This is a genomic window from Lentilactobacillus otakiensis DSM 19908 = JCM 15040 (genome assembly GCF_001434145.1).
Lineage (GTDB): Bacteria > Bacillota > Bacilli > Lactobacillales > Lactobacillaceae > Lentilactobacillus > Lentilactobacillus otakiensis.
The window spans coordinates 57,672-173,014 of the sequence record NZ_AZED01000005.1 but is presented as its reverse complement, the minus strand read 5'-3'; the positions used below and the strand labels follow the sequence as shown (position 1 = coordinate 173,014).

General features: G+C 42.3%; 104 protein-coding genes and 1 pseudogene (2 of these 105 cut by a window edge). 42 read left to right on the top strand and 63 right to left on the bottom strand.

The window, feature by feature from the left end:
* On the bottom strand, positions 1 to 845 hold the 5' portion of the coding sequence (locus tag FD05_RS02425) for a PPK2 family polyphosphate kinase (RefSeq protein ID WP_020281272.1). It extends 73 nt beyond the left edge of the window; 845 of the gene's 918 nt are visible here — the first part of the coding sequence; it begins with the start codon at positions 843 to 845; its stop codon lies beyond the left edge, outside the window.
* 185 nt (positions 846 to 1,030) lie between these two features.
* Between FD05_RS02425 and FD05_RS02420 the strand changes: the two genes are divergently transcribed.
* Positions 1,031 to 3,004 carry a M13 family metallopeptidase gene (locus FD05_RS02420; RefSeq protein WP_020281273.1) on the top strand — a complete coding sequence of 658 codons (1,974 nt, stop codon included), beginning with the start codon at positions 1,031 to 1,033 and terminating at the stop codon, positions 3,002 to 3,004.
* Between the two features lie 224 nt (positions 3,005 to 3,228).
* On the opposite strand, the gene FD05_RS02415 is transcribed toward FD05_RS02420, so the two are convergent.
* A complete protein-coding gene (locus FD05_RS02415; protein WP_020281275.1) occupies positions 3,229 to 4,209 on the bottom strand; it encodes an ROK family protein in 981 nt (326 codons plus the stop codon).
* A gap of 46 nt (positions 4,210 to 4,255) precedes the next feature.
* The gene (locus FD05_RS11755; protein ID WP_020281276.1) at positions 4,256 to 4,417 is read right to left on the bottom strand and encodes a hypothetical protein; all 162 of its coding nucleotides are present in this window, start codon (positions 4,415 to 4,417) and stop codon (positions 4,256 to 4,258) included.
* Positions 4,418 to 4,563: 146 nt separating this feature from the next.
* Here FD05_RS11755 and FD05_RS11750 point away from each other — a divergent pair, with 146 nt between their 5' ends.
* The 3 genes from FD05_RS11750 (at position 4,564) to FD05_RS02405 (ending at position 6,227) form a co-directional block, all read left to right on the top strand.
* Positions 4,564 to 4,734: a hypothetical protein gene (locus FD05_RS11750; RefSeq protein ID WP_013728796.1), complete on the top strand. Its 171-nt coding sequence runs from the start codon at positions 4,564 to 4,566 to the stop codon at positions 4,732 to 4,734.
* Positions 4,735 to 4,812: 78 nt separating this feature from the next.
* Positions 4,813 to 5,607, top strand: coding sequence for a type I methionyl aminopeptidase (gene map / locus FD05_RS02410; RefSeq protein ID WP_020281277.1), 795 nt, complete (start codon positions 4,813 to 4,815; stop codon positions 5,605 to 5,607).
* A 119-nt stretch (positions 5,608 to 5,726) separates the two neighbouring features.
* On the top strand, positions 5,727 to 6,227 hold the full coding sequence (locus FD05_RS02405; protein WP_020281278.1) for a phosphatidylglycerophosphatase A family protein: 501 nt from the start codon (positions 5,727 to 5,729) through the stop codon (positions 6,225 to 6,227).
* Here the strand turns inward: FD05_RS02405 and FD05_RS02400 are convergent.
* The gene (locus FD05_RS02400) at positions 6,224 to 6,847 is read right to left on the bottom strand and encodes a DNA-3-methyladenine glycosylase (RefSeq protein WP_020281279.1); all 624 of its coding nucleotides are present in this window, start codon (positions 6,845 to 6,847) and stop codon (positions 6,224 to 6,226) included. The genes FD05_RS02405 and FD05_RS02400 overlap by 4 nt on opposite strands.
* Positions 6,848 to 6,887: 40 nt before the next feature.
* On the opposite strand from FD05_RS02400, the gene FD05_RS02395 reads away from it, so the two are divergent.
* Positions 6,888 to 7,256: a DUF488 domain-containing protein gene (locus tag FD05_RS02395; RefSeq protein WP_020281280.1), complete on the top strand. Its 369-nt coding sequence runs from the start codon at positions 6,888 to 6,890 to the stop codon at positions 7,254 to 7,256.
* Here FD05_RS02395 and pgmB read toward each other — a convergent pair.
* Both pgmB and FD05_RS02385 read right to left on the bottom strand, forming a co-directional pair.
* Positions 7,238 to 7,912: a beta-phosphoglucomutase gene (pgmB, locus tag FD05_RS02390; protein ID WP_020281281.1), complete on the bottom strand. Its 675-nt coding sequence runs from the start codon at positions 7,910 to 7,912 to the stop codon at positions 7,238 to 7,240. The genes FD05_RS02395 and pgmB overlap by 19 nt on opposite strands.
* A 72-nt stretch (positions 7,913 to 7,984) precedes the next feature.
* Complete coding sequence (locus FD05_RS02385) at positions 7,985 to 8,425, bottom strand: VOC family protein (protein WP_020281282.1); 441 nt, start codon at positions 8,423 to 8,425, stop codon at positions 7,985 to 7,987.
* A gap of 178 nt (positions 8,426 to 8,603) precedes the next feature.
* Between FD05_RS02385 and FD05_RS02380 the strand changes: the two genes are divergently transcribed.
* Positions 8,604 to 9,170 carry a DUF2179 domain-containing protein gene (locus FD05_RS02380; protein WP_020281283.1) on the top strand — a complete coding sequence of 189 codons (567 nt, stop codon included), beginning with the start codon at positions 8,604 to 8,606 and terminating at the stop codon, positions 9,168 to 9,170.
* On the opposite strand, the gene FD05_RS02375 is transcribed toward FD05_RS02380, so the two are convergent.
* Positions 9,167 to 10,045 (bottom strand): ribonuclease H family protein, encoded by an 879-nt coding sequence (locus FD05_RS02375; protein ID WP_020281284.1) that lies wholly within the window; start codon positions 10,043 to 10,045, stop codon positions 9,167 to 9,169. The two genes, FD05_RS02380 and FD05_RS02375, sit on opposite strands and share 4 nt — an antisense overlap.
* A gap of 125 nt (positions 10,046 to 10,170) precedes the next feature.
* On the opposite strand from FD05_RS02375, the gene FD05_RS02370 reads away from it, so the two are divergent.
* On the top strand, positions 10,171 to 10,668 hold the full coding sequence (locus tag FD05_RS02370) for a hypothetical protein (protein WP_020281285.1): 498 nt from the start codon (positions 10,171 to 10,173) through the stop codon (positions 10,666 to 10,668).
* Between the two features lie 81 nt (positions 10,669 to 10,749).
* Here the strand turns inward: FD05_RS02370 and codA are convergent, their stop codons facing one another.
* Entirely contained in the window at positions 10,750 to 11,991 is a 1,242-nt protein-coding gene (codA, locus tag FD05_RS02365; RefSeq protein ID WP_020281286.1) for a cytosine deaminase, read from the bottom strand.
* 146 nt (positions 11,992 to 12,137) lie between these two features.
* Here codA and FD05_RS02360 point away from each other — a divergent pair, with 146 nt between their 5' ends.
* Both FD05_RS02360 and FD05_RS02355 read left to right on the top strand, forming a co-directional pair.
* A complete protein-coding gene (locus tag FD05_RS02360) occupies positions 12,138 to 13,475 on the top strand; it encodes a TrkH family potassium uptake protein (protein ID WP_039932917.1) in 1,338 nt (445 codons plus the stop codon).
* A 190-nt stretch (positions 13,476 to 13,665) separates the two neighbouring features.
* Positions 13,666 to 14,331: a potassium channel family protein gene (locus FD05_RS02355; RefSeq protein WP_020281288.1), complete on the top strand. Its 666-nt coding sequence runs from the start codon at positions 13,666 to 13,668 to the stop codon at positions 14,329 to 14,331.
* Positions 14,332 to 14,376: 45 nt separating this feature from the next.
* On the opposite strand, the gene FD05_RS11885 is transcribed toward FD05_RS02355, so the two are convergent.
* Complete coding sequence (locus FD05_RS11885; protein ID WP_013728814.1) at positions 14,377 to 14,499, bottom strand: hypothetical protein; 123 nt, start codon at positions 14,497 to 14,499, stop codon at positions 14,377 to 14,379.
* Positions 14,500 to 14,643: 144 nt separating this feature from the next.
* Here FD05_RS11885 and thiD point away from each other — a divergent pair, with 144 nt between their 5' ends.
* Positions 14,644 to 15,498, top strand: coding sequence for a bifunctional hydroxymethylpyrimidine kinase/phosphomethylpyrimidine kinase (gene thiD, locus FD05_RS02350; RefSeq protein ID WP_039932919.1), 855 nt, complete (start codon positions 14,644 to 14,646; stop codon positions 15,496 to 15,498).
* A 52-nt stretch (positions 15,499 to 15,550) separates the two neighbouring features.
* Here the strand turns inward: thiD and FD05_RS02345 are convergent, their stop codons facing one another.
* The 6 genes from FD05_RS02345 to FD05_RS02320 form a co-directional block, all read right to left on the bottom strand.
* Positions 15,551 to 16,519: an aldo/keto reductase family protein gene (locus tag FD05_RS02345; protein WP_020281290.1), complete on the bottom strand. Its 969-nt coding sequence runs from the start codon at positions 16,517 to 16,519 to the stop codon at positions 15,551 to 15,553.
* A 301-nt stretch (positions 16,520 to 16,820) separates the two neighbouring features.
* Entirely contained in the window at positions 16,821 to 18,812 is a 1,992-nt protein-coding gene (locus tag FD05_RS02340; protein ID WP_039932923.1) for a cation:proton antiporter, read from the bottom strand.
* Between the two features lie 180 nt (positions 18,813 to 18,992).
* Positions 18,993 to 20,114 (bottom strand): hypothetical protein, encoded by a 1,122-nt coding sequence (locus tag FD05_RS02335; RefSeq protein ID WP_020281293.1) that lies wholly within the window; start codon positions 20,112 to 20,114, stop codon positions 18,993 to 18,995.
* Positions 20,115 to 20,137: 23 nt separating this feature from the next.
* Positions 20,138 to 21,241, bottom strand: coding sequence for a hypothetical protein (locus FD05_RS02330; RefSeq protein WP_020281294.1), 1,104 nt, complete (start codon positions 21,239 to 21,241; stop codon positions 20,138 to 20,140).
* Between the two features lie 272 nt (positions 21,242 to 21,513).
* Positions 21,514 to 21,693, bottom strand: coding sequence for a hypothetical protein (locus FD05_RS02325; protein WP_020281295.1), 180 nt, complete (start codon positions 21,691 to 21,693; stop codon positions 21,514 to 21,516).
* A gap of 3 nt (positions 21,694 to 21,696) precedes the next feature.
* On the bottom strand, positions 21,697 to 22,395 hold the full coding sequence (locus tag FD05_RS02320) for an NAD(P)H-dependent oxidoreductase (RefSeq protein ID WP_020281296.1): 699 nt from the start codon (positions 22,393 to 22,395) through the stop codon (positions 21,697 to 21,699).
* Positions 22,396 to 22,485: 90 nt separating this feature from the next.
* Between FD05_RS02320 and FD05_RS02315 the strand changes: the two genes are divergently transcribed.
* From FD05_RS02315 to FD05_RS02290, 6 genes are all read left to right on the top strand, one after another.
* Positions 22,486 to 22,908, top strand: coding sequence for an OsmC family protein (locus FD05_RS02315; RefSeq protein ID WP_020281297.1), 423 nt, complete (start codon positions 22,486 to 22,488; stop codon positions 22,906 to 22,908).
* Positions 22,909 to 23,173: 265 nt separating this feature from the next.
* Positions 23,174 to 25,216 carry an ATP-dependent Clp protease ATP-binding subunit gene (locus tag FD05_RS02310; RefSeq protein WP_020281298.1) on the top strand — a complete coding sequence of 681 codons (2,043 nt, stop codon included), beginning with the start codon at positions 23,174 to 23,176 and terminating at the stop codon, positions 25,214 to 25,216.
* A gap of 188 nt (positions 25,217 to 25,404) precedes the next feature.
* The gene (locus tag FD05_RS02305) at positions 25,405 to 25,608 is read left to right on the top strand and encodes a cold-shock protein (RefSeq protein WP_020281299.1); all 204 of its coding nucleotides are present in this window, start codon (positions 25,405 to 25,407) and stop codon (positions 25,606 to 25,608) included.
* Positions 25,609 to 25,772: 164 nt separating this feature from the next.
* A complete protein-coding gene (locus tag FD05_RS02300; RefSeq protein ID WP_020281300.1) occupies positions 25,773 to 27,479 on the top strand; it encodes a hydrolase in 1,707 nt (568 codons plus the stop codon).
* 206 nt (positions 27,480 to 27,685) lie between these two features.
* Complete coding sequence (locus tag FD05_RS02295; protein ID WP_020281301.1) at positions 27,686 to 28,288, top strand: nitroreductase family protein; 603 nt, start codon at positions 27,686 to 27,688, stop codon at positions 28,286 to 28,288.
* Between the two features lie 134 nt (positions 28,289 to 28,422).
* Entirely contained in the window at positions 28,423 to 29,247 is an 825-nt protein-coding gene (locus FD05_RS02290; protein WP_051990615.1) for a TraX family protein, read from the top strand.
* Between the two features lie 44 nt (positions 29,248 to 29,291).
* On the opposite strand, the gene FD05_RS02285 is transcribed toward FD05_RS02290, so the two are convergent.
* From FD05_RS02285 to FD05_RS02255, 7 genes are all read right to left on the bottom strand, one after another.
* Complete coding sequence (locus FD05_RS02285) at positions 29,292 to 30,215, bottom strand: hypothetical protein (RefSeq protein WP_039932928.1); 924 nt, start codon at positions 30,213 to 30,215, stop codon at positions 29,292 to 29,294.
* A gap of 166 nt (positions 30,216 to 30,381) precedes the next feature.
* Entirely contained in the window at positions 30,382 to 32,265 is a 1,884-nt protein-coding gene (locus FD05_RS02280; protein ID WP_020281305.1) for an ABC transporter ATP-binding protein, read from the bottom strand.
* On the bottom strand, positions 32,265 to 34,001 hold the full coding sequence (locus FD05_RS02275; protein WP_020281306.1) for an ABC transporter ATP-binding protein: 1,737 nt from the start codon (positions 33,999 to 34,001) through the stop codon (positions 32,265 to 32,267). Before FD05_RS02275 ends, FD05_RS02280 begins: the two co-directional genes overlap by 1 nt.
* A 236-nt stretch (positions 34,002 to 34,237) precedes the next feature.
* Positions 34,238 to 34,615, bottom strand: coding sequence for a type II toxin-antitoxin system YafQ family toxin (locus tag FD05_RS02270; protein WP_039932930.1), 378 nt, complete (start codon positions 34,613 to 34,615; stop codon positions 34,238 to 34,240).
* Entirely contained in the window at positions 34,599 to 34,904 is a 306-nt protein-coding gene (locus tag FD05_RS02265; protein ID WP_039932999.1) for a type II toxin-antitoxin system RelB/DinJ family antitoxin, read from the bottom strand. The genes FD05_RS02270 and FD05_RS02265 overlap by 17 nt, the downstream gene beginning before the upstream one ends.
* Before the next feature lie 217 nt (positions 34,905 to 35,121).
* Positions 35,122 to 36,150, bottom strand: a complete 1,029-nt coding sequence (locus tag FD05_RS02260; protein WP_020281309.1) for a ketopantoate reductase family protein — start codon at positions 36,148 to 36,150, stop codon at positions 35,122 to 35,124.
* A gap of 509 nt (positions 36,151 to 36,659) precedes the next feature.
* Positions 36,660 to 37,682: a lipoate--protein ligase gene (locus FD05_RS02255; protein ID WP_020281310.1), complete on the bottom strand. Its 1,023-nt coding sequence runs from the start codon at positions 37,680 to 37,682 to the stop codon at positions 36,660 to 36,662.
* Positions 37,683 to 37,766: 84 nt separating this feature from the next.
* Between FD05_RS02255 and FD05_RS02250 the strand changes: the two genes are divergently transcribed.
* Together FD05_RS02250 and FD05_RS02245 are read left to right on the top strand one after the other, a co-directional pair.
* On the top strand, positions 37,767 to 38,144 hold the full coding sequence (locus tag FD05_RS02250) for a glycine cleavage system H family protein (RefSeq protein ID WP_020281311.1): 378 nt from the start codon (positions 37,767 to 37,769) through the stop codon (positions 38,142 to 38,144).
* Positions 38,145 to 38,231: 87 nt separating this feature from the next.
* Positions 38,232 to 38,453 carry a P8 family protein gene (locus FD05_RS02245; protein WP_020281312.1) on the top strand — a complete coding sequence of 74 codons (222 nt, stop codon included), beginning with the start codon at positions 38,232 to 38,234 and terminating at the stop codon, positions 38,451 to 38,453.
* Positions 38,454 to 38,679: 226 nt separating this feature from the next.
* Here FD05_RS02245 and FD05_RS02240 read toward each other — a convergent pair whose 3' ends face one another.
* A complete protein-coding gene (locus FD05_RS02240; protein WP_152436171.1) occupies positions 38,680 to 39,423 on the bottom strand; it encodes a hypothetical protein in 744 nt (247 codons plus the stop codon).
* Between the two features lie 136 nt (positions 39,424 to 39,559).
* Positions 39,560 to 39,874, bottom strand: a complete 315-nt coding sequence (locus tag FD05_RS02235; protein WP_039932931.1) for a DUF7671 family protein — start codon at positions 39,872 to 39,874, stop codon at positions 39,560 to 39,562.
* Between the two features lie 135 nt (positions 39,875 to 40,009).
* On the opposite strand from FD05_RS02235, the gene FD05_RS02230 reads away from it, so the two are divergent.
* On the top strand, positions 40,010 to 40,849 hold the full coding sequence (locus FD05_RS02230; RefSeq protein WP_020281315.1) for a DegV family protein: 840 nt from the start codon (positions 40,010 to 40,012) through the stop codon (positions 40,847 to 40,849).
* A gap of 46 nt (positions 40,850 to 40,895) precedes the next feature.
* On the opposite strand, the gene FD05_RS02225 is transcribed toward FD05_RS02230, so the two are convergent.
* Positions 40,896 to 41,897: a LacI family DNA-binding transcriptional regulator gene (locus FD05_RS02225; protein ID WP_020281316.1), complete on the bottom strand. Its 1,002-nt coding sequence runs from the start codon at positions 41,895 to 41,897 to the stop codon at positions 40,896 to 40,898.
* A 201-nt stretch (positions 41,898 to 42,098) separates the two neighbouring features.
* Between FD05_RS02225 and FD05_RS02220 the strand changes: the two genes are divergently transcribed.
* The 5 genes from FD05_RS02220 (at position 42,099) to FD05_RS02195 (ending at position 47,434) form a co-directional block, all read left to right on the top strand.
* Entirely contained in the window at positions 42,099 to 43,844 is a 1,746-nt protein-coding gene (locus tag FD05_RS02220) for a phospho-sugar mutase (RefSeq protein WP_020281317.1), read from the top strand.
* A 93-nt stretch (positions 43,845 to 43,937) separates the two neighbouring features.
* Positions 43,938 to 44,744: a hypothetical protein gene (locus FD05_RS02215; RefSeq protein WP_039932935.1), complete on the top strand. Its 807-nt coding sequence runs from the start codon at positions 43,938 to 43,940 to the stop codon at positions 44,742 to 44,744.
* Positions 44,745 to 44,756: 12 nt separating this feature from the next.
* Positions 44,757 to 45,584, top strand: coding sequence for a hypothetical protein (locus FD05_RS02210; RefSeq protein WP_020281319.1), 828 nt, complete (start codon positions 44,757 to 44,759; stop codon positions 45,582 to 45,584).
* A 91-nt stretch (positions 45,585 to 45,675) separates the two neighbouring features.
* Entirely contained in the window at positions 45,676 to 46,449 is a 774-nt protein-coding gene (locus tag FD05_RS02205) for a CPBP family intramembrane glutamic endopeptidase (RefSeq protein ID WP_020281320.1), read from the top strand.
* 556 nt (positions 46,450 to 47,005) lie between these two features.
* Entirely contained in the window at positions 47,006 to 47,434 is a 429-nt protein-coding gene (locus FD05_RS02195; protein WP_039932940.1) for a hypothetical protein, read from the top strand.
* 442 nt (positions 47,435 to 47,876) lie between these two features.
* On the opposite strand, the gene FD05_RS02190 is transcribed toward FD05_RS02195, so the two are convergent.
* Positions 47,877 to 48,635, bottom strand: a complete 759-nt coding sequence (locus FD05_RS02190; RefSeq protein ID WP_020281323.1) for an exodeoxyribonuclease III — start codon at positions 48,633 to 48,635, stop codon at positions 47,877 to 47,879.
* Between the two features lie 227 nt (positions 48,636 to 48,862).
* On the opposite strand from FD05_RS02190, the gene FD05_RS11795 reads away from it, so the two are divergent.
* From FD05_RS11795 to FD05_RS02175, 3 genes are all read left to right on the top strand, one after another.
* Complete coding sequence (locus FD05_RS11795; protein ID WP_039932941.1) at positions 48,863 to 50,668, top strand: DUF5776 domain-containing protein; 1,806 nt, start codon at positions 48,863 to 48,865, stop codon at positions 50,666 to 50,668.
* A 121-nt stretch (positions 50,669 to 50,789) separates the two neighbouring features.
* Positions 50,790 to 51,647: a DegV family protein gene (locus FD05_RS02180; protein ID WP_020281325.1), complete on the top strand. Its 858-nt coding sequence runs from the start codon at positions 50,790 to 50,792 to the stop codon at positions 51,645 to 51,647.
* A gap of 118 nt (positions 51,648 to 51,765) precedes the next feature.
* Positions 51,766 to 53,184, top strand: a complete 1,419-nt coding sequence (locus FD05_RS02175) for an MFS transporter (RefSeq protein WP_020281326.1) — start codon at positions 51,766 to 51,768, stop codon at positions 53,182 to 53,184.
* A gap of 51 nt (positions 53,185 to 53,235) precedes the next feature.
* On the opposite strand, the gene FD05_RS02170 is transcribed toward FD05_RS02175, so the two are convergent.
* Positions 53,236 to 53,457, bottom strand: coding sequence for a hypothetical protein (locus FD05_RS02170; RefSeq protein ID WP_039932945.1), 222 nt, complete (start codon positions 53,455 to 53,457; stop codon positions 53,236 to 53,238).
* Positions 53,458 to 53,728: 271 nt separating this feature from the next.
* Between FD05_RS02170 and gap the strand changes: the two genes are divergently transcribed.
* Complete coding sequence (gene gap, locus FD05_RS02165) at positions 53,729 to 54,748, top strand: type I glyceraldehyde-3-phosphate dehydrogenase (protein ID WP_020281327.1); 1,020 nt, start codon at positions 53,729 to 53,731, stop codon at positions 54,746 to 54,748.
* Between the two features lie 64 nt (positions 54,749 to 54,812).
* On the opposite strand, the gene FD05_RS02160 is transcribed toward gap, so the two are convergent.
* The 11 genes from FD05_RS02160 to FD05_RS11745 form a co-directional block, all read right to left on the bottom strand.
* Positions 54,813 to 55,211, bottom strand: coding sequence for a hypothetical protein (locus tag FD05_RS02160; RefSeq protein ID WP_039932949.1), 399 nt, complete (start codon positions 55,209 to 55,211; stop codon positions 54,813 to 54,815).
* 130 nt (positions 55,212 to 55,341) lie between these two features.
* Entirely contained in the window at positions 55,342 to 58,002 is a 2,661-nt protein-coding gene (locus tag FD05_RS02155; protein WP_020281329.1) for a MucBP domain-containing protein, read from the bottom strand.
* Between the two features lie 176 nt (positions 58,003 to 58,178).
* On the bottom strand, positions 58,179 to 59,804 hold the full coding sequence (locus FD05_RS02150; protein WP_020281330.1) for an ABC-F family ATP-binding cassette domain-containing protein: 1,626 nt from the start codon (positions 59,802 to 59,804) through the stop codon (positions 58,179 to 58,181).
* Positions 59,805 to 59,968: 164 nt separating this feature from the next.
* Positions 59,969 to 60,628: a histidine phosphatase family protein gene (locus FD05_RS02145; protein WP_020281331.1), complete on the bottom strand. Its 660-nt coding sequence runs from the start codon at positions 60,626 to 60,628 to the stop codon at positions 59,969 to 59,971.
* A 170-nt stretch (positions 60,629 to 60,798) separates the two neighbouring features.
* Positions 60,799 to 61,203, bottom strand: a complete 405-nt coding sequence (locus FD05_RS02140) for a hypothetical protein (protein ID WP_020281332.1) — start codon at positions 61,201 to 61,203, stop codon at positions 60,799 to 60,801.
* Positions 61,204 to 62,355: 1,152 nt separating this feature from the next.
* A complete protein-coding gene (locus FD05_RS02125) occupies positions 62,356 to 63,213 on the bottom strand; it encodes an aldo/keto reductase (RefSeq protein ID WP_020281335.1) in 858 nt (285 codons plus the stop codon).
* A gap of 14 nt (positions 63,214 to 63,227) precedes the next feature.
* Positions 63,228 to 63,785: a sugar O-acetyltransferase gene (locus FD05_RS02120; protein WP_020281336.1), complete on the bottom strand. Its 558-nt coding sequence runs from the start codon at positions 63,783 to 63,785 to the stop codon at positions 63,228 to 63,230.
* Positions 63,786 to 64,127: 342 nt separating this feature from the next.
* Positions 64,128 to 65,552 (bottom strand): L-arabinose isomerase, encoded by a 1,425-nt coding sequence (araA, locus tag FD05_RS02115; RefSeq protein WP_020281337.1) that lies wholly within the window; start codon positions 65,550 to 65,552, stop codon positions 64,128 to 64,130.
* Between the two features lie 59 nt (positions 65,553 to 65,611).
* The gene (locus FD05_RS02110) at positions 65,612 to 66,985 is read right to left on the bottom strand and encodes a sugar porter family MFS transporter (RefSeq protein ID WP_020281338.1); all 1,374 of its coding nucleotides are present in this window, start codon (positions 66,983 to 66,985) and stop codon (positions 65,612 to 65,614) included.
* A gap of 242 nt (positions 66,986 to 67,227) precedes the next feature.
* Complete coding sequence (locus tag FD05_RS02105; RefSeq protein WP_020281339.1) at positions 67,228 to 68,310, bottom strand: GntR family transcriptional regulator; 1,083 nt, start codon at positions 68,308 to 68,310, stop codon at positions 67,228 to 67,230.
* 36 nt (positions 68,311 to 68,346) lie between these two features.
* Complete coding sequence (locus FD05_RS11745; RefSeq protein WP_020281340.1) at positions 68,347 to 68,520, bottom strand: hypothetical protein; 174 nt, start codon at positions 68,518 to 68,520, stop codon at positions 68,347 to 68,349.
* A 184-nt stretch (positions 68,521 to 68,704) separates the two neighbouring features.
* Here FD05_RS11745 and FD05_RS02100 point away from each other — a divergent pair, with 184 nt between their 5' ends.
* Positions 68,705 to 69,721 (top strand): aldose epimerase family protein, encoded by a 1,017-nt coding sequence (locus FD05_RS02100; protein WP_020281341.1) that lies wholly within the window; start codon positions 68,705 to 68,707, stop codon positions 69,719 to 69,721.
* A gap of 73 nt (positions 69,722 to 69,794) precedes the next feature.
* Here FD05_RS02100 and FD05_RS02095 read toward each other — a convergent pair whose 3' ends face one another.
* The 5 genes and pseudogenes from FD05_RS02095 to FD05_RS02075 form a co-directional block, all read right to left on the bottom strand.
* Positions 69,795 to 70,973 carry an acetate/propionate family kinase gene (locus FD05_RS02095; RefSeq protein WP_020281342.1) on the bottom strand — a complete coding sequence of 393 codons (1,179 nt, stop codon included), beginning with the start codon at positions 70,971 to 70,973 and terminating at the stop codon, positions 69,795 to 69,797.
* Between the two features lie 211 nt (positions 70,974 to 71,184).
* Complete coding sequence (gene gntK, locus FD05_RS02090; RefSeq protein ID WP_020281343.1) at positions 71,185 to 72,729, bottom strand: gluconokinase; 1,545 nt, start codon at positions 72,727 to 72,729, stop codon at positions 71,185 to 71,187.
* Positions 72,730 to 72,746: 17 nt separating this feature from the next.
* On the bottom strand, positions 72,747 to 73,739 hold the full coding sequence (locus tag FD05_RS02085; RefSeq protein WP_020281344.1) for a D-isomer specific 2-hydroxyacid dehydrogenase family protein: 993 nt from the start codon (positions 73,737 to 73,739) through the stop codon (positions 72,747 to 72,749).
* A 98-nt stretch (positions 73,740 to 73,837) separates the two neighbouring features.
* Positions 73,838 to 75,262 (bottom strand): glucuronate isomerase, encoded by a 1,425-nt coding sequence (gene uxaC / locus FD05_RS02080; RefSeq protein WP_020281345.1) that lies wholly within the window; start codon positions 75,260 to 75,262, stop codon positions 73,838 to 73,840.
* Positions 75,263 to 75,278: 16 nt separating this feature from the next.
* A pseudogene (locus tag FD05_RS02075) lies at positions 75,279 to 76,901 on the bottom strand (mannitol dehydrogenase family protein).
* A gap of 210 nt (positions 76,902 to 77,111) precedes the next feature.
* Here FD05_RS02075 and FD05_RS02070 point away from each other — a divergent pair.
* Positions 77,112 to 77,774 (top strand): GntR family transcriptional regulator, encoded by a 663-nt coding sequence (locus tag FD05_RS02070; RefSeq protein ID WP_020281348.1) that lies wholly within the window; start codon positions 77,112 to 77,114, stop codon positions 77,772 to 77,774.
* A gap of 195 nt (positions 77,775 to 77,969) precedes the next feature.
* On the opposite strand, the gene FD05_RS02065 is transcribed toward FD05_RS02070, so the two are convergent.
* The 6 genes from FD05_RS02065 to FD05_RS02040 all read right to left on the bottom strand — a co-directional run bounded on the left by FD05_RS02065 (position 77,970) and on the right by FD05_RS02040 (position 84,399).
* On the bottom strand, positions 77,970 to 78,788 hold the full coding sequence (locus tag FD05_RS02065) for a sialate O-acetylesterase (protein ID WP_020281349.1): 819 nt from the start codon (positions 78,786 to 78,788) through the stop codon (positions 77,970 to 77,972).
* A gap of 45 nt (positions 78,789 to 78,833) precedes the next feature.
* Positions 78,834 to 80,885 carry a glycosyl hydrolase 115 family protein gene (locus FD05_RS02060; RefSeq protein ID WP_020281350.1) on the bottom strand — a complete coding sequence of 684 codons (2,052 nt, stop codon included), beginning with the start codon at positions 80,883 to 80,885 and terminating at the stop codon, positions 78,834 to 78,836.
* Positions 80,886 to 80,911: 26 nt separating this feature from the next.
* Positions 80,912 to 81,280 carry a hypothetical protein gene (locus FD05_RS02055; protein ID WP_039933002.1) on the bottom strand — a complete coding sequence of 123 codons (369 nt, stop codon included), beginning with the start codon at positions 81,278 to 81,280 and terminating at the stop codon, positions 80,912 to 80,914.
* 119 nt (positions 81,281 to 81,399) lie between these two features.
* Positions 81,400 to 81,762: a hypothetical protein gene (locus FD05_RS02050; protein WP_020281352.1), complete on the bottom strand. Its 363-nt coding sequence runs from the start codon at positions 81,760 to 81,762 to the stop codon at positions 81,400 to 81,402.
* Positions 81,763 to 81,803: 41 nt separating this feature from the next.
* The gene (locus FD05_RS02045; RefSeq protein WP_020281353.1) at positions 81,804 to 83,399 is read right to left on the bottom strand and encodes an MFS transporter; all 1,596 of its coding nucleotides are present in this window, start codon (positions 83,397 to 83,399) and stop codon (positions 81,804 to 81,806) included.
* Positions 83,400 to 83,724: 325 nt separating this feature from the next.
* Positions 83,725 to 84,399, bottom strand: a complete 675-nt coding sequence (locus tag FD05_RS02040) for an SGNH/GDSL hydrolase family protein (RefSeq protein WP_020281354.1) — start codon at positions 84,397 to 84,399, stop codon at positions 83,725 to 83,727.
* 222 nt (positions 84,400 to 84,621) lie between these two features.
* On the opposite strand from FD05_RS02040, the gene FD05_RS02035 reads away from it, so the two are divergent.
* Entirely contained in the window at positions 84,622 to 85,464 is an 843-nt protein-coding gene (locus FD05_RS02035; RefSeq protein WP_020281355.1) for an AraC family transcriptional regulator, read from the top strand.
* 143 nt (positions 85,465 to 85,607) lie between these two features.
* Here FD05_RS02035 and FD05_RS02030 read toward each other — a convergent pair whose 3' ends face one another.
* Positions 85,608 to 86,351 (bottom strand): CPBP family intramembrane glutamic endopeptidase, encoded by a 744-nt coding sequence (locus FD05_RS02030; RefSeq protein WP_020281356.1) that lies wholly within the window; start codon positions 86,349 to 86,351, stop codon positions 85,608 to 85,610.
* 168 nt (positions 86,352 to 86,519) lie between these two features.
* Between FD05_RS02030 and FD05_RS11450 the strand changes: the two genes are divergently transcribed.
* Positions 86,520 to 86,687: a helix-turn-helix domain-containing protein gene (locus FD05_RS11450; RefSeq protein WP_223602584.1), complete on the top strand. Its 168-nt coding sequence runs from the start codon at positions 86,520 to 86,522 to the stop codon at positions 86,685 to 86,687.
* Between the two features lie 152 nt (positions 86,688 to 86,839).
* Here the strand turns inward: FD05_RS11450 and FD05_RS02025 are convergent, their stop codons facing one another.
* The gene (locus FD05_RS02025) at positions 86,840 to 87,295 is read right to left on the bottom strand and encodes a MarR family winged helix-turn-helix transcriptional regulator (RefSeq protein WP_039932959.1); all 456 of its coding nucleotides are present in this window, start codon (positions 87,293 to 87,295) and stop codon (positions 86,840 to 86,842) included.
* Positions 87,296 to 87,633: 338 nt separating this feature from the next.
* Here FD05_RS02025 and FD05_RS02020 point away from each other — a divergent pair, with 338 nt between their 5' ends.
* Complete coding sequence (locus FD05_RS02020) at positions 87,634 to 89,628, top strand: ABC transporter ATP-binding protein/permease (RefSeq protein WP_020281358.1); 1,995 nt, start codon at positions 87,634 to 87,636, stop codon at positions 89,626 to 89,628.
* Positions 89,629 to 90,061: 433 nt separating this feature from the next.
* On the opposite strand, the gene gnd is transcribed toward FD05_RS02020, so the two are convergent.
* Positions 90,062 to 90,964: a phosphogluconate dehydrogenase (NAD(+)-dependent, decarboxylating) gene (gnd, locus tag FD05_RS02015; RefSeq protein WP_020281360.1), complete on the bottom strand. Its 903-nt coding sequence runs from the start codon at positions 90,962 to 90,964 to the stop codon at positions 90,062 to 90,064.
* 228 nt (positions 90,965 to 91,192) lie between these two features.
* The gene (locus FD05_RS02010; RefSeq protein ID WP_039932960.1) at positions 91,193 to 93,787 is read right to left on the bottom strand and encodes a YfhO family protein; all 2,595 of its coding nucleotides are present in this window, start codon (positions 93,785 to 93,787) and stop codon (positions 91,193 to 91,195) included.
* Positions 93,788 to 94,191: 404 nt separating this feature from the next.
* On the opposite strand from FD05_RS02010, the gene FD05_RS02005 reads away from it, so the two are divergent.
* Together FD05_RS02005 and FD05_RS02000 are read left to right on the top strand one after the other, a co-directional pair.
* Complete coding sequence (locus FD05_RS02005) at positions 94,192 to 95,097, top strand: DUF5776 domain-containing protein (RefSeq protein ID WP_020281362.1); 906 nt, start codon at positions 94,192 to 94,194, stop codon at positions 95,095 to 95,097.
* Positions 95,098 to 95,132: 35 nt separating this feature from the next.
* Entirely contained in the window at positions 95,133 to 95,624 is a 492-nt protein-coding gene (locus FD05_RS02000) for a C40 family peptidase (protein WP_020281363.1), read from the top strand.
* A 231-nt stretch (positions 95,625 to 95,855) separates the two neighbouring features.
* Here the strand turns inward: FD05_RS02000 and FD05_RS01995 are convergent, their stop codons facing one another.
* The gene (locus FD05_RS01995) at positions 95,856 to 96,281 is read right to left on the bottom strand and encodes an OsmC family protein (RefSeq protein ID WP_020281364.1); all 426 of its coding nucleotides are present in this window, start codon (positions 96,279 to 96,281) and stop codon (positions 95,856 to 95,858) included.
* Positions 96,282 to 96,473: 192 nt separating this feature from the next.
* Here FD05_RS01995 and FD05_RS01990 point away from each other — a divergent pair, with 192 nt between their 5' ends.
* On the top strand, positions 96,474 to 97,667 hold the full coding sequence (locus tag FD05_RS01990; RefSeq protein ID WP_020281365.1) for an MDR family MFS transporter: 1,194 nt from the start codon (positions 96,474 to 96,476) through the stop codon (positions 97,665 to 97,667).
* A 68-nt stretch (positions 97,668 to 97,735) separates the two neighbouring features.
* Here the strand turns inward: FD05_RS01990 and FD05_RS01985 are convergent, their stop codons facing one another.
* Positions 97,736 to 99,142, bottom strand: a complete 1,407-nt coding sequence (locus FD05_RS01985; RefSeq protein ID WP_039932961.1) for an APC family permease — start codon at positions 99,140 to 99,142, stop codon at positions 97,736 to 97,738.
* 208 nt (positions 99,143 to 99,350) lie between these two features.
* Here FD05_RS01985 and FD05_RS01980 point away from each other — a divergent pair, with 208 nt between their 5' ends.
* Positions 99,351 to 99,929 carry a TMEM175 family protein gene (locus FD05_RS01980; RefSeq protein ID WP_020281367.1) on the top strand — a complete coding sequence of 193 codons (579 nt, stop codon included), beginning with the start codon at positions 99,351 to 99,353 and terminating at the stop codon, positions 99,927 to 99,929.
* A gap of 50 nt (positions 99,930 to 99,979) precedes the next feature.
* On the opposite strand, the gene FD05_RS01975 is transcribed toward FD05_RS01980, so the two are convergent.
* The gene (locus tag FD05_RS01975; RefSeq protein ID WP_020281368.1) at positions 99,980 to 100,333 is read right to left on the bottom strand and encodes an iron-sulfur cluster biosynthesis family protein; all 354 of its coding nucleotides are present in this window, start codon (positions 100,331 to 100,333) and stop codon (positions 99,980 to 99,982) included.
* Positions 100,334 to 100,451: 118 nt separating this feature from the next.
* Between FD05_RS01975 and FD05_RS01970 the strand changes: the two genes are divergently transcribed.
* Positions 100,452 to 101,402: an NADP-dependent oxidoreductase gene (locus tag FD05_RS01970; RefSeq protein ID WP_039932963.1), complete on the top strand. Its 951-nt coding sequence runs from the start codon at positions 100,452 to 100,454 to the stop codon at positions 101,400 to 101,402.
* Positions 101,403 to 101,918: 516 nt separating this feature from the next.
* Here FD05_RS01970 and FD05_RS01965 read toward each other — a convergent pair.
* The 3 genes from FD05_RS01965 to FD05_RS01955 all read right to left on the bottom strand — a co-directional run bounded on the left by FD05_RS01965 (position 101,919) and on the right by FD05_RS01955 (position 103,949).
* Positions 101,919 to 102,401 carry a hypothetical protein gene (locus FD05_RS01965; RefSeq protein WP_020281370.1) on the bottom strand — a complete coding sequence of 161 codons (483 nt, stop codon included), beginning with the start codon at positions 102,399 to 102,401 and terminating at the stop codon, positions 101,919 to 101,921.
* Entirely contained in the window at positions 102,402 to 102,839 is a 438-nt protein-coding gene (locus FD05_RS01960; RefSeq protein ID WP_020281371.1) for a hypothetical protein, read from the bottom strand.
* 99 nt (positions 102,840 to 102,938) lie between these two features.
* Positions 102,939 to 103,949 (bottom strand): lipoate--protein ligase, encoded by a 1,011-nt coding sequence (locus FD05_RS01955; RefSeq protein ID WP_020281372.1) that lies wholly within the window; start codon positions 103,947 to 103,949, stop codon positions 102,939 to 102,941.
* A gap of 161 nt (positions 103,950 to 104,110) precedes the next feature.
* On the opposite strand from FD05_RS01955, the gene FD05_RS01950 reads away from it, so the two are divergent.
* From FD05_RS01950 to FD05_RS01935, 4 genes are all read left to right on the top strand, one after another.
* Positions 104,111 to 104,581: a universal stress protein gene (locus FD05_RS01950; RefSeq protein WP_039932964.1), complete on the top strand. Its 471-nt coding sequence runs from the start codon at positions 104,111 to 104,113 to the stop codon at positions 104,579 to 104,581.
* A 61-nt stretch (positions 104,582 to 104,642) separates the two neighbouring features.
* Entirely contained in the window at positions 104,643 to 105,560 is a 918-nt protein-coding gene (locus FD05_RS01945; protein ID WP_020281374.1) for an RluA family pseudouridine synthase, read from the top strand.
* 20 nt (positions 105,561 to 105,580) lie between these two features.
* Positions 105,581 to 107,050, top strand: a complete 1,470-nt coding sequence (locus tag FD05_RS01940; protein ID WP_020281375.1) for an amidase — start codon at positions 105,581 to 105,583, stop codon at positions 107,048 to 107,050.
* A 24-nt stretch (positions 107,051 to 107,074) separates the two neighbouring features.
* Complete coding sequence (locus tag FD05_RS01935) at positions 107,075 to 110,320, top strand: S8 family serine peptidase (RefSeq protein ID WP_039932965.1); 3,246 nt, start codon at positions 107,075 to 107,077, stop codon at positions 110,318 to 110,320.
* A gap of 84 nt (positions 110,321 to 110,404) precedes the next feature.
* Here the strand turns inward: FD05_RS01935 and FD05_RS01930 are convergent, their stop codons facing one another.
* From FD05_RS01930 to FD05_RS01920, 4 genes are all read right to left on the bottom strand, one after another.
* Positions 110,405 to 112,792 carry a phosphoketolase family protein gene (locus FD05_RS01930; RefSeq protein WP_020281377.1) on the bottom strand — a complete coding sequence of 796 codons (2,388 nt, stop codon included), beginning with the start codon at positions 112,790 to 112,792 and terminating at the stop codon, positions 110,405 to 110,407.
* Between the two features lie 250 nt (positions 112,793 to 113,042).
* The gene (locus FD05_RS01925; protein WP_081637865.1) at positions 113,043 to 114,458 is read right to left on the bottom strand and encodes an MFS transporter; all 1,416 of its coding nucleotides are present in this window, start codon (positions 114,456 to 114,458) and stop codon (positions 113,043 to 113,045) included.
* Positions 114,459 to 114,586: 128 nt separating this feature from the next.
* Complete coding sequence (locus FD05_RS11620; protein ID WP_020281379.1) at positions 114,587 to 114,760, bottom strand: hypothetical protein; 174 nt, start codon at positions 114,758 to 114,760, stop codon at positions 114,587 to 114,589.
* Positions 114,761 to 114,846: 86 nt separating this feature from the next.
* Positions 114,847 to 115,343, bottom strand: the 3' portion of a protein-coding gene (locus tag FD05_RS01920) for a GntR family transcriptional regulator (RefSeq protein ID WP_020281380.1). Its footprint extends 235 nt past the window's final position; the window shows 497 of its 732 coding nt (coding positions 236–732); the start codon falls outside the window, past its right edge — the gene reads right to left on this strand; its stop codon occupies positions 114,847 to 114,849.

Below are 115,343 nucleotides of genomic sequence, written 5' to 3'. Positions count from 1 at the left end.
TCAGGTAAGTCCGGATATCTGAGTGGCAATTCCTTCATCCGGCGATCAATGATGTCCGAAACACAAAGCCGTGAATACCATTTGTCATCAGATGGAATAATGTACCATGGATTAGTTTTATTAGCCGTGTGCTCAATGGCGTCCTCATAAGCCTTTTGATAATCGTTGAAGTAACGGCGTTCCTTAATATCTGCAGAAGCAAATTTCCAATTGTGATCCGGCAGCTCAATTCGACGTTTGAACCGATCGCGCTGCTCATCGGCAGACATGTGGAGAAAGAATTTTAATACCATGAAGCCATTTCTGGTCAGGTAATCCTCAAAGAAGTTGATATCCTTAAAACGGCCGTCAAAAAACTTATTGTCAACCTGTTCGAGCTTGGTGATTGCGCCAATTTTGGCATTCACAATCATCTCCGGGTGAACGCGGCTGATCAAAACATCTTCGTAATAAGATCGGTTAAAAATCCCAATAATACCGTGTTCCGGAACATGACGATGAATCCGCCAGAGATAGTCGTGACTTAATTCAATGGAAGTGGGTGATTTAAAACTGGTTACTTCGATGCCTTGAGGATTCACCCCGCTCAAGATATGACGAATCATACTGTCCTTACCTGAACCATCCATCCCCTGGAAAATCACCAGGACACCAAAATGGTTTTGCGCATACAATTTTCCCTGTAAATCTTGCAACGTGCCAATGTTCTTTTCAATTCGTGCTTTAATATCATCCTTGCTTAAATCTTCAACGGTGGCGGAAGTTGGAATCTTGCTAATTTTTAGATCCCGATCTCCGTTATATCGAAAAGATTTCTCACGGTTAAAAATTTCCTTTTCGTCCAAAGTGAAGCCCCCTAAGGAATCATTTAGTAACAACTTTATAATAGATTAAACACCGGAAAAATAGCTGGGAGAATGTTAACAATCTCCACATTTATTTCTCATATTGAGTATACTAGATTACATAGAAAGTGTTTCAGATAACGCTGTTTTAGTACCTGTCCAACAAAATTAAAGGAGGACTTCACTTGAAAAAACTAATCTTAAAAACCAACGAAGCACAAGGTGGTCAATCCGACCAACCCGCTGAAGATTCAGTCGATAAGTCATTGCTAAAGGACGACCTCTACAAAGCCGTCAACGGCCGTTGGGAAAAGACTGCCAAGATTCCAGCAGACCATTCGTCAACCGGTGGCTTCATGGATCTTAACGATAACATCGACAAACAATTGATGAGCGACCTCGATGACATTATCAAAGAGAACCAACCACAAAAAGCGCCCTTCTCTGAATTCTTAAAGTTGTATGAATTAGCCCGTAATTATAAGAAGCGGGACGCGGATGGTGCCGAACCATTAAAACCGTATTTGGAAAAGATCGAAAACATTACCAGCTTTGATGATTTGAATAAGCAATTACCTGAATTGGTCAAGCAAGGCTTCCCATTACCATTTGGTTTCTGGGTTGAACCTGATATGAAGAATACCCAGGTCAATGCCTTGTTTGCATCAGTTCCAGGCTTGTTCCTACCAGATCGGACTTACTACGAAAATAACAATCCAGCTTACAAACAATTAATGCCCGTCTTCACCAAGATGGCCAGCCAATTGCTTGTTCTCGCTGATTATAGCAGTAATGAAGCCGATGAAATCGTCGAATCTGCCAAACGTTTCGATGCCAAAATTGCGCCAAATGTTAAATCAGCCGAGGAGTCAGCCGATTACAGCAAAATGTACAACCCACAGAAGTTCGCGTACTTCTCAGAATCAAGTTCACACATTGATTTCATGAACTTGGCAGATGCTTTGTTTGGCAAGGCACCAGAACAAGTCATTGTGACCGAACCAAAATTCTACGAACGATTTGACGGCTTAGTTAATGGCGACACCTTCAAGGACATGAAGAACTGGATGCTGGTCAACATGATTCGTTCTGCTTCCAGTTATTTATCAGAAGAATTCCGTCAGACTGGATCTGTATTCAGCCGTGCATTGTCAGGTAAAAAGGAAGCCACTCCTCAAAAGAAGTCCGCTTTCTACCTCGCTGAAGGAACTTTTGGCCAGACGATCGGTGACTACTATGCCAAGAAATATTTTGGCCCGAAAGCCAAGGCTGACGTTGAACACATGGTTCGCAACATGATTAACGTTTACAAGAATCGCTTAAGCAATAACACGTGGTTGGGAAAAGATACCCGCGAAAAGGCCATTTTGAAGCTTGATAAATTGGAGCTGCAAGTTGGCTATCCTGACCATATTGACGAATTGGAGTATAAATTCAAGGTAACGCCTGAAAATGAAGGCGGCACACTCTTTGAGAACATGTCCAATTTTGGCTCAATCACTGTCCAGGATACCTTTGAAAAACTCGGTAAACCAGTTGACCGGACAAAGTGGGAAATGAGTGCGGCAACGGTTAACGCGTATTATGAACCATTCAAGAACATCATCGTCTTCCCTGCGGCCATCCTTCAAGCACCGTTTTATAGCTTGAAGCAAACTTCCAGTCAAAATTATGGTGGGATTGGTGCGGTTATCGCCCACGAAATCTCCCACGCCTTTGATAACAACGGTTCCCTGTTCGATGAATTAGGAAACTTAAATAACTGGTGGACCAAAGAAGATCACGACCACTTCTCAAAATTGGCTGATAAAATGATCAACGAATTTGACGGCATCCCATATGCAGGTGGTAAGGTAAATGGTAAATTAACCGTTTCGGAAAATATCGCTGACGGTGGTGGCTTGAGCTGTGCCAACGAAGCCGCCAAGAATGAGGATGACTACAATCTGTACGACTTCTTCATCAACTGGGCCAAGGTATGGCGAATGAAGGCCACCGAGCAGTATAAGCAATTACTACTAAATATCGATGTCCATGCCCCGGCGGAATTACGTGCCAATGTCCAGGTGAAGAATTTGGATGATTTCTATTCGACATTCGATGTGAAGGATGGAGATGGGATGTATTTGAAGCCTGAGGATAGGGTGAAGATTTGGTAGGAAGCAGAGTGTGAGCCAAGCCGCTTAGCTTCCGAGCATTTATGTAATAACGAGTTTTGATGCGGGTCTTGCATCAAGACTCGTTATTGGATAAAGCGGAGGAAGCTGGCTTGGGGAACACGTTTAATCCAAATAAAAGCAAAAACACAAACAGAAAAAATGGCATTTAACCAAAAAGGTTAAATGCCATTTTTATATCTAATATTATCCACTAACAACGTGGATCAATCAGTGGACCCCGAGGCACTAATTTTCTGTCCCGCATACACCGTAGCACCAACCATCCCAGCTTCATCACCCAACTGAGCCATTGACACTTGGCATGCTTCGCGGGCAACCGGCAGGGAATGATGGGCCAGCGTATCACGAGTATATTTAAACAGCGGTTCGCCGGCAGCGGCCACCCCACCACCTAGAATTAATTCTTCGGGATTGTATAAATTAATCACGTTACCCAAACCGAAACCCAACAGTTCGCCAGTTTCCTTGAAAACGTCAATCGCAGTTACATCACCTTGAGCAACGGCTTCCGAGATCAACTTGGTGGTTAACTCCTGGCCTCGTGCCATCCAGTCACCAACCATGCTTGTTTGGCCGTCTGCTAATTTTTCCTGCATCGTCTTGACGATTCCTCGAGCAGAAACATAACGGCCGAGGCAGCCTGAACTGCCGCATGCACATGGTCTGCCATGACGATACATGTTCATGTGGCCAATCTCGCCGACACTATTTGAGGCACCATACAGCACTTGACCGTTAATCAAAATGGCAGCGCCAAGGCCAGTTCCAATCGTGACTAAAACCACGTTTCGATGGCCCCTGCCTGCACCAAACGCCATTTCACCATACAAATTAACCCGGACATCGTTATCGATGAAGACTGGCTTACCCAGCTTTGCATGCAGCCATTTAGCCACCGGGATGTCTTGCCAATCGGTAAAATTGGGCGAAAATATTGAGATGCCTTTTTCAACGTCCATTTGACCGGGAATGCCAAAGCCTGCTGCCAAAATATCATCCGCTTGAATCTTAGCGGCAGCCATTAATTCCTGACAGCACGCCCAAATTCGATTTAAAACCGCAGTCGGCCCTTCTTCTTCGTGAGTTGGCTTATGTAATTTCTCAACCGTTTGAAAGTCCTCATCAAACAGCCCGGCTTTAATATTCGTGCCGCCAAGATCCACACCTAGATAATATTTTGTCATTTTATCCACCTCAGAACGGTTACTGGATACTGATACTCAAATTCACTTATTTACTATGATAATAACCGATTAGGCTGCACAATGCTTCTAAAAACATTCCGACGACCATGAGATACATGACAACCATGTTCATCCCCATGAACAGTAAAATACCCATCACAAAATATAGCAGTACAAAGAACCAGCGTAACCAAATATTATTAACCATTTCTATCCCCTCCAAATTTCATTCTACTCTTTTAGATTAGAACAATTCCAATCTGTGAACAAATAATTTGTAAAAATTCCGTTTTAATGTAAACTAATGATTATTAGGATATAATATATATAAAGAGTAATTGGAGAGGTGATACCATGAACTTAACAGAATATCTTCATTCGCAGCTCAAGTTTTTAAATGACCAGATGAGTTCCGCCAAGAAAGACAAAGACGAAACCATGCAATACCTGGTAGATTCAAAGATTACAGAAGTTAAATTAATCTTGGAAGCCCTCCAAAAGGGAATCATTGATGGAATAAGTTAAAATGTGGCCGGTTGGCCATTTTTTATGTTTTAATAGATGAGTACCTTATAAAGATTTATCAAAAAAGGAAGTAGAATATTGATTACATTAAAATCACCACGAGAAATTGAAAAGATGGCTGAATCAGGCGCAGTTTTGGCTGGGGTTCATAAGGAACTTCGCAAAATGATCAAGCCAGGTTTGGACACTTGGGACATTGAATTATTTGCCCGTCGTTACATCAAAGATCACGATGCCTACCCTTCAGAAATGGGCTTTGACGGTTACAAGTTTGCCACATGTATCTCCATCAACGATGAAGTTGCACACGGCATTCCCCGTAAAGGCTTAAAATTGAAGAACGGTGACATTCTCAAAGTTGACATGTGTGTCAACAAAGACGGCTTCGAAAGTGATTCTTGCTGGACATATGCCGTTGGTGAAGTCAGCGACGAGATCAAGAAATTGATGGAAGTTACCCGCAAAGGTTTGTATCTTGGTATCGACCAAGCAGTTATTGGTAACCGGCTCGGTGATATTGGTAACGCTGTTCAGACTTATGTTGAAGACGAGAACCACATGGGTGACGTCCGTGAGCTGATTGGCCACGGTATCCAACCTTCAATTCATGAAGAGCCAAACGTTCCTGCATATGGTGTCCCTGGTCAAGGCCTTCGTTTGAAGGAAGGTATGACCATCACCATCGAACCAATGGTTAACACTGGTACATGGGAAATTGCCGATCGTTACGACAAGAAAGATGACTGGACATACTACGTTTCAGCTGATGGCACACCTTCAGCTCAATATGAGCATACCTTGGCAATCACTAAGGATGGTCCGAAGATCTTAACTTCTCAAGACCCAGATATTGACGCAAAATATCTGCTTTAATTAAAATATATCAAACGGCCGGGGCAATTTGTTCCGGCCATTTGTTTAGACTCAAATAGAATTGTAGAACAATTCTGTAACCAAAAGTCCATACAACTTGTACAGGAAGGAATGATTACATGAACAACAAAAGCTTTAAATTTCCTGACACAGCGGCCTATGAATTTGTGATTCAAGCCTTAAAGGATCGCGGTGTCACCTATGAGGACATCGCCCAAATGGCTTATAACCTGCAAAAGAAATTCGTCCCAGATATTCAAATGGACGAAGTCAAAAAAGACACCATCGACGTGCTGCACAAACGAGAAGTTCTCAACAATGCCATGGTTGGACTCGAACTTGACCGTTTGGCAACTGAGGGCAAAATCAAAGAACCGCTGGAAAGTATCATCATGAACGATTCCGGTGTTTTTGGTGTCGATGAAGGCATTGCCTTAAACATCGCCAATATTTACGGCACCATTGGCATTACTAATTATGGCTATGTGGATCGCGAAAAAACTGGCGTCACAAAAAAATTGGATGAAGCCAAAGATGGCACATCCAATACATTTATTGATGATATTGTCGGCGCGATTGCCAGTGCAGTTTCAGCAAAAATTGCTCACCGAAACAACTAACGCCAACCATGATTTTCTTTATCAAAATCACGCTTCCTAATTCCTGACACATAGGGATTGCCCTTAACAAAATATCTCAGGGGCTTAGTCGCCCAGCTCCCCTGATTTGCAACCCCGATTCGATTGGATTCTTCAATTTGAGCCGGGATTTTTTTGTCATCTTGATGAATATCAAGCTTGCTGTCACCGAATATTTCCATATTCATCTTTTTGTCCGCAATTCCAAAGGCTTCCATGAGCTTGCCTGGGCCGTTCGTTAAGTCCACGCCGTGTTTGGTTCGGTTCGCTTCCATAATTGACAGGCCGATTGTCGGCTCAATTGCCCGAATCAAAATTCCTTGGGGCACATCCTTTTCTTGCGCTGCCACATCCAAGAGGTAGCGGCCGTGAATCGAATAGATGTACACTGTACCTGGCGGGCCATAGAGCGGATCGTTGGAAGGCGTCCGTCTGCCTTTAAAGGCATGGGCAGCAGAATCTTGTTGACCCATATAAGCTTCGGTTTCAACAATCCGGCCGCCCACCATGCCTTTCGGTGAATCATATGTAAGCAGCATCCCCAAGATTTTCTTTGAAATCTCGTCGGTGGTGCCGCTGGAATAAAATGGGTCTTGGTTCAAATCAACCAGTCCTTTCGTCAAAATAAGTGGAGGTTATCATATGCAATTAAAATTAGAACGAATTTATGACAAGCCACAGGATCTCTCAGGCTATCGAGTCTTAGTCGATCGTTTGTGGCCGCGGGGAATTTCCAAGGTGAACGCCAAGCTCGATCAATGGGAAAAAGAAATTGCCCCATCCAAAGAACTCCGAACTTGGTTTTCACACGATCCGGAAAAGTTTCCAGATTTTAAAACCAAATATATTGACGAACTGAACGCCAACCCTCAAACCAAGAATTTCATCAAATTAGTTGGTGACCACCTCAAAGCCGGCGATGTCATTCTCTTGTATGGTGCCAAGGACCGGGAAAATAATCAAGCCGTCGTGTTAAAGCAATACCTAACTGATCACTTAGGCCAGTTCTGACGAATGTTGGCTAAAGTTAATTCTTTAGTCGATTTGAAATTAATATCTGCCATGTTCAAGACGGTTGGATCACCAACGCCAATGGAGACGACCTTGGCAGCGTTGATTGACTCAACGCCGACAACGCCATCATCTATCCCAATGCATTGATCAACGTTCAGGTGCAACATCTCTGCCGCCTTCAAATATACATCCGGAGCTGGCTTGTTATGCTTGATTCCTTTCAGATCGACAATCAGGGGAAAATAATCTTCCAATTCGAGCTTCTTGATTTCTTTGGGAGCATTAGCGGATGCCGAAGCAATAATCATTTGATAATTGTTGGTTCGCAATTCTGCCAGAAAATCATGAATCCCCGGCAAAATATCATTTGGATTCATAATCTCAAGCATTTGCTGATAAATGTCATTCTTTTTATCGGCAAGGGCTTCTTTTTCTTGCTCAGAGTACTTGTTTTCTAGTCCACCAACTCGTAAAATCTCATTCAAAGAATCAATCCGGTCACGGCCTTTGATTGCCTCTTCTAAATCTGAGCTCCACTGGATGCCAATACTTTCGGCAACTTGACGCCAAGATTTGCTGTGGTAAAGCCAAGAATCGGTGATGATGCCATTGAGATCAAACAATACCCCTTTGATTTTTGAAAAATCTGTCATTTGAGACACCCCTTTTTATGAAAAAAGGGCCGAAAACAACAAACGTGTTTTCAGCCCCAACGGTCATTTGAATTACTTAACTGCGTTAAAGATCCAAGTGATACCATATTTATCAACTATCTGGCCATACTTATTACCAGAAGATTTCTTTTCAAAAGTTACGATTACTTTGACTTGTTCGGATTCAACGACCCGTTCATACAAATCCTGCAATGCAGAAAGTGCATCAGAATCATGCAGATCAACTTCAAACATCAACGAGATCATTGATGAAATGACTGGCTTGCCCAGAAAGCTGTCCGCACAAAAGACTTGCTTGCCTAAAACGTTAAAGCTGGCCTGCATTGTAAGGTCGTCAAGATTAACATCGTCGTTAAGCGACATGTCTTCCGCCTGTTTTTCAGTTGGGGATTCACGTTCAATATTTGTCGCACCAAAGACAGTCTGATAATAATCCAAAGCTTCTTTGGTGTTTTCGAACGTCAAATATGGGATTAAATTAATATTATTCATTAGGTCAGCAACCCTTACTTTTAAATATTATTCAACGTTTAGAATACCGTTAAATACAATAGTTGTCAACGTTAACAATTCGTCAACGCCTATTCTAATAGGAAATGGCGTGCTTTTTGGTAACAATTTTGGTAAAAGTGATAGACTTAAATTAAACGGATCGGGAGGAAACTAATTAATGAAACTTGCAATCACAATTTTTGTATTAAACGCGTTATACATTTCGATTAATACCTTCAGAACGATGCTGGTTGTTAAGGGCCACCTCTTCTTGGCGCCAATTGTGGCCGTCGGCGAAGAGTTCGTCTACGTGATGGCATTGGCAATCGCCCTGCAGCATATTGATAGTCCGTTAAACATCGCCGCATATGCGGTTGGATTTGGTGTTGGTATCTATATCGGAATCATCATTGAAGACAAGATTGCCTTGGGCTACGTCAACTTTGAGGTAACCGTTCAGATAGATCCAACTAATCCGATCCATGCGCATAACGAGGAATTGGCGGAAAAGTTGCGGGAGCTCGGTTACGGGGTTACTGTCAGCCGTGCTGAAGGTCGTGCCGGTGCCCGATTGGTTCTGAGTATCTTGGCACCCCGAAAAGCTGATCGCCGCTTGATGGAACAAATCAAAGAGATCTCGCCCGACGCCTTCATCATGGTTCAAGAGCCCGTTCAATTGTCCGGTGGCTTTTGGAGCAAAGAAGTTGATCGTCGGTACCATTCAACTAATCATATGCATCGTTAATCATCATTATCATCGTCAAACAGGCCAAGTCTTCTCAAACTATTTTCAATGTCGCGAACAGACGTCTCGGTTTGTGGGCCCGGCTTGGGTTTATCAATTTGATGATGGGCCTCAGCGTGTCGAGGCTTGTTAGCTGGTTTGTTAACCGGCTGGTGAGTTTTGTGCTGCTGAGGACTTTTTTTAGGCATTTTATCCATGGTTTTGTTCAGCAAATGATCCACAAAAATATTGCCCTCATCGTAAGCATGCCCTTTGGTCCAATAATATTTGATGTTTGGAAAATCTGTAAGAATGGCATCGATTCGCTGCCAAAGTTGTTTATTCTGCAGTTCTGATCCATTGCTCTTGGTCCAGCCATGACGACGCCAACTAGCCAGCCACCCCATCTGGATGGCGTCTAAAACGTACTTAGAATCCATTACAACGTCGATTTGGTTGTTCTGCATGTCTTTACTCTTGAGATACTTAAGAGCCTCCAGAAGGGCCATAATTTCCATTCTGTTGTTGGTGGCCCCAAACTCACCGCCAGACTTGGAATATTTTTGTTTGCCAACCTTAATCAAGAAAGCCCAGGCAGCTTTATCGCTCGCTTTGACATGACCGCCGAGAACGTTGCCGTGGTTGCGAGACCCACCATCAGTGTAAACAACGGTTTCCCCAAGATGCTCGTTTGGTGCCGACCGCTTTGATTTCTTACGATGGCCTTTGGTCGGTTTGGCAGAACTGGTACTCCCTTTGAGATAGTCACGAGCCTCAAGCTCTGTTTTAAAACTTTTATATTTGGCTCCGGAATATCCCTTGACTTGTTTTTCGGCATCATCCCAAGTGGTAAAGATCCCTGTCTTACGGCCTTTTTGGACTGCGTAATATTTCATGAAAATAACGACTCCTAAATGTAAAAAATTCAGAAAAAATGTTAATTATTATTTATAATGTATCTATCTACTTTGCAATTAGATAAATCTATGCGAAAATGTTAAATAAAGGGGGCAAACTTAATATGACCCAAACTAAAGCCACATTGATCTCGGTCGAAGAAGCCAAGGCGCTTCTGAAAGACCAGTCTGATCAAATAAACGAACGTTTTCCCCGATTAAAAAAACAAGGTAAGTACATTTTACCCGATTATCGGTTAACAAGGAAACGTGAAGCTTTCAAAATTCGAAAGCATACATTTTTACAACGTCATGCCCGTTCTTACGTTGCGTTCGACTCTGAAAACGGCCAAACGCTTTGGATGCACAACTTTCCAAGCTTGACTGAAGCCTTGTTCTGGTTGGATACCGGCCTTAAACCCACCGATACTGATACCAACACATCGTATAAGTCGTGGAAGGATCTGCACGAAGAAGATATCACTGCCCTCAAAGACATTTTGAAGGAACGCTCTCGTAAGCGCAAGGAAACTGCAGCAGCCAAAAAAGCTGCCATGGCGCCCAAGAAGAAGCCGGCTGCCGTTAAGAAGTCGACTGTTGTGAAGAAAAAGAAAGCGAATTAAGCTTGATTTGATAAAATGCACTAAGCTCATTTCTGAAATTAATTTTTCAGAGGTAAACTTAGTGCATTTTTATTTGGAATGTTAATCGTTAAAATTGTTTGTCACGTGTTTGGGTTCAGTCTGAACTAAAATTTTGCCATCGTGAATGGAGTATAGAATTTCAGAACGTTCATTTAATGCATTATAGAAATTATTATTGTTCATGATAATACAGTTGGCAGGCTTGCCGACCTTGATACCATAGTGACCGGTAACGTGCATTGCTTTGGCAGCGTTGGTGGTGACGAATTGGTATGAATTCATAATGTCATCGTATCCCATCAAATGGCCAACGTGAATTCCCATCTCAACGGGATCAAGCATATTGCCATTGCCCATTGGATACCAAGGATCCTTAATGTCATCTTCTCCAAAGGCGACGTTGATACCGTCTGCAGATAGTTCCTTAACCCGGGTCATTCCTCGACGCTTGGGATAGGTATCAAAACGGCCACCCAAGTTAGTGTTGACCAATGGATTGGCAATGAAATTAATGTGGGACATTTTCAGCAGTCGGAACAGTTTGTAAGTATAGGCATCATTGTATGAACCCATGGCCGTCGTATGACTAGCAGTGACTTTGTCGCCCATGCCACTTTCAAGCGCCGGGGTTGCCAGAACTTCGAGGTTGCGTGATTCAGGATCATCGATCTCATCACAATGAACGTCCACCAGCTTGCCTTTGCTTTCAGCAACTTTCATCAAGAATTTCAGGGATTCGACACCGTAGTCGCGTGTGAATTCAAAATGGGGAATCCCACCGATGACATCGGCACCCATATCAGCGGCAGCAATCATCAATTCTTTACCATTTGGATACGATAGGATTCCTTCTTGAGGAAAAGCGACCAATTGGAGTTCAACTTGGTCGGCAACTTCATCACGAACCTCAATCAACGCCTTGAGGGCAGTCAAATCCGGATCGGTCACGTCAACATGGCTGCGGACAAATTGAATTCCGTTGGCAACTTGAATTTTGAGTGCTTTTTTAGCGCGTGTTTTGACATCATCAATCGTCAGTTTCTTCTTCCGCTCACTCCAGATGCGAATGCCGTCAAACAAAGTACCAGACTGATTCCATTCAGGATCCCCAGCAGTTTGAGTTGCATCCAAATGAACATGGGGATCAACGAATGGCGGCAACATCAATTTATCGGTTGCGTCGATCACCTGTTCACCATCGCTTGGCTCGATTGAAGGCGAAATTTTAACGAACTTGCCGTCTTCAATTTTAACGTCGCTGGTTTTTTCAGCGTTTTCAATATGGACATTTTTTATCAGCATAAAATTTATCCCTCACAATCACTTATTTAACAATATTATAGTCTATTTTGCCTGCAGAGTTGGGCGCAATCTGTGGAATGTGCGATAATACATATGTAATTATCATTAGAAATTGGCACAAATGCCAAGTGAAAGGTACTGATTCTTTGAAGTTGAAAACTAGATTGGCACTGCCGCAGATCTTAACGTTGGGGTTTCTCATCATCATTTTGGTGGGGACCTTCCTGCTGTCGCTGCCGATCGCTAGTAAATCCGGCCACATGACCGGTTATATCAATGCATTCTTTACGGCGACCTCGGCCACGTGTGTCACTGGCATGACCGTCGTCAACACCGCCCTTCATTGGAGCATTTTCGGTAAAATTGTCATCTTGATGCTGGTCGAAATTGGTGGCTTGGGCTTCATGACTTTTGCTGTGCTGCTGTTTGTTTTCATGCGACGAAAAGTGGATTTGACGACCCGTTTGCTTACCCAGCAGTCTTTGAACTTACAGTCATTTGCCAACACCAGTTCCGTTGTTTTTCTAGTAGTCCGAATTTCTCTGGCAATTCAGTTGCTTGGAACTGGACTGATTTTTATCGACTTCTATCCCAGATATGGCTTTGTTAAAGGACTGGGGTATAGTATTTTCCATTCAATCAGTGCCTTCTGTAATGCCGGCTTTGATTTATATGACAACAGTCTCGTCCGGTTTCAAACCGATCCGTATTTATTGTTTGTTTTGACAATTTTAATTATTTCAGGCTCTCTGGGCTTTCTGGTGTGGAAGGATATCCTTTTCTATCATGAAGATCACCATTTGAGCCTGCATACCAAATTAGCTTTGACCACTTATCTGGGATTGATTGGGATAAGCTTTGTAGTGTACATGTTGACGGAAGGTGATTTTAGCCAAGGCAGTCATTTAACCACCTTTCAGCGAATTATGAATACATGGTTCATGGCCGTTACACCACGGACGGCAGGTTTTTACACCCTGCCGGTCACCCATATCACAATGGGTGGTATGTTCTTCACAATGATTCTGATGTTAATTGGTGGAACGCCGGGCTCCACTGCTGGTGGTATCAAAACCACGACGGTCGGCATCCTGCTGATCAGAGTGTGGTCAACCCTTCGTGGCAAACGAGACGCAACCTTCTGGGGCCGTCGTTTTAGTAATGATAACGTCACCCGCTCACTGTCACTGGTATTCCTGGTTGCGGTGGTCCTGTCGATTGCAACGATGATCCTAACATTCACGGAAACGGTTCCTAAAAACCAGGGATTGGATTATATTATGTTTGATGTGATGTCGGCATTCGGAACCACCGGCTTTAGCCTGGGACTGGTGGCACATTTAAGCGTGATTGGTAAATTAATCTTCGCAGCCTTAATGTTCATGGGCAGAGTCGGCATCTTTACCGTGATGTATTCCCTGTTAACCTCAAAGAGACCGGAAGACGCCTTCCGGTATCCGGAGGAGAATGTGATGATCGGATAGAGTGCGACGAGACCTGGGTGACCCCGGAGCATAAGGCGATTCATTCAATAAGGAACGCACTTTGTTTCTTGTTGAATGAATTGCCTTATGCAGTAGGGGTCAGGGTCGTCGGAGCACATTTCAACTATATAAAAGCAAACCCACCACCAAATAAAAGCCAAAAATTCCAACCAAAAGGAGCACCCCCAAAATGAAACAAAACTACGCAGTCATCGGCCTTGGCCTCTTCGGCTCCAGCATCGTCAATACTTTACTGGAACACGATCAAGAGGTTTTGGTCATCGATAAAAGTGAAGCTCGTGTCAATGAATTCCGTGATACAGCCACTGAAGCCATCGTTGCCGATACCCAAAATGAATTAGCGTTAAGACAGCTTGGAATTGGTAACTTTGACAACGTTTTTGTCGCCATCGGAACCGATTTGGAAGCCAGCATCATGACCACCATGATTTGTGAAGAGTTAGGCGTCAAACACTTAATCTGTAAAGCTGAGAATGCGCGTCATGCCAAAGTTTTAGAAAAATTAGGGGCTGATGAAGTCATCCAGCCTGAACGCGACATGGGCCAGCGAATTGCTTTGCACGTGATGGAACCGAAGATTTTGAACGATTTGAAATTAAAGGGTGAACTGTCAGTCATCGAGTTTGAATTAACGAATCCAAAATTATTTAATAAGACATTAAAAGAGCTCAACTTGACCAACCGTTACCGAATTTCAATGATTGCCCTTTCTCACGCTGATGAGGACGGTGCGATTATTCCTAATCAATCGACAATCACCAAGCCTGGTGACATCGTGACGATTATCGGGACTGAAAAGGATGTTGAAACCTTTGAGGCCGTGGCAACACTGTAAAAGAAAAAGCCAGCCGGAAATTCCGGTTGGCTTTTCTAAAAAGAATTACTTGGCTGGTTTTTGCTTCAAGAAATGTTGCAAGTCTGATAATTCTTTGTTTCGCTTGATATCTTTTTTACGGTTAACTGGACGACGTCCTTGTACGCCGTGTGGATGACAAATTCGCATAATTAGACTCTCCTTATTTTGTATTATGATTTCATAATTCCAATAGACTAAATTATTATAATACAAGTTTAGGTTGGAACGCAAATCAATCTGCTGTTTCTCTATGATTTCTAATTATATGTGGTATTCTTAATAATTAAATGAATGGTTGAGGTGATTAATTTGACAGAACAATATCCACAAGCATTGACAATTGCAGGCTCTGACAGCGATGGCAGTGCCGGCATGCAGGCAGATTTACATACATTTTTCAGGCGTCACATCTACGGGACCGCCGTGATGACCGCAGCGGTGGCCGGTAACAGTTATGGGATTCACGATTCAGTGACCCTGCCAACCTCGTTTATCGATCAGGAATTCAAAGATTTAGCTGACGATTACCAGGTCAGGGCAAGCAAGACCGGAATGCTGGCCGACACTGAATTAATTCGAACCGTGATTAAAAATTATCAAAAGTACGACTTTGGCCCATTAGTGGTTGACCCGGTTATCACCACCAAGCATGGTAACATGCTGCTGGAAGAGAGTGCCTACAAGACACTGCGAGATGAATTAATTCCGTTAGCGACTGTCATCACGCCTAATTTCTTTGAAGCTCAAAAGTTGGCCGAAATGGAAATCAATACTAAAGATGATATGATTGCCGCCGCTCAAAAGCTCAAGGACCTTGGCGCTGACAATATCATGATCAAAGGCAGCCACCACCATCCCGGCCAAAAAGAAGTTTCCGATTACGTGTTGCTGGAATCAGGTAAAAGTTTCTGGCTAACCGGTGACTTCTTTGATACCGACCGCAAGAATGGGACTGGCGACAGTTTATCGGCATGTATCGCCGCTGAACTTGCTCGCGGAAATGACATTGAAACTTCTGTCAGGATTGCCAAGAAGTTTGTCGATATTGCCATTGAAAACGAAATCCAGGTTGGCCATAAATTTGGCCCGATTAACCATTGGGCCCCTGGTTACCCGGATCCTACCAATACTTCAAATGATAAATAGAAAACAAAACGAGCTGAGTGCAAAAGTAAATTTTTGTGCTCAGCTTGTTTTATTATCCAATGTGTCTTTCAAATTTCTTAAATCCAAACAGCTTATCAATCCGACCAAAGTATTCTTCAGGAATCTCCAAATCGATTGCCTTCAAATTGTTCTCCAGTTGACTAGGCTTACTGGCACCAGTGATCAAACTGCTGATACGAGGATTGCGCATGGCCCATGCCAAAGCGAAGGTTGCCAAATCTGTGTTCAATTCTGATGCCATTTTGATCAATTCTTCGACCTTGTCCAAATTCTCCTCAGTTAACAATGCCTGGATTTGATCCTGGTAAGTTGCCCGTGATCCGGCAGGAATCTTTTGACCCTTCCGATATTTTCCAGTTAATAAGCCTTGGGAAAGTGGTGAAAATGGCACGATACCCAAGCCGAATTTACCACATACATCGATTAGCTCATGCTCAATGTATCGGTCAAACATGTTGTACTGCGGCTGAACAACTGACATTGGATGAAGTCCCAGCTTCTGAATAACCAGTTGGGCTTCCAAGATTTGGACCGGACGCCATTCACTCACACCATAGTAAAGAATCTTGCCTTGGTCGACCAAATCACTCAGTGCCGTTAAAGTTTCTTCCAATGGTGTATTGGCATCAAAACGGTGGCAGAAATAGAGATCCAAATAGTCAGTCTGCAGATTGGTCAATGACTGATCGATCGACTCCATAATGTGTTTCCGAGAAAGACCGCGGTCATTGATACCGTCGCCTGTCGGAAAGTAGACCTTACTTGAAAGAACGATTTCTTTGCGGGAAAATTCTTTGAGTGCCTTACCCAGGAATCGCTCAGCTGCACCACCACTGTAAGCATCAGCACAATCAAAGAAATTAATGCCTTTGCTGAATGCTAATTTCAAACTTTGATCTGCCAAATCCTGCTTTGAAGCATCACTCACATCGGTCATCCAACTGCCTAAAGCGAGTTCACTGACTTTGATACCCTGTTTGCCCAAGTTTCGATATTTCATGACTTATCCTCTTTTTATATGATATTTAATCACTCATACCTTAATTCTAGTTCTTTGAGTGTACTTGAAGTAAAGAACTTTCTTATGAAAAATGCCACTGATCTCTCGTTGTGGGAAATCAGTGGTATTTTTTGTTGATTTGTGAGGTAGTGATATTAGTTTGTGGAACTAATTTGTGGACCTACTCAGTGCAAGATAATCCATTACGGTCTTTGTCTACCCAGCCGAATCGTGCTCCGACGGCCGGCTGAAAGCCTGCCTAGCCTACTTGGCGACGACCCTGATCGCTACACACTGCACACTAGTCTCTGAACAACTCCATATTCTGCAAATAAGTCATCTCATCTGTTGAAATTCGTGACTGGAGTTTTTCCGCTAGCGCCGAATCGATCTTACCGGTCTCAAGCGATTCCTGAATCAGTTCGTACTCACTATGAAAAGCCCTCATGAACATTTGGTAAACCACGTTCATGTCGACATCCTTACCATTAATTCTTCGGTGTCGGGTTCGATAGAATCGCTTAACCATGTTGGTTTCAACACCATTATCATTTTGCTTGGTCTTCAAAAAATCCATAACGGCGTCAAATCCGGCCTGCTCAATCGGCAAAATATTTTCGCCATGCTTTTCAAATTGCTCACGCCAGTATACCTCTTCCAAAACGACCGGCGCGGTTAAAAAGGCTTCCTGGGCACGGTTCAAATCCTTATATAATCTGCCAACATGCAGGCTGAATCTGATCCGCAGCAACACATTTTTCCAAGTTTTTTCATCAGCAGAAAAATTGCTTAAGTTTAAAAATCTCGTATAGTACGTTAATTCATCTTGGCTAATCTTACCTTCATCAAACATCTGCCGAACGGCTTTGAGTTCAACTTGGTGGCTTTCACTCATCAATTCCCGGCGCAAATGCAGATTGGGTGTGCTATCAAGGACCAACTGCTGCTGCAGTGAGTCAATCACAATCTGAGCTTCAGCTGGATGCTCCTTTTCCTTTAGCAGATCACTGATCGCCGCTTGGATCATCCGTTTGACCCAACGATACCGCGGCTGCTTTTGATCCTGACTAGGCAAAACCTGCGGAACAAAGACCGTTGGCATAATCAAGCTGGTTAAAATGACCACAGCCGCCACGAAGATCATAATTCCACGGAACTCAAACGGCTGCCCATTAACGGTGTTAGGCATCGAGAATGCTAGTGAGAGTGTAATGGTACCATTGGCGCCGCTAAGAGCCATGACGAGGCTGTCACGCCACTCATGGCTCGATTTAACCCGCCGTTTGAGCATGTATCGGCTCCAAACCAAGCGAAGAATTCCCTTGGTGAAGTAGACGCCAATCCCAATCAGAACCAATTTCAAGATATTCAGATCAGGGTTTGGTGATTGATGTAAAGCAGTAATGACTTCCGGAAGTGACAGGCCTAAGAGAACAAACACCGTTCCAGAAAGGACACCAGAAACAATTTCCCAAACGTTGCTGGTTACAAGCTGCATCCGCGAAGACGTTAATCGTAATTTGTCCCGCTCAGATCCTTGAACCAGCCCTGCCGCGACGACGGCTAAGATACCAGAAAACGCTAATTTTTCAGCCAATAAATAGACTAAGAATGGCGACATCAGCTGGATCAAAACCATGATAATCGGCGTATCGTCGTTATATCGAATCAAGAATAACCGGGCACTCACAATGGCGACCCCGATCAAGCTTCCGAATAACAGCCCACCAAGAAATTCCCACAAGAACATCCCGACAGCTAATTCCAATGAAAAAGTTCCAGAAATAAAGGCGGTCAACGACAAATCAAACAGCACAATCCCCGCTGCATCATTGAATAATGATTCATGCTGCAAAATACCAGCCTGTTCTTCAGCGATCGGGTTGGCCTCAAAAATCGAATTAACAGCAGAGGCATCGGTTGGCGTGACAATCGCCAGCAATGCAAAGCATAGTGTCAGCGGCAAGATTGTCATCGCCATGTGGAGCCCAGAGCCGACAACCAAGACGGTAACCAGCACCAGCCCAACCGCTAATGACAAGATATTGGTAATCGATCGGCCAATCCAGAATCGTGAACTATTCTGGGCTTCGTTAAACAGCATCGGGGCAATAATTGCCAAAGCAAAGGTGGATGGATCCAATTCAAAGCCACTATATACAGGCAGTGCAGCCAGAATGCCACCCATTAGAATGAGGAAAAATGGCAAGGGAATAAACGTAATATGCCGTGCCAATATGTTGGCTACCACCACGGCTGCTAAAATGATGGTCAATAGTAACACCATGTTCATTTAATTCACCCCTTACTTAAATATCGGTTCTAGTTTATCACTGATTGCATGAAAAAAGCCGTGTCGACACTTGGACACGGCATGCAAACAAAGAAGAGATGAGCCTCACAGAATTAATAATAAGAAGAATACCATAATGGTTATTTGTCTGTTCTTGTTAATGATTAATTAGCAAAAAGTCTAGTTCCGATAATAAAATACATTTCGCTTTAGCTTTAAGGCATCAGGCGTCAAATACCCATCCCATTTATTCAAACGTAAGGTAGCTCGGTTATGGTTAAAATAATATCCACTTATGACAATATTTTGTGATCCTCTGTAACGATATGCTCTTTTTAAGAAACTAATTCCCTGCTTATAAGTGGTTTTCCCCCCGGTGGATTTCACAAAGTTATTGTCATAATTCCATGCAGAAGAAACGCCATCAATCCTATCATTTTGGAGCCTACCGCTTGCCAAATTATACGTGGCAAACAATGTTTCAAAAACATAAGCAGATCGATTATTCTTAATAACCTCGTATCTGCCTTTTTTGAACAACTTATATGCCCTGCTAATAACATCTTTAATCTTATTTTTTGGAATATACAAGGCCACATATTCGTGGGACTTCTTTTTCGAATTAGGAATTGTGTAAACAGATGTTGAAGGTGCCAAACTCTTGACAGTCACACCATTAGACCATGTTGTAAGCCCGTCTCCAAGGGTGCTATAAAATGCTGTTAAATCCTCTTCGATGTCATTTGGATCAGTATCTTTTTGAACATGATCCCAATTTATTTGAACAGCGGATTTGTTTGCACTCGTTAAGCGGTCAAATAATCGGTCATAAATGAATTGCGCCCCATTACGGTCTTGTTCAGCTTCTTTGGTTGCTGCAGCAAGCTTATCTGCGGCAATCTTATCATAATTAGTATCATCACTTGGATCACGCAAACCTGTGTATGGGGTATTATCATATATTTGCCCCCTGCCCATGCTCTGAAGCAAGTTTGCCATTTCCTCATACTCGACATGAGCGTCCAAACTTTTGTCATTGTTATTCAAGCTGTGTGTCAAGAACGTATAGCTGGTTGCAATGTCTTGGCTGCTTTTAATTGCGTCAGATGAATTTTGAATTCCTGATAATATTGCTTGGTAGTCCTGATTTATATAATCCTTCGTAATAACTTGGTTGTCCGCCCAAGCTGTTATTTGGGTTAAAGGCACAGGCCTGTTTGTTTTACCGACCGAATAAATTATCCCGATTGCCATAGACAACAATCCAACACTAATTGACTGTACAATTTTCCTTTTTTGCATCTAACTTCTCCCCTCAATATTATTTAATACGCTGCAATTGGATGATATTTGAGTTGAATATTATTGGAGGTCACATAACCATCCCAACTTTTCAATCGCATGGTAGGTCGTCTATGGTTATAAAAATATCCTTTGATAACCACACCATAATTACCGTGAGACTTGTAGGCTTTCTTAAAGAACTTTACTCCTTGGTTGTACGTAGTTTTACCACCAAAACGACCCACATAATTTTCATCAAAGCTTTGTGCCTGATACAACCCATCTGAACTATCACTGGATTCAGTATCAGGGTTTCCTGAGTTGTAAGTATTAAAGAGATTCATCAAAACATAGCTGGAATAATTGCCATTAATAATCAATCGTTTGTTGCGTTTAAATTCTCGATAAGACTTTTTGATGACCTTTTTTACCATGTTATTAGGAATATACAATGCAATAAATTGATTTCGAGATTTCTTATTATTTTTGATAGTGTATAAAGCATTAGGCTTTGCATCACTCTTAATTGCAATGGTTTCGCCCCATTGAACTATCCCATCATTAATAGCCTGATAGAATGAAACTAGATCGTCTTCAATACTATCAGAAGTGTTATCCTTTTGAACTTGATTCCAAACCGTCTGGGCGCTTAGTTTATCAGCAGGTGACAACCGATCCACAAACCGATCATAAATGTATTGAGCACCATTTCGATCTTCCTTTGCAACATCCAAACTGTCTTTAACGCCACCGTGATTGATGTAATATGGAAGCCCATCATACTTACCAAGATCATGTAAAACATCGGCAATTGATACCGTGTCAAGTTGATCGGTATCCGCTTCATACCCATACCCATGCGTATGAAGCTCATCATAAGCGGTATACGGGTGGCTGACAGCAGATGTATAAGCATTGATCAATCTTTCGTCGGTCCTGACACCGTCAGATGAATTCTGAATGGCATTCTGGATCGCTTGAAAATCCTGCTGGATATAATCAGTCGTAACGGTTTGCTTAGCATCAGCATATACAATAGAGTCTCCAAAATATGTATTTGATGCGTTAATTTCACTAAGTCCAATCACCCCCACTGCTGTAGTTGACAATCCAAGAAGTGTAACAAATAACATTCTTTTTTTCATAAAATCCCCTCCAGGAAAATTTATTGCCCATACAAAAGACAGTATTTACACATCTCTAATAATAGTATTCTTTGCATATTATGGCAATGTACGTTGACCTCCGTATGCAAATAAATTGGTGAATAGTTTTTACTCTATAAAGTTTAAAAGAGGAACCAGGTCGTGAGCATTGGCTGCACATGACCTGGTTCCCCATCGAGAACAACATAGTTCTAGGCTTCACAATTTTAAAGCATTCATAAAAATGAACTAAATGTGACAACTATGACATCCTACCACTTGTCCGGGCTCCAAATCCTCCCATCCAGTTCATCTTGTGACTGCTGAGCGCGCTTATCCTGCTCCTTTGCCAACTCGATGGCCGCCTGATAGATGGACTTGTTAATAAATGATTGATCTTCGTTCTTCAATTCCGTCAGCTGTTTGGCCAGCCACTCCGTCGTATCACTCATCTGCTACTCCTCCTGGTCACGAATCATTTTGACGTCTTCTTTTAAACTTTCGACATTATTCTGTTGATCCTCGATTGAATTAATCACCAAGTCAATGGCTTGTTGCTGTTCGTCCGACTTGCCTTCCTTCGTGGCCTGCAAACGTCCAACCAGCCATTGCTCGCGGTTCGCCAAGTTCAACGGCATTTCCGCACTCAAATATTGCAAATAGTCGATTAACATCCGTTGCTTCTGTGTCGGATCCATGTAGCCAAATTGATCCACCACAAACGGTTTTAAATATTGCATCCCCGCCTTATGCGCAAATGCTTGGAATGGCCGCAGCAGTTCTGAAATGGTAAAGGCCTCGGGACCACCTGCCTGAAAATCAGCTTCGGCATCCCCTAACGTCACAACAATCCCCAATTCTTTAGTCTTCAACGAACGGTTCGCTACTATATAGTTCCGCGTGAATACATCGTCCATGAACTGCTTGAGACTCGCTGGTGATGAATACCAATACATCGGAAATTGAAAAACAATCCGATCAAAGGCTTTTAATGCCGCTTGTTCCTTATCGATATCAATCTTTCCAGTATCAGCATACAGTTCATCAATCACCTGGTATTTAACATCGTCCAGTGAATAGAAGCTGGTTTTCAAAAATTGTTGGGTACCTGAATCTTCAAATTTGGGATGGGAAATTAGTATCAATGTTTTCATACAATTAGCAAACCTTTCTGTTTCGTTTAGTCTCAAAATAATCTATATTTAGATTGTAAACCAAATCATAATCAAAGGGAGTTATTAACTATGGCAATCTATAATGTTCACACAACTTTACGGGATGTCGGATCGCAAACCATCAACACCGCGGGCGTCCATCAATTTGTCGCTGACGAACCCACTAAATTTCGGGGCACCGATGCTGGCCCCAATCCTGTTCAGTACCTGCTTGGATCAGTTGGTGCCTGTCTGGGAGCCAGCGCAGCGTCACTGGTTCACCGCCCGAGTTCACACGTGAAAATTGAAAAGTTTGAGGTTGAAGTCACCGGTGAAACCGAACGTTTCCCCGATAAATCATCTCGAGTTCAAAGCATTCACGTCAAATTAACCTGCCGGACTAATCTCGATAAAGAAGGCAATCAGAAATTCATCGAAGACACCATCCACCTCTGTACTGTCCATGACACTTTGAAAGATACTGTTGAATTCACTTTTGAGATTACAGATTAGCTGGGATTGATATAATTCAATACGCATTACTAACCGCGTTAGCATTTCTGATATAGGAGTGCTAATTTTATTTCAAATTATTTTTAAGTACTCGTTTAAACGCCTACAAATAAGCATTCTTAATTCTAAAAATTTGGGCTAAATTCTTGAACCCATTACTAATATATGATATTATATAATTGTTCGAGAGGGGAATGGATGTTCGCCCCACTGGAACGTTTTTTAAAATCAAAAGGAAATCATTTAGAATATGGGGGTATTGCCTATGAATAACGATATTTTTGGAAGTAACGGTTTTGATGACATTTTCAACGATCCATTCTTCAGGAATGCGATGTCGGATTCCAACGGTCGTCAGCAATCAAATCAACAACCCATTCAAGTCCAAGAACGCAGACCTCAACAAAAGAAAACTTTGTTAGATGAATATGGAACTGATTTAACTCAAATGGCCAAAGACGGTAAGCTGGATCCAGTCATTGGCCGAGATAAAGAAATTGAACAAATGGAAGAAGTTCTTAGTCGTCGAACCAAGAACAACCCTGTCTTAATCGGTCAAGCCGGTGTTGGTAAGACTGCCGTTGTTGAAGGGTTGGCACAAAAGATTGTTGCCGGCGACGTTTCTGAAAAGCTCCTCAACAAGAAGATCATCTCAATTGATGTCGTTTCCCTGGTTCAAGGAACGGGCATCCGTGGTCAATTTGAAGAACGAATGAAGAAGTTAATCGATGATGTTTCTAAAGACAAAAACGTCATTCTGTTTATTGATGAAATTCATCAAATCATTGGTGCCGGCTCTACCGGTGAAGGTGACAAGATGGATGCCGGAAACATTCTTAAGCCAAAGTTGGCGCGTGGCGACTTTCAATTAATCGGTGCGACTACTAGCAATGAATACCGTGACATTGAAAAAGACCAGGCACTTGCCCGTCGATTCCAACCAATCATGGTCAATGAACCAAGTGAAAAAGATACTTTAACAATTATCAAAGGCTTGGCTCCTAAGTATGAGAAGTTCCACCACGTTCAATACACTGCTGATGCTTTGAAGGCTGCAGTTACATTAAGCAATCGTTACATTCAAGATCGAATGAATCCTGATAAGGCGATCGACTTAATTGACCAAGCCGGTGCCAAAGTTGCAATGGGCTCATCTCTTACAAAAGACAAGTCCACGCTGCAGCAGGAAGCTGAACAGCTCGAAAAAGACAAGAAGGAAGCTTCAAAGAAGGAAGACTTCGAACAAGCTGCCAAATTACGTGACAAGCTGGATAAAGTTCAAGAACAGATTAAGAACATTGACAGCGGCACCAAGGTTGAAACACCAAAAGTTACCCCTGCCATCATCCAATCGGTTGTTGAACGAATTACCGGAGTACCTGTCACTGATGTTAATAAGAACGAAGTCAACCAGCTGAATAATTTGGACAAAGACTTAAAGAAAGAAGTCATTGGCCAGAACAAAGCATTGGATGCCATCTCAGCAGCCATTCGTCGTAGCCGGGTTGGCTTCACTGAAGGCAATCGGCCAATTGGCAGTTTCCTGTTTGTCGGCCCTACCGGAGTTGGTAAGACACAAACTGCCAAAGCATTAGCTAAGGAATTGTTTGGTACGACTAAAGCTATGTTCAGATACGATATGTCAGAATATATGGATAAGATTAGTGCCAGCAAGTTGATTGGTTCTGCTCCTGGTTACGTTGGTTATGAAGAAGGCGGCCGTTTGACCGAACAAGTTCGTCGTCATCCTTACAGCTTGATTCTTTTGGATGAAATTGAAAAAGCCCATCCAGATGTTTTGAACCTATTGCTGCAAATCCTTGATGATGGTCGTTTGTCAGATGCTCAAGGACGGACCGTCGACTTTAGCAACACTGTCATCATCATGACCAGTAATGCCGGCCAAAATGATGCCGACGACAAGCAAAGTGTCATTGACAGACTGAAGCCATACTTCAAGCTCGAGTTCTTGAACCGAATTGACGATATCATTCAATTCAATTCATTAACTAAGCCTGATCTGTTGAAGATTCTTGATTTGATGCTGACCGATTTGAACAAATTAGTCGACAAGTCACGTGGTATTCACTTCGATGTTACCGATGACGCCAAGAATAAGTTAGTCGATATGGGTTACAGCAAAGAACTCGGTGCTCGTCCAATGCACAGAGTAATCACAAAAGAAATTACAGATAAATTAACGAATAGTTATCTGCAAAACCCAGATGTTAAAGACTTCAAAGTCGTTGTAGATAAGGATTCCATCAAGGTTGAACCAGTTGCTGCCAAGCAAGCAGTCGCTTCATAATCGCAAAATGATGGTAATCTGATTTGACAATGGCTGGGGATGTTGGTATATTATAGTCAATGTGTTTAAGGGTTCGATTTTCAAAGGTATTTGTTTTATAGTTTTATGAAATAACTCCTTGGAATCACTGCAACTTGATACATTAAAATATAATTATGCGCTTAAAGCGCAAGGAGGTTTCATATATTATGAAACAAGGTACTGTTAAATGGTTCAACGCTGATAAAGGTTATGGCTTCATTACTACTGACGACGGTGACGTTTTTGTTCACTTCTCAGCTATCAACAAAGACGGCTTCAAGTCATTAGACGAAGGCCAAAAAGTTACTCTTGACGTTGAAGACAGCGACCGTGGACCACAAGCTGCTAACGTTACACCAGTTGAAGACTAATTTATTAGTTTAAGACTTGAAAGAACCAGCGATTTCGATCGCTGGTTCTTTTTTTGTCTCCATTTGTCAACTGTTTGTAATTGAATTGATACTGTATCTGTAATAAATAATCAACTATAATAGTATTTGCTTTGTTTTATATTTGAAGAAAGGAGGAAATAACATTGAGCAAAACAAAATATGCTTCAAGACTGACTGGCCTGCTTGCTGTTTCACTTGGAATGCTTGCTTTTCAAATGACTACATATGCCGATACAACTGAACCAAGTGACAGCCAAGTAACTTCAGCTCAAGTAAGTCAGCAATCAGATTCTGCTGTAGAAGCTCAATCTGAGTCTTCTGACGCAGCAGCATCTACTGTCAATGAACCTGCCAATAATTCGACAACTGCTCGCTCAACTAGTGTAAACGCTGAAAGCAGCTCAGTTGAAACCGCTGACTCTTCAGCAAAAGCGTCAAACAACACTGATCAGTCATCACAGCCGGTTGATACGACTCAACCTCAAAGTAATACAGAAGACACAGTTACTGCTTCAGATGAGTCACAGCAAACTACAACATCTGAAGACGTTGCCACTAACGATAGCAATCAACAACAGTCGATCGATCAAACTACTTCTGAAGATTCTTCGACTACTGCTGATCAGCAACAACCCAAGACCACAACTGCGGATTCAGCCGACACAACAGACGCTGCGCAACCATCAGCGAATGACCAGATCACCATTCCCGATGCCAACAACGCTGACAATCCGGCTTGGAAGCAATCGAGCGATAATCCGTTCATTAACTTTCTGACCAGCATCACCAGCACAATCGCTGCCGGGGTGGTTTATCCATTTGCAGCTTCACGTCAAGGCGCCGCATTATTATCTAAAATTCGGACATTAATGTCACCTGATCGTTATGACGTCGATCAAATGTGGTCAGATTTGGATGAGAAGTACGATCCTGAGTACACTAAGACTTATTATACTGAGGCGCAGAACTGGTATGATAATGAGGTAGTTAAAGAAACAATGTCAGTCCCATTTGCTGATGGAACCGGGAATGCCTCAGCCACTTACATCGCACATCCAGGTTCAACCAAAACCATTATTTATGGCCAAGGCTGGACAACCGAACCCGAGTGGATGGGTTACATTTCAAAAGTATTCTACGATATGGGCTACAACGTTCTGATGCCATATACTCGAGGACAAAATTCCAGTGATGGCGAATTTTTGACCTTTGGTGACAAAGATAAGGCTGACTGGATCAACTGGATTAACAAAATTGATGACATGAATGGTACTAACAGTGAGGTGGTCTTATATGGCCAATCACTGGGTGCCGATAGTGCCTTGGAGACGGCTGCACAAACCAATTTGCCAAAATCTGTGAAAGCAGTGATTGCCGATTGCGGTTTCTCAACCATCCCCTCACTACTCTTCAGTTTGTATTCAGGCGTTGCCAACAGTCTCAATAACATCACTTCCAAGATTGGTTGGAACTTGAATGGCACCATTCCACTGGTCCCATTTGACCAATTTTTGAACGGCTTCAACAATATCAACAAGTTATTCCAAGGATTTAGTTTGGATGACGTTTCTGGCATCACCGCTGTGCAGAACTCAAAGCTGCCAACGATGTTTATCGCAACTGCCGATGATGCGTTCATTCCAGATACTGAGACCGAAACTATGTACAACTTGAGTGCCTCAACCCTCAAGCAACTTTGGATTCTGGATGGCAACGTTGGTGGCCATGCTTCCGCTAACAACGCCGTAAAAGATTACATGACTCGGATTCAAGCTTTCTTGAACCAGGTTGACGGCCAAAGTTCTGATAACAAATTAAATATTACCGATGATCAGCAGGTTGCTGCATAATGATCGTCCATTACACCTCAGGTAGAATTTACTTGTGGTGTTTTTTTAAAATTGACAAATATCAAGTTTGTTGCCATGATTATGTGCTAATCTTAGGTTAGAATCATTTTGACGTTAATATGTATTGACATCACTTTTGCCGATCTGTATGATATAACATATTAACTAATAAAAAGTAAGTATACTTATTGGAGGAATTTTCAAACATGAAAGAACAATTACTGGATCTTGCCAAGAAGCGCCGCTCAATCTACGCATTAGGACGGAACATCAACCAAACTCCTGACGAGATTGCTGACTTAATCAAGAAGGACATTAAGTGGGCACCTACCCCATTTAACAACCAGACAACGCGTGCCGTAATCTTGTTTGGTGCCAACCACGAAAAGCTTTGGGACATCGTTGGCAAACGCTTGAAGTCAGAAGTTCCTACTGAAGAAGCTTACCAAAAGACTTTGGAAAAGATCAACGCCTTCAAATCAGCTTTCGGTACTGTAATGTATTACACTGACATGGACGTTGTTCACCGTTTTGAAAACGACTTTGCTCTGTACGCTGATAACTTTGCCGACTGGGCAGAACAAGCTCAAGGAAACGCTCAATTTGCTGTTTGGACATCATTGGCTGAAAACGGCATTGGTGCCAACCTGCAACATTACAACCCGCTGATCGATGACGAAGTCAAAGAAGCATTTGGCATCCCTGACAGTTGGAAGCTCCGCGCTCAAATGGACTTCGGTTCAATCGAAGCGCCTGCCGGCGAGAAGGAATTCATGAATGATGAAGACCGCTTTAAGGTTTTGAAGTAATTAAATAGATTGATAACTTGGGGGCTGACTAGCATTTACGCTAAACAGCTCCTGTTTTTTTACTTTTACTTAAGAGATGAGCAAAGTTTACAATTTCGCGGTTAAGGAATGTTAAAATTTAGCAATAACAAAACTTGAGGAGTGATCTTATCCAAGCAACTGCAAAGCGTGGCTGGGGCATCAGTAATTTCGATATCAAAGTGATCGGAATTACGTTAATGTTACTCGACCACATTCATGAAATGTTCAATACCGTTGGCGTTCCTAACTGGGTCGACTGGTTTGGGCGCCCCGTTGCCACCATCTTCTTCTTTTTGAGTGTGGAAGGCTTCACGCACACCCACAATCAGAAACGCTATCTAACTCGCTTATTAATTGGCTTTTGGGTGATGCAAATTGGTAATATGGTTATCCAGCACTTCTACCCCATGGATAGTTTCGCCCTTATCAACAATATTTTCGGTGATTTGTTTGTTGGCGTCTTGACCATGTATGGGATCCAGCAGATTTCTGAGGGTCGCAAACACCATCAACAAGGCAAAATCTGGGGTGGAATTCTGGCAATCATTCTGCCACTGATCTTCGGTGTCTTAACCATAGCTGCTGTTTCCGTGGCTGGTACGAACGCCATTTGGGCCAAGATGATCATGCTCCTGCCAAGCCCAATGCTGGCAGAAAACTCGTTTATGCTGTATTTGGGACCACTGATGTACCTGGTCCGCAAGAAACGCAGCTGGCAGATGCTGGCGGTGGTTGCAATGGCAATCGTTTCAACCGGCTTCAACTTCAGCACCATGTTTACGACCAATTTCCAATGGCTCATGGTATTTGCCATCGTGCCGATGTTCTTCTATAACGGCAAATTAGGTCGCAGCATGAAGGGCTTCTTCTACGCCTTCTACCCACTGCACATTTGGATATTGTATCTCATTGCCTGGTTTATGGGTGTGGGACACTAAGAATACGAAAAAGGATTCCTCATTGAGGAATCCTTTTTTGATGGCTATTTTGTCACAAATACATACAATGTTGAAGTCGAATATCCCAAACTAAACGTAATTCCATTTGAATGGAACTTTGGCGCAGTCGTTGAGGTCGACTTTTTAGCCTTCGCTGACTTCTGGAACTCTTTTAGAACGTGTTTAGCATTACCACCAACACTATCAGTCAGGATGGAGAACGACATGATAAATGGCTTAAGATCCTTCTTATGCTTCAAGCTGGACACTGGCACCATCATCGCCATCCCCAAAACTTTGTCACCTGCTAAATTGGCCCTTAAGGTCATCTTATCAGTAGAAATCAGATTATGAATACCACTCTTTGGATTAGCTGGCAACAACTGATCCTTCACACTGGCTTGTGCCTTCTTCATCGCTGGAGCGAGCTGCGCTTGAGTCTGTTTCAACTTAGCCGCCTGCTTTTGCAGAGCAGCTGCTTTTTGTGCCTTTTCCTGCATTGCTGCCATGTCGGTAGCTTTGCTGGATTTTAACTCAGCAGCTTGCTTCTTCAACTGAGCAGCCTGTTTGGCCATTCCCTGAGCCAATTCTTGGTCCTTTTTGGGAAGCGCCGCACCTGTCAGTGCTTGATTATAACTTGTCCGCATCTTTTGATAGCTGCCAACAACATCGGCTTTGGCAACGGAAACGGTTTGGCGCTTACCGTCTGCCTTCAGCTTGACTGTTTGTTGATAATCTTTGGTGGGGACGCTAATGACAAACGCCCCACTATTGGTCTTAACGGTCTTTTTAGCACCGCCGTTCACGGTGTAATCCACCTGTTTTTGATTGCTTTTACCTTTTAGGGTTACCGCCAAGGCATTGGCGCTCAAATGATGATCGGATACCGTCAATGTCGGTTTGCCACAGCCACTCAGAATCAGCATCAGAGAAGCCGCGGTACATAATAACATTATGATTTTTTTCATCTTACGCTCCTTATAAACTTTTTTGTGAGCGGTTCACTGTTATTTAGTGGAAACGTGTTCCGACGCAATTGACGCTAACGTGTAAGCCCAAAATGCTTTAAATCCAAAACTAGGATTTTAATCATTCTGGACTTACACACCGCGTCACCCATTGCTCGTCACACTCTTAATCAAATGACACATCATCTGAGAATTGACTGTTGTAGAGATCGGCATAGAAACCATTCTTAGCCAACAACTCGTTATGAGTCCCAGTTTCAACCACGGTACCGTGATTCATCACGATAATATTATCTGCGTTTTGAATCGTTGATAGTCTGTGGGCAACCACAAAGCTGGTCCGATTTTCCAACAACTGACTCATCGCATGTTGAATTTGAACTTCGGTCCGGGTATCAACAGAACTGGTAGCTTCATCCAAAATCAAAATTTCAGGATCAGCCACAAACGCACGGGCAATCGTAATTAATTGACGTTGACCTTGGGAAATGTTGGAAGCTGACTCATTCAAAATGGTATCGTAACCCTTTGGCAGTTTGCGGACAAATTCATCCACATGGGCTGCTTTAGCGGCATCGATGATTTCGTCTTTTGTGGCATCTTCACGGCCGTATTTGATATTGTCATAGATTGAACCGGTGAACAGCCAAGTGTCTTGAAGTACCATCGCAAAGTGTGAACGTAAATCCTCACGGTCCAAATCACGAGTGTCGACACCTTTGAGGCGAATACTACCGCCCTTGACGTCGTAGAAGCGCTCCAACAAGTTAATGATGGTCGTCTTACCAGCACCGGTTGGCCCGACGATAGCGACCTGCTGACCGCGTTTAACGGCAAGGTTATAATCCTTCATCAGTAGTTCATCGTCATTGTAGCCAAACTGAACATGTTCCAGTTCAACCAGGTTATCAGAACCTTTTTCGACTGGCCGATTGGCTTTGGTATTCTTCATTTCTTCTTCGTCAATCACTTCGAAAACCCGTTCAGCTGACGCAATGGTCGACTGAATCGTGTTCATCAGGTTGGCCAATTGGGAAATTGGTTGTGAGAACTGGTTGGTATATTGCAGGAACGCCTGAACGTTACCAAGCGTAACAGTACCGTTGGCAACCTGAATACCACCCACTACGGCAACGAAGACATAGCCAATGTTGTTCAAGAAGATCATTAAAGGCATGATAATTCCGGAAATAAACTGCGCTTTCCAGGCAGCTTGGTAATACAATTTATTTTGAACTTCAAACTGATCGATCGTGTCTTTTTCCCTGTTAAAACTCTTCAGGACAATCTGACCGGCATAATTCTCTTCAACTTGGTTATTTAACAAGCCCAAGCTCTTCTGTTGGGCAGCAAAATATTTCTGTGATCGAGGGGCAACAATCCCCACGATAATCAAACTGAGTGGAATCGTAATTAAGGCAATAATTGTTAATTTCCAACTGATCGTAAACATCAGCCACAAAGTTCCAATGAAGGTCACAAAACTGGTTACGGCCTGGGTCAAACTTTGTTGGAGAGTGCTGGCAATGTTGTCCATATCGTTGACGGCCCGGCTCATGATATCCCCATTGCTGTGGGTATCATAGTACTTGATTGGAACCAGCCGCATCTTGCCCTTCATTTGTCGCCGCAATTTGTACACAGTATTCTGAGAAATCCGGGTCATAATGTACTGCTGCAAGAAGCTGAAGACCGCTGAAGCTAAGTACATCACGATAACGATCATAATAATTTCAACAATCTTTTGATAATTGATTGGGAGAGAGGCCACACTAAAGCCTGCTTTTTGCTGGGCATTTCCCTTCATCAAGCCTTTAAAGATTTCAGTGGTTGCCTCCCCCAAAATCTTTGGGGTTCGAATCTGAAAAATCACACTGATGATCGCAAAAGCGAATACTAGGATTAGGCCAACCATCCGGTCTTGCATGTAATCCAATAACCGTTTAGTCGTCCTCCAGAAATGATGAGGTTTTTCGACGACGCCTTGAAAGCCGCCGCGTCCACCATGATTCTGCTGAGCTGGTTGAGGTGCATTATCTTTATCAGCCATTATTTCTGGTCCTCCTCTCTCAGTTGTGAATGAATAATTTCTTGGTAAATCTTGTTAGTGGCGCGAAGCTCATCATGAGTTCCCTTACCGACTAATTTACCGTTATCCAATACTAAAATCAGATCGGCATCCGCAACCGTGGCAATTCGTTGCGCCACGATGACGGTAATGCTTTGTTGAATATGTTCATCGGCACGTAAAGCTGCCCGCAAATCGGCATCGGTCTTGAAATCCAACGCAGAAAACGAGTCATCAAAGACATAGACAGCAGATTTCTTAACTAATGCTCGGGCAATCGCCAAACGTTGCTTTTGACCACCTGAGAAGTTATCCCCACCCTGCTCAACCTGCAAGTCAAGGCCAGCTGGATCTTCTTCAACGAAGTCCTTGGCACGGGCAATGTCTAATGCATGCCAAATCTGATTGTCAGTCGCATTAGGGTTCCCGTATTTCATATTGTCGCGAATGGTTCCGGTGAATAGCGTTGCCTTCTGGGGCACAAAGGACACTTGATCACGCAGATTCTTCATTGAATAATCATTGATGTTATGACCATCCAACTCAATTTCACCTTTATCAACATCGTAGAACCGAGGAATCAGACTGACTAAAGTCGTCTTCCCTGAACCGGTTCCACCAATGATCGCAACCGTTTGGCCGCTGTGGGCTTCAAAGTCAATATCACTCAAGGCAGGCATTTCCGCCTGACGATAGCGGTATTCAACGTGGTCAAACTTCAGATCATGCTGCTTAGTATCTGGGTCAACAACGACTGGTTGTGAAGACTCCTTCATCGTTGACTGCAATGCCAATACTGTCTGGATTCGTTTGGCTGATGCTTGGGCCCGGGGAATAAACACGAACACCATTGACAGCATCATAAAACTCATCAGAATTTGCATGGCATAACTCATGAACGCAATCAGGTTACCAACTTGCATCGATTGGGCACCAATTAATTTGGCGCCAAACCAGACGATGGCAACGTTGGTTCCACTCATAACCAGCGTCATGACGGGGAAGGCCAACGCCACAATGGTGTTCACTTTGATGGCGTTATCAGTGTAATCTCGATTAGCGTCCTCAAAGCGGTCTTGTTCAAATTTATCTTGACGGAATGCTCGGATAACCCGGACACCAGTCAATCCTTCACGGAAAATCCGGTTGATTTTATCAGTTTTAGTCTGCATTGCTCTAAACAAAGGGACCGAGAAGTACAGCAAAAGGCCAATGAAAACGATCATGACCGGCAGAACAACCAGGAAGATCATCGTTAACTGATGGTCCTTGGTGTAGGCCAGGAAGCTGGCACCAATCAGCATGATTGGTGCCATCAACATCATCCGCAACATAATAATCGCCACGTTTTGAATCTGAACAACATCATTAGTTGTCCGGGTTATCAATGATGATGTCTCAATTTGGTCATATTCATCCTTGGAAAAATTAATGACTTTGCGGTAAACATCGCTTCGTAAATTTTGCCCCAACTTTTGTGAAGTTCGAGCGGCTAAAAATACGTTGCAGATTGCCGCTAGGATACTAATCAACGAAAAACCGGCCATCTCAAAGCCCACTTTCCAAATGTATCCAATATCTCCCTTGGCAACCCCGTTGTTAACAATGTCGGAAGTCAGACTGGGCAGATTTAAGTTTGCGATCACTTGAATACACATAAACAGAACGGCTCCGAGGACTGCCATATACGAGATCCGGTTTTTGGCAATTTTCAGCATTTTGCTACTCCTTCCAGGTACGTTTTAAAGTTTGGTTTGCGCTTAATTAGGTACCGAACTATATTACTGCTAGTAAATTTAAAATACAAGCATAAGTTGAATAATAATTAGGCAAACAGATACTTTACATTATGAACTCTTCTGCGATGAGTTTCATTAATGTTAGCCAAAAATTTAACGGTAAATTAAAAAGCCCTACCATGAGCGAAAACATGGTCGGGCTTTCTTTCGATTCATCAGCCAAACAATTCACTATGGGTGCCAATATTCACCAAGAACACGGTCTCTGTGGTCGACACATAAACCAACAGATGATCGCCGTTGTGCCCATCAAAATGAAGTTCAACAACGACTACAGTAACTGATGAATCGCTGAGTTGTCGTTTAATTTGCTGTTTAATATCTGAGACACCATTCAATAAATGTGGATAAAAATATTTTGGGATTGGATCGTCGTTAATTAGACAATCTTCGATAAATCGTATAGGGGCCCGATTAAGATCATCTATTTCGGTTGGGAGCTTACCAAAAAAGACATTATTCCATTTGGGATCTTTAAACTTTTTACGATATTGTTTGCGAAAATGATGTGTAAACTTAATTGTTCTTGTCATTGGGGGAGTTATTCTCCGTTTCATCATCATTCTCGTTCAACATGTGTTCCAATTCCACCGAGCTGTGGGCTTCAGGTAACTTTTTCTTACCAGAGATATCATCTACAACCTCCTGCAAAGAATCCAGTAGTTCCTTGTTCGGCAAGTAATAATATTTTGGTAACCCTTCATTTGCAATCGTTGTCAAGGTCATTCTGATAAAATCAGAAATTGTTAATCCATGATTTGCCAGCACTATTCTCGCTTTGTCTTTGATTTCTGAGTCTATTCGTGCTTCTATTCTAGCCATTTGTTTCACCTCGGCATAATTGTACGCCGTTTGTCGTACATTCGCAATTATTTTCACTTTTTCAAATTCATCACCTTTCCAATTTGATATATACGAAAGTATGGCTAAAATTATTTTTCAAAATATATCTATTTTCTACTTTAAATCCATAAAAACGGCACCGAAACATCATCCCATCAGACGATATTTCAGTGCCGTTCTTTCTATATTATATGAACTATGCTTGCGCCACATGTTCCTCAGGCGTCTTAACAGCAGCTTTCTTATCTCGTTCAAGAACTGACTGCATGTAACTATCAACATCAAAGGTCCCGGCAAATTCAGCCAGATGAACCAAGTTTCTCAAGAAGTCATGAGTCTTGGCTTCATAATGATACTTCAAACCGAGATCGTAGATGTAGCCATTGATGTAATCAACTTCTGTTTGGCGGTTCTTAGAGATATCTTGGTACATTGATGGGAAATGAAGTGGGTTGGAAACTGTGCTGACATACTTAACGGTTTCCCATTCTTCTTGGCGGGTATTTAGTAATGTAATCCCTGCTCGTTCGCACACATCAAATGCTTCATCAATTAATTGCACACCAAGTTTCTGGGCAACTGGTGATTGAATGTACTCACCCATCCGGATCTTAAACATTGTACAAAGAGTATTGATGACTGAGTTAAAGATAACTTTGGCCATCAAAGTGCCTAGGAAGTTCGTGGTTAAGTTTGGATTGAGACCCGCTTGCTGGAACTCGTCGACAATCTTATGGGTCATTTCGTCAGGCTTTTCAGTTTCATTGGCAATGTTCATTGAACCGGCACCCTTAGGACCGATGAAGTCAACATCCCCAGCTTTATTTAAAACAGTTCCAATCAGTGCCGTCCCACCAAGTAAGCGTTCCTTAGGGAAGTATTCATTCAGCTTTTCCACATGGCCCATTCCGTTCATACAAGTTACCACGTATTGTTTATCGTTAAAGAACCGCGCACAACGCTTCAAGAAATCAGCCAGTTGATACTGCTTAGTAAAGACGATTAAAACGTCTGGATCGCCCTTATATTCTTCTGGATAATAGACGTTGACCGGCACGAGATGCTTGTTTTGGCCATCCCGTGATACGTAAACGCCGCCCTGTTGGCGAACCGTTTCAACTTGAGGTTCCCAAGTATCGACAAAGTCCACGTCAAAGCCAGCTTCCTGCAAAAGAACACCATATCTCAAACCCATTGCGCCTGCACCTAATACTGTATATTTCATAAATGAAACTTCCTCTCTGTATTAAAAATATGTAATCACCAATAATATCAATCCCACTAAAGCAACCCGCTGTACAAAAAAATCGCCCTTTTGTCACTAAGACAAAAGGACGACAATTGGCCGCGGTACCACCTTCATAGACACTTTTCGTATCCACTCGTTGCTTGCTTTAACGGACAAGTCCGAAACCGGCTAACTGACGCTCACCGATTTATGGGTAAAGCATGAAAGTCACAATCTACAATTTCGCTACCATCTCTCAGCCGCCGAATGGATTTTCTTTTAGGGAAGCTTGTAGAAAACTTCTTTCAAATTGATAATTCGTATTATGGTGGATAGATTAGAATATGTCAATGATTTTTGTGAAATCGATGTGAGAAAATGACATTGCCGCGTCACAAAAAGGCAGCCAGATCAACGTCAGACTGCCTTTAAAATTTAAAAACTTATTTTATAATTTTATCCGTGTTTCCCTCATTTTTCTGTTGATGCTCAGCTAACTTATCATGCTATTCACTTTCATTAAAACGAGTCACCAAGAAATCGATCAACTCATCGTCATCAATATTTTCAATGCCAGCTTTTTTAACCGCTCGCTTAACGTTCCGACCACTCGGCTTCTTGCCAGTCAATCCAGTTTCAATTTCATGTAAATTGCCACTCACCTTGAAAAATGGATTGAACTTGAGGTGTTCCAGCTTGCCATCATCAATGGTCCAATTGATCCCGAGTTTTCCCTCGTTAAGTTCCGTGTCGGCGTAATCATAGTAACCGGGATTATGACCAAAGTTCCATTCATCAGTCCCATAGGTTTCAGCCAGTCGCTTGTCGGCGTTGGCCCAGTCCTGATCGGTCATGTGGTAGGTTTCGATGTCATCCAGAGACTTCACGCCAAAGATTTCTTTCAATAAGTATTCACGAAAATCATCCATGGTCATGCCGTCTGGGAGAAAATCTTTCAGGTTAATGATCGGACTCCGTTTTGATCGAACGCCGAGCCCCTTTTGCTTCTCCATTTGGTCCTCTGTCAGCACCTTCTTGGCGTTTTCGATGTTTAAATCATACATAATCGTTCCGCCGGCTGCCAACCCTTGACCACTCTTGAACATGGTCATCCCTGACCATTTCTTGCCATCCAAGATCAGGTCACTGGAATTTTCCTTCATTTTGACATCGATGTCCAATTTACGAAGCGCTTTCAAAACTGGTTCTGCGAAATGCCCATAATCACCGAAATCATCGGCGTTATCCGTTAAAATATTTTCAAAAATAAAGTTACCCATATCATGATAAACTGCGCCACCACCTGATGTTCGGCGCACTAGTTCAATATTGTGTTCGTGCAGATAGTCAACATCGACCTCTGCCCACACGTTTTGATTCCTGCCAATGATCACGGACGGTTGATTGATATAGAACATAAATCCGTGTCCCGGCAGCTTCAAATCATTGACAAAATAATTATCCAACGATTGGTTCACCCGTGCATCATAACTGGGTTTGCCATTCCTGGAAATATCGATTAAATACATCTGACATCCCCCCCTTGTTGAAATTCTAGTACATCTTCAATTATACGGTATAATTGAAGTAAATAATATCGAGGAGATGTCGTTATGGCAAAAATTTCTTTATGGCAGAAAATCATCAATTTCTTCACCGGTAAAAAGCAGCCGGCTTACACCGATGTTCAGGTTAAGGACGGCATTTGGTACGCGAAAGACAGCGATGGTAACTACCTGTTAGGTATCGACAAATCCGTCTATGATTTAATGGGCAAAATTACCTTTGCTGATTTTCCCAACCAACTCAGTACGATTGAGGCCGATGATGACCTGCTGGATATCGAAGGTGACAAATCCGTGGAAACTTTAAAATCGCCAATTTCTGGTAAAATTATTGATCGTAATAAGGACATCGGCCAAGATATCGAACGCCTCAATACCCCGGATCCACAGGTTAACTGGATCATGAAAATCGCCCCGGCAAAGTAATCCCACAAATAAATCAAACAAATATTTAACCGTTTTCCAAAAAAGAACTATAATGAAATTAGATCAAATAGAAGGAGGTAATATCTTATGGCAGAAGAACCAGGTGCAGAATCTCCATTATTGAACAAGAAGATGTCTGAAGCATTTGACTGGAGCGATGATAAATTACCAGTCCGTGATGCTATTTGGGACTACTACATGGAAAAGAACGACCACGATACTCTCAAGACCGAAAAGGATGTAGAACCTTACATGAACATGTCAACTGACGATCTCAAGAGCAAAGCTGAAGAATTATTGAAAAAGTAATTCGTTGGTGGCCTAATAAAATACCCGCACTAGTTTCGTGCTAGGCGTTCAAATGATCTTCGAGCTTATGGCTTGGAGGTCATTTTTTTCGTGCAAAAAGGGAGGCAAAATGATCGACCTCCTCATAAACTTATTTTAATAATGTTTACAAATCAAAAGTGGGCAAGCCTTCGTCTAGAGCAATCTGTATACTTGTATCTCCAAGTTAAATAAATGAAAGCAGCGTTTAGTTATCGGCTTCCATCTCACGAATGAAATAGAACGGATGATTTCCAACACTGTAGGTTGTCCACCAGACAGTGAACGCTTCATCCCCACTACGCCACGTTTGAGATTTGTTAGTTCCTCTTTTGATAGCCAAACGATAATATTTCGCTGAAACTTTCGTCTCCTTAAGACCTTTGATAGACCTCTTATAATACACATAGGAAGTTTTCCCAATTATCTTATAATGATTAACTTTTATGTTGGCCGTCGGCTTTATTCGCCAGAGCGGATTTTCATACTGAGCACTAGATTTCGATTCAAAAATATTTTTAACATCATAATGCTTTAAGCGGGCATGAGAATAATACTGCAAATATCCATCCATCGTAATGTAAAAAATTGGTTTGTAATTGTCTGTCTTCGAGTTGGTGTATTCTCTCCCACTCTGTAATGGTAGGTTTCTGACCGGTAATTTGAGCTTATATGGTGTGAAATACTTGGTATTGTAATGCGGGGTATTATAATCTGCAGGATGAGTTGGCTTATAAATGTGTTGTTGTTTTTGATAGCTAATCAGACCATAACTCAATCCAACTGTGTTATCAGAATAACTCAGCACCTGCATGATGGTTCCTTTGGGCGTTATAATCCGATGGCCCTTGTGCCCGTTAATTTTTGTATAATAGCCAGTAAACATTGGCCGTTTGAGTTTGACATAATCGATATTGATGTTATCTCCGAGATTGCTATAGGCTTTAGCCATTCTCGGGGCCACCGTGAATCCAATTATGGTGATAGATGCCATTATCAAAATGTTTCTTAGAATTAAGGTGATTTTAGACATGGAATGATCCTCCTAGAATTTGAAATCTATCACAATTAGCCTACAACAAAGTTTCTTAATTAATTAACTTTTGTTGTCCAGCCTTCAGCACCTCATCAGAGACATATTCGCTGGTAAACCGTTGCAAGGGTGTATATTGATGCCGATCTTTAAATGCAACCGGAATTGCCTTCACGATTCCAACCATCAGATTATTTTCGGTAATGAAGATTTGGCCAACCTTCTTGAACTTGCCCTTGGTGTGTTTGCCGGTGCGCCAACTATGTAATTTAAAATCACCGGACTCGTCCAACTTGATTTGGTAATGACCGGAGTCGTCTGTTTCGAGCGGAACGCCGATATATTGGTTCACTTCGTATTTGCCTTTCATGCGTTGCCAACCTTTCATGACTAATTTGTGAATAAAGTTAGAATAAAAATCTAATCTTTGCCTAAACACAACAATTATACTAACTTATACTATACAATAATAACGTAAACAAATTTCGAGTAATGGGGTGAATGTATGACTAAGATTAAAATTGTGACTGATTCGGCGGCCCATCTATCAAGCGCCGACATTCGAGCTTATGACATCCACGTGTTGAATCCACCGATTCTCATGGATGGTAAATTATTTGGCTATGTGAATAAGATCAGCAGCGAGAAATATCTCCAGCTGTTCGAAAAGTGTTCCAACAAGCCAGTGATCGGTGACATTTCCGTGGCGGAATTGACCGACACTTATAACCAATTGGGTGAAGATGGCAGCCAAATCTTGTCAATTCACTTAAGTGACAAGCTATCTTCTACTTATCATAACGCCAAAACTGCTGCCAGCAAATCTTCCAGTGAAGTGACCGTTGTCAACAGTCAGGTCACCGCGGCGGGCTTGGCCTATCAAGTCCTGGAGGCTGCCAAAATGGTAACAGCCGGAAAGTCAATCGCTGACATTCTCCAACAGTTAACTAAGATTCGCAATAACACGCGCATCTTCTTCTCAGTCCGTAACAACCAACAAATTGTCAATAATCGAATCATCGGTAAGCTTCGCGGGTTCCTTGGCAAACACGCCAATACCGCCTACATGATCGGTTTCAAGCAAAATGATTTCACTTTGATTGCCCACGGATCCAAGGATGAATCGTTGAACAATTTCTGGAAGTCGCAGATGGAATTGATGCATGACGAATGCATCGTCAAATTAAGTATTTTGCACTCCGGCACCTCAGAACGGGCGGAGTTCTTACGTAACATGCTCAACGAAGAATTCCCGTTTGTGCCGATTTCCATCGCCCCAACGAATCCCGAAATGACGACCTTTATTGGCCGAGAGTCGACTGGGGTTACTTATTTGCTGGGATAATCTCATTGTAATCAAAAAGATTGGCATAATGCCAATCTTTTTTAGTCTACTTTTTAACACTTTCACGCTCGATTAGACGAGTGGCAACAACAACCTTTTCCGGGGTATGCTCCTCACCATCCGGATTAGCATCCACCATCTCCAAAAGTCGCACAGCAACTTCCCCCATCTTGCCGGTGTTAACTTTAACCGCTGACAAAGATGGAATCACGTATTTAGCTACTGCGGTGTCATTGAAGCTGACCAAACTAACGTCGTCGGGCACCTTGACGCCATTCTCATGCAGAGCTTTCAATGCCCCAACTGCCATGGCATCATTAGACACAAATAAGGCGTTGGGGAAGCTTTCCTTGGAACTCTTCAATGCCTGGTTGACCAAATCATAGCTGGACTGCAAAGTATAATCTCCGACGAACACATTTGCCGGATCATACAGTGAACGCTTCTCCAAGTAATTCTTAAAGACATCAAATCGGTGGTCGGTAATCTTCAACTGGTGATCATTGCTATATTCGACACCGGAAATCATGCCGATGCGTTTCAAACCGTGATCAATGAAATATTTCAAAACAGATTTTGTGGAATTATCAAAATCAGTCACAACACAGTCCTGACCCTTAGCTAAAGTATCAAAATCCACAAACACGACGTTGTCGGTCACTGCTTGCATTTCTTCAATCTGAGCATCGCTGAACTTGCCAATTGCGACAATTCCTTTCACATCATCCATCCCAGTGAGTGGATCGCCGGCAAAGTAACGTTTAACCTTGTAGTGATAGCGCTCCGCCTGTTTCTCAACGCCCATTCGGATCGACAAATAGTACAAATCGTCGAGTTCCTGCTGCTCTGAGTACCACTGAACGATCGCAATGCTGTCACGAGTCGAACTGGCCCGCTTCTTTTTCGTGTAATCAAGTGCTTCAGCAGCCTGAAAAATCTTTTTGCGAGTCAGGTCACTGACGGACAATGATTTGTCGTAATTCAAAACCCGCGAGACGGTTGTGATTGAAACGCCCGCCTTATGCGCGATGTCCTTGATTGTAGCCATGAGCTCACCCCTTTTACTAAATAATGCCATTAATTATGTATCAAATCGTTTTAGTTAATTTACTAAAATAAATATATGTTCTTTACCGCGTTATGTCAAGGATATTCCGTCAGATTAACGTTTTTAGCTAGTAAAATTATTGACGAAAGCGCTGTTAATTTCTATAATTAAGATGATTTTAAATACAAGGAGGGTCATGTCGTGGACGACAAAATTGAAGAAGCATATCAAGAATGGACCAACCAACCTCATTTACCAGAAAATCTCGTACTTGATTTAAATAAAATGAAAAATGACTCGGATCAAAAGAAAGATGCATTTGGCACAGTTCTTTCATTTGGAACTGCTGGAATGCGTGGTGTACTGGGTGCCGGAACTAACCGGATGAACATTTACACCGTGCGTCAAGCTGCTGAAGGCCTTGCTTCATTCATGGATACTTTGGATGAAGCCACTCGCAAACGCGGTGTCGCAATCAGCTTTGATTCCCGTTACCACTCAAAGGAATTTGCACATGAATCTGCCAAGGTTTTGGGCTATCACAATATTCCCACCTTTGTCTTCGATGACATCCGCCCGACACCTGAATTGTCGTTCGCTGTTCGCCATTTGAACACCTACGCCGGTATCATGATCACTGCCAGCCATAATCCAAAGCAGTACAACGGCTTCAAGATTTATGGTCAGGACGGCGGTCAAATGCCACCAAAGGAATCAGACCTAATTACATCATATATCCGTAAGAGCAGTGACCTGTTTGCCATTAAAGTTACCCCTGAGCAAGAATTGCGTGAAGCCAAAACAATGAACCTGATTGGCGAAGCAGTCGATCAAGCCTACCTTGCCAAAGTTCAGACCGTCAACATTGATCATGATTTGATCAAAAACGTCGGTGCCAACATGAAATTCGTCTACTCACCACTTCACGGTACCGGTAAAGTCATCGCTCGCCGCGCCCTTGAAGCAGCTGGTTTCAAGAACTACGTCGTTGTGCCGGAGCAAACCATTGCCGACCCAGAATTTCCAACCACACCATTTCCAAATCCAGAGTTCCCGCAAGCCTTTGACTTGGCCCGCGAACTCGGTAAGAAAGTTTCTGCCGATGTCTTGATCGCTTCAGATCCTGACGCCGACCGACTGGGCTGTGCGGTTCGTCAACCCGATGGCAGTTATACATTGTTAAGCGGTAACCAAATTGCCAGTGTCCTTTTGAACTACATTTTAGCAGCCAAGAAGAAAGCTGGAGACTTGCCTGCTGACGGGACCATTGTCAAATCGATCGTTTCCACTGACTTGGCACCAAAGATTGCTGCCTCGTACGGTGTCGCCACCAATAACGTGTTGACTGGATTCAAATTTATAGCTGAAGCAATTCACCACTACGAAACTGAACACGATCACACTTTCCTGTTTGGTTTCGAAGAGAGTTTCGGTTACCTAATCAAGCCGTTTGTCCGTGATAAAGATGCCATTCAGACTGTCTTATTGCTTGCCGAAGTTGCTGCTTATTACAAGAGCCAGGGCAAGACTTTGTACGACGGTGTCCAAGAAATGTTCCAGAAGTACGGTTACTATGCTGAAAAGACCATCGCCAAAGAATTTGATGGCCTCGACGGTAAAGACAAAATGGCCCACATCATGTCAGAGTTGCGCGACAACCCACTGACCGAATTCAATGGCCACAAGGTTTTGAGCCACGCCGATTATCAATCTTCAGAACTGACTGATAAGGATGGCAAGCAAACACCGATTGATTTGCCAAAATCCAACGTTTTGAAATACTGGTTGGATGATGAAACTTGGTTGGCTGTCCGTCCTTCAGGTACTGAACCAAAAGTGAAGTTCTATCTGGAAGTTGACGACAAGAGCCAAGACGCTGCTGACAAGAAGCTTGCCAGTTACGTTGATGCCGTTGATGGAATGATCGATAAATTAATTAATAACTAAATTTAACGTTTGAAGCCGTCGGATCGGAATGGATCTGACGGCTTTTTATTGTGGAAAAATGCTAAAATGTTCTTATGTAAGGGGGAAATCAAAATGCGACGATCAGGTAAGATATTAACGGGCGCAATGCTATTGTTTGGTATGACCATCATCACTGCCCAACCAGCGCACGCCACTGTCATTAAGAACAGCTTTCTAAAAACGCAACGCACCATCACTACATATAACAGTAAAAAGCAGGTTAAGCTCACCATTCCCAAAGGCACCACGGTTCAAGTTGCCGGGATCAAGCACGCCAAGGGCAACAAGTACGTCGATCTGAACGTGGAACGATTGAGTTACAACATCCGTAAACCATTGCTCGGCAAGAAGAACCCGGGCATCTACACCCGTTGGATCCGCGCTAAAGGATACAATTTCAAGCAGGTCCACAAGCCGGTTTATTTAAGTTACTTTGCAGCTCAATCCGACGGCAAGAAAACGCTGAACAAGGTCAAAACCGAGAACGGCAATCTCTGGAAAGGCGATCGTCTACCAGTTGACTACGCCAGCGCAACCAGCACGCGGTTGAGGATCACCAGCAACGGCTATTTGGAATATTTTGCTAAATCGCCATTTGTCTACAAGGTTTCGGCCAAGCCGACCCACAGTATCAAAGTGCTGAGTGCCAGTCACCCAACCGCCAGTGGAAAGACGATTCTGACTGTTAAATCGAAATTCAGTGGCTTGCCTTTTGTCAAAAAAGCGCATCATTATCAGTTGACGATTTTTAATTATGATCATGGTACGATCACCGTCGTTCCAAATGACAACAACGTTAAGAAAATCTTGACCAACTGGATTTTCAAAGTTGGCAAAGAAATCTGGTATGAAAATAACAGCGTCACAACGTTCAAATAAGGAGGAATTCTGATGATTTCAAATAAAATAATCAAAACCATGATATTTTCAGGAATGACCTTCTTATTCCTGATTGGTTTCGCAACAACTGCGAATGCCAGCAGCCAATACTTGTCCAAGCTTTCAAATGATCAATATTTGGAGACTCGCCAAACCATTCACACCACCAACAGTTACTTCAAGGATCTTAAGATTACCATCCCCAAGGGCACCATTTTCCAATCTGGCAGCCTAGGTAAGGGTGTTAAGACAGGCAAGCCCTATGTCACAATTGACATGAATAATTTAAGCTGGCCACTACGCAAAGGAATCATTCAGTCAAAGCACGGCGTCACGACGACCAAATACATCTGGGCCAAAAAAAGTTATTTTAAAAAAGTGAGTGCACCCAAATATCAAAGTTACCACAAAGACACATTTACCGGAAGAATCGGTGGGTTAGTCTGGCAAGGTAACAAGTCGTTCCCGCTAAAACAGCAGTATAAAATTGAAAACTGTTTTCGGGTAACTGACAATGGTTACCTCGAATACTTTACCGGCTACGACTACTGGGTCAGCAAGATGCCCCAGCCCCATTCCTACGCCAAGGTCCAGAAATTCATCAAGAAAGGCAATTCTTCTTACTTTTACACCAAAACCAAAGTCAGCGGACTGCCAATGATCCACGTCCACAAGAAGGGCAACGATCGTTATCGCCTGAAGGTCACCAAGACCGACCAGCACCTGGCAACGATTAATCCCGACGCCAATAAAAAGTATGATGATAGCGTCACTATTTCAATCCGGTACTATGTCGGCGGCAAGAAATTTTACATTCCCAGCCAAACAATTTATCCATAATTGTCATCAAAACGGCATTTTATTTGCCAAGAGTGGAAAGATTGTGGATAATTGAAGCATGACACAACTATAATAGATTTATAAGGGAGACGTGATTGGATTGGAAGACTCACCAAAACGTGATCTTTGGCAGGTCATTAGTTTATTTGTATTAGTCGTTATTTTACTCATCGGCATCTATTTCGGTGAAACAGCTCTCGGGATGGGAGAAATTTCACAGATTGCCGTTCAAGAGATTTTGCTATTTATTATCTTTTTCGGTTTGAATTATTTTTGGACTAAGCAGCCCGTTAAATTAGGGTTAACAGTATCCTTCCGCAAATTGATTCCCATCAGTGTGCCCATTATTGTGATAGTCCTCTTCATTTTGTTCATCATGCTTGGTAAACACACTACCCACACGATGGTACTGGCAACCGTTTCGGGGCTGGGTGCCGGAATCTTTGAGGAATACTTATTCCGTGGCATTATTCTCGGCAAGTTATTGAAAGTATTCAGCGGTCCTTCGAAAGGAAAAACAATAGCGTACGCTGTCATTGTGACAAGCTTGTTATTTGGGTGTATCCACGCGGTCAACTCCGCATCGCAGTCCATTCCAGAAACTGGGATTCAGATCTTGAACGCAGCTTTCTTGGGTGCGATTCTGGCTGCCCTCTACTTGCGGTCTGGCTCGATTATTGCCCCAATGTTGTTCCATGGATGCTGGGATTTCACGACCTTCGTTGTCACAGGAAGTACGACATTGGCGTCGGGCAGCACTTCCATCGCACCCGTGATTGGTTTATGGGTAGTCTTTCTGCTGATCGCACTTTATTACTTAAGAAAGAGCAAAATTAAGGAAATTGATTTGAAACATTTTGAATAGAAATACAAAAGAAGCCACCGGATCAAATGCGATCTGGTGGCTTTATTTTCTAATCATTGGTTAATGCAACCCAAATCCGTTTTCGAAAGGACTGTTCTTTGTCTTGATACTGCACACAGCGATTCTTTTCGGAATTGCTGCATGCATAAAGGCTGTTGCTTGGATAATTTTCGCAATCGCGGATCTTATTCGGGCAAAAAAATAGAACCGCCCCTAACCTAGCCAGCCTCGGCGGTTCAATACTGTTGTCGCTGAGTCGGTACTCTACGAATTTACCACGGCTCTGTTTTATCATGAGTCGTGCTATTTTTTCCCTGGAAATGTTTGGAATTTTAGAATCCATCATATTAAGAACTCGTCAGTCCACGCATTTGGATACTTTTGTACCAACATGTAATACAATGTGTGCAAGAGATGATAAACATGTTGACCAAAAGGTAAAAGCTGTCCACGTTGAAATGGATTTGGATTTAAAAAGTCGAAACGAAAAGTTCTTCGACAAAAACTGCTTGGAAAGATTATCTATGTTCTCTGAAATAGAAACGAGGTAAATACCATGAGCTCAGCAAGTTCAACATATCCATCAACCTCAAAAATTTGGTTGCTACTTCTTGGTGTATGCATCATCGTTTTGCTAACCGCCTGTATGCCTAAAATGAGTTCGAAGAAAGATTCGCTCACCGTTTACAATAATGAAAATACCAGGATTCTATACACGACGAATAAGACAAAAGTCACACAGGTCAGTCATTTGATCAGTAAAAGTGATACAAATGCAGCCAAAATTGTGATGCCAAAAAATTCCAGACTTAAATACCGTTATGTATTACACCAAAAGGCGCACAATGTGAACATCAACGTGTACGTTTACAAGAACACGTACAACATCAAAATGACCAATATCCCAGTTCTGAAAACCATTTATTATCGCCTATCTCCCAGTGATTATCGGAAGATGAATCAACCGAAAGCTTATTTGAAATAAGAGATCCAGTCATGAAAAGTCCACACGAAGCCACCAGATCAATACGATCAGGTGGCTTCGTTTTCTAATCATTGATTAATGCAACAAGGTACAATTTCAGGTATAATTTTTATTTGTAGGGTTGCTAGAGCGGTAGCGGTCATTCTTTGAAGGAGGTGTTGCGTATGCAACATAAATCTAATAAAGAAAGGATTGCTCCACGTCTTAATGCTGTATGCGGTGATAATCTTTGCGATCGCCACATACTTAAAGGCAGTTGCCTGGGTAATCTTCGCAATCGCGGATATTATCCGAGCAATCGAAAAGAACCGCTTCTAACTTTGACAGGTTAGCGGTTCTTATCGTATTGCTAAGCTATCGCTCTACAACTTTACCACGACTCCATTTTATCACGAGTCGTGGTATTTTTGTACTCTGAAATATCCCCTGGTATTTAATAAGTTTAAATTTCTCCAGTATCCAACTCCACAGGGCAATGATCCGACCCAAACACATCGGTCAAAATCTTCGAGTCCTCAATTTTGTCTGCCAAGCGGTCACTGGCCACAAAGTAGTCAATCCGCCAGCCAGCATTTCGATCACGGGAATGAAATCGGTAGCTCCACCATGAATAGATGTCTTTTCGATCCGGATAGAAGTGACGGAACGTGTCCATGTAGCCTTCACTTAACAACTTCGTAAAGTCTTCCCGCTCCTCGTCGGTGAATCCGGCATTGTGGTGATTGGATGTTGGATTTTTCAAATCAATTTCCTTGTGAGCCACATTCAAATCGCCACATAGGATGACTGGTTTTTGCTTGTCGAGTTTGTTCAAATATTGGAGAAAGGCTTTGTTCCAACCGAGACGGAAATCCAAACGCTTCAGACCTGCGCCAGAGTTGGGCACGTAGCTAGTGACCAAATAGAAGTTGGGATACTCCAAGGTGATCGCCCGGCCCTCATGATCAAACTCGTCGCTTTCAATGCCATACATCACGTTCACCGGCTCATGCTTGGTAAAAATCGCGGTGCCGGAATACCCCTTCCGCTCAGCATAGCTGAAATACTGATGATAGCCAGGCAGCTCAAGCTCCAACTGCCCTTCCTGCATCTTAGTTTCCTGAATGCAGAAAAAGTCCGCGTCTAATTGATCAAAAGTCTCCGCAAAATCGTGCTTAACAGCAGCGCGAAGCCCATTCACGTTCCAGGAGATGAATTTCATGTGATCCCGTCCTTTTTTGGTTTATTGAGTTAATTATAACGTAAATGGGTGATGGTCGATTAACTAATCCCACTCCTCGTCCAGATAATAAGCAGAGATAGTATTCCACTATACTTATTATATCTAGTGTTAACCAATGTATTATTATGAATGACATAGTGGTAAACTATTCATGAATGGGCTTTCAATCCATTACATAATGTTATTGAGGAAAAGGGGAATGTTTCATGATTAATAAAGGACACAGCATGATGAAAATGATAGTGATCGCATTCACAATTATTTTTACCGTCATCTTATTTGGTAGCAACCATTCAGCATCGGCGGCGACGCCAAACGAGCTCACAACAAAGATTTGGATTACGGCAACCGATTCAAAGGGAAATGAAAAAACAATTGCACAAGAGGAAGTAGACCCCAATGGGCAATTCGATCGGACTAGCAATTTGATTAACAATATTCAACCAATTAATACGCATGAATATTCAAATTTTGTTGAACATTATTCAATCGTTAATAAAACCGGAAACAACTTACACATAGAGCCTATTCTCGAATTACCATGGGCTTTCGATACAATCCAGGGAATTCCAACTTTGGTCAATGATAGTTCCCGTCATATCACGATTACAAGTCCTACAGAAAGCCCATTTACCTTAGCATATTCATATTCTGACAACGCTAATCAATATACCAGTGTCTATAAGCAAAGCGAAAAACTCAGTGATATTGCTTGTGTTGGGCCTGTGGACGACGTCAATAGTCCTTTATCATACCAATCTTTCGCCAATAACGCCAGCCTCCAACTTGATGTTCCTCTAAAGGTCGCTAAGAACACTGATTGGCCAGATGAAGAAACTCACCAAGCCTTAACAATTGACCAGCTATATGTACGTGAGGAAGGAAAGACAAATCCGGGTATTAGTCTAGTATTACTTCCTATTCGCACCATGGAAGCACACGATTTTAATTCCGCTAATCTCAACACGTTGAAGGATGAGGATCAATATAAAGGTCTAACCCACCTATATAAATCTGACGGCAGTGAAACTAACATTCATGACGCAGCTGTTAAAATTGAACCAACAAACGTTTGGAACCAATACCAAGTTACTTATACGTACGATGGTGTAAGCAAGTCTGTTATCGCTACAATTGGTGACAAATCCTACATTGATGCTAAAGACTTTACAGTTGGTTACGGTAGTGATTGGAATTCACAAAAGTTCAATGGAATTACTTCTTTAAAGGATACAAATGGTAATTCTATAAAGCCTTCTGATAGTAACGTTTCCATAAGCATTACTGATTCCAAGAACAACTCTGTACAAAGCATTGATACAAATAATGCCGGCGCTGTATACACCGTCACGTACAAAGCCAATGGTGCAACAAAAGTTGTTCATGTAACCGTTGGCCAACGTGGATATACTCCAAGCAACAATGGTGGCAATTCATCCAACAATTCAAATAACAACGGTGGCAACTCCGGCAACAACGCCTGGAACCCATCCACACCAAGCAACCCTAACGGAACTGGCTTACCAAACTATGCTGCCGTTAAAGGTTCAGCCGTATTTGCCAACAAACGTGTCTACATGTATCGCCATGCTGATTTCAAGAAATCAGAACGAATCGCAACGTATCCAAAGTCCAAACGTGCTAATAACGCAATGTTTGTCGTGCTTGACTATGCACGTTCCGCAAATGGCGCTTTACGTTACAAAGTTCGTGACGTCAACCACCACTCAAAGACTGACGGCAAGATCGGTTACATTACCGCCAATCCAAAGTATGTCGTAAACGTCTACTACAAGACGATGCCTAAGAACGGTAAGATTACCGTCATCAACAAGAAAGGTATCCACGCTTACAAGCACGCCAACTTGACCGGTCGCGTTAAGACCTTCAAGAAAGGCACTCACATTACTGTTAAGAGTTTTGTAAAGCACAACTTAACCACTCGTTACAAGTTAAGCAATGGCACTTACATCACTGCTAACAAGAAACTGGTTATCCAAGGTACCTACTAATACTGATTTTAAAATGAACCTCGACATCATGATGCCGGGGTTCATTTTTACATAACATTCTTTGTCTTCAATCAAAATAAGGGTTAAAATACACTTACAACCCCGAAAAGAGGACATCACAATGAAAACAGCCGTAATTACTGATAGTGCCAGCTACCTGGATCCTGTGGTCGCTGCCAAATATAACATTACCGTTCTGCCAATCACCGTTATCTTCGGCACCCAGGAATACCACGATGGCGTTGACATCACTTCGCAGGAATTCCTGAAGAAATTAGCAGAAACTGAAAAATTACCGACAACTGCGCAGGTCACGATGGGCCAGATGCAGGAAGCCTTCGATACCTTGGCAACAAAAGGCTATGATGAAGCCATTTGTGTTAATTTATCATCTGGCATCACTACCTTCTATGAAAACTTGGTCGCATACAGCCGCCAAGTGACCAACATCAAGGTGTACCCCTTTGACTCAAAAATCGCCAGTGCTGGCGAAGCAGACCTCTGCCTATTGGCAGGTAAGATGGCTGAAAACGGCGAGAACGCCGACGTCATCATCCCCAAGCTTGAGGAATTACGCGACTCGATCCACGTGTCGTTAGTTGTTGACAGCTTGGATCACTTACAGCGAACCGGTCGGATTTCCAACACGTCGGCATTTTTCGGTAATCTACTGAAAATTAAGCCGATCCTGACATTTGACGATGCCGGCAAAATCGTGCCTGAGGCCAAGGAGAGGACCATGAAACAAGCTCTCCAGCACATTATCGACCAAATCGAAAAATCGAATTTTAACTTACCAATGAGAATTTCAGTGGTCGATGCCAACAACCCGGACTTAAGTAAAGCTTGGGTGAGTACCTTCCACGAACACTTCCCAAAGGCCAGCATCAGCACCTACCAGATCAGCCCTGCAATCACCGTGCATACCGGCGAAAAGGCCATGGGCGTGGTTTGGGACCTGGATTGGGATAAAATATAGCAAGTAGCTTGAACAGGAGTGAGTGAATTGCCACTCGCTTTTTTCTTGCTTTCGAATTGATAAACGCGTTTTAGAATCTGCCATTATTTAAATAATCTACTTAGAAAGAGATGAAATCATGTCCAACAACAATGAAAAAATCAGCCGACAAACGTACCTCGCTCTGCTGGCTGCCGCCCTCCTCTCATTTACCGGAATTCTGACCGAAACCTCGATGAATGTTACTTTTCCAGAATTAACAAAAGTCTTCAACGTCACTTTGGACACGGTCCAGTGGATTACGACCGGTTATCTGCTGATGGTGACCATTGTCATGGCGACAACTGCTTATCTGCTTAAGAAATTCAAATCACAATCAATCTATCTGTTTGCCGCAATTGCTTTTGTGGTCGGCGATGTCATGTGTGCCACATCACCGAATTTTCCAATTCTCATGAGCGGCAGACTAATTCAAGCCATCGCAACTGGTTTGTCCACACCTCTGATGTTCCACATTATCTTTAACAAAATTCCCGCCGGCCGAATCGGTTCAATGACAGGCTTAGCCGGAATGGTGATTTCACTTGCGCCTGCCTTAGGACCTACGTACGGTGGAACTGTTTCCTCAATCGCTTCTTGGCGGATGATCTTCTGGCTGATTCTGCCAATCATCGTCATCAGTTGGTGGCTGGGTTCACGATACATTCGCATTGATCCAGTCGGCACCGGTTCATTCGATGCCCTCAGCCTAGGCTTGTTGGCAGCCACTTTGTTCTCAATGGTCTTCGCCGTCAGCAAGGCCGGCAAATATGCCATTACGAGTTCTCAAGTTTTGATTCCATTTGTGATCGGTCTGATTGCGTTAGGCTTATTCATCTATTCCGATACTCACGGCAAATCACAGCTCTTAGATATTCGCATCTTAAAATGGCTGTCGACTTCCCTGTCGGCATTCACCTACTTCGTCTTGCAATTCGTCAATATTGGCGTGTCGTTTCTGATCCCAGTCTATTGCCAGTACGTTTTGCATAGTTCACCGTTCATTGCTGGACTGGTGTTACTACCGGGCTCACTGGTCGGAGCGGCTGTCTCACCATATGCAGGCCATCTCGCCGATATGAAAGGTTATGCACTACCAATTATCCTCGGACTCAGTTCAATGACCCTGGGTGGCCTGATCTTCTTCGGCATCCAAGCCGTCCTGACTGCCTGGATCATTCTGTTGATCTACACCTTTTTACGGTTCGGCTTCAACATGGGATTCTCGAACACCATTTCAAATGCCATGTTAAATGTTCCCCGGAAATATACCGCGGATGTCAACTCGCTGTTTAGCATGCTCCAGCAATTTGCCGGATCAATTGGGGTTGGTATCATGGCCGCTGTGATGGCGATCAGTCAAAATAACGGTACTGGCAGCCTCGCAGCCCGTTCGTTTGTTGGTGGGAAATATGACTTTTTGCTTGCCACCTTACTGAGCGCGGCCGCCTTAATTGCAGCGATCATCAACTTTAGACTACAGAAAAATACCAAATTGAATATTGAAGAATCTGATTAGATTCGATTGAAATAGGCGCCTTCGCAATTGATTTGCGGAGACGCCTTTACCTTATCTCTTATTTTGTTTTTTCTGATAATCTCTATTCTCCCTACGCCATTGGAACAAACCGATCACTAGCCAGACTATGGCTACCCCAACAATAATTATTTCAAGAGCAATGGCATTCTGGCCCACTTCTTTTTGTGGCGTAATCATTATTGTGAAAAAGCTGACTCCCAGAAGCAACCCCGGCAAGATCACATTAGTACTGTAATGTTTATTGTCTTTCATACAAATTACATTCTTTCTGAGCTAAGTTTTATTATTCATCTGTATTGTAACGACGTATGCGTCTAGTGTATCCAGTTACGCCCGTTTTTCTTAGTAATGTGAGTTCTAAAAATTGATCCCTCATGTTGATACTCATCATGAGGGATTTTAAGTCTCTTTGTTTGAATTTCCAGATGAATGCGCTTAAACTTTGTTTGATGATGAAGAAAGGTTGTACACAAAGTAATCACCATCATTGACTGTTGCCCATAATTTAAAGGGGGATCCACTTATGGTAAAGATAGGAATTAATGGTTTTGGTAGAATTGGTCGATTAATTTTACGTCGTATTTTGGAAATTAACGATCCTGATTTGGAAGTTGTTGCAATTAATGATTTGACCAGCCCGTCAATGTTGGCATATCTCTTCAAATACGATTCAACACACGGCACCTTACCTTATGATATTTCATCAACCGATGATTCACTGGTTGTTGACGGTAAGAACTACCGAGTTTATGCCGAAAAAGACGCCAGCAAAATCCCTTGGGTTAAAGATAACGGCGTTGATTTAGTCCTTGAATGTACCGGCTTCTACACCTCCAAGGAAAAATCCCAAGCCCATTTGGATGCCGGCGTGAAGAAAGTCTTGATTTCCGCTCCAGCCGGCCCAATGAAGACCATCGTGTTCAACGTTAACGATGACACTTTGGACGCTGACGACCAAATCATTTCAGCTGGATCATGCACGACCAACGCTTTGGCACCAATGGCTTACTTCCTGAACAAGGAATTTGGCCTGGAAGTTGGAACTATGACCGCGATCCATGCATTTACCAGCTCACAAATGATTCTCGATGGCCCTAAAGGCAAGAAGCTCCGTCCAAACCGGACCGCATCAGCCAACACAATTCCTCATTCAACGGGTGCTGCTAAAGCAATCGGCCTGGTTATCCCTGAACTTGAAGGCCACCTCCAAGGCCACGCAGAACGGGTTGCGGTAGTTGACGGCTCTGTCTGCGAATTGGTTTCCGTGCTCGACACTAAAGTCACTGCTGACCAAGTTAATGACGCCATCAAGCCACATACCGCTGATAATCCTGCATTTGGGTGGAATGAAGATCAGATTGTTTCATCCGACATCATCGGCGACACCCACGGGGCAGTCTACGACCCAACATTGACCGAAGTCACCACCAACGGTAACTTCCAAGTGGTCAAGACTGCAACCTGGTTCGATAATGAATACGGCTTCGTTTCAAACATGGTACGAACTGCTAAGAAATTCGCAGAAGTATCCGGCTTGAACTAATAATTGATCAAACAAATAATCGTCACACTCGCGACCTGAAAATGGTCATGAATGTGACGATTTTTTATTTGGCTCTAGTTAGACTAACGGTCAAAACGTCATTCTTGGTGGTATCGTAACTGGCCAAAATGCCATTCACCACATCAGATGCCTTGCCGTGACTGGAAATTGAGCGGTTGTATGTGTTGATCCAAGTGCCCAAGGCTTCCATCCCGAACTCAAAGCCTTCAAACACCCGCATATAGGCAAGTGAATGGGGTTTCGGAGTCACAATGGTAATCTTCTGCACTCGCTGATGATCAATTTCCATCTTGAGATTAATTTCATCGGTATCGAAAAACGTCTGTGTACCATCTGCTGTGCTGGTCGGTAATTTGTACTCAGGTAACTGAATATTTTCATTATAAACTCTGGACACGTAAGCGAACGTCCCCAGGTCGTTTGCGCCAAGTTCTTGTGTCAAAATAGTCCCCTCCTGAATGTGCATCGTAACTTGATAGTTCTTACTATGATTATATATTGGTTTTGGGAAATGTTGGCGAAATTAGCTTACCAAAAAAGGCCTGCCGGAAAATTCAAGCAGGTCTTTTTGATTATTTGATCACTTTGACATATTTCTGGTTGGCAGTGACATAGCCACCCTTAACTGCATAACGCATCGTTCCGGATCTGGTCAACGAAGCTTCATGACTGAAGGTATAGCGCTTAATGACTAACTTGGTTCCCTTCTTGAAATGACCATTCCGCTTTGCCAAATTTGGATCTGCATATCGGTTGATAAAGTGGATCACCTTAAGTTGCTTTGGTTGACTGATCCTTCCCATCTTTACCAGCTTTCGATTTCCTGTAATGAAGTGCCCATTACTCAGTAAATAACGAGTCGTCAAATTATGTTTCACAAAACCAGTCACATGAAGAACTGTTCCTTGTTTGAAGTTCTTAACTTTACCAGTTAAGTTCTTGTTGACATACTCATTGACCCCGCGTGGGTTAATAACCGTCAGTGTTTGATGAGAACTGTGATAGTAAACCGGACGAACATACTCGAAGTTGGTGGTAATGTAACCTGTCCAACCGTCTGTCTTGCTCAAGTGATTGACATCGCGAACCTTATAGCGAACACGACCAGCCTTGGAATATCCATAATCAGTCACAACAAACATTGGTCTGAATACCCGCGGCTTCTTGACGTAACCAAATTTTCGTTCCGCTTTGTCGAAAGTTGAATTCTTATACAAATAAATTTTCTTCAGTGAGTAGACAACCTCGCCCTTCTTAGCAATGTGACTTGGCTCGGGCACAGGCTGTGGGTTAGGCGTTGGTGTGACAGGTGGATTCACTGGATTGACCGGGTTAACCGGGTTAACCGGGTTAACCGGATTTACAGGATTAACTGGCGTTGCTTTCTTGACGTAATAATAATTAACCACCGGTGTTTGGTCGCTAAATGTTCCACGAATATTTTTAGGTAATTTATTCGTATCCAATGTGTAGGTGTCACCATTATAATTCAAAGTCTGTAGTTGATATTTGCCATCAGCTTCATATGGATCACCGACCTTGCCATAGAATTTCTTCGTCTGAATAAGTGAATTATCCGCTTCATTGATGTAGTTGACGATAACAGCGGCGGACTCATCAGTTGGTGGAACTGGTTTGGCCTCTTTCTTGTAGTAGTAATTGACATCAGAATTTGTGTTCGCAAATGTACCCTTAATATTTGTGGGTAGCTTGGTTGTATCAAGTGTGTAAGTATCACCGTTTAAGGTAAAGCTTGCTGGTTTGTAACTCCCATCGGCTTGATATGGATCGCCAATCTTTCCGTAGATATTCTTTGACTGGATCAGAGAATTGTCAGCTTCATCAATGTAGTTAACTGCAACTTTCCCTGAATCATTTGTCGGTGTCGGTGGCGTATCTTTCTTGGTGTAATAGACATTAATTGTTTCATCACTGCCCAACGTCCCTTTGACCACGGACTTGTCGGCGGTGTAACCTGAAATAACTGGTGAATCAATCTCATAGGTTCCGGCACCACTGGCTTTGTACTGGGGAGCAAGAACATTATTAGTGCCCTGTTCAAGATAATTAATTGTTAAATTGTAGGATTTGATGGGCTCGTAGACAAATGTCAGTGGATTGCCAACTGGTTCGGGCATGGAGGCGGTCCCATATGCTTGGGCAACTCCATACGTGAAATCCGCTGCAATGGAACCGCCAGCAGTTGCTTTTACGGTGACGGTTTTACTCTGCTTTGTGCCTGACATTCCACCACCAGGAATTTTACTATAATCAAAAATCATGTACATTTCTTGGGTGTTTTGATCATCAATAACTTTCCGGGCGACTGTTACATACCTATTTTCCTGTGTAAACGTCCAATCTCCTGGGGCAGTTTTAGTAATATTATTAATTAGGAATTGATGATCTGCATTCATATATGGAACTCGAATCAGGCGATAGCCCTCAATCTCTGGATATTTGACATCGACAAAAGTACCTGAATATCCAGAAATAATTTGCTGGGGGGCAAGTTCATTTCCGTTAGCATCAACGAATCGTGCTGGAATTCCACTTAAATAATTGAGTGGAGCCGCGGAACTAGAACCATTAAGATAGTATGAACCCCAATCCATCTGTAAGAGGCCATTTTCCCAATATAAAGTCATGCCTTGGATTGTTTCACTCCAATTAGGATTGAAATTAGGCGATTTTGGCCCTGGAACTTCCTCGGTATTAGTCAGCTTCCCTGCTCCATCAACTTGATGAATATACATTTTTGTATTGTCATGTGACCAGCCAACCATTAGAACCGATCCATCCAGGTAATACCCCCAGTTAATTGTTTCATCCTTCACTGGTGGTGTAATATAATCATTCGGATTTATCGAACCTTCTTGATTAGAAATAGTTGAAAAACCAACTCGTGCATCCTGTCCCATTGGATTGGCCAGAGTGCCGTTGACATATATCGGTAACTGATGAAACACCGTACTACCCTCATAGAAATTTGTCACCGGAATATCCGAGTGTTCCTTAGGATCAATAGTTGGATTATCAGTCCGATCAGCAGGATCCGGAGCCTTCACAACATGCGTTGGTGTGATGATGGTTCCGTCTGGTGTATCATCGTTTACTTGAGTAGTTGCAGCTTGAACATTACTTACTTCATTTACATTTGAATTGCTGAATGCTAATATTCCCCCAGTACTAATGAGCAGTGCTGACATTAGCAATAATTTATTGACTTTCATAATTGTATTCCCCTTCAATTATGCTTATGAAAACTATCACATTCACCTATATTATAACGTTTACAAATAACAATAACACGCCATTACGTTTTTACTTCTCGGGATCCAAAGACAAAACAAAAACAGGAACCACAAGATCGATATCTTGTAGTTCCTGCTATATGTCGTACACCATTTTAACTATAAAGATCACTCAACTTCTTCTGCACGTCGGGGTGATTAATGAATTCATCATAATTGGTATCTGCTTTATCAATAATGCCGTTATTGGAAACTTCGATAATGTGGTTAGCAATTGTCTGGATAAATTCATGATCATGAGAGGTGAAAATGATCGAGCCCGGGAATCCAACCAATGCTTCGTTTAGAGCAGTGATTGATTCCAAATCCAAATGATTGGTTGGGTCGTCCATCAAAAGTGTGTTGCCCTTTTGCAGCATCATCTTCGAGAGAACACAACGTACCTTTTCGCCACCGGATAACACTTTAACTTCCTTATTCACGTCATCCCCAGAGAACAGCATTCTCCCAAGGAAACCGCGCAAGAAAGCATCGTCATCACTGCCCTTTTCGGCAAATTGGCGCAGCCAGTCGATAATCCGTTGATCATTGTCGTTAAATTCGGACGCAAAATCCTTCATCAATGAGGACATTTCAACAGTCTGACCCCATTTAATTTCACCAGAATCTGGCTGAGTCACGCCGGCCAAAATTTGCATTAAAGTCGTGGTAGCTAAATCGTTGCGGCTGACCAAAGCGGTCTTATCGCCAGGACGCAGTGTGAAGGTCACATTATCAAGAATCTTGACGCCGTCAATTGATTTGGAAACCTTATCCACGCGCAACAAGTCATTTCCAAGTGGCCGGTTCTCCTCGAACTTGATAAATGGGTATTTCCGTGAAGATGGCTTAATGTCATCCAACGAAATCTTATCCAGCTGTTTCTTCCGCGAAGTCGCCTGTTTGGACTTGGACGCATTGGCACTGAAACGATCCACGAACGCTTGGAGTTCCTTGATCTTATCTTCTTTTTTGGCATTTGAATCAGCCTTCATCTTGGCAGCGAGCTGGCTTGACTGCAACCAGAAATCATAGTTCCCCACGTACATCCGGATTTCACCGAAGTCGACGTCGCACATCATGGTACACGTCTGGTTCAGGAAATGACGGTCATGGGAAACGATGATTGTGATCTTCAGATAGTCAGCCAGGAAATTCTCCAGCCATTCAATTGAGTACACGTCCAGTCCATTGGTCGGCTCATCCAACAGTAAAATGTCGGGCTCACCAAACAATGCCCGTGCCAACAGCACTTTCACTTTTTGACCTTCAGTCAATTCACTCATCAACTGTTGGTGAAGTTCTTCTGGAATGTCTAATGACTGCAACAATTGTGACGCATCAGATTCAGCGTTCCAGCCGTCCATTTCGGCGAATTCAGCTTCCAAATTGGCAGCTTGAATCCCGTCCTCATCAGAAAAATCAGGTTTGGCATACAAGGCATCCTTTTCTTCCATGACATCAGCTAAATGCTGGTAGCCTTGGATAACCGTTTGCATCACCGTCTGCTCTTCAAAGCCATAATGGTCCTGGCTCAAGCTGGAAATTCGTTCGTTTTTATCGATGTGAATTTCACCAGTTGTGGGTGTCAAATCACCTCGAAGTAATTTCAAAAATGTTGATTTACCGGCACCATTAGCGCCAATCACGCCATAACAGTTGCCTTGCGTGAACTTCAAATTCACATCGTCATAAAGTTTTTTACCTGAGAGTTGTAATCCCATGTTTTGAATCGTAATCATTAATTTACCTCATAAATAGAGTGTAACGAGGGTGTGAGCAACAGATGGTAATCAGGCCCATCGAAACACGTGTCAGTTATACAATTAAAAACAATGGTCAGGGCAACAAACGTCCTGACCAGCACATGTCCTACAAATATATCATATTAAGCAATTATAAACAACTAGACCTCGCCGAGATTGTTGAAGTACTCAACTTGGATATCGTCATCAGTGATGATCAACTTGGTGACACTGCCGTTTTTAGTTGCGACCCCCAAATCCAATTTGGGCGCATAGCGGTCCACAATCGAACGGATAGTCATGCCGTGTGACACGATTAAGATGTCCTCGCCGTCATGAGTGTTCTCACGAATTTTGTCAAAGCCGTGATCAAGTCGTTCCCAAAACATCTGATTGTTCTCAGCATTATTATACAAATCAGCCTTGTGGATCAAATCTCGTGCCCGCTCCAAACCAAAGTTTGTCAAAACTTCTTTTTCAGTCGTCTCTTGAACTTGAGCACCAACAAATTGCCACATTTGATTCAAGTCGTTTCCTTCAAAATAACCGTGAAATTGTTCTCGTAATTCGGGATATTGGTAACTTACAATGTTCATATTGTGCGGATTGGCCTTCATAATAATTTTGCCGGTGTCAATTGCCCGACCGGAGTCGCTGGTAAATGAAGCGGCAAAGTTAATCTTGGAGAGTCGTTTTCCAGCACTTTCGGCATCTTGGATTCCCTTTTTAGTGAGCGGAGAATCAATCCATCCCTGAACCTTGTTGTACAAGTTTAAGTATGTTTGTCCGTGCCGGACCATGTAAGCAGTAACCTTTGTCAAAAAATCATCCCATTTCTCAAAAATTTGCTTTCACATACCTTCAGTATAGCGGATCGGATATGGTTTAGCATTAAAAGCACCTTGAATTCGCGAAAATTCACTACATGCCCTGGTACAAAAGCGATCATAAGAAAGGCCTCGATGGTAGCAGGATTTGCTTCCATCGAGGCTTATTTTGATTCATTCCATAAAGAGATCGCACCAGCCGCAACTGCTAAGATAATCAGCATGACAATCATGGGAAGCAAAAAGTGATTCCCTGACATCGCCTGCTGAACAGCTGGAATTAAATTCACAATGATTAGCACACCAGCAAGCGTTAACACAATTGACCTGTTATGTATGAACAAGTAGCCAATTCCGCCAATGACATTCATTCCACCGGCAAATATTAACCAATAAATGTCTTCCATGCCCTTTGAAACTGGCGTTGGACCCAGTGCAAAGATACTGAAGAATATGACAATCCCACCAAGCAGCATCAGTAATAATCCAATCAATATTTTAGATAACTTCCGGTTACTTGCATCCAAACGATTATCCCCCAAGTAAATGGCTTTATTGTACAAATTCATCACCACCGCCTTCTTCCAACTCGTCAGGATCTCTATATAATTAGAAATATCGATAAGTGGCCGTTGCGGTATGGAAAACCAATACACTGTCAATCTTAAATAGAACCACATGCCTCATTCCAAGATGAGTATATCCGTATTTATCTTGGATTGTGTATATGTTTGCATTCATAGCTTTACTTAACCCTGGATCGTGCACAGGATTACAATTGATCGCCGATTCTGGGTGGCCAGACAAGATCATTGTCATCCTCACAGTAGTCGACGGCGAGATGGATAATAGAATCATGCCCGTCAAAACAGTAATGCAGATGCCCAGAATAATTGTTTTGACTATCTTCGTTACGTTCTTCGCTTTCGTGCTCATCTTTCGTTCCCCATTCGTATGACATAACATCAAATGAATATTAAGCATCAATAATTAACAATCCGAATTAGTGAATCTGATGCCGCTTCGAACATAAGAATGCTATGCCAAATGATCATAAGTCGGTATTGCAATGTGGAAAATTAGAATGGAATGAACTTCAAACAATGAAATATGGCTTATTCCGACCCCACTGAATGAATCCTTCATAGGAATTGTATAAATGTTTGTCTTCAAAGCAGAACTTGCCTCATTGCTATGAACCGGCTTTGTCTGCAGTGCCATTCTTGGATGACCAAGTAGTGCAATTGTCATTCTAACCGTATTTTTAGACGAAATGGAAAGTAGAAGTATGCATGTCAACATGATTGCAAGAACGCTAATGAATCCTTTCCTGAGCTTTCGTATGGTATTTGTTGATTTTGAACTATTCATAATTAAATCCCCGTTTATGATAAATGATTCATTTCCCCAAATGAATTAGTTTAGCTTGTTGTTATATACCAACAAATTCTGTTATAGCACTCTGGAAAAATATTTCAACAGGCTTGTTCAATGCATAACGACATGTTGGAATCAATTAAAATGTTTCTTTTCATATATGCAGTCTGTCAGTGATTTCCAAAATAATAATCAAAATATTTATTTCACAATTGATTTGCTAGATCATTTAGAAGACATGGGAAAAATCATTTTGAACAATTTTATATTGAATCGTTAAATAAAAAGACTTGGCCGATGAAATAATAGCGAAATTCATCAGCCAAGCCTTATTTTATTAGACATTAATGATGCGGATACTGATGCCCAATCTCATACACCATCTCAGGTTCCTGGCTGATCCGGGTATTCCGATTCAAACCATCAACCTGTTTCATTTCGTCTGCATTCAATTCAAAATCATAAATGTCAGCGTTCTGCCTAATCCGTTCTGGATGGACTGACTTGGGAATAAACGCATCCCCCCGTTGGAAATGCCATCTCAAAATGACTTGGGCGGCTGACTTACCGTGTTTGGCTGCGATACCGGTAATCACGGGATCATCAAAGATCCGACCACGTCCGAGTGGTGCCCAGGCCTGGGTAACAATGTGATTCTCACGATCAAAATCAATCATTGCTTTTTGTGACAGGTATGGATGAACTTCCAACTGGTTCAAGACTGGCATTTCGTTCGCTTTGGTGGCCAAATACTGCAGGTGCAGCATGCCGTAATTACTGGTTCCGATTGACTTTGCCAAACCCTGTTCCTTAAGACTCTCGAATGCCCGCCAAGTTTCAAAGAAGTGGGTGTGGATTGGCCAGTGAACCAATAACAGGTCCACGTAGTCCAACTGCAGCTTCTTCAATGATTCTTCAAATGAAGACATCACTTTATCGTATCCTTGGTTGTCTTCTGAAATCTTCGTTGTGACAAAGATATCGTCCCGATTGACGTCCAAGTCCTGAATGGCTTTACCAACCGCAGCTTCATTACCATACATCTGAGCGGTATCAAACAACCGATAGCCGTCATCATATGCCGATTTAACGGACTTAATCAACTCATCCTCATCAGTCATCCGATATACGCCAAGACCCTCTTGGGGCATCGGGTGGCCATCTGCTAATTCAATTCGACTACTAATATTCTCTTTACTCATGCAAATCCTCCGTGCTATTTTAAATTTTTAATGACTCTGGCAGGATTTCCGCCGATCAATACGTTGTCGCCAAATGATTTGGTGACAACAGCGCCTGCAGCAATTATAACATTGTTGCCGAGGGTCACGCCGGGCACAATAATTGAGCCGCCCCCTGCCCAGAGGTTGTCACCGATCGTGACGTCAGCTGGATACTCATATCCGGCTTGACGATCCTTAACATCAAGCGGATGGTTCACCGAAAAGATTTGGACATTCGGGCCAAGCAAGGCATTATCACCAATGGTAATCTTACCAACATCAATGAAGGTACAACCATAATTGGCAAAAAAGTTCTCACCAACGGAAACTGAGTATCCATAATCACACTGAAATGGCGATTGGATATCAACTTTTTCACCGGTGTGCTTAAACATCTTTTTAATAATCTGGCTACCTTGCTTCGGATCCTCTCGGGCAACCCGATTAAATTCATCCACCAACAATCGATTGGTTCTGCGATCTTCGGCTAATTCATCGCTGATGTTTAGGTACTTCTCACCAGCCAACATCTTCTCTTTTTCAGTCCGCATTTTCAATTTTCCTCCTATATAAACAGCTATGTACAAAATGAGGTCGAGGCAAAAGGGAATTTGTCTCAACCTCATTTCAATTATGATTAAGTTCCAATATCAGTCTCTCGGAACTTGATTAGTGGAACTTTATATTGGGTAATCTCTCGGGGTTACTCGTTAGCAGGGTCGGTTGATGGTAGCAAATGCTTTTTTGCACTCTGCTTTTTACCTAGCCGAAACGTGTTCCGACACCCCTGACCCCTACTGCATAAGGCAAAGCTACCAACAATGAACACAAACCGTTCATTATTGATACCTTTACCTTATGCTCCGGGGCCACCCGGGGCTCGTCACACTCTGCTACTTAATATCGTTAAAGGTAAGACCAAACATAGTAGCTAAGTCTTGGAATTGTGTCTCAGTTGCGTTGAATGTCAAGACAGTGTGATGTCCACCACCATCATGAATCCATTGAGTAGCACCATTCTTCAAGCCCATCTTTGGAGTCCACATTTGTTTTGCAACTGGCAGATGTGGTGTTTCCTTAGGTGCTTTGTTACCTTCAACCGCATAACCGATCATACGGTATTCGTTACCAAAGTCTGAGATGGTAACATCCATTGCGTCACCGGCACGGCCAGAGAATACCAAACGTGCAGGATCTGCTTTGCCACCAATGTCCAATGGGTGAACTTCGACACGAGGCTTGTCACTGGCAATACCTGGGTCAACTTCAAGCATATGTGATCCAAGGATAGCTTCCTTACCCTTTTGTAATTCAAGAGTGTAGTCTTCCATGAATGCAGTAGCCTGATTATGAGTCATGATCTTAACTAAGCGGTCAAGAGCAGCTGTCTTCCAGTCACCTTCAGCACCGAAACCATAGCCGTCAGCCATGAGCAATTGTGCTGCAAGACCAGGTAATTGTTCCAAACCATAAAGGTCTTCGAAGTTGGTAGTGAATGCTGAGTAGTTACCTTTGTCCAAGAAGTTCTTGATTCCGAAGTATTCACGGATTTGGTAACGAACAGAATGCTCGTACTTATCCTTGTCATTGTCGCCTTGAACAAATTCATATTTGTCTTGTAATTCTTTGTACTTAGCGTCGATATCGCTTTCAGAAACAGCGTTAACTGATTCTACCAAGTCACCTAAGGCATAGTAATCAACAGTCCAACCAAATTGGATTTGGGCTTCAACTTTGTCACCTTCAGTAACAGCAACGTTACGCATGTTGTCACCGAAACGAGCAACCTTGATCTTGAAGCTTTCGTCATAAGCAACTGCAACATTTTCCCAGTCAGCAATTTCGTCTTGGACTTCTGGATCTCCCCACCAGCCGTAAACGATCTTGTTGTTCTTACGAAGACGTGCATTGATAAAGCCGTATTCACGGTCACCATGAGCACTTTGGTTAAGGTTCATGTAGTCAAAGTCAATGGTGTCATATGGAATGTGATCCAAGTATTGAGTTGCCAAGTGAAGTAATGGCTTTTGAAGTAACTTAGTACCACGGATCCAGTTTTTAGCTGGTGAGAATGTGTGCATCCAAGTAATAATACCAGCTACTTTATCATTGTAGTTAACGTCTTTCATTAACTGAGTGATACCGTCAGCAGTAGTGGCAACCATCTTGAACACGATTGGGTAAGGTAATTTACCAGAGGCATTTAACTTATCAACCATATCCTTAGCATCTTTTTCAACGGACTTTAATTGTTCTTCTCCGTAAAGATGTTGACTACCGGTAACAAACCAAAATTCATAATCAGGTACTTGTAACATAGTTTTCTCTCCTCTTGATGATTTATTAATTTTTAGACGAATGGTCTAAAATTGGTTAACTATTTTGTGGCATCTGTCGATACACTCTCTCCAGCTGCCTTGTGAAGATCAAGCTCGATCTCTTCAAGTGACTTACCACGAGTCTCAAGGAACTTGCTGTGGCATACCCAAATGGCAATCCCACAGATGACTGCGTAGAACAGGAAGGCATTATCCAATCCCCATGAGCTAAGCATCATTGGGAATGTCAATGAAACAACCATGTCGGCTAACCAGTTGGTTGCTGAACAAAGTGATGTTCCCAACCCACGAATGTTCAATGGGAAGACTTCACCGATCAGAACCCAGGTAACTGGTGCCCAAGTCGTAGCGTAGAAAGCAATGTAGACAGTCAATGCAAGAGCACTTACGATAGCGGCTGTATGTGATCCGTTATCGAACTTAAGAACCGTGTACATAACAATGAGTGAAAGACCCATTCCGGCGGCACCAAACTCAAGCATCTTCTTACGGTCAACTTTATCCATCAGTAACATAGCAACAACGGTAACAATAACGTTAACAACACCAATTCCGATATGAGCAAGCAATGCAGCAATAACTCCCCAACCAACATCGGTAAAGATTGTTGGTGCATAGAAGATAACACTGTTACTACCAATAACTTGCTGGAAGATGGCAACGCCAAGTCCGGTAATCAATGCTGGACGAACGCCTTTACCAAATAATTCTTTCCAGCCGCCAACTGGTGCTTTTGCAGTTTCCTCAATTTCGGAAAGAGCTGTATCAACAGCTTTGGCATCATGCTTGTTGGTATCCATCAGAACTTCACGTGCTTCGTCTGTGTGTCCAATCTTAACTAAGAATCGAGGACTTTCTGGAAGGAAAAGTGCTCCGACGAAAAGAATGAAAGCAGGTAAAGCAGCGAAGCCTAACATCCAACGCCAGCCAGTGTACATATGAGCAAATGAGTAGTTCAAAATGTAGGCTAACAGAATACCAATCATGATCATCAACTGGAACATTGTGGCAACCGCACCATGCATACTCTTTGGAGCAAGTTCATGCAAATAGGCAGGAATCAATGCTGATGTAATACCAACACCAATACCTAAGACGACACGGGTTCCAACCAGGATTTCAAAGTTAGGCGCAAATCCTGATGTAATGGCTCCAATGAAGAAGATAACTGAAGCCCAAATTAATAACTTACGACGTCCGTAAGTATCCAAAAACTTACTAGTTGCCAGCGCACCAATAATCGCACCGATTAAAACTGAACTAACAACCCAACCTTGTTCCCATGGTCCTAAGTGAAGTTGTTTTTCAATAAACAGAATCGCACCAGAAACTGACGCAATATCGTAACCGAAAAGCAAGCCACCTAAGGCTCCAAACGTATAGATAAAGCCATTATTTGTGACCTTTTTCAAAACGAGCACCCCATTCGTAAATTTATATTTCAAAAATGTATTGCAAAAACTTTGTGCGCACCTGTAAACGGTTTCTGACATCGCTTACAAAAAGAGTATAAAATATTTATACGCATAAATCAAGATATATTTTATTTGTTAGCATAAAATTTTTGCGGAAAATAAAACACGGATGGGATGATCCGCGGTGTATCACCTCCTTTCATGGAAATGAACATGCAAAATTGTTTGTGTCACTGTGGTTAAATATTTTTAGTTGAGTCTCGAACAATTAACTTTGAATCCAAAATCTTTGAACCGCCATCCTTACCATCTAACATATTTAATAATAGTTGGGCAGCAGTATGGCCCATCGTTCTCTTTGGGTGAATCATCGTTGTCAGCGTCGGATCAATGTATTGCGAGATCTGATAATCATCAAATCCGGCAACGGAAATCTGGTCTGGAACTTGGATGCCTTCTTTACTTAACATCCCGATGACCTCAATCGCCAGCTGGTCGTTATAACAGACGATTGCGGTCGGCAAAGCGTTCATTTCTACTTTGACCCGGTTCTTAATCTTCTCTAAAACATCATTAATATTATCACTCGAACGATACATCATGATATCGCCTGATGTGGAAACGTTGGGATGCGTCTGATAGGACTTGATAAATCCGTTCATCCGGTGAACTCCCTGAAGATCATCAACTTGGAAGACTCCCAAAATCCGTTCGTGACCAGAGTTTAATAAATAGTCGACCAATTCTTTTTCAGCATCCGTATCGTTAGTTTCAACGTACGGAAAATTCAATTGAGGATAGTGGGCGTTGATGAAGACGGCCGGCTTCCCAGAATCAACGATCATTTGGTAAACGTCCAAGTTGGGATTGTCCAGCGTACTTCTGGTTGGTTCAATAATGAAGCCAACCACATCGTTGTCCAACATATTCAGCAAGTTGTGACGTTCCTTCTCATACTCGTCATGCGTATTCCCAATCAAAATTGACAAGCCTTCATCGGAAATGACCTGATCAATCCCACTAATGATGCTTGGAAAAATGTAATTAGCAATATGAGTTGTCACAACACCCACGTTTTGATTAGAACGGTCTGAAGATACCTTATTGTTAATCCAATCATTGACGTACATGCCGCCACCCTGAACCCGATAAATATAGCCTTCGTGCTCAAGGTCGCCAACAGCTCGCCGAATCGTGTACCGACTCACTTTATACATCGCCATCAACTCGGACTCGGTAGGGATCTTGTCGTTAATCTTGTATTTCCCATTAATGATGTTTGATTTAATGCTCTTCTTGACCATGACATACTTTGTTTCCATGATACTATCCCCCCGCGTTCAAATTGTGGTTCAATCCTACGTCAACATTAATAATCCAAATGTGATAAATACACAGACAAGTGCCCAAACAATAAAGTGATGGTTCGGTTTCGTTTGATCTTTACGGGCAAATTCATACATTCCCATGAAGATAAAAACAATAATTAATAAATCGGTGACACCTGATAATCCATACAAAAAAGTTTTCATCGTATACCCTTTCATCCTTCATTCATATACTCCAATAATAAAATATCATACTTTAGCAATAATTAATATAGAATTATACGGATAAATTCAAAAATTGGTATTGCATCACCGTACAAAAACATATTATAATACATATAAAAGCGGTTTCAAACCACAATTTATTTTTCTAAGGAGATTTAACTATATGAGTACCAAGAAAGAATTGTTCGATAAGTTAGATGGCAAGGACATTGAAAAGTTCACCATCACTAATGATCACGATGTTTCTGTTTCCGCAATTACATTCGGTGCCACATTGGAGGAATTCAATGTCCCCGGCCCTGACGGCAAGCCAACAAATATTCTGGTAAGTGTCCCAAGTAGTGAAGAATTGATGAAGAACCAGTACTTCTGCCAAGCAATTGGTCGAACTGCCGGTCGAATTACCAACGGTACTTTCAAGATCAAAGGCAAAGAATACCACGTCGATTCTAACGAAGGCACAACCACGTTGCATGGTGGCCCTCACGGATTTAACACCCAAATCTGGGACGGCTCATTTGACGGCGACAGGATTGTCTTCACCAAGCATATCGACTCTTCTGAAGATTCATTCCCTGGTAATATCGATGTCAAAATTACATTCTCACTGAATAATGACAACGAATTGACCGCAACGTACAGTGCCAAGAGTGACGCTGACACTTTGTTCAACCCAACTCAACACACTTACTTCAATTTGAGTGAAGAAAACAGCATCAATGGCCAATCACTCCAAATCAACGCGGATCAATATCTTGAATTGAACAAAGACAAGACCCCTACTGGTAAGAAGGTAGCTGTCGACGACACACCTTATGATTTCCGTGACAATCAAAACCTCAAAGTCGGTGTTGATGACATGAAGGCAGAAGTTGGTCACAGTTATGACGAAGTCTTTGTAATCAATGATCATAAAGATGACGAACCAGTTGCTAAATTATCTGATCCAGAATCCGGCCGCAGCGTTGCAATCAGTTCAAACCGTAACGCTTTGGTTGTCTTCACGCCAGATGACTTGACTGGAACTAATTACCTGCGTGGCCAAGGTGGCCCTTACATGGCAATCGCTTTAGAAGCCCAAAACTTGCCAGATACTCCTAACCACGAAGGCTTTGGCGATGTCACATTGCCAGCCGGTGAAGAGAAGACTTATAGCATCAAATACAAAGTAGAATTCTAATGATTTAAATAAATAATTCCATAAAAATGAACCTGCCAAGTTGTTGGCAGGTTCATTTTTTCTATCTTAGATGTTATTTATTCGAAATCGTGTTGGCAACATCCCTTACCATCGCCAATTCTTCATTAGCCGGGATCAACAGGATCCGTGCGGAAGAATCTTTAGTACCTAAATCGCCAGGCTTCTGGGCTTCATTCAACTGGCCATCCAGCTTAATTCCAAAGATTCCAAGCTTCTCGCAGACCTGTTCACGAACCCATTTATCATGTTCACCGATCCCACCAGAGAAGACAATCGCATCGACACCACCAAGTTCAGTGATGTAGCTGGCCGCAAATTTAACCGTTCGATTGACGAACATATCCAAAGCTAATTTAGCCCGATCGTCATCTGAGTCTTCCAAGTCACGCATATCTGATGAGACGCCGGAAACGCCAAGTAAGCCGGAGCGCTTGTTGAACATGTCGATCACTTCATCGGCACTGGCACCCATCTTTTTCATGAAGAATGGGACCAAGGCGGGGTCCACATCCCCCGAACGTGTCCCCATGACGAGGCCGTTCATCGGTGTGAAGCCCATCGAGGTGTCGTAACACTTGCCGTCCTTCTCAGCGGCGACAGAGGCTCCTGAGCCCAAATGAAGGGTGACCAGCTTGGCTTTATCGTTGCCTAATATCTCTTCGGCCTGTTGCGTGATAAAACCATGGTTAATGCCATGTTCACCGTAACGACGGATGGTAAATTTCTTGGTCAATTCATATGGAATCCCGTAAATGGAGTTAACTTCCGGGACATCCTTGAAAAAGGCACTGTCAAAGATCGCATACTGATCAGTGTCTGGCAAAATTCTGCGAATAATTTCAATATATTCAGCCTCAACTGGATTATGGATCGGCGCAATGTCGCCCAATTCCACAATTTGGGATAAGCTATCATCGTCAATTTTGACGACCTTATTAAAAATATCACTTCCAGCCACAACACGGTTACCAATCGCGTCAATGTCCCTCAACCGGTCAATGACACCCAGATCCTTCAGATTGTTCAGCATGATCCCCGCAGAACGTTCGTAATCAATCTTATCTTCTTCGGCCTTGTATACTTGGCCGTCGCCATACTTGATCTTAACTTTGGAGCCAGGCATGTTGAGCCGCTCAACTTCACCGTCAGCGAGCACTTCTTCTTGGGGCATTTCAAATAATTTGAATTTTAATGATGAACTTCCTGCATTGACAATTAGAACTTTGGACATTATAAGTACCTCCGTTGAATTCGAATTGGAAAATTTGATATTAAAATGAAAACGTAACCACAACTAAAATTATACTATTTGTTGAGAGTTTGTGACAACATTAGCTATTTTAATTTATCCAATCGATGAAACAGCTCGGTGAATTTTTCCCTAATAAAAAAGTTTCCAACCGACTACCACAACTGGTAGAACGGTTGGAAACTATAGCTTGTTATTTATCATTATCAGTGAACTCACGTTGATAATCCGCAATTCCTTCGTATTCTTTCGAAAGATCACGACTCAAACGCAAGTATATCGGCATTAAGGTTCTGTATCGTTTAAACACATCCTGGTTGGGCTTGTAAACCGTTTCTTTCCCCATATACTTCTTGATGTCTTCAAGATTGTCTTCCATCCCCAAAGCCATTTTGGCAAGAAACATAGCGGCCAAACTGCCGCTTTCATACGATTCCGGAATCACGATATCATGTTCAAAGATATCCGCCATCATCTGGGTCCAAAGAGTTGAACGGGCAAAACCGCCGGCAGCCAAGACCGCTTTTGGTTCACCAGTCACTTCTTTGAGCGCCAAGGTGACTGAATACAGATTGTACATAATTCCTTCCATGACGGCACGAATCATGTGAGCTCGGGTATGCTTACGGTTAAGGCCAAAGAACGATCCGCGTGCGTTAGCATCCCATAATGGGGCGCGTTCACCACCAAGATATGGATGGAAAATCAAGCCGTCTGAGCCTGCAGGAACCGTGGCCGCAATCTTTGACAGCATGTCGTAAGAATCGATATGCAGCAACTTTGCCGCTTCGACTTCACCGCCAAACAGTGAGTCATGCGCCCAATTGAGGACAATCCCACCATTGTTGATTGGTCCACCGACTAGGTACTTTCCCTTCATAACTGGGTAACAGTACAGGCGGGCTTTTGGATCCACTCGTGGTTTATCAACGAAGGTTCTCACTGCAGCCGAGGTTCCAATGTTAATTGCGAGGACACCGGTTTGAATGGCACCAACCCCGATAGTGGATAATGCCCCATCCGTAGCGCCCATGACAAAGTAAACATCTTTGTCAATGCCGATAATCTTGGCATATTCTGATTTAATTCCCTTGAACTTATCGGTTGTATCAACGAGCTCAGGAAGCTGCTTCTCAGTAACGCCTGTCTCTTTGAGTGCTTCTTCATCCCACTGGGCTGAATTCATGTTCAGCAGACCGGTTGCGGCAGCCATCGAGATTTCTTCCTTTAATACGCCGGTATACTTCCAAATAATGTATTCCTTGATGCCAACCCAGTAAGCGGCTTGATCAAAGATTTCCGGCTGTTCATTTCTAAAGTAAAGTAATTTATAGAATGGTCCCATTGGGTGAATTGGTAAGCCAGTCCGTTTGTACATTTCCATCCCACGGCCATTTTTCTTATATTCCGCAGCATATTTTTGAGAACGGTTATCCGCCCAGGTTAATGATCTGGTTAACGGTTTAAAGTCCTTATCCAAGGCAATCAAACTGTGCTGTTGGGCCGACCAAGAAATCGCGATCACTTTACCATCGGTAATATTGGCTTTAGCGACCACTTCCTGCATCGCAGAAACCGTGGCATTAAAAATTTCATCAGGATCTTCTTCGGCCATGTCGGGGGTGTCTTGATAGAGCGGATAACCCTTATTGGCCTTGCCGTATATATTTCCATCGGTATCATAAATCAACGCCTTGGTGCTGGTGGTACCAACGTCAATTCCAATAATATAATCCATAGTAATACCTCTAAATTCTAATCCTCAAGTCCATGGGTCAATTCACGGCCTGGACGCTTGCCAGCAACAATTGCTTTGACATCACTGACACATTTCTCACCCATACCATGAAGACATTCGTATGTGTAGGCTGAAGTATGTGGTGTAACCAGGATACGGTCATTCTTCAAGAATGGATGGTCAGCCTTAACAGGTTCAACTTCCATTGCATCAGCAGCATAGCCTGAGAGTTGACCAGACTTGATTGCAGCACTGATAGCGTCTTCTTCAACCAAAGCACCACGAGCGTTATTACAGATGTAAGCACCCTTTTTAAGGCTCTTGATGGTCTTTGAATTAATCATATGAAGACTGGTGTCATCAAGTGAAGCATTCAATGAGATGTAGTCACAACGGCTGAGTAAAGTTTCAAGATCTACTCGTTCAACGTTATTGTTGGTAAACCATTCTGGCTCAGTTGCCGGATGTGGATCGTTAACCAAAACTGGACCGCCAAAAATACTGAACAATTCAGCAACTCGGCTACCAATGTTTCCACAGCCGATAACACCAAATGTCTTACCACTAAGCTGATTACCCATGAATTGGGCACGGTCTTCATAACGGCCGGCACGTTCACGTTCTGATGAAGGAACAACCTGACGAACTAATGCCATTAAATTGGCAAGTTCATTTTCAGCAACTGAGTTTCTTTCAACCTTTTGTGGAACGATTGCAACTTGAGTGCCATGTTTCTTGGCAGCTTCCAAGTCAACGTTGTTAAAACCAATTCCATGACGTGAGATTAATAAAAGATCATCTTTGTTATCAAAGAATTCTTTGTTAAAGAATGGGGTAACACTGGCAATGATGACGTTAAAACCATGCAGTTTTTCAGCTAATGACTTGCCATCAATGTCCGTTGGGAGCATGAAGCGCTTAACAGTCCCAATCTTTTCCAATTCTTTCCAATGTTCAGTGAAGACCTGTCCAAAACTGTTTGAGTTAACAACTGCGATATTGTATTCCATTATGTTTTCTCCTTAATTTAAATTCATAATTATTAGCGCACTAACATATTAGTTAAACCACTTAACGTAAATTACGGTTGCCTAGGTGACTCTATTGATTAGTCTTTGTCAAAGAAGTGGAACTGATCATGAGCATTGTTGTACGAGATATCTTCAACAATCTTACCCAGGTAATCCTCGTCATCAGGTGCCTGACCTCGTTCAGCCCACTCACCGATCACGTTGCACAATACTCTTCTGAAGTACTCATGACGTGGATATGAAAGGAAGCTTCGTGAATCAGTCAGCATGCCGACAAAGTTAGGCAACAGGCTTTGTTCAGCCATGATTGTCAACTGACGCTTCATGCCGTCAAATGTATCGTTGAACCACCAAGCAGCACCTAATTGAAGCTTTTGGACACCATCTTGTTGGAAGTCACCCATTCCGGTAGCGAGTTGCATCCAGTCATTTGGATTCAATGAATAGATGATCATCTTTGGAATTTGGTCCTGCTCTTGGGCATCCATCAATAACTTCATAAATTCTTGTGCCAAATCAGGTTGAGTTCCCATTGAATCAAATCCACCATCGGGACCAAAGCTCTTAAACATTGGCTTGTTGGCGTTTCTGATAACATTCATGTGGAACTGCATGGTCCAGTTAAATTCTTTGTTCAAATGCATCAAGGCTTCAACCAACATTGTTTGATATTGGTTAATTTCAGTCTTGGTAAGCTTCTTATTGTTGCGAGCTTTATCGATAATATCGTTCATTTCATCGTCTGAAGCTTTAACAAAGTGGAAGAAGTTCAAGCCATGGTCGGAAAGACGGCCACCCAAGCTTGCAAAATACTCGAACCGTTGACGAAGGGCGCCAACCAGGCTCTTAAATGATGTAATCTTCTTGCCGGAAACTTTGGCAAGTTGATCAAGGTAATCACCGTAACTGTCTGCAGTTAAGTTGAATGCCTTATCTGGGCGCATAGCAGGCAATACTTTGAAGCCGTTTTGGTCTTCTTCTTTTTTGAGTAACTTATGATATTTCAAGTCAGATGCCGGATCATCAGTCGTGCAGACAACCTGAACATTTGAACGCTTGATTAAGTTGCGTGGCTTGAAATCATCAGTTGCTAATAATTTGTTCGCCTTTTCCCAAATAGCCGGAGCTGTCTTGGTGTTGAATACATCATTAATGCCAAAGAAGCGACGTAATTCAAGGTGAGTCCACTCAAACAGCGGATTTCCCAAAGCCTTTTCAATGGTACCAGCCCATGCGAGGAACTTTTTATAATCATCACCGTCACCGGTAATCAGATCTTCCGGAACACCGTTGGCCCGCATTAAGCGCCACTTGTAGTGGTCACCAAAGTCGCCTTCGTTAATCCAGATTCGGGTGAGATTTTTATAATTCTTATTTTCGTAAATTTCCTTTGGATCCAAGTGACAATGGAAATCGATGATCGGCATTTTTTCAGCATGATCATGAAACAATTTCTTGGCCATTGGTGTGGTCAAAAGGAAATCATCATTAAGTAATGACATGTGTCTGTCTCCTTAGTTAAATTTGTTTAGCATACTTTGATAAGGTATCTTCAAGCGTCTTACGAACAGCACCAACGCCGCTGATTTGTGATGCAAAGTATCCTTCAACAACGTCACCAAGGCCAATTTCATACAAGTCATGGCCAAAGATCTTCTTGTTGGACAAGATATCTTTCAGATGTGCGTGAACGTCAGTCTTTTCACCGAGTTTAATGTCGGCAACTTTTGGCTGAAGTTCTGAAAGCATCGGATCTCTGCTTGGTTCAAATGGCTTGCCTTGATCATCAATTGCCATAAGGTAACGGCACCAAGTTGCAAGAACCAGTGGAATGAAGTGAAGATCTTTAGGGTCACGTTTAGGATCATCAATGTAATGTTGAATTGTGACACCGTAACGAACTGACAGCTTCTGAGAAGTATCGGCGGCAATTCGTTGTGGCATATCAGGACTGTATGGGTTTGGAAGACGTTTGTTAACCAATTGGTCGATAAACTTCTTTGGATTGATAACCTTAGGATCGGTTACAACCGGCAAACCTTCAACGTAGCCGATTTGTTTGATGAGGTTAAGCATATCAGGATCACTAACCTCTTTAGCAATTGAATTAAATCCAAGCAGGCTTCCGTTAACAGCTAAAGCCGTGTGAAGTGGATTCAAGCAGGTTGTAACTTTCATTTCGTCGGCATCATTAACCGTATCGCGGTTGGTTAAGATAACCCCTGCTTTATCCAATGCTGGTCGGCCATTTGGAAAGTCGTCTTCAACAACCAGATAGTGCACTTCTTCAGTATTAGTGAATGCAGCGATGTTGGTGTGACCTGGTGTGTGGAAGATTTGATAATTTTCAAAGCCATCTGCCTTAAGCTTGTCAGATACAGTCTCTGAAGGATTTGGCGTAATTCGGTCAATCATTGAGAGTGGGAAGCTGACCTTCTTGTCATCTTGTAAGTAATCAACAAATTCTGAAGGAACCAGGCCATTCTTCTCCCAGCCTTGGGCAATGGTCAAAACGCTCTTTTCCAACTTCTCACCATTTTGTGAAAAGTTATCGGTACTGAGCAAAGCCATTGGATACTTGCCGGCTTTGAAACGGGCAAACATCAATGAAGTAAGAGAAGCCATGTTATTTTTAGGTGCTTCAGGCCCATTTTTAATATCATCTTCAATAGCTGGCAGCAAGTTTCCTTGACTGTCCCAAAGGTTATAACCTTTTTCGGTAATTGAGAAAGTAGCTAATTAAAGGGCTGGATTCTCAAAAATCTTGAATAATTTTTTCCAACCGTCGGGATTGCTTTGATCAAAGTACAAAGCATCTGAAACGGAAGCAAACAATTCTTTTTCAAAGTTACCATCTTCATGAGTGATAACTCGTAATATTCTATCGTTAAATTTTTTGTAGGCATCGGTTACGACGTCTTTATCATGAGTTTCGGCAACAACAATACCGGCGTCCAAGTCGCCTGACTCAAGCAGACGATCAGCAATTGCGGCATGAAAAGCTCGGAACAAGTTTCCACCACCAAAGTGAACCCATTTTGTGGCACCGTTTTTCTTCTTGATATCATAGGTTGGAACTTTGATTCCGGCATCCGTGAATTCTTTCTTGTTGTTCAGGTAATCATCAGTAATTTTTACCATTAATTAAACCTCCCGTATTGCACTAATTAAGCCAAACATGAAGGTGTACCCATCAAATTGGTTCAAACTGATACACCAGTCTTCTGGATACGCTTTCGCTTTCATTATATTCTGATATATCAGATTGTCAATACCCCAGTTTTTTCAGGGGTCTACGTTAACTTTTTCACCAAATTATGCTAATATGATGTTATCTAAAGGAGAACGATTATGCTAGATAATATGCGCAGTGATGCTTACAACGAAATTAAATATCGAATCATCCACTTTGACTATATTCCGGGCCAAAAGATTTCCGAAAAGCTGATCTCACAGGAGTTGAGCCTCGGTCGAACACCGGTTAGAGAAGCCATTATCCGAATTGAACGTGAAGGCTTAATCGAAGTTATCCCCCAAAGTGGGACCTACATTACCAAAATTGATATGGCAGATGCAAAGAATGCCCGCTTTGTCCGCAATTGCATTGAACCAAAAATTATGGTCGATGCGGCGGTGAACATTTCTAGCGATGATATTGCAAAGATCCAAAAGAATCTGGACCAGCAACAGCAAACCGCTTCAAGAAGCGAGCCTGATAACTTCTTCGACTTGGATCAGGATTTCCACCACGCCTTTTATTCAGTCGTTGGCAAAGATACGGTTTGGAACTGGCTGCAGATAAACAATACCCAATTGAATCGTTTCCGTCGCTTACGATTGAAAGAATCTGAACTTAATTGGGACACGCTCACCAACCAGCATGAAGCCATTTTTAGGGCAGTCAAAAGCAAAGATATTGATGATCTGAGCTTCCTGGTTACCCAACATTTGCACCTGATGCTGTTGGAAAAACAAAAAGTTGTGGATGCATATCCGGATTATTTTGAAGATTAGTTCCGAGATGACACAAATGGAGTCATTTAATTTATAAGGGCACTTAGATCAAACCTCCTACTTTGGAAGGTTTGATCTAAGTGCCCTTTAAGTTAGTTACGCCAAAGTACCAAGTTGTTGGCGCCCAGGAGAAGCAAACAAAAAAGGATGCTCAACAAGCATCCTTTTTCTTATATGGTTAAAGATTTTTGATTATTAATATACCCGATACTCGCCAATATCAACACGTGGTCCTTCAATCACATGCTTATCGATCATAGCATCATAAATGGCTTTTCCAAAATACATGCTGGACTTAGGATCAAAATGGAATTGATCAAGCAGTGTGCCTTTTTGCATATCGATAACATGGACATTTGGATCTTCCTTGGCGATCTTCAGTAATCCGGCTTCAACTTTTGGATCATATTGCTCGGAATTGTGGCTTACCGTTCCACAGAAGATTGGCAAATCAGGCTTATTGACGTAGCCTCTGCATGCTTCAAATACTGCCTTAAGGTTCTGGTAGTAGTTATCAGCTGCTTCTTGTGAGAAGGAAGCTCGATCACCTTCACCTTGATGCCAAACCATTGCTTGAACATCGAGATTCTGCTTAGCATTTTTCTCGCAGGCTTCAATAATTTGCTTGAATTGAAGCAGCAGCGAGTTGCTTGGACTATCCAATTTGTCGATTTCAGTGGTCCAGTGGTTATGGCCTTGATGGCCGCCTTCACCGGTAGGAGCAACTGAAGTTCCACCCTCAGAACACTTCATCACATACAAATCATATTTTGCTAAATGAGTCAGGTAATAGTAGGTTACTAAGTCAAATCCCCAGCGATTGTCAGACAAGTCACTGACTTTAATAGAATCTTGAAAGACCCCATCCTCATGATTTGGTGTGTAATTACTGCAGTAATGGCAGTTAGCTAATGGTAATGAAATTGGCTTTGGCAGTTCCGCAATTGGAACTCGACCATCAATATTCGATTGACCAGCTGAAATGATTGTTAGTGGTTTCCGTTCAGTTTCCATTTTCTTCTCCTCTCTCATTTTGGCAGTTTACCGTGATTCAACACGTTAAAGCTTGTCAATTAAACGTTCACGTAATTTCTTTGCAAGATCATCATCCGATAATTCTCGCGCGGTTGTCCAAAGTGTCATGACACGGGCCTCACCGGGTGCTTTAATAAAGCGACGTTCCCAGTCATCCTCATCGGCAGTGTCGCCAAGGGTTCTTAAGTAGTGACGTAAGAATCGAAGCTTGATTGCCGTAAGTGGCATGTCATCATAACCATCATTCTTATAGAAGTCGTACCACTTCGTTGACTTGTGATGACTTTGAGCAAAGTTAATTTCATCCATCGTATGATAGGCTTCATCAGCAAGCAGGAATGGCTTCAAATAGTCGTCATCCTTCTTGGCAGCCATCGACAATTCATAAGCTTGAATAACCAGGTGTAAGGCTTTAAGACCATCAGCCTGATAAAGGGTGCTCAGATACAAATCACCGTACAGTGTCTTGGCATCTTGTTGATTGAGGTTCAGCATCAATTTCTTAAGATTGAGCACTAATTCTTCCCAACCAGGAAGTTTTGGCGTGATCATCCCATCAATCTTTTTAACACCGTCAGCCAATGAATCATCGCCGACAATCCAGCCTGCATCAGAGAGCTTATCCTTGCCGCCCAACCAGGTCTTGATAATTCTTCTGATCAAGAATGGCGAAAGCTCATCACCGGCAGTTTCATCTGAATGGGTACCGTATTGAACAACGGATTTCCAATAATCTTCATACAATGAAACAATCTCTTTTTGATGTTCGGAATAGTAGTTATTAACGTAGTCATCAAGGATCTCATCATTACTACGAGCAGTGTATCCCTTAACCCAAGTCTTGGCAACTTCACGCAAATAAAGAACGTGCGGCTTGATGTTTCCGGTATTAACTAATTCAAGTGTATCAAGCCCCTTGCTTCGAGCCTTCATTAATTCTGATGAGACAAATTCTGGGCTGTTTGAAAGCAAGCCTAAGAAGTTTGAAGCTTGTAAATCATGGAAGGCAACGTGATAGTAAAGACCACGCTTACGATGATGTGGATTTGGAATATCCAGTAGTGGTGAACGTGGATTATCTAAGCCTTGTCTTCTTGAAACCATCTTGCCATATCCACTATCGGCCCAGATTTCAATCAAATCGTCCGGAACATCAACCAAACCTTTCTTGTAAAGGCCAGCCAATTCGCCGTAGACGTTGAGGGCCATAGGAGCACCCGGATCCAATTCTTTAATCATGTCATATTGTTCTTTGATGACACCGTTAACAACATCGGCAATTGCCTTGTCATCCCATGTTCTGCTGGTATCATCTTCCCAGAATGGCTTGTCACCTTGGCCACGGAATCCCAAACTGTAAATAGTTGGGGTTCCTTTTTGCTCGTTGATTGCGTCACGCCAAAGTTTTCTGAATAAATCAGGATACTTTAAGAATGATGCTTCAAGTTCTGGATATTCACGGGCAAACATCTTGGCACCAAGTGGTTCCGCATGATGTTGCGCAATCATTAAGCCAAACTCTTTGGCTGGATTACGGTTAATCTGTGATTGAACATCGGTACCGGGAACAATCACGTTGCATCCGACACGCAAAGCAGTTTCAAAGACCCGCTGCCAAATATAACGTTGAGAATCATGATCTTTCCAACCACGGATAAGCAACTCATCATTGACAAACCAGCCCCGATATTCGGTTTGATAATCCGGAATATGCATGTCGAAGTTGGTCATCTGAATCGTCTTTTGAATGGTTGGAACAGTGTCCATCCAGTACCAAAAGTCATCAATTTTAAGGACATCTCGAGAAATCGCCAACGCACCATACATGACACCCAGCGAAGTCTTTGCAGAAACCGTTACTTTATCAGGAGATGCAAGTGTGATTTGGAAATCATCACCATCGACAGGTGCTTGTGGATCAACAGTTAAATAAATTGTATTGTCAGCATCTTTTTCAGTGGTAACTCGGTTAATATCTCGTTGAAGGATCTCGCAGGCATACTTCAAAACTGTGTTACGAAAATCTTGGGCATCAACTTTTGTCCCCTGTGAAATTGTAAATTCTTTATTAGACAATGTTTTCTTCCTTTCCTGGCAGCTGGTTATTTAGAATTATCATCATTGGTGCTTTGAACTCCGGCAACTGTTTGAAAGACATCTGCCAATGACATATTCTGATCGGCAAACTTCTTGTTCAAAATCAGTGTTCGAAAATCTTCAATCGACATCTTTTCCTTTTCCTTCATTGGTAGTGGGATCGATACGTTGTCACCCGATTGATTCATTCCGGTCGTTAAGGTAATGATCAGTTGCTCATGTTTATCCAACTTAACAACGTAGTGTTCATAATATGATGGGATATCATAGGACCCAGTCAATTCTTGATGTTCCTTAAAATAATTAATAATGAAATCATGGAATGTCACTTTTGATTTCAAAGCTTTTTTCCAATCACTATTTGTATCTGCCATCATTTCAACTTCTTTCATATTTAACAAATGTTTTAAAAACAACAAGACGGCTATGCAAGGTATTTGCCTCGTTATAGCCGCCTCGCCGAGCTATGAATCAGTTTTCATAACACGATAATTTATTTGCTGTCTGAATCTGGAACTCCTGCCACTGTCTGGAATACATCAGCAAGTGACATATTCTGATCGGCAAACTTTTTGTGAAGAATCAAGTTACGGAAGTCCTCAATGCTCATCGTTTCCTTTTGCTTAAATGGAAGCGCAGAAGCAGCACTTTCGCCTACTTGATTAACCCCGGTAACAAGTGTGATGACAATACCATCATGACTGTCCAGATGAACAGTATAATGCTCGTAATATGATGGAATATCATATGAACCCGTTAACTCTTTGTTCTTTTTAAAGTAATCAGTGATAAAGTCGGCAAAAGCATCTTTGGATTTGAGTGCTTCTTTCCAGCTTGAGTCATTACTATCAGCCATACTAATATCTCCCCTCTATATAGAAGCTTAATCATTCAAAATTAGTCTTTAGCACTTGGTTTTGCTTGATCATTCTTCTTCCAGAAATCAATTGAATCATATTTCACACCAGTTAAGTCTTCACAAACGGCCTTGGTGTGAGGGTCAACATCTTTCATGCTGCCACCCTTTTGGAGACGACCCAATTCTTGGGCAAGAACTTTAAATGTCTTCTTGCTTAAGTGGAAACGTGCGGCAAAGAACATAGCCAATAAGATCATGAATCCAACACCACCGGAAACAATGAAGATAATCATGTTGGTAGCACTGGCAGGCTGTGATACGGCACCACTAGCTGATTGACGGAAGTGTGCAAAGTCAAGTAAGTATCCGGCAACAACTGATGCCAAACCTTGACTGATTTGGTTGATAAAGGTCATAACTGAAGCGAATAATCCGGCACGGTTTTTACCAGTAACCAAAGTATCCAAATCAGGAATGAATGGGAAGACGTTCCATGGAGCGAAGTACAAGATGTACAGACCAACTTCATAGAATGACATACCAACAATTAACCAAACCATCATGTGGGCTGGACGAGTTAAGGCAACGAATGCCCAGTTGGCGGCACTAATCAGGATCAATGAGTAACCGAACAGGTAAAGTGAACGGTAAGTAAACTTGGTAACCGCGAATCCAGCGATAATGGTAACTGGGATAGATACAATACTCAATGATTGTAAGAATCCTGAAGTACTAGTTGACATCTTTAATACATAAACAATGTAGTAAACAAACACAGTTGAGAAAAGAATTGTTGCGAAGTATGAACTTAAGTAAATACCCATGTGAAGACGGAATGTCTTGATCTTGAAGGTTGAGAAGTAATTCTTTAACTCTGACTTCAAGTTTGGTTTTTGACCATTGTTATCTGCAAGGGCTTCTGCTTCAAGCTTCTTAGCTTCTGCTTTGGTAACAAAATGTTCCCAAGTTGTATGGTAAGTAACCAATACTAAGAAGAATGTAGCAATAGAGAAGATAACCTGCATTAAAATATATGGTTCTGGTGAAGTCTTAGGGAAGTACTTGAACAATTGTGCTGGAACGAATTGGGTTAACATTCCACCTAATCCGGCAAGAACCATTCGAGTAGTTGACATCTTGGTACGTTCGTTAAAGTCTTTAGTCATTTCGTTTGGAAGAGTTTCCCAAGGAATTTGAAGAGTTGACATCAAAACAGTAACGATCAGGTAAGTAATCAGGTAGTACCAGAAGCTCATTCCGGCAACCCACATTGTAATCGCAACTAATACTGATGGAGCCGCAATCAAAATGAAGATGTGTCGACGACCAAACATCCGGCCAAGCTTGTACTTGTAAATGTTATCAGAAATATTACCCATGACCAGTGAAACAATGGCATCAGCCACACGACCGATCAGGAAGATAGTAGCACCTTGTCCAGCAGTTAAGCCAGCAAATGTGGTGTAGAAGAACATCAACCAAGCACCAACTAAACCTTGCATTGAAATACTAAAGAATGAGAAGACACCGAAACCTAATGATCTCCAAATTCCAATTGGCTCACGACTTTTATAAATCCGTTTGTTGGCATATTCATCCCAACCATCGTGAACAACTTGCTTTTGATTGTCCATTTTGTAACCTCCTAAAATTACATAAGATTTTGTATCCGTTTACAATTTGTCACAAAAAGTTTAAACAAACCCAGATGCAGCCGAGTTCATTAAATGTGTGTCATCGAAGTGCCCCTGATCCTTGGGATGCAAGCTCCCAACTGTCAATACAATAATTGCTAAATCTGGTCACATCAATTGCACCGCACAAAACTTTTGTACAATTAAAATTGTAAACGCTTTATAAAGCATATTCTTTGCATATTTTGACCTGAATATTGCAAAAACGTAGGTAATATATCAGAATGCCTGCTATGCAGTGATGCGAATCCATTTCCAACAAAGCTTATATGAGGTATCTAATTAATTCTCCAACAATTCGGTGAGCTAGTTTTTCATATCCAAGCGGGCTATAGTGAGTCCCATCTGGCATGTACCGTTCGCTGTTCCTTAAGAAAGGAGAGATCCCGCTGGTATTAAACAAATCTATGACAGGAATGCTGTAATGGTGACATATTTCGATCATTGCATTTGTATAATCCCCCTGCGTATTGCCGGTTGCATTCCTCTGAAATGAATTGGGATAATTCCCTGTCGCATGTGCAAATGAAGTCTTAGTCGGTGTCATAAAGATTAATGAGGCGTTTGGATAATGATCATTCAACCCATTAATGACAATGTTCAGTGCCCCAAGAAAAGTATGGGCATCCCTTTCATCGATCGTTCCAAGTGGCGTATTATTTGCAAAGTCGTTAATCCCGCCGAACACTACAATGTAATCAGCGTCTTCATCCATTTCGAGGTACCGTTCAACGAAGCTATCGTCACGATCGTCACACAATGCAATGCGCGAACCTTTTACGCCAAAATTATTGACTCGTTTAAGTGGAATGAAATCCTGCAAATGTGATGTCCAGGAAATCGCATTTCCACCACCGCCTGTGCTATCATCACCCCAAGTTGTGGAATCTCCAAAACAGTTCATCACTTTATCCTTAAAGTATTGGTCATCTAACAACATACTCGTCTCCTTTGGTCTCATTCATGCCTATACATTGAATAAGGTCGATTTTAGACTTTTTCCTACATATCCGGGATCAATTTCAAATGGAAAAAATTAGTCAAGTGATATATTAGGTTTACTTAGGCCCGATATTTTTGTACAATTAAAATTGTAAACGCTTAATAAAGCATATTCTTCGCTTATTTTGACCTAAATGTTGCAGAAAGGTAGGTGACTTCAATGATCATTGATTTGCCTTTAGATGGCACGCTTCCCACGGATATCGTCTGTTCACACAATCGAAGCCGCCATCACGATAGTCCATTTCATCAGCATTCCGATCATATTGAACTCATTTTATTTATTTCTGGAGACGTTACTTTTTACACACCACACAAGGCCTTTCCTGTTAAACCAGGCTATTTGATTGCCATCCCAAATGGTGTTTGGCATCGTGTGGTCACAAAAAGTGCCGATCCATATGAAAGGATCTTCCTGAATATCAAAGTTAGCCTGATTAATGAGCTTTCAACTTCGAGAACCAATCTGTTTAACTGTTTCAAAACGGATGGCACAGACGAAGTCAACATCTTCAAACCAAATCAGGACTTCATTGATGATTACATTTCATTCTGTGATCAGCTGATTCCCTCTTTAGATAAATGTGATTTTGGAAATGACGTGAGGCAGCGGATCCTTCTCGCCCAAATTTTGCTCATTGCCAATGAAGTTCATCCGGTTAAAGACCAGCCCAAAAACATCATGCCGCCGTTTTTAGAAAAGGTCACATCATTTATTGATAACAATCTTGCAAAAAATCTCAGTCTGTCGTCATTTGCCAACGAGTTCTTTATGAATCCAAACTATCTTGATCGCTCGTTTAAGAAGTATACGGGTCTTTCAATTCATCGCTACGTAATTGAAAAACGAATTGAACTTGCCAAACAGTTGCTAAGAGATGGTCATAACGTCACAACTGTCTGTGAACAATCCGGTTTTGGAAATTATAGTAACTTTATCCGGACGTTTAACACTTGTGTAGGAACCTCTCCCGGTAAATATAAGAAAAAGTATCAGAAGTGATTTTAAAAAGTATGTAAAAATGAGATTGAGACAAAAGAGTTCACTTTTGCCTCAGTCTCATTTTTCGTGCTTCTCTATTATTTTGCGAAAACGTGCAACAATTGACTGATCCACTCTGACTTTAAGTAATAAAGATTGCCTTACTAATACAGTGAAACTGCAAAGGCAAAAGCATCAAACAACATATGGCACACATACGACGGCCAGATGGTCTTGCTTCGCAGAAAAATTGCTGTTAGGAAGAATCGTTCACCGGCAATCACAATCAGCATCTGGGCCAAGTTCCAATTGTATGCTTGAAAATGAATCATTCCAAACAGGAACATGGACGCTAACAAGGCGATACTGAGGCCTAGTCGCCGGCCAAGACCGTAATATTGAATCAATAAAGCCGCAATTGCCAGAAAAACAACCAGACTTAGTAGTTCCTCGCCCATCAATTCAAAAATATCTGAAAACAGATCTTGAAAGTATTGGGTTGATTTGCTGGCTGCGTTCTCAATTTGAGTAGACGAAGCATTTTTACCAAACGAAATGCCTAATTTTCCGAGTTGGGTGACAGAAAATTGTGCATACCAAAATTGGATCAGAACCATCACAATCCCAAAGATAAAGTCACTAAAGCGTGGCTTACCAAATAGCCCACCCAATTTTCCTTTACTGAGGTACATCACGACGGTAATCATCAGTGTGATCGGAATCAGATCGTCACAAATGATCTCGAGCCAATACGCTTTAAAGTCAAGGGCAGCCGTCATTTCCATCCACAAAACAGTTGCAACACTTATGAAAATCAATAGTGCCCAAAGTCGCCATTGTTCCAGCTTGGTATCCAGCAACGGGTAATCGCGTTTGTCATTTTTCCGTTCAAACAAAAATCTTTGCATAAGCATCTATCCCCTTAATTTATTAGTAACATGTAATATTTTAGCGCACTATAGGCCATTTGGGTATCATTAATACTATAAAAAAGTTAGCAGATTGTTTAACAAAGGCTGAGGTTCACTTCATTCGTTCATCATTGGTATCTTTTACTTATTGGATTATATCAATACGTGATTGAGGAACAGATGGAGCTGGCTAAACAACTGTTACGTAGCGGCCACAGTGTCACTACAGTTTGCGAGAAATCCGGCTTTGGAAACTACAGCAACTTTATTCGAACCTTCAACTCATGTATTGGCATCTCCCCCGGTAAATATAAGAAGAAGTCTCATGGATAAGCGGCACAAAAAAAGAAGCTGAAACAAATATTTTGAAGATTAATCGTCCCCAAAATATTTGTTTCGGCCTCTTTTTTGATGATTAACAATGACCTATGAATTCAGTAAGCGAAATCAATATTTTTGACGCCATAAAATAACTATTATGGCCCCTAAGACTGCATATTTTGAATCATCTTAAATAACGTTTTTTGAAATAGTGCCAGTTCTTGGGCGTTAATTCCACTAGTTAATTGGCTTTCAACAGCGTCAAGCTGTGCCTGTATGCGGTCCATATTTTTCTCAAATAGGTCTTTACCTAACTTTGTCAGGGATAAAACAACTTGCCTTCTGTCCCCAGATGAAAATGTTGTCTTAATGAATCGACTAGAAGCCAAGCGCTTTATGATTCCTCTGGTTGTCGGATGACTTAGACGTAAAAGGCTCTCAATTTGTTTCTGAGTCACCTCTTCGTTTTGTTTCTCATATAACGTCATTATGACGGCTACCTGATTACTTGTCAGACCGATTCCTGATGCATTCAAATGATTATTAAGGTTCTTATCCGTTAAAATACTCAACATTTTAATGTAACGACCCAATTGATCCATAGACGATTTATCCGCCATGCCAAACCACCTTCTCCATTGATGTACTATGCTACGTAGTTTTTAAAATGTCAATATTTCATCAATCATGACAAAGCACATCCGCATAAGTGTATAAATCTGATTGAGAAGTATTTAATATAGAACACCAGTTGATATATCTGTATAACCCACAAACTTAGCAAACTATTAAGAGTCCTTAAAAGTTATTGACGGCGGCTTATTAATGTACCATACTACATATTTATTAGCTTGATTAGCTTGCTAATTACCAGCTAACGGTACCAACCTTTGAAAAATGGGTACCATCTATGACATTCAATGAACCAAATACAAAATACGAACACAAGGAGAAATGAATGAGCTATCTAGAATTGCATGATATTCACAAAGCATATTATTTAAACAAAGAAAAATTTCCTGTCCTAAAAGGAATTGACTTGAACTTTGATTTAGGCGAATTCGTATCTATTTTAGGTGAATCCGGTGGTGGAAAATCGACCCTTATGAATATTATTGGCGGACTAGACAGAAAGTTTAGCGGTTCAGTAGTTATTGACCATAAGCCATTGAACTACAAAGATGAAAAATCTTTGGACGCTTACCGTCGAGAAACAATTGGCTATATCTACCAAGCTTATAATTTAATCGGTCATCTAACCGTTCTAGACAACGTGTTAATTTCGCTTGATATGACCACCCTAAGTAGACAACAGCGTAATGACCGTGCGCACGATTTATTGAAACGTGTTGGCCTGGATGATCAATCAACGAAATACCCTAACCAACTTTCTGGTGGACAAAAACAACGGGTTGCAATTGCGCGCGCTTTAGCAAGTGATCCCAAAGTGATTATTGCCGATGAGCCAACCGGAGCTCTTGATGCCGAAAATACGCAAGCGGTTCTGAAAATATTGGATGAAATTGCTGCCGAGGGAAGACTCGTGATTACAGTTACGCACTCCCAGACGGTTGCTAACGCCGGAACCAGAATTGTTCACCTTGAGGATGGTCACATTGGAAAAGACGAAACTATCAGGCAGCCTTACCCTAAACAAGATGTGAAATATTTACAGCCACAAAAGCTACCTGCAATTGTTTCGTATAAAACTGCCTTTAAGCATTTCAAGTTTAATTTTTGGAGAAATTCTTTAATCATCATTGGGACGGCAATTGGGTTATTTGCCGTATTACTCTTCACCGGATTAGGTAATGGAATTAGTGGTTACATCACCAATCAAGTGAACGCCCTTGCCAATCCCCAAGTAATAACTGTGTCTGCTCATCAGAAAACACGTTCACCATCCGGTGGAAGCCCCACGAGTGGCGCACCAAGTGGAGGCCCATCGTCCACTTCTACAAAACAAAAGTCAATTACAGATCCTCAGATAACAAAATTGAAAAGTGTCAACCACGTTACTAAGGTAGAAAAGAATTACAGCTTGAGTGGCGTGACGGTTAAACTTGATAATAAAACAACAACATTAACGAGTATGAGCAATTGGACATCAAGTGTGACTGATAACACAGTTAAATATGGAAGTAAGCCCAAAGCAAACGAAGTCATTATTGACAAATCTACTGCAAAGAAATTAGTACCTTCAGGCTGGAAGAAAGCAATTGGTAAGACTGTTAACTTCACCTATCAAACAACTAACAAATCTCATAAAACAGTTTCTGTCCCCTTCTCAGCTAAAGTATCAGGAATCAGTGATTCAAGTAGTAGCGTTTCTATGGGTAGCAAAGACTATGTTTCAACAAGTACCCTCGTATCAGCTATGAACAAAAAGAATGTCCCCACATCTGTAACAAGCTTATCAGTTTCAATCGACAAACTGAACAATGTCAAGTCAACCACGAGCGCTGTTAATAAGCTCACAATAAATGGAACTCGCGTTTTCACTGCTGTATCTATCAATAGCATGATTGACACCGTTCAAACATTCATTCATCTTGCGTCAAACATTCTTGCGGGGATTGCAGGAATTGCATTGATCGTTTCTGCGCTCATGATTATTGTAACAATGTTTATGTCTGTTAGCGCACGGACAAAAGAAATCGGGATTTTGCGCGCAATCGGAGAAAGTAAAACAGACATCCGCAGATTGTTCATTAGCGAGTCGTTAATTATTGGTGGATTATCAGCAGTGCTTGCTGTCGTCATATCCTATGGGGTAAGTGCTCTGGCCAATGTTTTGTTAAGAAATCTCGCCAACTATAATTTCGTTCAGATTGGGTTGGAAAACGTCGTGATCGTATTCATACTGGCAATTATCATTTCATTGCTCGCATCATTCTTGCCAGCAAGAAGAGCGGCCAGTCTCAATCCAATTGATGCATTAAGTTCAGATTAGTAACTATAAATAGTTCCACAGTATTAATAATGTTTATGTATAATAGGCGCAATTAACGAATTTGGATTGATTCGTTAATTGCGCCTATTGTGCATCAAATTTACATTAGCGTTCTAAATCTTAGTTGGTGGTTGAAGCAGCATTAATCATGTTGTACTTCTTTTCATAGTGAATCATTGCAAATCCGGCAATTCCAAAGATTGCACCGATTCCAACGAAGCCCCAGATGGTCATCATAATCGTGCTTGGAAGAACCAACCGGGATGTGAAAATTGCATTGTGGAAGTATAAGTGATACCTAGCCGAAACGCGTTCCGACGACCCTGGGTCTTACACGTAAATAGAAAGGGGGTGCATCAATGGACAAAATACGTCCGTCGATGCACCCCTTTTTATTTACGCACCAGGCCCAAAGCGGGTCTCGTCACGCTCTTTATTTCTTCATATCCATCGCATGGCCACCGAATCCGTGACGCAATGCTGATACAACTTTACCTGTAAATGTATCTTGTTCCATTGAACGGTTACGTGCGAACAATGAATCAGTGATAACTGGAACTGGAATGCCTTGTTTGAGGGCTTCTTGAACTGTCCACTTACCTTCACCTGATGAGAACATCTTGCCGCTGATTTGATCCAAGTTGGCATCGTTAGCAAATGCTTCTTGAGCCAATTCCATGAGCCAGCCACGAATAACTGATCCGTTTACCCAAACTTTAGCAACTGCTTCGTTGTCGTAGTCGTATGGGCTGTGGTCCAATACGTCGTAACCTTCACCGATGGCTTCCATCATACCGTATTCAATACCGTTATGAACCATCTTCAGGTAATGACCTGAACCTGGCTTACCTGTGTAAAGGTAGCCGTCTTTTTGTGAAATTCCTTCGAATAATGGCTTGATGTGTTCGAATGCTTCAGCACTGGTACCACCGATCATGAAGTTACCACCGTTAAGGGCACCGTTCTTACCACCTGAAGTTCCACAATCGAAGAAGTTAATGTCTTTGTCTTCGGCGATCTTACCATGACGAATTGAGTCTTGGTAGAATGAGTTACCGCCATCGATCAAGTAGTCACCTTTTGAAAGAAGGCCAACGAGTTCAGTTACAGTTGAGTCAGTTGGCTTGCCTGCTGGAACCATGATCCAGACAGTGCATGGTGCATCCAACTTACTTACAAGGTCAGCGTTACTTGAAGCGGGAGTTGCACCTGCTTCTTGAGCCAACTTGATGTTTGCTTCATCCAAATCAAATGCAACAACTTCGTTACCGTTACGGATCATGTTCTTAACAAGGTTAAGACCCATTTTACCGAGACCAATCATACCAATTTGCATAAGTACTGTACCTCTTTCGTCTTATATATTAGTTAGTTACTTGTCTACGAACTTATTATATATTTTGAAAAGAATTTTCGCAAGCATTATTGATAATTATTTTCAAAAAAGTTTATTTCCTTTGAAAAATATTATATGAAAGCACTATAGCGCCTATTTAAAAGGCTTCTAAGTGAAAATAATTTTTAGTACGGACAAACGTCCTGTTTGCCGGTCAGTGTAAATGTTTTACAATTTTGCCCTAAAACGACGCCAAACCATCGTCCCACCAAGTCCTATTAAGCCCATTAGCGTGATTAGCAGACCTGCAAGCAGCCCTTTGATGTGGTAGTTAAAATCAATTTGATGCTTTCCCGGCGTCAGTTGAATTCCAACCAGCCCACCGGCAACCCGCTTGACCACCTGCTGATGGCCGTCGACTTTCACTTGCCACCCCTTATCAAATGGTATCGTCATGACCAACGTTTTAGCCCGGCTGCCAACATCGACCTTCCCTTTAAAATGGGCGCCATGTTGATTGAGCCGACTTGGATCGTGTAATTTAAATTTATGCTGATCCTGATAATCCTCGACCTGCTTAAGCTTAGCCATATTAATACCGCCAAAGTCAGCCGATAGATGGTGGAGTTCCTTGACAGAATGAATCGTCACAGTTGAGATCTGCCCTTTTTGCATGTAGCCTAACGGGATCATTTCCGTTCCCAATCCACTATATAGTTTGGACAACTTTTGCCCGTTGACATAAAAAGACACGCCGACTAGTCGAATCCGAGGAATATACAAATAGTGTGGCCCTTTCGTGTTTGACCAGAACTGAATTTTATATTCGAAATAATCTCGGTGAACAAACTTTGCACTGCTCACAATTGTCGGTTTGACGACGTATTGGTCGTGATTGCCAGCCGTCGCTTGGACAAAGTGATTCAAATTATCAAAGACCCGTTCGCGTCGTAACTTGAGGTGTTGAATACGGTCGTTTGCCATAAATCCAAGTCCTGAAGCATGATTCCTGACGAATAAGCGATTGCCATGGTTGCCAACAACATCATAATATTTCAATCCAAAGAAATAGTTAGTGATGACGGTCCCACCCAGCATATCAATCCGGCGAATATTCCGACTTGAAAAGCCGAGGTCCCCCAGAACATGGTGAGTGTGCGCGTTCAAGGTTGAACTGTAGGAACTAATCCCGTGATTGCGAAATAAAAACGAATCATTGTACCCGCTGTATGGCACTTTGAACAAATTTCGGAATGGTTCATCAATAATCAAGAAACGATAGAAACCGTCATTGGATTGGTATCGACTCTCAACGGTGCTGATTTGTTTGTTTGATTCCGCATAAGTCCGTTCAAAATCCTTTTGATTGCCAAATGGTGCGCCATCGGTTGCGATCATAAAGTTCAGACAAAGTTCACACGCAAGAATTAATCCTAAAAAGATCTTGCTTGCACGTCGCTGCTTACCAACTCCAATCATGGCAATCGTGGTCACAATAATCAGTCCGACAACGAAGGCAAAAACAATGTTTCTAACTGACAGTTGTGGAATATCAAATCGAAATTCCATCAACTTCTGTCGTTCAATGTTGGCAAAAATATAACCGATAAAGATGGCAATGGCTAAACCAATCGCAGACCGGATCAAAAATTTCTCTTCAGCGAACATCCCCTGCAGATAACCTTCATAGGTCACCATGATAATCGCAAAGCTAAACAAGAAGACCATCCGGAACGGAAAACCGGCCGGCTGCTGCATCATGTGCCAGATCGTATTCAGTGGCAAAAGCCACATGCCGACAAAGATACCGCCAATCAGGATACCCGCAGCTTGTTTATCTCGCTTGCTAACTAATTTGGAAAGGAAATAGACAATTATGCCAATCATGAACAGCGATCCTGTGAAAAAGCTGGGATTGTGCACTAAACGACCGGCAAAATCATTGCCACCAACCCCAAAGTTAACCGGAAAGCTCAGTCCAAACGTTCCTTTGAACAGAAAATTCGCTGCCAAAACATCTTTCTTACCAGTTGCCAGCATTGCAATTGCCGTTGGAACCAGGATAACAGCAGCGGACATTGCCGATAATAATGAATACCAGATGAACCAACTGATTTTCGCCCAGTTGGCTTTCAAATTCTGAAAGAATGGCAGTGCATATGGCTGATTCTTCTTCAATAGATAAGCAATATATAATACATTGAATATACAAATTATGTATCCCATGTAGAAATTAGTAATAATGATGGCAATCAAACTGATCACATATAGTGTCGGCTTGCCCTTATAGAATAGCTTTTCCAAGCCGTAGATCATTATTGGAAGCCAGATTAACGCATCTAACCACATCAGGTCATAGAAGTACATTGAAACAAAGCCACAAAGACCATATGCCAATCCGCCATAAATCGCCATCAGGTCATAGTTCTCATATTTTTTTGCCAAAAAGACACTCATCGAGATTGAACACAAAATCAGTTTGACCCAAATAATCAAGTCAATTGCAATCGGCAATTGTGCGTTTCCAAAGAATAGGATGATCAAATTCAGTGGACTCAACAAATAGTATGCATAGATCGGCACCAAGCTGTCCCCAATTGACATTAGGAAGGAATAACTCGAGAAGCTGAAATTGGCAAGTTGGTGCTTTAATTCCGAGAAAAACTGCAGGTATTGTGTCGACAAGTCACTGACCAATAAGTTATGAGCGCCAAATGGGGCAATTCCAATAACCACAAATAAGGCACTGACCAGTAGGAATGGTGTCAGTACCGCTAAAATATAAAAATGACGTTTCGTATGACGCCCCCGTTGTGACAGCATATTCATCCACCTCAGTTTGATTCCCTATGCGCTGGAAAATCGTTATAGATCAAGAATCCATATCCAATTATAGCTTTTCAAACGAACTGACCGTTAATAGGAAGACTTATTTTACCAACTATTAAACAACTTCAATGTTTTGTTACACTTAACCCCCTTAACTTGTAACAAAGACCGGGATTTTGACAGATTCGTCCGGATATGCAGGTCAATTCAAAAATATATGCGATAAATTACCGCTTATTTTCAAATTAGATTACCCCAACCAGCGCCGTCCTCACGCCACTCACACAAATACGAAGAAAGTGTGAAATTTTTCTTAACATTTATGAAACAATCCTGATACTGGTTAGTAGCATTCATTTCATATAATTGTCCTTGTAAGTTTTAGAGGAGGACTATTCATGACATTGAAATTTAAAAAAATAGCCGGCCTATTAATGGGTGCCATGGCAGCATTTACTTTCGCGGTTAACGCGTCGGCTGCCAAGACAAAAATTGCTGACGTTTCCCAGTATCAAGGAAACATCAATTGGAGCAAAGCTTCTAAGCAATTAAAATTTGCAATCATCCGGGTCCAACATGGTGACACTGGTGATGCGGATTTCAGAATTGATACTCACAAAAACATCAACGCTAACGGCGCATATAAATATAAAGTCCCATTTGGCCAATATGGTTACGCAGAGTTCAGCAGCGTGGCCGATGCCAAAAGGGAAGCCAAAGACTTTTACAAACGATCAAGTTCCAAAGCTCGATTCTACGTTTTGGATAACGAACATCGAAAAGGTAAAGGTTCAGAACAATCCTACGTTAATGCTTGGCTGGCTCAAATGAGAAAGTTAACCAATAAGCCTTTGGTTTACTACTCATATCAAAACTACGTCAACGTTCACAAAATCAACTATTCCAAGTTTGATGGATCATGGATTGCAAATTATTCCGCTAAACCAAACGTTTCAACCGACCTTTGGCAATATACTTCAAAAGGTAGATTGAGCGGAATCTCCGGCAATGTTGATTTGAGCAAAGTGGTCGACAGTTCAACTGTTAACTCATGGCTCAAGACATCATCTGCCGACGCTGCCAAGCCAACTTACTTCACATCACTTCCAAGTGATAAGGAAGTAATGACTTCCAAAAACATCTATCAATATAACGATGCTAATTTCAAGACTCGGGTTTCAAAGATTACTGCAGGCAAGAAGCTTTCAGTTAAATCAATCACTCGTTCAAACGGTGGAGCTTATCGGTTCCAACTTTCAAACGGAAATTACATCACAGCTAATAAAGCATACGTAACTGACTAATTTAACTCAACGACGAAAATAAAGGGGAATTCATCTTGTCACACAGTATTATTAAATCAGCTTTAAAACCATTGTTGTTACTCGCAGCCTTGTTCGCATTCGCTGTATCCGCATATACATCAGCTAACAGTGCCGATGCCAGCTCTTCAGACCAACAATATTCAAAGGTCTTGAAAGTTGCCAAGAAGCATCTCGGTGCCAGCTATGTATACGGTGCCGTTGGTCCTACACATTTTGATTGCTCAGGCTTCACCAAGTACGTTTACAAGAAGTCAATCAAGAAGTCAATTCCTAGAACTGCCCAAGCACAGTACAACGGAACAAAGAAAGTTTCAAAAAGCAACATCAAAAAAGGTGATTTGGTATACTTCGGTGGTAGCAAGCACAGCATCTCACACGTTGGTATGTACATCGGTAATGGTAGAATGATCGATTCACAAAACCGCGGTGTGATTACTGAAAAAGTTTACTCACCATGGTGGCATGTGGTTGGCTTCTCACGTCCAGCTACTTTAAGCTACGATTAATATAAAATATTAGATAGTAAAACGGATGTCCGGTTGGGACATCCGTTTTTTTGTTGTTTAGTTTGTGGATCGATGTTGGGGATAATTGAGTTGAGCTCATTGCTTATCTCCAGCCGAAACGTGTTCGGGCGACCCAGATGCTAACTTCTAAGCCAACTTTGGTCGAAACCCCAAACCGGGGTTTCAACCAAAGTTGGCTTAGAAACCGCATCTCTCGGGTCTGCTCACACTCTAAAATGAGAACTTATCCACCACTTCAAAGGTCACATTCTCATTCGCCTTAAGTAACTTAGCAACTGGGCAAGTGTCCAGTGCTTCGTTGACCATTTGTTGAGCCTGCTCGTCATCTAATTCGTGGAATAAGATTTGACAACGAACCACAAATTTATATCCAGTAGTATCTTTCAGGTTATCCACTGCAGTATGAATAACCGTATCTGGTTTCAAATTATGGCCTCGCTCAACTAAGCCAATTGTGGCATTAAAGCAAGTGCTCAGCGCAAAGCCGATAAATTGTTCCGGGTTGGTACCTGGGCTATTAATCAATGAGCTACTTACACCCAAGGATAAGCCTTCGTTACCACGAACGAAACTTTCGCCAACTAATCCATGTTCGTTAACAACTTCAGTATGATAAAGTGATCCGTCAACAGCCATATATAATTCCTCCTATTTAACAAATCCAATACTTCATCCAACAAGTTAATCATATGTGATTTAAATCTGTAAGTCCATCAAACAGCACTTGCAATTGTTACCGCTTACTATGGTAATTAATTCCCCATTCAGATCACTTTTTTGATACACTGGAACGTGGCGCAAAAAATCGAATGAAAGAAGGTCAAATAAATGCCCGCAAAAGAAATGAACTTAAGATGGCTGATCATTGGTGCAATGTTCAGTAGCGTTGGAATGAGCTTTGTCTGGCCGTTAACCAGTGTTTATCTGCATGACCGACTTGGTGTTTCTTTAACCCTCATCGGAGTCGTATTGCTGTTCAACTCACTGGCCAGCGTGTTTGGCAGCTACCTCGGCGGGTACTTGTATGATCGCAAGAATCCCTATTACCTCTTGATTGGTGGCGTATTGGCAACGACATTAACTTTGATCTTATTGATCTTTTTCCATGGTTGGCCGGCATTTGGAATTATACTGTTCTTTAACGGTATTTCCGGTGGCTGGAACATCGCTGTTGTTAACTCAATTGGGACTGGTATCAAATCTCAAGACAGCCGTTATATATTTAATATGTTGTATTTTGCTCAGAACTTGGGAATTGTCATCGGAACTTCCCTGGTGGGATTCATTTATAGTATCAGCGTCACCTTGATGTTTGCCGTCGCAACAACCCTATTTGTCGTGTTTTTGATCATTGTGGTGTTGAAATACAAACCCGCAGCGAACGAATCACGCAAAAAGGTTTCGGATACCGAGAAGACGACTTGGAACTCTAAAAGTTTGCCCAAACCCAATGCCATTATGCTTTTTGCATTTTTCCTGTCATTATTTATTATTTGGATTATGTATCAGCAATGGGTTTCAAACCTTTCAGTCTACATGACCGGCATTGGCATCCCACTGAGAAACTATAGTTTTCTCTGGACAATCAATGGTGGGGTCATCGTTGTCAGCCAGATCATCATCAACTGGATCTCCCGTTATCATGAAAATATGATTCTGGAAGTCTTCTTCGGAGTTTTCCTAATGTCATTGTCATTTGTCGTCCTGATCTTTGCGAAGACCTACCCATTCTTCATCTTAGCGATGGTCACTCTGACGATTGGTGAGGCAACTGCCCTGCCAACAATTCCAGCATTGGTCAATACTTTAACGCCAATTGAAGCCAAGGGGCGTTATCAAGGCCTGATTCAATCTTGGGCATCAGCAGGACGGGCTCTCGGGCCGCTGTTCGGTGGCTTAGTGATTGAAATGTCTTCGTACACTGCCCTCTTCATTATCGCAACTGGTGCTGTTTTATTGGTCCTCGTAGGGATTATTGTACTGTGGAACACGCTACATCATAACCTCGTAATGTACAGATAAATTGAATACAGACTAAAGGCCTCCACATGATGTGAAGGCCTTTTAATTTGTATTATTTTAATTATTTTTTAACTGTTTTGACCCAGTTGACTATGACGAATCCCATAACTGAAGTATAGGACGAGTCCAAAGGCAAACCAGATTCCTGAAGCAATCCAGGTTTCAGCTTGCAGTTGTGACAACATCAGCATGCACAAGAATCCGGAGACAATTGGCAAAACTGGGTACCATGGAACCTGGTAACCATGGTGGTTTTGAATTTCCTTATTTCGACGTAACGGAATAATTCCAAATGAAACAAACAGGAAGGCAATCAAAGTACCAATATTAACCAAGTTGGTCAATTGTTCCAACGGCACGAAGCCACCCATGAAGGCAATAATGATCGTAATGGTGATCATACTATTTCTGGGGCTGCCCTTCTTGTCGAGTTTGCCCAAGAATTTTGGCAACAAGCCATCCCGGCCGATTGAATAAATCAGACGTGAAGAACTGTAAATCATCGTAACCATCATGGTGAACATCCCGGCTAGAGCACCCAGTGAGATAATCCCGGCAACCCAATTCAAATGAACAAACTGTAATGCAAAGGCCACTGGATCAGATACATTTAGCTTGGTGTAAGAAACCATTCCAGTCAAGACAATTGAGACACCAACATATAGAATCGTTGCAACAATCAGAGTCCCAATAATTCCAATTGGCATGTTTTTCTTTGGATTCTTAACTTCGGCAGCCGAACTGGATACGGCGTCAAAGCCAAGGTAGGCGAAGAAGACGGCCGCTGCACCACCAAGGACACCACCTTGGTGACTGTGCCAACCAAATGGTAGGAATGGATGCCAGTTCGATGGCTTAATGTAGAATAAGCCAACCACGATGAATAACAAGATGATGCCGATCTTAACGACCACAATAATGTTGTTCAACCGAACTGATGACCGCATCCCTTGATTCAGCATCCAAGAAATCAGGATCACGATAATAATCGCGATCAGGTTCCCATAAGTCCCTTGGCTGGGCATGAATGGCCCGGAAATCGCCTTTGGGAAGCCAATGTGGAAGCCTGCCAGGAATGATTGGAAGTAGGCACCCCAAGCACTGGAAACCGCTGCAACGGCCAAGACGTACTCCAGGATCAGTGCCCATCCAAGAATCCAGCCGATAATTTCACCGAAAACCAGGTTTCCATATGAATAAGCACTCCCGGCAACGGGCAGAGCTGATGCAAATTCCGCGTAACACATGGCTGCCGTTGAACAGACAATTGCGGCAACAATAAACGAAATGATGATACCAGGACCGGCTTTGGTTGCGGCAACCGTCCCAGGAAGGATAAAAATACCAGTACCGATCACGGCACCAATACCAAGCGCAATCAGATCAAAGGCTGACATGGTCTTAATGAACTTTTTGTCAGTCTCAAGGTAACGATCTAATTGCTCCCGGCGAAATATACGTGTTAATAATGACATAAACGTGCCTCCACAATTAAATGAATTCTTGATTAAAATACTTATTCTATTTTAACTTTTCACCCTGTATAAAGTCAATTTCATTCCGTTGATGTAACCGGTTTATCGCAAAATAATTGCATAATTATTGAACAAAAGTCGTCATCTCAACATTGCCCTTCGAATTATTGTATCCTTGTACTAAAGATACTTCGAAGGGGTGACGAATTTGAAAAAGAATCGTCTGGAAGCATTCACAGATGCGATTGTCCCAATCATTATGACTGTTCTGATTCTGGAACTAAACCCGCCAGAAAAGCTCAGTTGGTCGGGATTTTGGGGAATTCACGAAGAATTAATGTCATATGCAATTTCATTTTTCTTGTTGGCAATCGTCTGGGGGAACCATCACCACATGTTTTTGCTGGTCAAATCAATTGATGGTTTTGTGATTTGGTCCAATACGTTACTGCTATTTTTCTTATCATTTGTGCCATTTGCAACGGCAATTGTCGATTCCGATCCACATAGTTTATTTGGCTCTCAACTTTATACGCTGCTGTTTATTGGTATCAACCTTTCATGGAACCTGCTGCGAGTCAGTCTCGTGCGAGCCAACAGGTCCGTTTCAGCGCTGGTTGCGTCGCTTAAACGAGATCCAAAGAGCATTTATACTTTAGTCGCCTTCATTGCGGTATTCCTGTTTTCGTTCTACTGGCACGAGTTCGGCATGATCGGGACATTTATTGTGATGCTGCTGTGGGTCATGCCTTATCGGAAAATCGAGCATGCAGCGAAGAAAATTTAGTCAAACTAAAAATGGTACTCAACCAAATTGGTCGGGTACCATTTTTTATTTTATGCTTGCTGTTTAGTTAAATCCTTCAGCTCAATATTACTATCCATAATGCCACTTTCGCTGCTCAAAACAACCCGGTGGTTCTTATAATCGAGTTTCATATCCTGATCGAGGTAAATCTTGCTGTAACCCTTGTAGTACCAATTGCCAGCATTGGCGTCCAATTTGGTGTCATAATCCGGCACCTCAGCGTCTTTGTCGACGGCGATCAGGTCATAGCTGGTATCCAGTGAGCAAACGCCCACTTTGGAGAATGGTCCAACTCCGTCATCAAAACTGAGAAGCAGCTTGCTGTCGGCAGGGAAAACCTTCTTGAGTTGTTGTAATGCTTCATTAGTAATTGTTAATTTCATATTCTCACCTCTCCTAGTTATACTAAACTTCTTCAGCAGAAAGTCAATTAGATTGCACACAATCTTTTTAATTTTTCATAATCCCCATTAACTGGTATCATATTGTCGAGGTGATTAAATGACAAATCGAATGAAGGCCGTCGTGATCAACGACTACGGCGATCGCGATCAATTAACTGAAACTGAAATGCCCATCCCTAAAATTGATGACCATCAGCTATTAGTAAAAGTCGTCAGTATCGGCGTCAATCCGATCGATTGGAAAACTCGTCAAGGCTTACGAAAAGCCCGCTACCCATTTAAATTTCCCATCATCTTAGGACAGGAAATGGCTGGAATTGTCTCAAAAGTTGGCAAAAGTGTGACTGGTTTCAAGGTTGGTGATGCAGTCATCGGCTATGGAACGCCAAGTAACCGCGGCACCTATGCCGAATTCTATGCCATCGATGCTGATCAGGCTGCCCACAAACCAATTACGGTCTCCTTTCAGGAAGCCGCTGGACTCGGATTGGCTGGCACAACTGCCTGGCAAGCGTTATTCGATGCCGGACGTCTCAAGGTTGGCGAGACAGTGTTGGTATTGGCGGGCTCTGGTGGCGTTGGTTCAATGGCGATTCAGCTTGCCAAACAAATTGGTGCCCATGTCATTACCACCACAAGTGCGACTAATGATAATTATGTCCGCCACTTAGGTGCTGATAAAGTCATCGACTATAAGACCCAAGATTTTGCCAAAGTCTCACCGGAAGTTGATTTGGTCTTCGATACTTTAGGCGGGCAGAACCAGCTGGATGCCTTCAAAGTCGTCAAACCAGGTGGACGAATCATCTCAATTGTTGAAACCACTGATCAAGCAGATGAACTCAGTCAAAAATATGGCGTTTCATTCAAAAAGATCAATGCCCATCCCGACAAAGATGTCATCACGACTTTGACTAATAAACTCGGCGCAGGCAAACTGAAAGTTCCGATTGCCACCCAACTTAAATTCAATGCCGAAAATGTCCGCGAAATGCACAAACTCAGTGAAACAGGACATATTGTCGGTAAATTAATCTTAAATGTCTAAGAAAAGCCACCCAGTGGATATGACTGGGTGGCTTTTTGTATTGAGGGGTTTATACGAGGAGGAGATTATTTGAACTCATAAAAATATGTTCGTTGGTAGACATCCCCCTGATGTCAAAGTAAATATACCAACTCAACTAAAATATTGCAAAATTAATGGCACATTATTATAACTATTCGGTGGTTAATGTGTAAACTACTAATTTATACATATTGAGTTAGAAAAACGAATTAAATAATGACAGCTTAAACATCGAAAAAATGGGACAGAAAAAAAGGCCAACTGGGTTTCTCCAGTTGACCTTCTTTATTACGGCACCTACCTAAGTAGATGAACTTCTTGGATTCCACAATCCGCTAAAGTCAAACACCAGCAAATCTGTGCCTTAAATTGTGTCCCGCTCGAATTCACATTAATCGCTTGCGCGACAGCATAAATGCTGTGTGATTTCTCGACTCATCGCATACAAGCATTATGCCATGTTTTCATGAAAACATCAAGCTTTCTTTTATGTGGTTATTTTTCTTCCGGCTGCTTTTCAAGGTTTTCCTTAACCATGTCCAGGTGCTCAGAGACCCAGTTATTCATTTGATCGAGGTAATTGGCCACATTGCCCACATAATCGTCGGCGCTGGCAACCTCATCAATCCGTAAACTGGATTTGTTGACCCATGGCGAACTGATAACGAGATACACGTTAATTGGCAGTGTCCCATCCTGATCCTGCATCATTTTACTGATAACCTTAGCATCTTCATATGGTAGATTAATCAAGTTAGTTTCCAAACGCAAAGTCACGTCTTCATCAGATGCCTTAACTTCACCATATGCCAATTTACCTAAATTCAATTGTTCTTCCACGTAATCATAGACCGGCTGCATCACTTTGGCAGGATCGGCCATGATTTCATCGAGTTTCTTGCTAAATGATTTGCCTTCAATTTTTTCGTTGACAACATCATCCACGAAACTTGCTACATCTTTTTCCAAAATTTTCACCTATCTTTTTAATCCTTTTTGTCTGTTAATTCGGCGCTGAAAAGTGTCGTGCTGCAATGCGGCTCGCAGCCTGAACGCCAGAATATACCAATAAACATTCACAAGAATACCAAATGCTGCAACCAGTGACACAAACAGCTTCACCAAGATGGTCGCATCACTATTCATGAACATGGTTGAGATCATCCCCACAAAACCAACGGAATAAATCGCAATTACCACTGCTAGGAGATAATAGCTGATTTTAACCCGCAACACCGCCAAAATCAACGTTGCCGCGTAAAAGGCAATCGCAATCCAAGTCACCTGCATGGCTTCGGCAGCCGTGGCAGGTGCTTTGAGCGCCATAAAGTCCAAGGTCATTAACCAGGTTGCTGCTAAGAAGACGATTAGTGAGATAAGTGCCCAGAAAATAGCCTGCTTTTCTTCTGTTTTCATTTAACGTTTTACCCTCCAGAATTCCAACAAAAAAAAGATAAATTCGATAATGGAATTTATCTTTTTATTAACAGTTTTAGTGTACCTTATTAACGCGGTTTAGAAAAGCATATCAAAGAAATCGTCGCGAGAAATTCCGGTGAAGTACTCGTTCAAATCAACATCTTTCAGTGCATCTTCAAAGTCTTTACGTTCGAAACGAACACCCTTTAACTTGTCGGCAACTTCGGTCGAATCTTTAGGGCCAAAGTAGTCACCAAAGAATTTAACGTTGGAAACCTTGCCGTCATCGACTTGGAGACGGGCATCAATCGTTCCGTTGGTGAAGTGTTGACGCTTCTTAACGGTGAACTCTGGTGAATTGCCGTATACCCAATCCCAGTTGTTGTAGTAATCATCAAAAATCTTGTCGATTCCCTTTTGATCTTCATCGGTTAAGTGATATTCCTTGTCCTTGATTTGTTCAAGGTCATCAACATGGAACAACTCTTTCAACAAACGATCACGGAATTCTGGGGTGGTCAAGTTTTGATATTTAGGTGACAAGTATGGCTTCAAGTTAGTAACTCGTGAGCTGACTGACTTAATACCCTTTGACTTAATCTTGTCTTCAGGGACATCCAAAGCATTTGGAATGACCGACAGATCAACATCCAGCATCAACGTACCATGTGAGAACGTCTTGCCGCCCTTGGTGTACATTGCGTTACCGGAGAATTTCTTACCGTCAACCAAAATATCGTTACGGCCACTGACTTCAACGGATTTAGCACCCATATCGTGCAGTGCGTCAACGATTGGTTGAACGAATGATTTGAAGTCACCGAACTCTTCACTGTCACTGTCAACCACAAAGCTGAAGCAAAGGTTGCCTAAATCTTGGTAGACAGCGCCACCGCCGGAGAGACGACGGGTAACAACGATACCGTGTTCATCGACATATTTTTTATTAATTTCTTCAAGTGTGTTTTGATTACGGCCAACAATGATACATGGACCTTCAATGTAAAATAAAAGCAGCGGTTCATCAAATTTAATCTCGTTCATTAAATACTGTTCAGTCGCCAAATTGCGCCTGATATCATTTGATTTCATGACATAATAGTACATAAATTAACAGCCTCTTTTCATTTAGTTGATCAACTTGAATATTAGCACGATAGGAAAGCGATTACAATCACAAGCAAACAGATGAAAATTTTAATTGATTACATCTTTCGCTGAGAATGGTATAGTTTAGGTAAGGACAATACGAATACGGGGTGATTGACATGCAACAACAAAAATATGAAAACGTCTTGGTACCAGTCGATGGTTCAAAAACAACTGAGAAAGTGTTGGATCGAGCAATCGAGGTCGCACGGGACAACGATGCCCATCTTGATATTTTGAACATTTTGGAAGTGAACCAATTTAACCAAACCTATGGTAGTGCCGTAAGTGGCGACGTGGTTTTCAAATTAACTGAAAATACCGATGATCAGCTGAAGAAATACCAAAAGAAAGCTGAAGATGCCGGCGTCAAAGACGTCAACATCCACATCCGTTTTGGAAATCCAAAACCAATCATCGCTCGGGAATTTCCCAAGGATCACAATAATGATGTGATTGTGATTGGTTCAACCGGCTTAAGTGCGGTTGAGCGTTTAATCATTGGTTCGGTTACCAGCTATGTAACCAGAACGGCTAAATGTGACGTCTTGATTGTGCGTCCCAAGGCCAAACTAAATTCGAATAACTAACTTTTCGGAAGGCGGTGGCATTGTGCTGCTGCTTTTTTTGTCGGAATTTTGAGGATATGTCATGAAAAATACACAATGGGTTTTCAACGAAACCGTCCCCTCTTTAATGGATGGTCAATCGTTAAAATCCTTATTAAGTCAATATTGGCAATTGCCCAAACATTTGGTATACAGTATTCGCCACGCTCAAAGAGTGTTGGTAAATGGCAAGTATCAGCCGGTCAATTTCCCGGTAACAACTGGCGATAAAATTCAGTTGACTTTTGTGCCAAACGATTTTGTCAGCCCATTTCCAAAGGTGACAGCGGATTCCGCTGCTACCGTCGAGATTCTGTATGAAGATGCCAACTTGGTGGTTATGAACAAGCGTCGCGGTGACAAAACTCATCCTAACCAACCTGGTGAATTTGGGGCCACCATCAATCACCTGGCGGCCTATTTAGCCACCGAAAAAACGCTCCCCTACATGATTCATCGGCTAGACCAGGAAACCAGTGGGGCAATTATTTTTGCAAAGAATCCCGCTGTGGTGCCAATCCTGGTGGCTAACATCGCCCAAAAGCAAATCAAACGGACTTACTTAGCCTGGGTAGTCGGGACGAACCTACCAGATTCTGGCACGATTGATTTTGCCATTGGCTTGGATCCTGATGACAAGCGGAAACGTAAAGTCAATGGTCCCAAGGCAGTCTCGGCAATCACCCACTATCAAGTATTAAAACGCCAATCCGGGTACTCACTGTTGTCGGTTGAACTAGAGACTGGCCGGACGCACCAAATTCGGGTGCATTTGGCCGCCCTCCAACACCCATTAGTCGGCGATCCGCTGTATAATTCAAGTAATGATAGCCCTTTCTTGTTGTTACATTCATGGAAAGTCGATTTGCCGCTGCCGTTTACAAAGGTACATAAAATTGTTGAGGCACCAATTCCACAGCATTTCATCGACTTTCAGCAACGTTTGGGCCCATCTAAGTGAACGATTGAAGGGAGATTAATATGACAACAAATCTATCCACACATTCCGCAACTGAACTATCTGAATTAATCCGCCAAGGTAAGCTTGACCGGGTGGCGTTGGTTCAAGAGCTGATTGACACCGTTGAGAAACATAATCCAGAATTAAACGCAGTGACAACTCTCTGGGGTGACCGGGCACTCAAACTCGCCCGGAACTTCAATGATACCGGTCAGCCATTTGCCGGGGTGCCAATCTTATTAAAGGGCCTTGGGCAATCATTTAAAGGGGAACCAGATACAGGCAGCTCGAATTTACTAAAAGACTACAAGGCAACTTCAACTAATAATTTTGTCCGTTCATTTATCACTGCTGGCTTGATTCCAGTTGGTGAAACCAACGCGCCAGAGTTTGGCTTTAAAAACGTAACCGACTCCAAACTATACGGAAATGCTCATAATCCGTGGAACACCGACTATCAGCCTGGTGGTTCCTCTGGCGGATCGGCAGCCGTAGTTGGTGCAGATTGGCTGCCAATTGCTGGTGGCAACGACGGTGGTGGTTCAATTCGAATTCCATCATCATTTTCCGGCACAATTGGTCTAAAGCCCACCCGTGGCCGTGTCGCAACCGGCCCTGGTGAATGGCGTGGTTGGCAAGGAGCCTCGATTAACTTTGCGATTACCCGCGACATTAATGATACGGCCCGCTTGCTCGATGCTATTTCAACGATTCAGATGGCTGCACCTTTCCAAGTGCCGTTACCAGAAGAAAGCTTTACGGCCACTTTGAACAACCTGCCCAAATCGCTGACAATTGCATATTCTGTTGAGTCACCAGTGGGCACGCCAGTTTCCGATGAAGCCAAAGAAGCGGTGTTAAATGCCGTTCAATTTCTCAAAAATGAAGGTTACGATCCGGTCAATGCAGATGCGCCCATCGATGGAATTGGCTTGATGAAGAGCTATTATCTAATGAACGCCGGCGAAACTGCGACGATGTTTGCCAACATGCATTTAGCAGACGACGTGATCAAACAAAACGTTGAGCCGCTGACATGGGCATTAGGCTATGCCGGCCGTTCGGTCACCGCTGTTCAATACAGTCAGGCACTGACTTTCTGGGATAACATTGCCAGTGATATGGACGATTTTCAGCAAGAATTCGATCTTTATTTGACGCCCACCACCGCTCATCAAGCACCACGAATTGACCAACAATTAGTCTCAGATGACAATTTAGAAAAAATGAAACACATTGAAGACTTGAACTCCGATGATCAAATGCAGCTGATATGGGATCAATGGCTGCCAGCATTGACACTGTCACCATTTACCCAGCTCGCCAACATCAGCGGTCAACCAGCCATCAGCTTGCCAACCTATGTCGGTAAAAATGGTTTGCCATTGGGCGTTCAATTCATGGCACGAAAAGGCCGCGAAGACCTGTTGCTGCAAATGGGAAAATTATTTGAGGATAATCAACAATTTAAATTACTGAAACAAGATTAATGCGTCATTTTAGGGGGAGATTGCATGATAGACATTCGCAAAGTAATCGCGGTACTACTCGTCAGTGGCGCGGCTGGACTGGTTTCAGTTGACAATGTGCAGACTGCCTCCGCAAAAAGTACCCCAACTACCACAAAGAAGGCCTCATCCCAACCAGCTAACCAAAATGCACTCGATAAGGGCAGCGTCCCTGGTCTGTGGGCACAAGGTTACCGGGGCCAGGGAATGGTCGTTGCGGTGATCGACAGTGGGATTCAAGCAAATAAGGAATTCACCTTGTCCGATACCAGCACGGCAGCCATTTCCAAAACCCAAGCTGAGCAGATGATTGCCAAAAAAGGTTATGGTAAATACATTAGTCCGAAAATTCCATTTGCCTATGATTACGTCAATAATAACAACGATGATTCACCCGCAGATACCGTTTCTGGATTCCACGGCTTGATGACTAGCGGTATTGTTGGTGCAAATGGTTCAGCACTTCAAGGTAAGTCCAAATACGTTGAAGGAATTGCTCCCGAAGCACAACTGCTGAACATGAAGGTCTATGGCGGTTTCAGCGACGAGTGGCCCAATGACGTCGCCCGGGCAATTCACGATGCCGTCGACCTTGGCGCCAACGTCATTAACATGTCATTGGGGCTCGGCATTCCAAACCAATCACTGACTGACCAGGAACAGGCGGCTGTGAAATACGCGACTGATCATGGCGTCTTTGTCGCAGTTGCAGGTAGTAACTACGGCCATGCTGGTAGTGCTCAAAATAGTTACAACGAACAATCCAATACGCTCATTACCATCTATGAGCCTGCCAATACCGGCACAACCAGTAATCCGGCGGCGTCACCCACAGCTACAACTGTCGGTGACGAAAATGCCAAGGCTGGCGATAAAAGTGAAATGGATGAGATGTCAGCGTGGGGGCCAACGCCAGAATTTAATTTGAAACCAGATATCTCTGCTCCCGGCCAACAAGTTGCCGTTTTGAACGAAAATAATACATTCACAACGGATACAGGCACTTCATTCTCCTCACCGTACATCGCGGGATCGGCTGCCCTCATCCTTCAAAAGCTGAAGCAGACCCAGCCTGCTTTGAAAGGCGCCGCTCTGGTTAACGCCGTTAAAATTGCCTTGATGAATGCCGCACAACCGATGGCAAATGACAAATACAAAGGCGATCTCATTTCGCCACGTGTTCAGGGTGCCGGACAGGTTAATGTGACCAATGCCGCTGATTTAAAAGGCGCCGCATTTGATCCCACAACTAACCAGGGCTCAATTTCCTTAAAGTCGATCGGCCAAACGTCAAAATTTAACGTCGCTGTCACTAATCACAGTGACACTGATCAAACCTATCACGTCAATACCAGCAACGGGCCATTTACTGAAGTTCGAGACACCAACAAGCATGGCGTTGGGCCAGTTCACGATACCCCAATCTCCGGTGCTTCGCTGCAGTCGGACCAAAGTGATGTGACGGTTGCGCCCGGCAAGACTCAGAATGTCCAATTGACCTTAAATTTGGGTAATTCTGCAGTCAAAAACAGTATTGCCGAAGGATACATCAGTTTCGTCAATTCCGATGCCAGCCAAAATCTGACTGTCCCATACTTTGGTTACTATGGTGATCCCACCGAAGAACCAGCAGTTGATAAACCAGCCAACGAACACGTCAGTGTCTTCAATGGTGGTTATTTAATGGATACCAAAGATATGCCGCTCGGACTCAGCGATCGAACTTCATTGGCAAGCTGGCTAAACACTCTCTCCAATCCTGACGCGTTAAGAATGAACGTTCCAGAACAAATTCAAAATAATAAAGTGGCTTTTTCACCAAATGGTGATGGCCATTCAGATGCCATTAGTCCATATGTATTCACTTTCCAGAATCTGGCGGATGTAACAGCAGAAATTACCAATGCCTCTGGAAAAGTGATTCACACAATTGATACGGAAACCAATACCCAGAAATCCATTCAAGAAAATGGCAATGGCTTTGTCAACGACCTCTCCATTTCCCCATCGATGAGACTGAATCCAAAAGCCATGAACTGGAACGGGATGGCTTATGATCAGTCAACTGGTAGGATGAAAGTCGTTCCCGATGGCCAATACCATTACGTGATCAACACGACCAACTACAATGACGGCGCCAAGAAGCAGCAATCCTTCAGCCTGCCATTTAAAGTTGATACGATCGCACCAAAGATCACCAAAACGGCATACAAGAAAGGTAATTTAGCTGTCAGTTATTCCGATGTCGGTGCCGGGTTTACATCAATCTCCTCATTAGCAGTGAAAATTGGCGGTAAATCAGTTGGTGTCAGCTTGAATAATAATGGCAAGTCCAACTCTGGCAAATTAGTCTATAAATTATCAACCAAGACACAAAAGGCCCTGGCTAAAGCCAAGGGCAAGATGCAATTATCATTGGCGGACGTTGCCGGTAATCAAATCAGTAAAACCTACAAAGCGAAAGCCAGTCAATATAAACATACCAGCAAGTCTAAAGCCAAGGGATCCAAAGTGACCTGGACGGTGCGAACCAATGATTTGCCTTCCATGATGAACCACGACCCATTTGCTGTGACAACCCGATTTGCCGAAACCAATGGCATCAAGTTCACCGGATTGAATGATAATAACCTCACGCTTATCAATGCCACCAGCAAAGTCTACAATTCAGATACCAATCAATTGACAATTGCCGGTAAGGTGTCTAATCCAAAAGCGAAGTTAACCATTCTCAAATCTTCCAACCAAAATGCCTCGGAGAATAAAGTTAAAATTCGAAAGTCCGGCAAGTTCAGCTTTGAAATGCCACTCGCCCCAACGACCCAACGCGGAATTGGCTACATCCTACAAACCACCAAGAAGGGTAAGACAACCACGGCTAAGGGAACGCTTGAAGTGATGATTGATACGACGCCACCAACTTTGAATCTCTCACTAGGATCAGATGTCCAAGAAGTTGGCGATGGTAATTATACAATCAATACTAATGAGAGCACATTTAACGTTGCTGGATCAGTCGATGACAATGTCGATGGTTACCGATTGTTTATTAACAGTGACAATATTTTCCATGAACAAAACAATGCGGGCTTCGTTGACCACACCGATATTGGTGCCAACCCCAACCCACATTCTGCTCATCAATTTAGTCAGTCGTACAATCTACAGCTCGGTAAGAATGTGTTGACCGTTTCGGCGGTTGACCAAACCGGCAACAAAGTTACCAAAACAATTACGGTTACCCGTCAATAAAATGAATCTATAAAAAAGGCGTTCGAAATCATTTCTGATTTCGAACGCCTTTTAGGTTTTAGTAATTAATGATTAATGATTAAATTACTTTTTGAGACCTTCCCATTTCCAGTCAACAACTTCTGGAAGATCAGTTCCTTCTTGACGAATGTAGGCATTATGCTTGTCGATAGTGTCGTTCATACGTTGAATGAAGTAACCGCCCTTAACAGTGTAAGCTGGAATATCTTGAACAGCTTCCTTAGCAAGGTTGAAGCGATCCAATTGGTTCAAGACACGCATGTCGAATGGTGTAGTGATATCACCATTTTCACGGTAGCCATGAACATGAAGGTTGTGGTTATGACGATCGAAGAAGATATCCTTGATAAGTCCTTCGAAGCCATGGAATGCGAAGATAACAGGCTTGTCAGTAGTGAACAAGTTGTCAAAGTCTTCATCACTCAATCCACGAGGGTCAACCTTAGGTGAACGAAGCTTCAATAAATCAACAACGTTGATGTAACGAATCTTCATGTCAGGGAATTCCTTGTTCAAGATTGAGATAGCAGCCAATGCTTCCAAGTTAGGTTCTGAACCTGCGGCAGCAAAGACAACATCTGGTTCTTGACCTTGGTCAGTTGATGCCCAGTCGATGTAGCCAAGACCATTCTTAACAAGGTTTTGTGCTTCATCCATTGTGTACCATTGACGACGTGGGTGCTTTGAAGTAACGATCAAGTTGATCTTTTCGTAAGTTCTAAATGCAACATCACCAACTGCTAACAAAGTGTTAGCATCTGCTGGAAGATACTCACGGATAAATTCAGGCTTCTTCTCAGCTAAATGAGTTAACATACCTGGATCTTGGTGGGTATAACCATTGTGGTCTTGCTGGAATACTGTTGAAGTATCAACAAAGTTCAATGAAGGATATTGCTTTCTCCAGTATTGTTCTGAAGCTTTACGCAACCACTTCATGTGTTGAGTCAACATTGAGTCAACAACACGTCCAAATGATTCGTAAGTAGCAAAGAATCCATGACGACCAGTCAATACATAACCTTCAAGCCAACCTTCTGCTTGGTGTTCTGAAAGTTGTGAGTCGATAACACGACCATGGTTTGAAAGATCTTCATCATATGGTTCATGAATGTCTTCCATCCATTGACGCTTAGAATCGTCAAGCAAGCTGTAAAGACGGTTTGACTTAGTTTCATCAGGACCGAATCCACGGAAGTTAGTTGGGTTAAGTTCTGCAACTTTTTCCAACCAATTTGACCATTCGATCATATCTTGCTTCTGAGTAACACCACGATCGAATTTAACTTCGAAGTCATGAATATCAGGAAGCTTCAATGGTTCTGGCTTGATACCACCGTTAGTGATTGGGTTAACTGACATCCGCTTGTCACCCTTAGGAGCAACTTCGCGAATTTCTGGCTTAACAGTACCATTTTCATCAAATAATTCTTCTGGCTTGTATGACTTCAACCAGTTAATAAGCAAGTCTTTATGTTCCATTGAACCTGCGGCAACAGGAATTGGAACTTGGTGAGCACGGAATGAACCTTCGATAGGGTTACCATCGAGATCCTTCTTAGGACCAGTCCAGCCTTTAGGTGAACGGAAGATAATCATTGGCCAGTTAGGTAACTTAACGTTATCTGGTGTTTCGTTTTCACGAGCATTCTTTTGAATTGACTTAATCTCTTCAATAACATGGTCAAGAGTCTTGGCAAATTCTGCTTCAACCTTGGCATGGTCTGTATCAGCGGTTGCTTCAACAAAGTATGGATCCCAGCCCATTCCTTTAAAGTAACTAGTTAAGTCTTCGTCACTCATACGTGAAAGGATAGTAGGGTTAGAAATCTTGAAACCGTTCATGTTAATGATAGGAAGAACAGCACCATCGGTAATTGGGTTGATGAACTTGTCAGAGAACCATGAAGCAGCCAATGGGCCGGTTTCTGATTCACCATCACCAATTTCAACAGCAGCGATTACATCTGGGTTGTCTAAGATAGCACCGGTACCATGTGAAAGTGAGTATCCAAGTTCTCCACCTTCATGGATTGAACCTGGAGTTTCTGGTGCGGCATGAGAAGCAACTCCACCTGGGAATGAAAATTGCTTGAATAATTTAGCCATACCTTTTTCGTCTTGGCTGATGTTTGGATAGATATCTGAATAACTACCGTCAAGATATGAGTTAGAAACCATAACTTGGCCACCATGACCTGATCCTTCAATGTAGAACATGTTCAAATCGTATTTGTTAATAACACGGTTCAATTCTGCATAGATAAGGTTTTGGGATACGATAGTTCCCCAGTGACCAATAGGCTTAACTTTAACGTCTTTGGCTTCGAGGGGTCGCTTAAGCAATGGGTTGTCGCGCAAGAACAATTGACCTACTGAAAGGTAATTAGCGGCACGCCAGTACTTGTCAACAAGTTCCAAATATTCTTTGGAATCGTAATCTACTGTCATTAATTAACACTCCTTCTTCGATTTAGCAACAAACTTCTGTATAGAATGTTCGTAAAATTCACCAACTGTTTCTTGATCAATTTACATCACTAATACTAAACGATATTTTCAAAAAGTCAACCTTTTAGAAAATTGATACGGTCCAATATTATGTGACTAAAAATCCTATACTTATAAGCTATTATGGACGCTAACAAATCTTTAGTCCACTATTATTAATATTTTGTAACAAAATTTTCTCAATTTTTACTCAGGCATTTTTACGTCGGAAATTAACCGTCAGCTGAGCGATAAACAATCCCAATAAAACGGCTGCGGTGATCCAAAATGTGAACCGCATGCCAAAAATAAATGCACTTGGCTGAGCCACTGGATAATCAATTGTTGAATGCCCCAGATTCATGCTGATGCCGCTGAATAATAGAATGTTGGCAAAGATTGCGCCAATCGTCATCCCGGTATTCCGGGAAAATCCCAACAAACCGCTGGCAATTCCCAGCTGGTCTTTTGTGACCGAGTTCATGACTAAGACGTTGGTTGGTGCCTGAAATAATCCGTTACCCAAACCAACGAAGCCGAGCCAAACACACAGTATTCCAAGGGAAGTAGTGTGATTCACAGTTGCCAACCCAGCTTGGCTGATGATCAGCATTGCCAACGAAATGGCCGCAATAAAGTGCGAACCGAATTTGTCACTCAGCCAACCAGCAAAGGGTGAGACGATGATTTGAATGATTGGAAAACTAATCAAAATCAGACCAGCTAAGTCAGTACTGATTAACCGATTCTGTTCCAAATAGATTGGTTCGATAATGTTGACGACAAAATTAATGCCATAAACCAGAATGGTTGCCAGCAGGCTCAATGAGAAATCGACGTTATTAAATAAATGAAAATTTATGACAGGATTTGGTGCCCGCTTTTCCAAATAAATGAATCCAAATAGCAAAATAATTGTCATAATCATCAACGAAAGAAAAATTAAACTCATAAATCCGAGTTGCTGACCAAGAATTAATCCCATGAACAAGCTGCCCGCAGTCAAAATCAGAACAAGCATCCCCAACGTATCGACTTTGCCTTCTGATTTGTTTTTTGCTTTCGGCAAAACAATTTGGCCAAGAATAATAGCAATCAAACCAACTGGAACGTTGACCCAAAAAATATAGTTCCAAGGCAAATAAGTCAAGATTAGGCCGCCAAGACCAGGGCCAGCGATACTGCCAAGTGCCACCACTGAACCAAAGCTGCCCAGTGCCAGCCCCCGCTGCTCTTTCGTAAAGGTTTCCGTAATGATGCCAGCGTTTGTGCTCAAGGTCATGCTGGCTCCCAACGCCTGAATTGCCCGCATTGAAAGAATCCAGAAGAACCCCAGGTTGAATCCGCATAACAGCGAGGCAATCGTGAAAATAATCGTACCGATTTTGAAGACACGAGCTTTACCAAACAAGTCCCCCATCTTGCCAAATGGAAGTAGGAACATACAAGTCACAATTAAGTAGCTCGAGGCCACCCATGTAATTTGTGAGGTCGGCACACTCATCGCCCGCGACATGACTGGTAATGCGATGTTGACGATGCTGCTGGTTAACGTGGACATGAAAGATAGCAATACGATAGCGGTGAAAATCCACCATTGATTTTTAATGTTTGGTTGATTGTCCATGTTGAGCACCCCCCCTATCAGACTCGAAGTTTCCATCTATAGAATAGGCGCTTTTGTTGTCAGGGTTGGTAAATTTGCTCACAAAAATACAGCGAACCAAGTTATGATTCGCTGCGTTTTTTTAAGTATTATTGTCCAAGTACATCTTCAATAATGTCCGTGCCTTGTGGTGTTGCGGCTGCAATTGCCAGAATCAGTATTAAGATACCAATAAAAATAAATACATTTCTCACTGCAGGACGATTTTTTTGACGCCAACCATAGGTTAAATTAAAAATGCCCAGGAACACCAAAATTAACATAATGTAAAAGCCCGTGGGAACCACACTCCTTTGTTGTGTTTGGTGGAATTTGTTTGTTGTTTTGGTTACTTTGAGATCACTCTATGTTATTTGTCCTCATCCAAGTTTACAAACGTATTGTAATTTAAATACTGATAATGAATTCGCATATTCGAAACTTCAAATGGCGTGCCATCATCTAAGAAGAAAATGCCTTCCATCACACCAACCGGCTCCACTGGCTTCAAGCCCAGCAGCTTTTGATCCTCTGCCGTTGACGGATCCGCCCGAATTGTCATAAATGATTTGGTAACCGAATTGCCGGTTGCGTCTTCGAAATAGTTGAAGATCGAGCCTTCCACTCTTTCGCTGTTTAACTCGGGTGCTACTCTGATTGGAATATAGCCTTGTTCGATCATGAATGGCTTGTCGTCAAATGACCGCAGTCGCTTAATTTCGTATACAAATTCACCCGGATTGAGAAACAATTCGGTTTGGAGTTCTTCACTTGCCGGAACCACCTTAAAATCCAGCAGCTTAATCTGTGGTGTTTGACCATCACTCTTAAAACTGTCGGTAACACCCAAGTTGGAACCTTCATATT

Coding starts and splice junctions, on each gene's coding strand:
- FD05_RS02415 (WP_020281275.1), bottom strand. CDS start 4,209: ATGACAAAATATTATCTAGGTGTGGATCTTGGCGGCACGAATATTAAA.
- FD05_RS11755 (WP_020281276.1), bottom strand. CDS start 4,417: ATGGTTAATAATATTTGGTTACGCTGGTTCTTTGTACTGCTATATTTT.
- FD05_RS11750 (WP_013728796.1), top strand. CDS start 4,564: ATGAACTTAACAGAATATCTTCATTCGCAGCTCAAGTTTTTAAATGAC.
- FD05_RS02405 (WP_020281278.1), top strand. CDS start 5,727: ATGAACAACAAAAGCTTTAAATTTCCTGACACAGCGGCCTATGAATTT.
- FD05_RS02395 (WP_020281280.1), top strand. CDS start 6,888: ATGCAATTAAAATTAGAACGAATTTATGACAAGCCACAGGATCTCTCA.
- pgmB (WP_020281281.1), bottom strand. CDS start 7,912: ATGACAGATTTTTCAAAAATCAAAGGGGTATTGTTTGATCTCAATGGC.
- FD05_RS02385 (WP_020281282.1), bottom strand. CDS start 8,425: ATGAATAATATTAATTTAATCCCATATTTGACGTTCGAAAACACCAAA.
- FD05_RS02380 (WP_020281283.1), top strand. CDS start 8,604: ATGAAACTTGCAATCACAATTTTTGTATTAAACGCGTTATACATTTCG.
- FD05_RS02375 (WP_020281284.1), bottom strand. CDS start 10,045: ATGAAATATTACGCAGTCCAAAAAGGCCGTAAGACAGGGATCTTTACC.
- FD05_RS02370 (WP_020281285.1), top strand. CDS start 10,171: ATGACCCAAACTAAAGCCACATTGATCTCGGTCGAAGAAGCCAAGGCG.
- codA (WP_020281286.1), bottom strand. CDS start 11,991: ATGCTGATAAAAAATGTCCATATTGAAAACGCTGAAAAAACCAGCGAC.
- FD05_RS02355 (WP_020281288.1), top strand. CDS start 13,666: ATGAAACAAAACTACGCAGTCATCGGCCTTGGCCTCTTCGGCTCCAGC.
- FD05_RS11885 (WP_013728814.1), bottom strand. CDS start 14,499: ATGCGAATTTGTCATCCACACGGCGTACAAGGACGTCGTCCAGTTAAC.
- thiD (WP_039932919.1), top strand. CDS start 14,644: ATGGTTGAGGTGATTAATTTGACAGAACAATATCCACAAGCATTGACA.
- FD05_RS02345 (WP_020281290.1), bottom strand. CDS start 16,519: ATGAAATATCGAAACTTGGGCAAACAGGGTATCAAAGTCAGTGAACTC.
- FD05_RS02340 (WP_039932923.1), bottom strand. CDS start 18,812: ATGAACATGGTGTTACTATTGACCATCATTTTAGCAGCCGTGGTGGTA.
- FD05_RS02335 (WP_020281293.1), bottom strand. CDS start 20,114: ATGCAAAAAAGGAAAATTGTACAGTCAATTAGTGTTGGATTGTTGTCT.
- FD05_RS02330 (WP_020281294.1), bottom strand. CDS start 21,241: ATGAAAAAAAGAATGTTATTTGTTACACTTCTTGGATTGTCAACTACA.
- FD05_RS02325 (WP_020281295.1), bottom strand. CDS start 21,693: ATGAGTGATACGACGGAGTGGCTGGCCAAACAGCTGACGGAATTGAAG.
- FD05_RS02320 (WP_020281296.1), bottom strand. CDS start 22,395: ATGAAAACATTGATACTAATTTCCCATCCCAAATTTGAAGATTCAGGT.
- FD05_RS02315 (WP_020281297.1), top strand. CDS start 22,486: ATGGCAATCTATAATGTTCACACAACTTTACGGGATGTCGGATCGCAA.
- FD05_RS02310 (WP_020281298.1), top strand. CDS start 23,174: ATGAATAACGATATTTTTGGAAGTAACGGTTTTGATGACATTTTCAAC.
- FD05_RS02305 (WP_020281299.1), top strand. CDS start 25,405: ATGAAACAAGGTACTGTTAAATGGTTCAACGCTGATAAAGGTTATGGC.
- FD05_RS02295 (WP_020281301.1), top strand. CDS start 27,686: ATGAAAGAACAATTACTGGATCTTGCCAAGAAGCGCCGCTCAATCTAC.
- FD05_RS02285 (WP_039932928.1), bottom strand. CDS start 30,215: ATGAAAAAAATCATAATGTTATTATGTACCGCGGCTTCTCTGATGCTG.
- FD05_RS02280 (WP_020281305.1), bottom strand. CDS start 32,265: ATGGCTGATAAAGATAATGCACCTCAACCAGCTCAGCAGAATCATGGT.
- FD05_RS02275 (WP_020281306.1), bottom strand. CDS start 34,001: ATGCTGAAAATTGCCAAAAACCGGATCTCGTATATGGCAGTCCTCGGA.
- FD05_RS02270 (WP_039932930.1), bottom strand. CDS start 34,615: ATGACAAGAACAATTAAGTTTACACATCATTTTCGCAAACAATATCGT.
- FD05_RS02265 (WP_039932999.1), bottom strand. CDS start 34,904: ATGGCTAGAATAGAAGCACGAATAGACTCAGAAATCAAAGACAAAGCG.
- FD05_RS02260 (WP_020281309.1), bottom strand. CDS start 36,150: ATGAAATATACAGTATTAGGTGCAGGCGCAATGGGTTTGAGATATGGT.
- FD05_RS02255 (WP_020281310.1), bottom strand. CDS start 37,682: ATGTATTTAATCGATATTTCCAGGAATGGCAAACCCAGTTATGATGCA.
- FD05_RS02250 (WP_020281311.1), top strand. CDS start 37,767: ATGGCAAAAATTTCTTTATGGCAGAAAATCATCAATTTCTTCACCGGT.
- FD05_RS02245 (WP_020281312.1), top strand. CDS start 38,232: ATGGCAGAAGAACCAGGTGCAGAATCTCCATTATTGAACAAGAAGATG.
- FD05_RS02240 (WP_152436171.1), bottom strand. CDS start 39,423: ATGGCTAAAGCCTATAGCAATCTCGGAGATAACATCAATATCGATTAT.
- FD05_RS02235 (WP_039932931.1), bottom strand. CDS start 39,874: ATGAAAGGCAAATACGAAGTGAACCAATATATCGGCGTTCCGCTCGAA.
- FD05_RS02230 (WP_020281315.1), top strand. CDS start 40,010: ATGACTAAGATTAAAATTGTGACTGATTCGGCGGCCCATCTATCAAGC.
- FD05_RS02225 (WP_020281316.1), bottom strand. CDS start 41,897: ATGGCTACAATCAAGGACATCGCGCATAAGGCGGGCGTTTCAATCACA.
- FD05_RS02215 (WP_039932935.1), top strand. CDS start 43,938: ATGCGACGATCAGGTAAGATATTAACGGGCGCAATGCTATTGTTTGGT.
- FD05_RS02210 (WP_020281319.1), top strand. CDS start 44,757: ATGATTTCAAATAAAATAATCAAAACCATGATATTTTCAGGAATGACC.
- FD05_RS02195 (WP_039932940.1), top strand. CDS start 47,006: ATGAGCTCAGCAAGTTCAACATATCCATCAACCTCAAAAATTTGGTTG.
- FD05_RS02190 (WP_020281323.1), bottom strand. CDS start 48,635: ATGAAATTCATCTCCTGGAACGTGAATGGGCTTCGCGCTGCTGTTAAG.
- FD05_RS11795 (WP_039932941.1), top strand. CDS start 48,863: ATGATTAATAAAGGACACAGCATGATGAAAATGATAGTGATCGCATTC.
- FD05_RS02180 (WP_020281325.1), top strand. CDS start 50,790: ATGAAAACAGCCGTAATTACTGATAGTGCCAGCTACCTGGATCCTGTG.
- FD05_RS02175 (WP_020281326.1), top strand. CDS start 51,766: ATGTCCAACAACAATGAAAAAATCAGCCGACAAACGTACCTCGCTCTG.
- FD05_RS02170 (WP_039932945.1), bottom strand. CDS start 53,457: ATGAAAGACAATAAACATTACAGTACTAATGTGATCTTGCCGGGGTTG.
- gap (WP_020281327.1), top strand. CDS start 53,729: ATGGTAAAGATAGGAATTAATGGTTTTGGTAGAATTGGTCGATTAATT.
- FD05_RS02155 (WP_020281329.1), bottom strand. CDS start 58,002: ATGAAAGTCAATAAATTATTGCTAATGTCAGCACTGCTCATTAGTACT.
- FD05_RS02150 (WP_020281330.1), bottom strand. CDS start 59,804: ATGATTACGATTCAAAACATGGGATTACAACTCTCAGGTAAAAAACTT.
- FD05_RS02140 (WP_020281332.1), bottom strand. CDS start 61,203: ATGAATTTGTACAATAAAGCCATTTACTTGGGGGATAATCGTTTGGAT.
- FD05_RS02125 (WP_020281335.1), bottom strand. CDS start 63,213: ATGAGTAAAGAGAATATTAGTAGTCGAATTGAATTAGCAGATGGCCAC.
- FD05_RS02120 (WP_020281336.1), bottom strand. CDS start 63,785: ATGCGGACTGAAAAAGAGAAGATGTTGGCTGGTGAGAAGTACCTAAAC.
- araA (WP_020281337.1), bottom strand. CDS start 65,552: ATGTTACAAGTACCTGATTATGAATTTTGGTTTGTTACCGGTAGTCAA.
- FD05_RS02105 (WP_020281339.1), bottom strand. CDS start 68,310: ATGGAAACAAAGTATGTCATGGTCAAGAAGAGCATTAAATCAAACATC.
- FD05_RS11745 (WP_020281340.1), bottom strand. CDS start 68,520: ATGAAAACTTTTTTGTATGGATTATCAGGTGTCACCGATTTATTAATT.
- FD05_RS02100 (WP_020281341.1), top strand. CDS start 68,705: ATGAGTACCAAGAAAGAATTGTTCGATAAGTTAGATGGCAAGGACATT.
- FD05_RS02095 (WP_020281342.1), bottom strand. CDS start 70,973: ATGTCCAAAGTTCTAATTGTCAATGCAGGAAGTTCATCATTAAAATTC.
- gntK (WP_020281343.1), bottom strand. CDS start 72,729: ATGGATTATATTATTGGAATTGACGTTGGTACCACCAGCACCAAGGCG.
- FD05_RS02085 (WP_020281344.1), bottom strand. CDS start 73,739: ATGGAATACAATATCGCAGTTGTTAACTCAAACAGTTTTGGACAGGTC.
- uxaC (WP_020281345.1), bottom strand. CDS start 75,262: ATGTCATTACTTAATGATGATTTCCTTTTGACCACACCAATGGCCAAG.
- FD05_RS02070 (WP_020281348.1), top strand. CDS start 77,112: ATGCTAGATAATATGCGCAGTGATGCTTACAACGAAATTAAATATCGA.
- FD05_RS02065 (WP_020281349.1), bottom strand. CDS start 78,788: ATGGAAACTGAACGGAAACCACTAACAATCATTTCAGCTGGTCAATCG.
- FD05_RS02055 (WP_039933002.1), bottom strand. CDS start 81,280: ATGGCAGATACAAATAGTGATTGGAAAAAAGCTTTGAAATCAAAAGTG.
- FD05_RS02050 (WP_020281352.1), bottom strand. CDS start 81,762: ATGGCTGATAGTAATGACTCAAGCTGGAAAGAAGCACTCAAATCCAAA.
- FD05_RS02045 (WP_020281353.1), bottom strand. CDS start 83,399: ATGGACAATCAAAAGCAAGTTGTTCACGATGGTTGGGATGAATATGCC.
- FD05_RS02040 (WP_020281354.1), bottom strand. CDS start 84,399: ATGTTGTTAGATGACCAATACTTTAAGGATAAAGTGATGAACTGTTTT.
- FD05_RS02035 (WP_020281355.1), top strand. CDS start 84,622: ATGATCATTGATTTGCCTTTAGATGGCACGCTTCCCACGGATATCGTC.
- FD05_RS02030 (WP_020281356.1), bottom strand. CDS start 86,351: ATGCAAAGATTTTTGTTTGAACGGAAAAATGACAAACGCGATTACCCG.
- FD05_RS02025 (WP_039932959.1), bottom strand. CDS start 87,295: ATGGCGGATAAATCGTCTATGGATCAATTGGGTCGTTACATTAAAATG.
- FD05_RS02020 (WP_020281358.1), top strand. CDS start 87,634: ATGAGCTATCTAGAATTGCATGATATTCACAAAGCATATTATTTAAAC.
- gnd (WP_020281360.1), bottom strand. CDS start 90,964: ATGCAAATTGGTATGATTGGTCTCGGTAAAATGGGTCTTAACCTTGTT.
- FD05_RS02010 (WP_039932960.1), bottom strand. CDS start 93,787: ATGCTGTCACAACGGGGGCGTCATACGAAACGTCATTTTTATATTTTA.
- FD05_RS02005 (WP_020281362.1), top strand. CDS start 94,192: ATGACATTGAAATTTAAAAAAATAGCCGGCCTATTAATGGGTGCCATG.
- FD05_RS01995 (WP_020281364.1), bottom strand. CDS start 96,281: ATGGCTGTTGACGGATCACTTTATCATACTGAAGTTGTTAACGAACAT.
- FD05_RS01990 (WP_020281365.1), top strand. CDS start 96,474: ATGCCCGCAAAAGAAATGAACTTAAGATGGCTGATCATTGGTGCAATG.
- FD05_RS01985 (WP_039932961.1), bottom strand. CDS start 99,142: ATGTCATTATTAACACGTATATTTCGCCGGGAGCAATTAGATCGTTAC.
- FD05_RS01975 (WP_020281368.1), bottom strand. CDS start 100,333: ATGAAATTAACAATTACTAATGAAGCATTACAACAACTCAAGAAGGTT.
- FD05_RS01970 (WP_039932963.1), top strand. CDS start 100,452: ATGACAAATCGAATGAAGGCCGTCGTGATCAACGACTACGGCGATCGC.
- FD05_RS01960 (WP_020281371.1), bottom strand. CDS start 102,839: ATGAAAACAGAAGAAAAGCAGGCTATTTTCTGGGCACTTATCTCACTA.
- FD05_RS01955 (WP_020281372.1), bottom strand. CDS start 103,949: ATGTACTATTATGTCATGAAATCAAATGATATCAGGCGCAATTTGGCG.
- FD05_RS01950 (WP_039932964.1), top strand. CDS start 104,111: ATGCAACAACAAAAATATGAAAACGTCTTGGTACCAGTCGATGGTTCA.
- FD05_RS01945 (WP_020281374.1), top strand. CDS start 104,643: ATGAAAAATACACAATGGGTTTTCAACGAAACCGTCCCCTCTTTAATG.
- FD05_RS01940 (WP_020281375.1), top strand. CDS start 105,581: ATGACAACAAATCTATCCACACATTCCGCAACTGAACTATCTGAATTA.
- FD05_RS01935 (WP_039932965.1), top strand. CDS start 107,075: ATGATAGACATTCGCAAAGTAATCGCGGTACTACTCGTCAGTGGCGCG.
- FD05_RS01930 (WP_020281377.1), bottom strand. CDS start 112,792: ATGACAGTAGATTACGATTCCAAAGAATATTTGGAACTTGTTGACAAG.
- FD05_RS01925 (WP_081637865.1), bottom strand. CDS start 114,458: ATGGACAATCAACCAAACATTAAAAATCAATGGTGGATTTTCACCGCT.
- FD05_RS11620 (WP_020281379.1), bottom strand. CDS start 114,760: ATGTTAATTTTGGTGTTCCTGGGCATTTTTAATTTAACCTATGGTTGG.